This is a genomic window from Streptomyces sp. NPDC034084, assembly GCF_055575535.1.
Map to the genome: position 1 here is coordinate 568,143 of NZ_JBVISK010000004.1, position 112,274 is coordinate 680,416.

Here is a 112,274-nt window from a genome sequence, read left to right on the forward strand (position 1 = left end):
TGCGGGGCCTTCTGCCGTGCGACCGTCGGGACTTACCGCAGGCGGGCCATGAGCGCGTGCTCGACGAGCGTGATGAGGGCGCTCTTGGCGTCGGCGCGGTGACGGGCGTCGGTGGTGATGATGGGGGTGTCCGGGCCGATCTGGAGGGCCTCGCGGACCTCCTCCGGCTGGTAGGGCTGGTTGCCGTCGAAGCCGTTGAGGGCGATGACGAACGGCAGGCCGCTGTTCTCGAAGTAGTCGACGGCGGGGAAGCAGTCGGCGAGGCGGCGGGTGTCGACGAGGACGACGGCGCCGATGGCGCCGCGGACCAGGTCGTCCCACATGAACCAGAAGCGGTCCTGACCGGGGGTGCCGAAGAGGTACAGGATCAGGTCCTGGTCGAGCGTGATGCGGCCGAAGTCCATGGCGACGGTCGTCGTCGTCTTGTCGCCGGTGTGGGTGAGGTCGTCGATGCCCGCGGAGGCGGAGGTCATGACGGCTTCGGTACGCAGCGGGTTGATCTCCGAGACGGCGCCGACGAACGTGGTCTTGCCCACGCCGAAGCCACCCGCCACCACGATCTTCGCGCTGGTGGTTGAACGGGCCGCGCCGCCGCTAGAGCTTGCGAAGTCCACTGAGCACCCTTTCGAGCAGTGTCACGTCTGGCTGACCGCCGGCGGCCTCGTCGCCGCCGGGCTGGTGGATGGCGACGAGTCCGGCCTCGGCCAGGTCGGCGACGAGGATTCGGGCGACGCCGAGGGGGATGGAGAGAAGAGCCGAGATCTCCGCGACCGACTTGATCTCGAAGCAGAGCCGGCAGATCCGCTGGTGCTCGGGCAACTGCCCCTGCAGCCGGGCCGGATCGGCCGTCGTACTGACCAGCGCCTCGATGGCGAGCTGGTAGCGCGGCCGGGTCCGGCCGCCGGTCATCGCGTACGGACGCACCAGCGGGTTGTGGTTGCCGGACCCGCGCGAGGCGGACGGCGAACCCGCGGCCGCCGACGGGACCTGAGGCTGCGCGTAGGGCTGCGACACGCCCTGTCTGCTCGGGGCGGAGGGAAAGTTGAACCGGTTCTGCGCGGTGTCGCCCAGCGGTGCCTGATGCGCGTCATAACCGTTGTAGGGGCTCGCGCCCGGGGGTGTACCCACGTCTCCTCCTCCGACTGCCTCGCGGTCCATGTCCCTTGGACCGCGCCACCGCACCCTACGGGGCGGTGGCGCCAAACGCACTGTCTGTCTGTTAGTTGAGAAGACTTCCCTGAAGCTCCGCCCGGAGGTCAGGAGTCAGGACCGTGCCCGCGCGATCCACGAGCAGAGCCATCTCGTAACCCACGAGGCCGATGTCGGCCTCCGGGTGGGCGAGCACGGCCAGCGAGGAGCCGTCCGAGATCGACATGATGAAGAGGAAGCCGCGCTCCATCTCCACCACGGTCTGGTTGACCGCACCACCCTCGAAGATCCGGGACGCGCCCGCGGTCAGCGAGGTCAGTCCGGAGGCGACGGCCGCCAGCTGGTCGGCGCGGTCCCGGGGGAAGCCCTCGGACATCGCCAGCAGGAGTCCGTCGGCGGAGACCACCACGGTGTGGGACACCCCGGGGGTGTTGTCCACGAAGTTGGTGATCAACCAGTTCAGATTCTGCGCCGCCTGGCTCATGCTCACACTAACGCTCCTGGTTGTAGGTACTGCCCGGGCCGAGGCCCGATCCGTTCGTGTCCGTTCCCGCGGTGCGTCCCTGCTGGACGCCCCGGCGCAGGTTGCTCAACCTGCCCCGTACGTCCTCGGGTGCGCGGGAGACCTGCGGGCCGCCCTGCGGGGTCTGCTCAGCCGTGCCCTCGACCAGGTTGGCCTTCGGGACCCGCCGGGGAAGACCGGACGAGGTGACCCCGCCCGCCTTGGGGTCCTTGAGCTTCCCGGCCCGCTGCCAGCGCTCGTCGTTGGTCGAGCGCCAGTCGTCGGAGCCGCCGGCTTCGTCCTGCTGCTGCACCGGCTGTGCCGGCTTCGGCGCCTGCTGCGGCACCTGCTGCGTCTGCGGGGCGACGCTGCCGCGGCGCGGCAGACCGGAGTCGGTCAGCGCGTGTCCGGCGTCCGGGGCGGGATTCGCGGTCGGACCCGGACGGTCGAAGCCTACGCGGTCGGGGGCCTGTTCGGGAGCGCTCGGAGCAGATTCCGGTTCGGCTCCGTAATCCTGTCCGTAGCCGCCCTGGTAAGCGTTCTGATCCGGCCACTCCGCCTGGTGGGACTGGGGATCGAACGCATTCCCGTACTGCTGGTGTTCGGTTCCCGGAGTCTCGTACGAGGCTTCCGCATAGCCCTGCTGCGGGTACGCCTCATAACCCTGCTGCGGGTAGGAGTAACCGTCCTGCTGGGCGTAGCCCTCCTGCGGGGCGTAGCCGTCCTGCTGCGGGTAGCCGGCCGCGTACTCCTGGCCGTACTCCTGCGCCGGGTACTGCTCCGCCGGGTACTCCTGGGCCTGCTGCTGCCCGTACTCCTCGCCCTGGCCGTACTGCTCCGCCGGCTCCTCCTCCTCGCGGAAGAGGGGACGGTCGCCGCCCTGTGCCTGGGCCTCCAGGGCGGCACGCCGCCCCTCGCGCCGCAGCGAGCGCTTGACCGGGTCGAGCTGGGGCTCCTCCTCGGCGGGCTGCTCGTAGCGGGAGTCGTCGAAGCCGAGGTCGGCCGCCGTGAGCATCTGCTGCGGGGCGCCGGCCTCGAAGGCGTTCTGCTGCTGCTGCGGGATGATCTGCGAGACGGTGAAGTCGTCCTGGAGCGGCTGCTCGCCGCCACCGCCGTGCGTGATCGCGTCCGGCAGCATGACCAGCGAGGTCGTTCCGGCCTGCTCGCCCGAGGGGCGGAGCTGGACCCGGATGCCGTGCCGGTCGGCGAGCCGGCCGACCACGAAGAGGCCCATGCGCTGCGAGACGGCGGCGTCCACGGTCGGCGGGTTGGCCAGCTTGTGGTTGATGTCCGCGAAGTCCTCGGCGGTGAGGCCGATGCCCTTGTCGTGGATCTCGACCATCACGCGGCCGTCGGGGAGACGGGTCGCGGTGACGCGCACCTTGGTCTGCGGGGAGGAGAACGTGGTGGCGTTCTCCAGGAGCTCGGCGAGCAGGTGCACGAGGTCGGTCACGGCCTGGCCGTGGATCTCGGCCTCGGGCACGCCGGCCAGCTCGATGCGCTCGTACTGCTCCACCTCGGAGGAGGCGGCGCGCATGACGTCGACCAGCGGGACCGGCTGGTCCCAGCGGCGGCCCGGCTCCTCGCCGGCGAGGACCAGGAGGTTCTCGCCGTTGCGGCGCATACGGGTCGCCAGGTGGTCCAGGCGGAAGAGGTTCTCCAGCTGGTCCGGGTCGGCCTCGTTGTTCTCCAGGTCGGTGATGAGGGTCAGCTGGCCCTCGATCAGCGACTGGTTGCGGCGCGACAGGTTGGTGAAGATCGCGTTGACGTTGCCGCGGAGCATGGCCTGCTCGGCGGCGAGCCGGACGGCCTCGCGGTGGACCTGGTCGAAGGCGCGGGCGACCTCGCCGATCTCGTCCTGGGAGTCGATCGGGATGGGCTGGACGCGGGTGTCGACCCGGCCCGGCTCCGTACGCGAGAGCTGGTCGACCAGCATCGGCAGGCGCTGCTCGGCGATGCCGAAGGCGGCGGTCCGCAGCTGGCGCATCGCGCGGCTCATCTGGCGGGCCATCATCCCGGCAAGGATGAAGGCGGCGAGCAGGGCGACGACGACGATGCCGCCGATGACCCAGGCGTCCGTCTTGGCCTCGTCGGAGATGGCGGCGGCCTCGGTCACGGCCTTGTCGACGAGGGTCTTCTCGACCTCGCTGTAGCCGTCGAACTTGGCGGTGGCGACGGCCATCCAGGTCTCGGCCGTGATGCCCTTGCTCTTCAGGGCCTTGATGCCCTCGGGGCCCTTGGCGGTGCCGATCTGGGAGGCGACGCCGGAGTAGACGGAGCCGTCCTTGCCCTTGGGGAGGTCGAGGCCGGCCGCGGACATCCGCTTCTCGCCGTCGGCGGCCTTGCCGGCCATGACCTTCTTGAGGAGGTCGACGTCCTGGGGCAGGCCGCCGGAGTTGAACTCGCCGAGGGCGATCTGCTCCAGGTAGTTGTACGAGTTGAAGGCCACGGACTGCTGGGCGTAGACGGCCTCGTCGTGGCTGGGCCGGATCAGGAGCTGCGTGCCGATGGAGCGCTGGAGGGACTCCGCGCCCTTCGAGAGCTGGATGGCGTAGACGGTCCGGCCGTAACTGGTGATGTTGCCGGTGCCCAGGCCGAGCTCGTTCGAGAACTCCATCAGGTAGTGCTGCACGCCCGTGTACCCGAGCTGGGTGTTCACGGGGTCCAGGGACGCCGTGTACGCCGCCTTGCGCAGCGTCTCCAGCTTGGGCTCCTCGTCCTGGAAGAGCCGCAGACGGCGCTCCAGGCCCTGGCCCGAGGGCATGTTCTTGACGGCCTCGTCGAACTTGGCCTTGGCGGCGTCGGTCGCGGCGTACGCGCGCTGGACGTCGTCGGCCTTGCGGTCCTCGGGGGTCTTCGCGGCCAGCAGGGGACCGGCGGTGAGGTCGCGCTCGTTCAGGAGGGCGGTGCCGTACTCCGAGGCGGCGCGCACGATGAGCGCCGTCTTCTCGGCGTCCTGAGCCTCCTGCCAGGTGTCGATCGCCGCCTTGACCTGGAAGCTGCCCATGACCAGGCCGACGAGCACGGGTATGCAGAGGATCGCGTTCAGCCGGGTGGGTACCCGCCAGTTCCGGGGCGACAGCTTGCTGGTGCTCCCCTTGGCGGTCTCGGTGGGGGGCGTCACGGGCACGTCCGCGGGCGACATCGCCGCCCGCGACGGCGGCGTGAAGTTGCCCCGCGTCTCCTGCTCCGCGGAGCCTTCCTTGCTTCGCCTCACTCGACCAACAACCTCTCGGCGTCGGCACCTACGTTGTGCCGGTGTTTCGTTCAGGGCCGTACTACTCGGGAGTTCATGAATTGCAGCACGTGAAGGGGGTCCGTTCCAAACAGTGGGACGCGGCCGGTTTCAGTGGTCCAGGCCTCGTATAAAACGGGCATAAAGAGCGAGCCCCGCCAAATGGCGGGGCTCATGTGAGCGCAGTGACACCGATCGGATGCGTCGGGTGTCCGAGGCGCCCCAATTCTCTGTCGAAATGTTATGAACGCCGTGGCGGCCGTGTCGAAGGACACAGGCCGCCCCTGGCGGTGGCATATGACAAGTGCCCTCAGTCGTCCTTCTACTTGAGCCGGGCCATGAGGGCGTGCTCGACGAGCGTGATGAGGGCGCTCTTGGCGTCGGCGCGGTGACGGGCGTCGGTGGTGATGATCGGGGTGCCGGGGCCGATCTGGAGGGCCTCGCGGACCTCCTCCGGCTGGTAGGGCTGGTCGCCGTCGAAGCCGTTGAGGGCGATGACGAACGGCAGGCCGCTGTTCTCGAAGTAGTCGACCGCCGGGAAGCAGTCGGCGAGGCGGCGGGTGTCGACGAGGACGACGGCGCCGATGGCACCGCGGACCAGGTCGTCCCACATGAACCAGAAGCGGTCCTGCCCCGGCGTGCCGAAGAGGTACAGGATCAGGTCCTGGTCGAGCGTGATGCGGCCGAAGTCCATGGCGACGGTCGTCGTCGTCTTGCCACCGGTGTGCGTCAGATCGTCGATGCCGGCCGACGCGGAGGTCATGACGGCTTCGGTACGCAGCGGGTCGATCTCCGAGACGGCGCCGACGAACGTGGTCTTGCCCACGCCGAAGCCACCCGCCACCACGATCTTCGCGCTGGTGGTCGATCTGGCCGCGCCGCCGCTAGAGCTTGCGAAGTCCACTGAGCACCCTTTCGAGCAGTGTCACGTCCGGCGTTCCGCCGGTCTCTCCGTTGCCCGGCTGGTGGATCGCCACCATGCCGGCCTCCGCCAGGTCGGCCACGAGGATCCGGGCGACACCGAGCGGCATCGACAGGAGGGCCGAAACCTCGGCCACCGACTTGACCTCGCGGCAGAGGTGGCAGATCCGCTGGTGTTCCGGCAGCAGTGTGGCCAGGTGCGCCGGGTCGGCCGTGGTGCTGACCAGAGCCTCTATGGCGAGCTGGTAGCGCGGCCGGGTCCGGCCGCCGGTCATCGCGTACGGACGCACCAGCGGCTGGTCGCCCTCGTATCCGTACTCGTCGACTGAGGCGCCGTACGGATCGTGAGAGGCGGGGGGCGGGGTCATGAATCCTCCGGGCGTGACAGCAAGACTTCTGCCGTCTGATGGGGCCGGTGGGGGGCCGGGTGGGGCGGCCGGACGGTGAACGGTGGCAGGGCGGTACGGAGGGGCGTACCGCCCTGTCGGTCGGTCTGTGCGGACGGATGTCCGGTGTACGGGAACCGGCTAGTGCAGGAGGCTGCCCTGGAGCTCCGCGCGGAGATCCGGGGTGAGCACGCTGCCGGCCCGGTCGACCAGCAGCGCCATCTCGTAGCCCACGAGGCCGATGTCGCACTCGGGGTGGGCGAGCACGGCCAGCGAGGAACCGTCGGAGACCTGCATGAGGAAGAGGAAGCCGCGCTCCATCTCCACCACGGTCTGGGCCACGGGTCCGCCCTCGAAGATCCGGGACGCCCCCGCGGTCAGCGAGGTCAGTCCGGATGCGACCGCCGCCAGCTGGTCGGCGCGGTCGCGGGGGAACCCTTCGGACATGGCAAGCAGGAGTCCGTCGGCGGAGACCACCACCGTGTGGGACACCCCTGGGGTGTTGTCCACGAAGTTGGTGATCAACCAGTTCAGATTCTGCGCCGCCTGGCTCATCGCGTTCAACTAACGCTCCTGCTGATGGTTCGGACCGAGGTGATGGCTACCCGTGGTCGAGTTGCCGGCCTGGCGGCCCTGCTGGATGCCGCGGCGCAGATTGGTGAGCCGGCCGCGGACGTCGTCGGGTGCACGCGAGACCTGGGGGCCGGCCGTGTGGGCCTGCTCCTGTGCGGTCCCGGGTACGAGGTTGGCCTTCGGCACACGGCGCGGAAGACCGGAGGTGGTGACGCCGCCGGCCGCGGGCTTGCGCACCCGCTCCGCCTGGCGCACCAGCTCGTCGTTGGGCGAGGTCCGCCAGGCGGCCCCGCCGTTCTGGCGGCCGCCGTCGGCGGGCGCCGGGGCGGACGGCTGCGACACGACCGGGGTCTGCGTCGTCTGCGTCAGGTCCGCCGGGGCCTGCTGCTGGGCCTGCTCCTGGTGGAACCAGTTGGTCTCCAGGTTGTCGTACAGCGGGGTACGACCGTCACCCGCACCGGCCGGCGGCAGGGCCTCCGGACGGCGCGGCTGCTGCGGCGGCTGCTGCCGGCGGGCCGGCTCGGCCGCGCGCGGGGCACCGAGGTCGTCGCCGCCGGCCCGCTGACGCGGAGCCGGGGGCTGGGCCTGCGGGGCCTGCTGCTGCGCCTGCGGTACGAAGGGCTGCCGGCCGAACTGCTGCTGCTGGCCGCCCTGGTACGCCTGCGGGGCCTGCTGCTGCGGGGCACCGAAGTCCGGGCGCGGGAACTGCGCCGTCGACGCCGGGTCCTGCGCACCCCCCTGGTACCCCTGCGGGGCCTGGGGCTGCTGGGGCAGCTCCTGCTGCGGGGCACCGAAGTCCGGACGCGGGAACTGGCCCGTGGAACCGGGGCCCTGCGGAGCGGCCGGTCCACCGAAGCGGCCCGCCGCGTCCGGCTCCTCGTGACCGCGCGGGGCGTCCAGGGGGGACATCTCCTGCTGCGGGCGCCGGACCGGCTGCTGCTGGGGGTCGTTGCCCCAGCTCGCGGCCTGCGGGCGCTGTGCCTGGGGGTTGCCACCGGGCAGCTCGGCACGGGGGAACTCGTACCCGCCCTGCTGGTTGCCCTGCTGCGGCGCGCCCGGACCGGCCTGCGGGCCGGGCCGACTGCCGCCCCACACGTCCGTACGGGACGGGATGGCGCTCGCGGCGCCGCCGATGAGCCCGCCCGCGGCGGGACCCGGACGCGGCGCGTCGGGCGACTGGGGAGCCTGCGGGCCCTGCGGCGCCGACGGGATCTGCGGCAGCCGGCCGGTCTGGTCCAGCTGCGCGTTCTGCGGCTGCGGGGTGCGGGACTGCGGCGCGCCCTGCGGGCCGCCGGCGAGCGGGGCACCGTCACGGGCGGGCAGCGCGGCCCGGGGACCGCTCGTACCGACCTGACCGCGCGCTCCGCCGGCACCGGTGGCCAGGCGTCCGGCCGCCCCGGAGGGGGCACCGCCCTGGCCCGGACGTCCACCGCCGGGGCCACCGGCCGCGCCGGGGCCGCCGGGGAGACGGCCGCCGGGGGCGGAGGCGCCCTGCGGCATCGCGCCCTGGCCGCCCGCGCCCTGCTTGGGCATCGGCTTCTTGCCGCCCTGGGCGACGTCGACGGGGAGCATGACGAGCGCGGTGGTGCCGCCCGAGTCGGAGGGGCGCAGCTGGATCCGGATGCCGTGTCGCAGGGACAGGCGGCCGACCACGAACAGACCCATGCGGCGGGAGACCGAGACGTCCACGGTGGGCGGCGAGGCGAGCCGCTCGTTGATCGCGGCGAGGTCCTCGGGGGAGAGGCCGATACCGGTGTCGTGGATCTCGACGAGCACACGGCCGTCGGGCAGCGCGTGACCGGTGACCCGGACCTTGGTCTGCGGGGAGGAGAACGAGGTGGCGTTCTCGAGCAGCTCGGCGAGGAGGTGCACGAGGTCGTTGACGACCCGGCCGGCGACCTCGGTCGCCGGGACCGCGGCCAGCTCGATGCGCTCGTACTGCTCCACCTCGGAGGCGGCGGCACGGAGGACGTCGACCAGCGGGACCGGGCGGGTCCAGCGGCGGCCCGGCTCCTCACCGGCGAGGACGAGGAGGTTCTCGCCGTTCCGGCGCATACGGGTCGCGAGGTGGTCGAGCTTGAACAGCGAGGAGAGCTGGTCCGGGTCGGCCTCGCGGGACTCCAGCTCGGAGATGAGCGAGAGCTGACGCTGGATGAGGCCCTGGGAACGGCGCGAGAGGTTGGTGAACATCGCGTTGACGTTGCCCCGGAGGAGGGCCTGCTCGGCGGCGAGGCGGACCGCCTCGCGGTGCACGTCGTCGAAGGCCGCGGCCACCTTGCCGATCTCGTCCCGGGAGTGCACACCGACGGACTCGACGGAGGTGTCGACGTCCTGCGGGTCGGACTCGGAGAGCTGCTTGACGAGCTCGGGCAGCCGGTCCTGGGCGACCTTGGTCGCGGTGTCCTGGAGCCTGCGCAGCGAGCGGATCATGGACCGGGCCACGACGAAGGCGCCGATGAGCGAGACACCGAGGACGAGGAGGATCAGCGCACCGTTGATGATGGCGTCGCGCTGCGACTCCTGCTTCAGCTCACGGGCCATCGTCTCCATGTCGCCGAGCAGACCTCGCTCGATGCGGTTCATGGCGGCGATCTTGGTGCTGTACTCGTCGGTGAAGTTCAGGTGGCCGCGGGGATCGCCCCTCTCCATCGCGTCGTCCGAGTTGAGGACGCGCTCCGCGTACTTGTTGGCCGCGTTGATCGAGGGGTCGCCGCTGTTCAGCGACTCGGTCTTCTCGGTGGCGTCACCACCGGTCGACTCGTAGATCGCCTGGAAGGACTTGAGCTCGACGCCCTCACTGTTGAGGGCGGCCTCGCCGTAGAGACGGTCACCCTGCTGGAGCTTGCCGCGGGTCCGGTCGCTCGGGGGGAGCGCGGCCGCGATGATCGCCTGCTGGATGGAGGCGTACTCCTTGGCGGACGAGAACGCGGCGAGCGCGCGGGTCCGCTTGATCATCTCGGGGTTGCTGGTCGCCTGCGCCATGTCCTGGGACAGGCTGAGGAGCGAGCGGATGAGGCGGCTGTACGCCTCGACCGTCACCGAGTGGGACACGTCCTTCTCGTAGGCACTGCCCCGGATCGAGTGGAGCTCGGTGACCTGCGAGGCGATCTGGCTGACGTTCTGGCGGATGCTGCGCAGCGCCTCGTCGCCCTCGGCCGCCGGGATGTCCTCGGTGGCGTCGAGGAAGGCCTTGTACTCGCGGTCCGTCTTCCGGCGCGGGTTGGCGACCTGGTAGTCGCTGACCGGGCGGCCGTTGGCCAGCGGGCCGGCGGACAGGTCGCGCTCGGCCTGCAGGGCCTGGGCGAGGTTGGTCGCCTGCCGGGTCAGCTTGGTGAGCAGCTGCATGTGGTCGAGCTGCTCCATGTCCTGGAGCGAGTCGCTGATGCGGATGCCGCCCAGGGTGGTCGCCGCGACCACGGGGAGGGTGAGGAGCGCGACCAGGCGCGTGGAGATGCGCCAGTTGCGCAGGGCTATTCGCGGGCCCACCTCGTTCTCGGCCCGGGCCTTGGGGGGCGCGGCGGCGGGCTCGCCGGACTTGGCCGCGGCGCTCGCGCGCCTGCCGCCCTCGCCGGCGTCGCCGGATGGTCCCTGACCCTGGTTCGGGGTGTGCGGGGCCGAGGGACCGCGGTCGGTCCCGGCACGCGGTTCCTGCTCCGCCGGAGCATCCGCTCGGCCCTGGCGGGCCTGGGGAGACCCCGAGCCATCCCTCTTGAAACGTCCCTGCACTAGCGTCGCAACCTCTGGACCAGGCGTCCTTCCGGATGAACGGAGAGGACGGTGTCGGCGTCGATCAGGGCGCGTGGAGCGCCCCAGGTGGTGGTCGGTGACCGGCGCAGTTCCCCCTTCCCCGCCACTCGGCCGGCGCTGCGTTGCGCCTCTGCGCGCCGGTTTGAAACCCGCGGCGGTGCGTGGAATTCCAGCACAGTGCCGGATCTCCAACAAGAGCCGCGTGTCGCGGCGGGAGGGGCATGACAACGTGTGCCCGGAGTGTCACCCCACGTAGAAGATGATCACGGAGGAAACGGACCAATGCGTATCAATGATCCGGCATCCCCGTGTGTCCCAGTCGCCATGATCAGGAGCGGAATAGCTGGTTCAGTGGCGGAATGTCCCTTTCCGTGGTGACCGGCGACGGTCCGTAATGCCCGGAATGTATCCCGATTGGTGAGCAAACTCACACCTGAATCGATGTCTTAGCCATGCATTCGAAGGGAATCGCATGTTTAGCCTGACGCTTTACACGCCCTCGCGCCCGCACGGGTGCCCGCTCCGGAACAAGGTCTGATCACCGCGATGAAGACGACGACGCTCCGCACCACGGCCAACCCCCGCCGTTCCACCCTCGTCCACCTCACGGACGCCGCAGAGCTCGGCCGGGGCGCCCAGCCGGAGTACGCGGTCGAGCTGCCCGGCAACACGGCCAACCCGCGCCGCACCGTCCTGATGCAGGCCCCCGCCCCGTACCAGCCCCAGCCGTACGCCACCGCGACGCGCTAGCCCCGGCCCCTTCGCCCCGGTGACATCGCCGGTCGGCCGCCCCTCGCCGCGTTAGCCTGGAGCGTCAGACTCCAGCCAGTACCAAGTGAGGGGCGACAGCACTCGTGCGCATCGCCAGATTCTCCATCGACGGCAATGTGGCCTTCGGCGCCGTCGAGGGCGAGGGAACCGTCGAGTCCGGCGGCCTCGTCCTCGACATCATCAAGGGCATCCCGTACACCGACTTCGAACTCAGCGGCACCAAGGTCCCGCTGAGCAAGGTACGGCTCCTGCCGCCCGTGCTCCCCAACAAGGTCGTGGCCATCGGCCGCAACTACGCCGAGCACGCCGCCGAACTCGGCAACGAGGTCCCCGACGTCCCCGTCGCCTTCTTCAAGCCCACCACCTCGGTGATCGGCCCCGGCGACGCCATCGAGTACCCCTCCTTCTCCAACGAGCTGCACCACGAGGCCGAACTGGCCGTGGTCATCGGCCGCATGTGCCGCGAGGTGCCCCGCGAGCGCGTGAAGGACGTCATCTTCGGCTACACCTGCGCCAATGACGTCACCGCCCGCGACGCCCAGCAGCGCGAGAAGCAGTGGGCCCGCGCCAAGGGCTTCGACACCTCCTGCCCCCTGGGCCCCTGGGTGGAGACCGGCCTGAGCATCGCCGCCGCGAGCGACCTGACCGTCCAGGCCACGGTCAACGGCGAACAGCGCCAGCTGGGTCGCACGAGCGACATGATCCGCTCCATCGAGGACCTGGTCGTCCACATCACCGAGGCCATGACGCTGCTCCCCGGCGACGTCATCCTCACCGGCACCCCCGCCGGGGTCGGCCCCCTCAACGTCGGCGACGAGGTCGCCGTCACCATCGAAGGCATCGGCACTCTCACCAATAAGGTGATCAAGCGTGGCTAACGCGAACATCCGCGTCCGTTTCTGTCCCTCGCCGACCGGCAACCCCCACGTGGGCCTGGTCCGCACCGCCCTCTTCAACTGGGCCTTCGCCCGGCACAACCAGGGCACCATGGTCTTCCGCATCGAGGACACCGACGCGGCGCGCGACTCCGAGGAGTCGTACAACCAGCTGCTCGACTCGCTGCGCTGGCTCGGCCTCGACTGGGACGAGGGCCCCGAGACCGGCGGCCCGCACGCGCCGTACCGCCAGTCGCAGCGGATGGACATCTACAAGGACGTCGCCGACAAGCTGCTCGCCGGCGGTTACGCGTACCACTGCTTCTGCACCGCCGTGGAGCTGGAGGCCCGTCGTGACGCCGCCCGTCTGGCCGGCAAGCCGTCGGGCTACGACGGCACCTGCCGCAACCTGAGCGCCGAGCGCATCGAGCGATACCGCGCCGAGGGCCGTGACTCCATCGTCCGCTTCCGGATGCCCGACGAGCCGATCACCTTCACCGACCTGGTCCGCGGCGAGCTCACCTTCACCCCGGACAACGTCCCGGACTACGGCATCCTCCGCGCCAACGGCGCCCCGCTGTACACCCTGGTCAACCCGGTCGACGACGCCCTGATGGAGATCACCCACGTCCTGCGCGGCGAGGACCTGCTCTCCTCCACCCCGCGCCAGATCGCGCTGTACAAGGCACTGATCGAGCTGGGCGTCGCCAAGGAGATCCCCGCCTTCGGCCACCTGCCGTACGTGATGGGCGAGGGCAACAAGAAGCTCTCCAAGCGCGACCCGCAGGCCTCCCTCAACCTCTACCGGGAGCGCGGCTTCCTCCCCGAGGGCCTGCTGAACTACCTGTCGCTCCTCGGCTGGTCCTTCTCGGCGGACCAGGACATCTTCACCATCGAGCAGATGGTCGAGAAGTTCGACATCGCCGACGTCAACGCCAACCCGGCGCGCTTCGACCTCAAGAAGGCCGAGTCGATCAACGCCGACCACATCCGCATGCTGGACGTGAAGGCCTTCGCCGCGGCCTGCGAGCCCTGGCTCCGCGCCCCGCACGCCCCCTGGGCGCCGGAGGACTTCGACCAGGCTGCCTGGGAGGCCATCGCGCCGCACGCCCAGACCCGCCTGACCGTCCTCTCGGACATCACGGCCAACGTCGACTTCCTCTTCCTGCCCGAGCCGGTCTTCGACCAGCCCTCGTGGGACAAGGCGATGAAGGGCGAGCCCGCGGCCCTGCTCACCACGGCCCGCGAGAAGCTCGACGCGGCCGACTGGAGCGACCCCGAGTCCCTGAAGAACGCCGTCCTGGCCGCCGGCGAGGCCCACGGCCTCAAGCTCGGCAAGGCGCAGGCCCCGGTCCGCGTCGCCGTCACCGGCCGCACGGTCGGCCTGCCGCTCTTCGAGTCCCTGGAGATCCTGGGCAAGGAGAAGACCCTGGCCCGCGTCGACGCGGCCCTGGCGAAGCTCGCCTCCTAGGCGACATCCGTACAAAGAGGAGGGCGGCGGCCGCGGGACGGCCGCCGCCCTCCGGCGTACCCGGAAAACCCCGGCCCGCGTCCGCGCCCGGCGAGTACCGTGGCCCCATGGTCATCCGGGCCGTCCTCTGGGACGTCGACGACACCCTCTTCGACTACACCGCGGCCGACACGGCCGGCATGCGCGGCCACCTCGCGGCCGAGGGGCTGCTCGACGGATTCGGCTCGGTGGAGGCGGCCCTCGACCGGTGGCGGGAGCTCACCACGCTCCACTGGCGCCGCTTCGAGGCCGGCGGGGTCGACTTCCGGGAGCAGCGCAGGGAGCGGGTCCGGGACTTCCTGGGCGCGCCCGGCCTGACCGGCGCCGAGGCCGACGCCTGGTTCGAGCGGTACGTCACGCACTACGAGGCGGCCTGGGAGCTCTTCCCCGACGCCCTGCCGGTCCTCGACCTGCTGGCCCGTGACTACCGTCACGGGATCCTGTCGAACTCCTCCCTCCACAACCAGGAGCGCAAGCTCCGGCTCCTGGGGGTACGGGATCGGTTCGAGGCCGTCCTGTGCGCCGCCGAGCTCGGCGTGGCCAAGCCGGCCCCGGAGGCCTTCCACGCGGCCTGCACCGCCCTTGACCTGCCCCCGTCCGAGGTGGCGTACGTGGGGGACCAGCCGGACATCGACGCCCGGGGCGCCCTGGAGGCGGGGCTGCGGGGGATCTGGCTGGACCGCGCCGGCAGCGGCGGCCGGCCCGAGCTGAAGCGGATCACCGACCTCCACCAGCTCCCCGCGCTGCTCGGCGGGCATACCCGTTTTGGAGCGCAGTCCACCTTCGGGTAATGTTCTTTCTGCGCCGAGGGGAGCAAGCCGAAAGGCAAGAACCCGGAAAGCGCAAGCCGAGCAGGATCCCCCTGGTGGGGGAGGTTGTTCCGGTGGCCTATGGTGTAATTGGCAGCACGACTGATTCTGGTTCAGTTAGTCTTGGTTCGAGTCCAGGTAGGCCAGCTCGCAGAGCTCATCTGCAAACCGTGGATGGCATCCACAAAGCCCCCGTTGTGTAGCGGCCTAGCACGCCGCCCTCTCAAGGCGGTAGCGCCGGTTCGAATCCGGTCGGGGGTACAGATCCTTCCCGCGGGAACACTTGGGTAGCTCCCAGTGATCTCGATGCAGGATCGCTAGGGCCCCCGTTGTGTAGCGGCCTAGCACGCCGCCCTCTCAAGGCGGTAGCGCCGGTTCGAATCCGGTCGGGGGTACCAACTGGTTCATACCACCAGTGGCCTATGGTGTAATTGGCAGCACGACTGATTCTGGTTCAGTTAGTCTTGGTTCGAGTCCAGGTAGGCCAGCGCAGTGAATCCAGGCGATCCGTCGCATGGACGCAAGATCTTGCCCCCGTTGTGTAGCGGCCTAGCACGCCGCCCTCTCAAGGCGGTAGCGCCGGTTCGAATCCGGTCGGGGGTACAAGACGAAGAAGCCCTTCCCTTCGGGGGAGGGCTTCTTCGCTGTTCCCGTCACCCGGCACAAGTCCGGCCCACCGCTGCGGCGTTGGAGCGGTGGGCCGGGAACGTACAGGTGAAGAGAGAAGATCAGCCGTTGCGGCGGAGCGCCTCGGAGAGGCGGGCGGCGGCGTCGATGACGGCCTGGGCGTGCATACGGCCCGGGTGGCGCGTCAGGCGCTCGATGGGACCCGAGACCGAGACGGCCGCCACCACGCGGTTCGAGGGGCCGCGTACGGGCGCGGAGACGGACGCGACGCCCGGCTCCCGCTCACCGATCGACTGGGCCCAGCCGCGGCGCCGCACGCCCGACAGGGCCGTCGCCGTGAAGCGGGCGCCCTGGAGGCCGCGGTGCAGCCGCTCGGGCTCCTCCCAGGCCATCAGGATCTGCGCGGACGAGCCGGCCTTCATGGTCAGCGTCGAGCCGACCGGGACCGTGTCCCGCAGGCCCGAGAGCCGCTCGGCAGCCGCCACGCAGATGCGCATGTCGCCCTGGCGCCGGTAGAGCTGCGCGCTCTCCCCGGTGACATCGCGCAGATGCGTCAGCACCGGGCCCGCGGTCGCGAGCAGGCGGTCCTCGCCGGCCGCGGCGGCGAGCTCCGCCAGGCGCGGTCCGAGGATGAACCGGCCCTGCATGTCACGCGCCACCATCCGGTGGTGTTCCAGTGCCACGGCGAGTCGGTGTGCCGTGGGTCGTGCGAGTCCCGTCGCCGCGACCAGTCCTGCGAGGGTGGCCGGACCGGACTCCAGGGCGCTCAGGACAAGGGCTGCCTTGTCGAGAACGCCTACGCCGCTAGAGTTGTCCATGCAACGATACTCGCGTCTCACTCTGTGAAACGCAAGTTCAATTTTCCGAGGAACCCGTCACTCTGGTGAGGCGGCCGCACAACGGCCCGCGAAACGGGTCTCTAGTTGTGCCGGCGTAGACGTCGGCCGGAGGGAAAGCGATGGGTAGGACACTCGCGGAGAAGGTCTGGGACGACCATGTCGTCCGGCGCGCCGAGGGCGAGCCCGACCTCCTCTTCATCGATCTGCACCTGCTGCACGAGGTGACCAGCCCCCAGGCCTTCGACGGCCTGCGCCAGAACGGCCGGCCGGTGCGGCGCCTCGACCTCACCATCGCCACCGAGGACCACAACACCCCGACCCTCGACATCGACAAGCCGATCGCCGACCCGGTCTCCCGCGCACAGCTGGAGACCCTCCGCAAGAACTGCGCCGATTTCGGCGTCCGGCTGCACCCGCTGGGCGACGTCGAGCAGGGCGTCGTCCACGTCGTGGGACCGCAGCTGGGCCTGACCCAGCCCGGCACCACCGTGGTCTGCGGCGACTCGCACACCTCCACGCACGGCGCCTTCGGCGCGCTGGCGTTCGGCATCGGCACCAGCCAGGTCGAGCACGTGCTCGCCACCCAGACGCTGCCGCTGGCCCGCCCCAAGACCATGGCCATCACGGTCGACGGCGAGCTGCCCGAGGACGTCACCGCCAAGGACCTGATCCTGGCGATCATCGCGAAGATCGGCACCGGCGGCGGCCAGGGCTACATCCTGGAGTACCGCGGCTCCGCCATCGAGAAGCTCTCGATGGAGGCCCGGATGACCATCTGCAACATGTCGATCGAGGCCGGCGCCCGCGCGGGCATGATCGCCCCCGACGAGACCACCTTCGCCTACCTCAAGGGCCGTGCCCACGCGCCCGAGGGCGAGGACTGGGACGCCGCCGTCGCGTACTGGAAGACCCTGAAGTCCGACGAGGACGCGGTCTTCGACGCCGAGGTCGTCATCGACGCGGCCTCGCTGGCGCCGTTCGTGACCTGGGGCACCAACCCCGGCCAGGGTGCGCCGCTTTCGGCGAACGTCCCCGACCCGGCTTCGTACGAAGACGCTTCGGAGCGCCTGGCCGCCGAAAAGGCCCTGGAGTACATGGGGTTGACCGCCGGGCAGCCGCTGCGCGACATCCGGGTCGACACCGTCTTCGTAGGCTCCTGCACCAACGGCCGCATCGAGGACCTGCGCAACGCGGCCTCGCTCCTGGAGGGCCGCAAGGTCGCCGACGGCGTCCGCATGCTGGTCGTCCCCGGCTCGGTCCGGGTCGCCCTGCAGGCCGTCGAGGAGGGCCTGGACAAGGTCTTCAAGGAGGCCGGCGCCGAATGGCGGCACGCGGGCTGCTCGATGTGCCTGGGCATGAACCCCGACCAACTGGCGCCCGGTGAGCGCTCCGCGTCCACCTCCAACCGCAACTTCGAGGGCCGGCAGGGCAAGGGGGGCCGCACGCACCTGGTCTCCCCCCAGGTCGCCGCCGCCACCGCCGTCCTGGGCCATCTGGCCTCCCCGGCCGATCTGTCCGACGTCGCCACCACCGCGGGGGTCTGAGGAACCATGGAAGCTTTCACCACGCACACCGGCCGGGCCGTCCCGCTGCGCCGCAGCAACGTCGACACCGACCAGATCATCCCGGCGCACTGGCTGAAGAAGGTCACCCGCGACGGCTTCGAGGACGGTCTCTTCGAGGCCTGGCGCAAGGACTCCGGGTTCGTCCTCAACCGCCCCGAGCGGCAGGGCGCCACGGTCCTGGTCGCCGGCCCCGACTTCGGCACCGGCTCCTCCCGTGAGCACGCCGTCTGGGCGCTCCAGAACTACGGCTTCCAGGCGGTCATCTCGTCCCGCTTCGCCGACATCTTCCGCGGCAACTCGCTGAAGAACGGGCTGCTGACCGTCGTCCTCCCGCAGGAGACGGTGGACGCCCTCTGGGAGCTGACCGAGGCCGACCCGACCGCCGAGGTCACGGTCGACCTGGTAGCCCGCAAGGTCCTGGCCGCCGGGATCGACGCCGACTTCGAGCTCGACGAGAACGCCCGCTGGCGGCTCCTGAACGGTCTGGACGACATCAGCCTCACCCTTCAGAACGAAGCCGACATCGCGGCGTACGAGGCGGCTCGACCGGCCTTCAAGCCCCGTACAATTACGGCCTGAGCAGCGCTTTTCCAAGACTGCGCCCCCCACCGACCGGTGGGGGGCGCAGTCGCTTGTTGAGACCCTGTCGGGCGACAACTCGCCCTAGATGGCACAATCGGTGCATGGAACGCGACAGCCAACTCGAGCTCTACGAGGCAGTCGCCGCCCGATTGAAGGAAGCGCACACAAGAGTGCGTTCACTGCAAGTCCCGGAGGGCGTAAGGATGGCGCTGTCCCGGAAGCTGCTGGTCGTCACGGCCGCGGCGAAGCACGATCTCAAGGACGCGGCAACGCGTCTCGACCGGTTGATGAAGGACCTCGACGAGGGCCGATTCCCAGAGGACGACTGACACCAGGAACTCCGCAACGGGACTTCCGCGTTGCGGCACTAGGGTGATTAGACCGTTTCGTGTTTGATTTGCGGTATATACATGCCTAACGTGCGAAAAAGCTTGAACACTTTCGTTCTGGCAATGTCTCCGAAGGGGAAGACGTGAACAAGGCGCAGCTCGTAGAAGCGATTGCCGACAAGATGGGCGGTCGTCAGCAGGCCGCCGAAGCCGTCGACCACGTGCTCGACGCCATCGTGCGTGCCGTGGTGGGCGGTGACCGGGTCTCCGTCACGGGTTTCGGCTCGTTCGAGAAGGTCGACCGCCCGGCCCGCTACGCCCGCAACCCGCAGACGGGTGAGCGCGTCCGGGTCAAGAAGACCTCCGTCCCGCGCTTCCGTGCTGGTCAGGGCTTCAAGGACCTGGTCAGCGGCTCCAAGAAGCTCCCCAAGGGTGGCGAGGTCTCCGTCAAGAAGGCCCCCAAGGGCAGCCTCACCGGTGGCGCCTCCGCGACCGTGAAGAAGGCCGCCGCGAAGAAGGCGACCACCGCCAAGAAGGCCGCCGCGAAGAAGGCGACTCCGGCGAAGAAGACCACGACGGCGGCCGCGAAGAAGGCGACCCCGGCGAAGAAGACCGCGACGGGCGCCGCCAAGAAGGCGACCCCGGCGAAGAAGGCGACCACGACCGCGGCGAAGAAGACCGCGAACGGCGCCGCCAAGAAGACCACCACGGCCGCCGCGAAGAAGGCGACCAAGGCCACCGCCAAGAAGACCGCGCCGGCCGCGAAGAAGGCCACGGCGACGAAGGCGCCCGCCAAGAAGACGACGGCGCGCAAGACCACCGCCAAGAAGACCGCCGCCAAGTAGCAGGACGCGCGGTACCGATCCGCCGGGCCGGGCTCCCCTCGGGGAGCCCGGCCCGCGGCGCGTTCACCCGCCGCGAGCGGGCGTCTCAGAAGGTCTGCAGCGTCACCAGGGTGATCCGCAGCCCCGCGCCCGCGGTGCCCGGCTCGGCCTCGATCCGCACCCGCTGCCCCGGCCGCAGCAGCCGCAGCCCGCCCGCCTCGAAGGCCTCCGCCCCGAACTCCACGGGGGTGCCGTCGTCGAGCAGCACACTGCCGCTGCGGGTCTCGGGGTCGTACGTGAACGCGGTCGCCTGCATGGACCGCAGCCTATCCGGCCGCCGTCAGCCACCGGGCGGCCGTCCGCGGACCGAGCCCGAGGGCCTGGGCGGCCGCCAGATCCTCCCCGGTGTCGACGTCCCGGCGTACGGAATCCACCCCGGCGAGCCGGATTTCCACCGCCCCCGAAGACAAATGCCGCAGCCTCGACGCACCCCCGAATGCCGGTTCCAATTCCACCCCCGGAGCCGCCGAGAGGAATGTCGTACCGATTTCGGCGGCGTCCGCGAGAAATGCCCTCGGAGAATTGGCGGCCGCGTCGAGGACCCGGGACAGCTCCGCCGGCCGCAGCGCCGGAAGGTCCGCGTTGAGTGCCGCCACGCGCGCGTGCGGCCGCCCGGCCCGCACGGCCCGCACCCCGTGCGCGAGCGCCGCGTTGAGCCCCGCCGCCGGGGAGTCCGGCACGATCCGCGCACCCAGCGCCGCGAGAGCCGCGCCGGCCGCGGGATCGTCCGTGACGACCGCCACGTCCCGCACGCGCGCGCAGTCCAGGACGGCACCCACGGTGTCCTCGGCGAAGGCCAGCGCGAGCCGCGGGCGCAGCCACGCTCCCGCCGCCGCGGCGAGTCTGCTCTTCGCCAGGGCAAGGGGCTTCAGGGGTACGACCAGGGACCAGCCGTCGTCGGCGTGGGTGTGCGTCGGGGGCAGCGGCGTCATCGGGGCCCATTCTGTCCCGCCCACGCGGTCCACCGGAGGGGCCGGGGCGTACGGTGTCCTCGACAGACCAGGAGCACGGGGCGACACTTGACCCCCTGCCAGCCAGTCCCGGAGAAAGGTGTCCGAGTGCCCCGCCGCAGAATCGGCTTCTGGTACCGCCTCGCGGCGGTCATCGCCAAACCCCCCCTGGTGGTTCTGTTCAAGCGGGACTGGCGCGGTATGGAGCACATTCCGGCCGGCGGCGGTTTCATCACCGCGGTCAACCACAACTCCTACCTGGACCCGCTGTCCTACGCGCACTACCAGTACAACACCGGTCGCGTCCCGCGCTTCCTCGCCAAGGCCGGCCTCTTCAAGGGCGGCTTCGTCGCCACCATGCTCCGCAACACCGGGCAGATCCCCGTCTACCGCGAGACGACCAACGCCCTCGACGCCTTCCGCGCCGCCGTCGCCGCCATCGAGCGCGGCGAGTGCGTCGCCTTCTACCCGGAGGGCACCCTCACCCGCGACCCCGCGATGTGGCCCATGGCCGGGAAGACCGGCGCCGCCCGCGTCGCGCTGCTCACCCGGGCCCCCGTCATCCCGGTGGCCCAGTGGGGCGCGAACCTCGCGATGCCGCCGTACGCCAAGGAGAACAAGCTCCGCCTGTTCCCCCGCAAGACGCTGACCGTGCAGGCGGGCCCGCCCGTCGACCTCTCCCGCTTCTACGGCCTGGAGCCGACGCCCGAGGTGCTCCGCGAGGCCACCGAGGTCATCATGGCCGCCATCACCGCCCTCCTGGAGGAGATCCGCGGCGAGAAGGCGCCCGCCGAACCCTACGACCACCGCAGGGCCCGCCTGGAGCAGCGGCGCAAGGCGGCCGGGGAGGGCGCGAAGTGAAGAGGGCAGCCGTCTTCGGAAACGGATCCTGGGGCACCGCCTTCGCCATGGTGCTCGCCGACGCGGGCTGCGAGGTGAGCCTCTGGGGCCGCCGCGCCGAACTCGCCAAGGAGATCAACACCAGCCGGGTCAACCCCGACTACCTGCCGGGCGTCGAACTCCCGGACGGGATCACGGCCACCGCGGACCCCGCCGAGGCCGCCGCGGACGCCGACTTCACCGTCCTCGTCGTCCCCTCCCAGACCCTGCGCGGCAACCTCGCCGCCTGGAAGCCGCTGCTCGCCCCCGGCACCGTCCTCGTCTCCCTGATGAAGGGCGTCGAGCTCGGCACCGCCAAGCGGATGAGCGAGGTCATCACCGAGGTCGCCGACGTGCCCGCCGACCGCGTGGCCGTCCTCACCGGCCCCAACCTCGCCAAGGAGATCGCCGCACGGCAGCCCGCCGCCGCCGTCGTCGCCTGCTCCGACGAGACGGTCGCCCAGCGGCTCCAGACCGCCTGCATGACCCCGTACTTCCGCCCGTACACCAACACCGACGTGGTGGGCTGCGAGCTCGGCGGCGCCGTGAAGAACGTCATCGGCCTCGCCGTCGGCATCGCCAACGGCATGGGCCTCGGCGACAACTCCAAGGCCACGCTCATCACCCGCGGCCTCGCCGAGACCACCCGCCTCGGCCTCGCCATGGGCGCCGACCCGCTCACCTTCTCCGGCCTCGCGGGCCTCGGCGACCTCGTCGCGACCTGCTCCTCGCCGCTCTCCCGGAACAACACCTTCGGCACCAACCTCGGCCGCGGGATGACCCTTCAGGAGACCATCGCGGCCACCAAGCAGACCGCCGAGGGCGTCAAGTCCTGCGAGTCCGTGCTCGATCTGGGCCGCCGCCACGGCGTCGACATGCCCATCACCGAGACCGTCGTCTCCATCGTCCACGACGGCAAGCCGCCGATCGTCGCGCTCAAGGAGCTGATGTCGCGCTCGGCCAAGCCCGAGCGCCGCTGAGCGGGGCCTTTTGACCCGTACGCGCGCGGCGGCAGCGGGGCGCTCAGGAGTTCGGGAGCCGCAAGGTACGCTCATCGCGATATGAGCGAGAACACCCAGAGCCCCCGCAAGCCGCGCGTGGCCGTCGTCTTCGGCGGACGCAGCTCCGAGCACGCCATCTCCGTCGTCACGGCGGGCGCCGTCCTGAGCGCCATCGACCGGGACAAGTACGACGTGCTGCCCATCGGCATCACGACGGACGGGCGCTGGGCGCTCACCGCCGACGCCCCCGAGCGCATGGCCATCGCCGACCGCGCCCTGCCGAACGTCGCCGACCTGGCCGAGTCCGAGGAGGGCGGCGTCGTCCTCTCCGTCGACCCGGCCAACCGCGAGGTCGTCCTCACCGAGCCCGGTGCCGTGCCCCGGGCCCTCGGCGAGGTGGACGTCGTCTTCCCGATGCTCCACGGCCCGTACGGCGAGGACGGCACCCTCCAGGGCCTCCTGGAGCTCTCCGGCGTCCCCTACGTCGGCGCGGGCGTCCTCGCCTCCGCCGTCGGCCAGGACAAGGAGTACATGAAGCGGGTCTTCGTCTCCTTCGGCCTCCCGGTCGGCCCCTACGAGGTCATCCGGCCGCGCGAGTGGGAGCAGAACCCCGCCGCCGCCCGCAAGAAGATCGTCGAGTTCGCCGCCGACCACGGCTGGCCGCTCTTCGTGAAGCCGGCCCGCGGCGGCTCCTCCATGGGCATCACCAAGGTCGACGACCTCTCCGGCCTGGACGAGGCCATCGAGGAGGCCCGCCGCCACGACCCCAAGATCCTCGTCGAGTCGCTGCTGCGCGGCCGTGAGATCGAGTGCGGCGTCCTGGAGTTCGAGGACGGCCCGCGCGCCAGCGTCCCGGCCGAGATCCCGCCGGTCACCGACCACGACTTCTACGACTTCGAGGCCAAGTACATCGACTCGGCCTCCGGCATCGTGCCCGCCCCCATCGGGGACGAGGCCACCGCCGAGGTCCAGCGCCTCGCCGTCGCCGCGTACGAGGCGGTGTCCTGCGAGGGCCTGGTCCGCGCCGACTTCTTCCTCACCGAGGACGGCGACTTCGTCATCAACGAGGTCAACACCATGCCCGGCTTCACACCCATCTCCATGTACCCGCGCATGTGGCAGGAGAGCGGCGTGAGCTACCCCGAGCTCGTCGACCGGCTCATCCAGGCCGCGCTGACCCGCTCCACGGGCCTGCGCTAGCCGAGCCGAGACCGGGGGCGCCGGGGTGCGGTCACTCGCACTCCGGCTCCAGGGCGCACGGAACGGCCCGCTCCACGGGGCTCGCGAGATCCGCGAGCGGGCCGGCGTCGTGCGCGAACCGCGCGTCCAGCGTCACCTCGACGTACGTCTTCCGGTACACCGAGGTGAAACGGGGCCCGTCGCCCTCGCGCTGCTCCAGCATCCAGCGGACGCCGTTCGCGGAGATGCCCTGCGCCTGGGGATCGCTCATCTTTTCGGGCCGGGGGACTCCGCAGCGCAGTACGATCGCACCGTCACCCCACCCGGCGGTCAACTCGGAGCCGGGCTCCGGGTCACTCCGCGCGAGCCCCGCCACGGTGCCGGGAAGCTCCTTCGCCAGGGCCTGGCAGAGGGCGGCTTCCTCGGCCGGCGGACTCGGGACCACGACGGACGCCGCGGCGCCCGGCGAGGAACAGCCGGCGGCGGCCGACAGCAGGACGGCGGCCGCGACGGCGGCGGGCAGGCCGAAGGGCCGGTGGGAAGACGTCACCGGCCAAGCGTAGACGGGGGCTACAGATGAACGACCGGGCAGGTGAGGGTGCGCGTGATGCCGTCCACTTGCTGGACCTTGGCGACCACCATGCGGCCCAGCTCGTCGACGGTGTCCGCCTGCGCGCGCACGATCACGTCGTACGGACCGGTCACGTCTTCGGCCTGGATGACCCCCGGGATCTTGGAGATGGTGTCGGCGACGGTCGACGCCTTGCCCACCTCGGTCTGGATGAGGATGTACGCCTGAACCACGGAACCTCCAGGGCGACCACGAGGATCTTGTGGGAGAAAGGGACGCCACGGTACCGCGTCGCCGCGGGCCACGGGGAGACCCCCGCGTCCGGAGGCGCTCGGGTTGTGGCGTACGCAGGACAGAAGTCGACGGTCAACTTGACGGTACCCAGCACGGTGACGGCCCGCGACCCGCGGCGCGCACAGGCGCGCCCCCGCCCGCCGGCCGGCACGAAGACACGAGGTGAGACGCGGTGAAGGGCACAGTCGGAGAGCTGGGCGAGTTCGGGCTCATCAGAGAGCTCACGTCCCGGCTCACCTCCACCCCGGCGGTACGGATCGGGCCCGGCGACGACGCCGCGGTCGTCTCCGCCCCCGACCGGCGCGTGGTGGCCAGCACGGACATCCTCCTCGAAGGACGTCACTTCCGCCGCGACTGGTCGACGGCGTACGACGTCGGCCGCAAGGCCGCCGCGCAGAACCTCGCCGACATCGCCGCCATGGGCGCGGTCCCCACGGCGCTCCTCCTCGGCCTCGTCGTCCCCGCCGAACTCCCCGTCACCTGGCCCACGGAACTCATGGACGGCCTGCGCGACGAATGTCAGGTCGCGGGCGCGGCCGTGGTCGGCGGCGACGTCGTCCGCGGCGACACGATCATGGTCTCCATCACCGCCCTCGGCGACCTCCGCAACCACGACCCGGTCACCCGGGGCGGCGCCCAGCCCGGCGACGTCGTCGCCTACACCGGCTGGCTCGGCTGGTCCGCCGCCGGATACGCGGTCCTGTCCCGCGGCTTCCGCTCCCCGCGCGCCTTCGTCGAGGCCCACCGCAGGCCCGAGCCGCCGTACCACGCGGGCCCGGCAGCCGCCGGTCTCGGCGCCACCGCCATGTGCGACGTCAGCGACGGCCTCATCGCCGACCTCGGGCACATCGCGGAGGCCAGCAAGGTCCGCATCGACCTGCGCTCGGGCCTCATCGACATCCCGACCCAGATGCACGACATCGGCCAGGCCGTCGGCGTCGACCCCATGCAGTGGGTGCTCACCGGGGGAGAGGACCACGCCATCGTGGCCACCTTCCCGCCGGACGTGAAGCTCCCCGCCCGCTGGAAGGTCATCGGCGAGGTCCTCCACCCCTCGGCGCTGCCGCAGGTCACGGTGGACGGCGCGCCCTGGCACAGCGTGGGCGGCTGGGACCACTTCGGAGAGACCGAGTGAATCCGCCTCTCGTCCTCGCCGTCGCCGGATCGGACTCCGGCGGCGGCGCCGGCATCCAGGCCGACCTGAAGACGATGCTCGCGCTCGGCGTCCACGGCATGAGCGTGCTCACCGCCGTCACCGCCCAGAACTCGCGGGGCGTCCAGGGCGTCTGGGAGCTCCCCACGGAGGCCGTGCGCGCCCAGTACCGGGCCGTCGTCGACGACATCGGCGTCCAGGCCGTGAAGACCGGCATGCTCGCCTCCGCCGCGCTCGTGGAGACCGTCGCCGAACTCCTCGCGGACACCGGCGCCCCCGTCGTCGTCGACCCGGTCGGCGTCTCCAAGCACGGCGATCCCCTGCTCGCGGAGACGGCGCTCGACTCCGTACGCCGACGGCTGCTGCCCCGGGCGACCGTCGCCACCCCGAACCTGGACGAGGTGACACAGCTCACGGGCGTGCACGTCGTCCACGAGAGCGACATGCGGGTCGCGGCCGAGGCGGTCCTGTCGTACGGGCCGCGCTGGGTCCTGATCAAGGGCGGGCACCTGTCCACCGGCCGGGAGGCCGTGGACCTGCTCACGGACGGCGCCGAGGAGCACTGGCTGCGCGCCCCGCGCCACGACAACCGGCACACCCACGGCACGGGCTGCACGCTCGCCTCGGCGATCGCGTCCGGGCTCGCCAAGGGCCTGGCGGTACCGGAGGCGGTACGGCAGGCGAAGGAGTACGTGACGGGGGCCATCGCCGCCGGATTCGCCCTGGGCTCGGGCATCGGCCCGGTCGACCACGGCTGGCGGACGCGCTGAGCGCCCGTCGTCGGTTCAACCGTTTCCGGGCATGGCAAAAGGCCGGTTCACCGAGGTGAACCGGCCTCTCAAGGCAACCGCAGGGGCTGCGCTACGACAGAACGTCGCAATTAGCGCGAGACCTTGCCGGCCTTGATGCACGAGGTGCAGACGTTGAGCCGCTTCGGCGTCCGACCGACCACGGCACGCACGCGCTGGATGTTCGGGTTCCAGCGACGGGACGTACGGCGGTGCGAGTGCGAAATGTTGTTGCCGAAGCCCGGCCCCTTGCCGCAGACGTCGCAGTTGGCAGCCACGGGTCACTCCAAAAGCTTCAGGATTTACAGTGAATTCCGGCGCACCGGAATCAGGAGTCTGAAGTGGCTTGCCGGGGGACGGCCCGGTGTGAACCGGGCAACCGAAGCAGCATACAACGCCTGCATCGGTGGAACGAAACTACCACGATCCGCTCGGACCCCGTCCCGGCCCCTGGTCACGGGCGGGACACGCCGGGTCTACCCTGCGGTGAGCTCACCGCCCAAGGAGGACCCCCGTTGTCGCGAGCCCTTCAGCCTGACGAGGAGCTCGTCGAGCTCGACGCCGAAGCGGTCCGGACCTGGTGCGCACGGGCCCTCGACGCCCTCGGACGGGAGCGCGAGGAGATCGACGCGATCAACGTCTACCCCGTCGCGGACGGGGACACCGGCACCAACCTGTACCTGACGGCCGAGGCCGCCCACCAGGCCGTCGAAGCCGTCTTCGCCTCCTCCGCGCCCGACACCGCCGAGACCGTACGGGCCATGGCCCACGGGGCCCTGCTCGGCGCCCGGGGCAACTCCGGCACCATCCTCGCCCAGCTCCTGCGCGGCATGGCCGGCGTCCTCGCCGAAGGACGTGACGGTGCTCACCTCGCCCGCGCCCTCGTCGAGGCCGCCGCCGCCGCACGGCAGGCCGTCGCCCGCCCCGTGGAGGGCACCGTCCTCACCGTGGCCTCGGCGGCCGCCGAGGCCTGCGCGGGCGGCGGGGCGCTCCTGGAGGTGGCCGCACGGGCCCACGAAGGCGCCAGGACGGCCTTGGCGGCGACCCCCGGCCAACTGGACGTGCTCGGCAGGGCCGGGGTCGTGGACGCCGGCGGACGGGGCCTCGTCGCCGTCCTCGGGGCGCTCGTGGAGACCGTGAGCGGCCGGGCGCCCGACGCCCCGGAGACCACGGCGAGGGCGGCACGCGTCCTCGGGGACGTCCGGACCGTACCGGCCGACGGCGACCGGTCCTGCGAGGGCGAGGCCGGACCCGCCTACGAGGTGATCTACCTCCTGGAGGCCGACGACGCCGCCGTAGGCCTGCTGAAGGCACGGCTCGACGCCCTCGGCGACTCGCTCGTCGTAGTCGGCGGCGACGGGCTGTGGAACGTACACGTCCACGTCGACGACGCGGGCGCCGCCGTCGAGGCCGGTGTCGAGGCCGGCCGCCCCCACCGCATCCGCATCACCCACTTCGCGGCCGAGGCCCCGGCCGCCACCGGCCGCGGGGAACTCACCCAGCGCGCGGTCGTCGCCGTCGTCCCCGGCGAGGGACTCGCCGGACTCTGCGCCGAGGCCGGCGCGACCACCGTCCGCAGCAGGCCCGGCGAACCGCCCGCCGGGGACAAACTCGTCGAGGCGATCCGGCGGGCGCACGCGCGCGAGGTCGTCCTCCTGCCCAACGACACCGACCTGCGCCAGACCGCGGCCGCCGCCGCCGAACGCGCCAGGGCCGAGGGCATCCGCGTCGCCCTCATCCCGACCCGGGCCGCCGTCCAGGGCATCGCCGCCCTCGCCGTCCACGAACCCGGCCGGCGCTTCGACGAGGACGTCGTCGCCATGACGGCCGCCGCCGGCGCCACCCGCTACGCCGAACTCGCCGTCGCCGAGCACAGGTCCTTCACCTCCGCCGGCGTCTGCCAGGCCGGCGACATCCTCGGCCTCATCGAGGGCGACGTCGCCGTCATCGGCAAGGACCTCACCGAGACCGCCCGCACCGTCCTCGACCGCATGCTCTCGGCGGGCGGCGAACTCGTCACCCTCGTCGTCGCCGACGACACCCCGCCCGGACTCGCCCCCGACCTCGAACAGCACGTCCGGCGCGGCTACCTGGCCGTCGACACCACCACGTACCACGCGGGCGCGGGGGCCCCGCCGCTGCTCATCGGGGTGGAATAGGCCCCGCGCCCGGCCGTTGTCCACAGCCCTCGGCGCGTCTGTCGGTCCCGTGGTCTTCAATGGAGAGCGTGCCCGCGCTCGACGAACCACTCAAGAAGTCCCTCGGCCCCGCCACCGCCAAGGTCATGGCCGAGGCACTCGACCTGCACACGGTCGGGGACCTGCTCCACCACTACCCCCGCCGGTACGCCGAGCGGGGCGAGCTGACCACCCTCTCCGACCTGCCGCTCGACGAGCACGTCACGGTGGTCGCGCAGGTCGCCGACGCCCGTGTGCTGACCTTCAACGGCTCCAAGGGACGCGGCCGGCGCCTCGAAGTGACCATCACCGACGGCAGCGGCCGGGTGCAGCTGGTCTTCTTCGGCAAGGGCGTGCACAAACCGCACCAGGAGCTGCTGCCCGGCACCCGCGCGATGTTCGCCGGCAAGGCCTCGCTCTTCAACCGGCGCCTCCAGCTCGCCCACCCCGCGTACGAACTCCTCCGCGGCGACGGCGACGAGTCCGCCGACAGCGTGGTCGGCTGGGCCGGCGCCCTCATCCCGATCTACCCGGCCACCGCCAAGCTGGAGTCCTGGAAGATCGCCAAGGCCGTCGACGCCGTCCTGCCCAGCGCCGGTGACGCCGTCGACCCGCTGCCGCCCGCGCTGCGCGAGGGCCGCGGCCTCACCGAACTGCCCGAGGCCCTGCGGATGATCCACCGCCCCCGCACCAAGGCGGACATCGCCCACGCGCGCGAACGGCTCAAGTGGGACGAGGCCTTCGTCCTCCAGGTCGCCCTCGCCCGCCGCCGGCACGCCGACACCCAACTGCCCGCCGTCGCCCGGCGACCGGCCCCCGGCGGCATCCTCGACGCCTTCGACGCCAAGCTGCCCTTCACCCTCACCGACGGCCAGCAGAAGGTCTCGGAGGAGATCTTCGACGACCTGGCCACCGAGCACCCGATGCACCGTCTCCTCCAGGGCGAGGTCGGCAGCGGAAAGACCATGGTCGCCCTGCGCGCCATGCTCGCCGTCGTCGACTCCGGCGGACAGGCCGCGATGCTCGCCCCCACCGAGGTCCTCGCCCAGCAGCACCACCGTTCCGTCACCGAGATGATGGGCGAGCTCGCCGAAGGAGGCATGCTCGGCGGCGCCGAACGCGCCACCAAGGTCGTCCTGCTCACCGGCTCCATGGGCGCCGCCGCCCGCCGCCAGGCCCTGCTCGACCTGGTCACCGGCGAGGCGGGCATCGTCATCGGCACGCACGCGCTGATCGAGGACAAGGTCCAGTTCCACGACCTCGGCCTGGTCGTCGTCGACGAGCAGCACCGCTTCGGCGTCGAGCAGCGCGACGCCCTGCGCGGCAAGGGGAAGCAGCCCCCGCACCTCCTCGTCATGACCGCCACCCCCATCCCGCGCACGGTCGCCATGACCGTCTTCGGCGACCTGGAGACCTCCGTCCTCGACCAGCTGCCCGCCGGCCGCTCTCCGATCGCCAGCCATGTCGTCCCCGCAGCCGACAAACCGCACTTCCTCGCGCGCACCTGGGAGCGGGTCCGCGAGGAGGTCGGGAAGGGGCACCAGGCGTACGTGGTCTGCCCGCGCATCGGCGACGAGGAGGACCAGAAGAAGAAGGCCAGGGCGTCCGCCGAGGACGAGGCCGAGAAGCGCCCGCCGCTCGCCGTCCTCGACGTCGCCGAGAAGCTGCGCACCGGCCCCCTCGCGGGCCTGCGGATCGCCGTCCTGCACGGCCGCATGCACCCGGACGACAAGGACGACGTCATGCGCCGCTTCGCCGCCGGAGAGCTCGACGTCCTCGTCGCCACCACCGTCATCGAGGTCGGCGTCAACGTGCCCAACGCCACCGCCATGGTGATCATGGACGCCGACCGCTTCGGCGTCTCCCAGCTCCACCAGCTCCGCGGCCGCGTCGGCCGCGGCTCCGCGCCCGGCCTGTGTCTCCTCGTCAGCGAGATGCCCGAGGCGAGCCCCGCCCGGCAGCGGCTGAACGCCGTCGCCGCCACCCTCGACGGCTTCGAGCTCTCCCGTATCGACCTCGAGCAGCGACGCGAGGGCGACGTCCTCGGCCAGGCCCAGTCCGGCGTCCGCTCCTCCCTGCGCGTGCTCACCGTCATCGAGGACGAGGAGGTCATCGCCGCCGCGCGCGAGGAGGCCACCGCCCTCGTCCTCGCCGACCCCGACCTCACCGCCCACCCGGGCCTGCGCACCGCGCTCGACGCCCTCCTCAGCGAGGAGCGGGAGGAGTACCTGGAGAAGGGCTGAGTGCCCGTCCGCGGCCATATCCTGGGACCTACGCATTCGACGACGCAGGACGAGGACACCGATGACCCGCGTGATCGCCGGTACCGCCGGCGGACGGCGCCTGGCCGTGCCCCCCGGCAACGGCACCCGCCCCACCTCCGACCGGGCACGGGAAGGCCTCTTCTCCACCTGGGAGGCGTTCCACGGCCTGGCCGGGTCCCGCGTCGCCGACCTGTACGCGGGCTCCGGCGCCGTCGGCCTGGAGGCGCTCTCCCGGGGCGCCGACCACGCCCTCCTCGTCGAGGCCGACCCCCGCGCCGCGAAGACGATCCGGGACAACGTCCGGTCGATCGGCCTGCCCGGCGCCGAACTCCGCACCGGCAAGGCCGAGCAGATCGTGACGGGACCGGCCCCTGCCGACCCGTACGACCTGGTCTTCCTCGACCCGCCCTACGCCGTCGGGGACGACGAGCTCCGCGAGATTCTCCTCACACTGCGCTCCGGGGGCTGGCTGAGCGAGGATGCCCTCGTCACGGTGGAGCGCAGCACCCGAGGCGGGGAGTTCGGCTGGCCGGCCGGATTCGAGGCCCTGCGGTCCCGTCGCTACGGCGAGGGAACGTTTTGGTACGGTCGCGCCGCCTCTACGTGCGAAGACGCACGATGACCCGACCGGAGAGCGAGGGACCCAAGTTGCGCCGCGCCGTCTGCCCGGGGTCATTCGACCCCATCACCAACGGACACCTCGACATCATCGCCCGCGCCTCCAAGCTGTACGACGTCGTGCACGTCGCGGTGATGATCAACCAGTCGAAGAAGGGCCTGTTCACGGTCGACGAGCGGATCGAGCTGATCCGCGAGGTCACCGCCGACTTCGGCAACGTCGAGGTGGAGTCCTTCCACGGACTGCTCGTCGACTTCTGCAAGCAGCGCGACATCCCCGCGATCGTCAAGGGCCTGCGCGCCGTCAGCGACTTCGACTACGAGCTGCAGATGGCCCAGATGAACAACGGGCTCACGGGCGTGGAGACGCTGTTCGTCCCCACCAACCCGACGTACAGCTTCCTCTCCTCCTCGCTCGTCAAGGAGGTCGCCGCCTGGGGCGGCGACGTCTCCCACCTCGTCCCGCCGACGGTGCTTCCCCGGCTCACCGAGCGGCTCGCGCGGAAGTGACGCGCGGCCACCGCCCCTGACGCTCCGTCACCTGGTGTCGGACGGGCGCCGACTGCCCTTACAGTCGTCCCGTCCGTCTCCATCCAGCTGTAGAGAGTGGCGAGCACCAGGTGGACGTGCAGAAGAAGCTCGACGAGATCGTCGCGACCGTGCAGGGCGCCCGCTCCATGCCCATGTCGGCATCGTGCGTGGTCAACCGCGCCGAGCTGCTCGCCCTGCTCGAAGAGGTACGGGAGGCCCTGCCCGGCTCCCTCGCCCAGGCCCAGGAGCTGATCGGCGGCCGCGAGCAATTGGTCGAGCAGGCCCGCCAGGAGGCCGAGCGGATCATCGAGGCCGCCCACGCCGAGCGGGGCTCGATCGTCTCCGACACCCAGGTCGCCCGCCAGTCGCAGGAGGAGGCCGACCGGATCCTCGCCGAGGCCCGCCGTGAGGCCGAGGAGGTACGGGCCGAGGCCGACGACTACGTCGACTCCAAGCTCGCCAACTTCGAGGTCGTCCTCAACAAGACCATCGGCTCCGTCGACCGAGGGCGCGAGAAGCTCCTCGGCCGCGGCCCGGGCCTCGACCAGGACGGCTACGCCGACGCGGACGCCCCCGAGTACAGCGCCGACCCGCAGACCCTGATCCGGCGGGCCGACGAGTACGTGGACGCCAAGCTGGGCGCCTTCGAGGCCGTCCTCAGCAAGACCCTGGAGGCCGTCGGGCGCGGTCGGCAGAAGCTCCACGGCCGGATCGCCACGGACGCCCTCGGCGAGCACATGGCGGCGCAGGACGGCCTCGGCGGCGCGGTCCACACCAGCGACGCGGACTACCTGGCCGGGCTCGCGGAGATCGCCGAACCCGAACCCGTACCCGCGCAGATGCAGGCGCAGCAGCAGCCAGACCCGTACGGGTACCCGCAGCAGGACCCCGCCTACGGGTACCAGCAGCAGGACGCCTACGGTTACCAGCAGCAGGACCCCTACGCGTACCAGGGGCAGTACGGCTACGAACAGCAGCAGTACGACCCCCAGGGGCAGGGCCAGGGCCAGGTACACCCACAGCCCCACCAGCCGCAGCAGGCCGCCGCGCTCGACGAGACCAGCTTCTTCGACACGAGCATGATCGACCTGGAGCAGTTGCGCCGGTACGAACAGGGACAGTAAGGGGCAGGGGGCCCGGATTGGGCCCTGAGCGAAGCGTCCAGTATCCTGGCCCTTCGGTCGCGCTATGTCCGCGATCCTTGCTGCCCACGTCTGGCAGCCTCCTCTACGCCGCAGAACGATCCGAAAGCAGGAAGACCCCTGAGCACGCGCCTCGACCACCGCAACCCCCTCGTGTTCGACACGCACGAGCTGGGGCGGCGTCCTGGTGCCCTCCAGCGGATCTCGCGTTCGGTCGAGGCCCCCAGGGACCTCGGCGTCGAAGGAGTCATCGGAGTGCCCGAGGGCGCTCCGGTCGAAATCGATCTCCGTCTTGAGTCGGTCATGGAAGGGGTGCTTGTCACAGGCACCGCCCGTGCATCGGCCGAGGGGGAGTGCGTAAGGTGTCTGGAGCCCGTCGAGCTGGAGCTCGACGTGGACTTCCAGGAGATGTTCTCGTACCCCGACTCCGACGACCGGGGCCGCTCCAAGGCGGCCGCGGACGACGAAGCCGAGAACGACGAGGACATGATCCCCCTCGAGGACGGCATGTTCGACCTCGAGCCCGTGCTGCGTGATGCGGTGGTGCTCGCACTGCCGATGCAGCCGGTGTGCCGGGAGGACTGTGCGGGTCTGTGTTCCGAGTGTGGAACCAACCTGAACGAGAACCCGGACCACCACCATGACGCCGTCGACATCCGTTGGGCGGCACTGCAGGGACTCGCCGGTTCGCTGGGAACCGATGAGAAGGACAACATGAGCGGCAAAGCCTCTGACGGGGACGTCCGAAGCGCCGCCGAGAAGCAGGAGAAGTAGCCGTGGCTGTTCCGAAGCGGAAGATGTCGCGCAGCAACACGCGCCACCGCCGGTCGCAGTGGAAGGCTGCGGTCCCCACCCTGGTTTCGTGTGAGCGTTGCCAGGAGCCGAAGCTGCAGCACATCGCGTGCCCGAGCTGCGGCACCTACAACAAGCGCCAGGTCCTCTCGGTCTGAGTGGCTGGTGAGAGGCACGATGTCTGAGAGCATCAGCGCAGCCTCGTCCCACACGCTTCTGGAAGGGCGGCTCGGGTATCAGCTCGAGTCCGCCCTTCTGGTGCGTGCGCTGACCCACCGCTCGTACGCGTACGAGAACGGCGGTCTGCCCACCAACGAGCGTCTCGAGTTCCTCGGGGACTCCGTGCTCGGCCTGGTGGTCACGGACACGCTGTACCGCACCCACCCGGACCTGCCGGAAGGCCAGCTGGCCAAACTGCGGGCCGCGGTGGTCAACTCGCGTGCGCTGGCGGAGGTCGGGCGCGGCCTCGAACTCGGCTCCTTCATCCGGCTCGGCCGGGGCGAAGAGGGCACGGGCGGCCGGGACAAGGCGTCCATCCTCGCCGACACCCTTGAAGCGGTGATCGGCGCGGTCTATCTCGACCAGGGCCTCGACGCGGCGTCCGAGCTGGTGCACCGGCTCTTCGACCCGCTGATCGAGAAGTCCTCGAACCTCGGTGCCGGCCTGGACTGGAAGACCAGCCTCCAGGAGCTCACCGCGGCCGAGGGGCTGGGTGTCCCGGAGTACCTCGTCTCCGAAGAGGGTCCGGACCACGAGAAGACCTTTACTGCTGCCGCCCGCGTCGGTGGTGTCTCGTACGGCACCGGCACCGGCCGCAGCAAGAAGGAAGCGGAACAGCAGGCGGCGGAGTCCGCCTGGCGCGCGATCCGCGCGGCCGCGGACGAGCGTGCGGCGGCGGCGAAGACCGCGGCCGAAGCCGCTCCGGCCGACGAGCAGGACCGGACGGAAGGGGCCACCCCGGCCACCGCCTGACCGAGAGCCCGCACGGCCCCGCGTTCCTTCAGCGGAGTCTTCCCGCCCGCCCCCGCCAGGGGCGGGCGGAGCCGTTTCCGGAGGCAGGAGGCGGGCGCTTCCCGGGCGGTAGGCTGGCTGACCACCATCCCGTAGCCCTTTCGGAGGAGTCCCGTGCCCGAGCTGCCCGAGGTCGAGGTCGTACGGCGCGGTCTGGAGCGCTGGGTCGCCGGACGGACCGTGGCCGAGGTCGAGGTGCTGCACCCGAGGGCGGTACGCCGCCACCTGGCCGGGGGCGAGGACTTCGCGGCCCGGCTGAAGGGGCAGCGCTTCGAGGGGGCGCGGCGGCGCGGAAAGTACCTCTGGCTGCCGCTGGCGGAGACCGGCACCTCCGTCCTGGGACACCTCGGCATGAGCGGCCAGCTGCTCGTCCAGCCGGAGGGCGCCCCGGACGAGAAGCACCTGCGCATCCGGATCCGCTTCGACGACTCCGCCGGCACGGAGCTGCGCTTCGTCGACCAGCGCACCTTCGGCGGGCTCTCGCTCCACGACCAGACTCCCGACGGGCTCCCGGACGTCATCGCGCACATCGCCCGCGATCCGCTGGACCCCGCGTTCGACGACGCCGTCTTCCAGAGCGCGCTGCGGCTGCGCCGTACCACCGTCAAGCGGGCGCTGCTCGACCAGTCGCTGATCAGCGGCGTCGGCAACATCTACGCGGACGAGGCGCTCTGGCGGTCGAGGCTGCACTACGACCGGCCGACCGCCACCCTCACCCGCCCGCGCTCGGCCGAGCTCCTCGGGCACGTCAGGGACGTGATGAACGCGGCGCTCGCCGCCGGCGGCACGAGCTTCGACAGCCTGTACGTGAACGTCAACGGCGAGTCCGGCTACTTCGACCGCTCGCTCGACGCCTACGGGCGCGAGGGCCGGCCCTGCCGCCGCTGCGGTACGCCGATGCGGCGACGGGCCTGGATGAACCGGTCCAGCTACTTCTGCCCGCGCTGCCAGCGTCCGCCGCGCACGATCGCCTGACGGTCAGGCGGTGACCGGCGCGGCGCGCTCCGCGTCGTACCTCTCGCGCGCCGCCTCGACCTGGGGCATCCGCCCCTCCACCAGCTCGATCAGGCCGATCAGCCGGTCCGCGACCTCGCGGCCGAGCGGGGTGAGCCGGTAGTCGACCCGCGGCGGGTTCGTGGGCTGGGCCTCGCGGTGGACGAGGCCGTCGCGCTCCAGGGCGTGCAGCGTCTGCGACAGCATCTTCTCGCTCACGCCGTCGACCCGGCGCCGCAGCTCGTTGAAGCGGAACGTCCCTTCGTGCAGGGCGCCGAGCGTCAGGCTGCCCCAGCGGCCCGTCACATGCTCCAGCGTGCCGCGCGAGGGGCAGGCGCGCGCGAACACGTCGTAGGGGAGGTCGTCAGTCATACCCTCACGGTACTCCGACACAGCGCTGACTTCTAGGCGTGCGCTATCCACTTGCTTGCGCTTTCAAAAAGTTAGTGCTCTACTTCTGGTCATCACTCCGCACACCCCTCCGAGGAGCCCCTGTGACCACCCCCGTCGTCTCCATCGCCTACCACTCCGGCTACGGCCACACGGCGGTCCTGGCCGAGGCCGTCCGCTCCGGCGCCGCTGACGCGGGCGCCACCGTCCACCTGGTGAAGGTCGACGAGATCACCGACGCCGAGTGGGAGCTGCTCGACGCCTCCGACGCGATCGTCTTCGGCTCCCCGACCTACATGGGCACGGCCTCCGGCGCCTTCCACCAGTTCGCCGAGGCCACCTCCCAGCGCTGGTTCACCGACGCCTGGCTGGACAAGCTCGCCGCCGGCTTCACCAACTCCGGCTCCAAGAGCGGCGACAAGCTGCACACCCTGCAGTTCTTCCAGACCCTCGCCGGCCAGCACGGCATGACCTGGGTCAACCTCGGCCTGAAGCCCGGCTGGAACAGCAGCGAGGCCTCCGAGAACGACCTCAACCGCCTCGGCTTCTTCTCCGGCGCCGGCGCCCAGACCCACACCGACCTGGGCCCCGAAGGCGTCCACAAGGCCGACGTCGCCACCGCCGAACACCTCGGCCGCCGCGTCGCCCTCACGGCCCGCACCTTCGCGGCGGGCAAGGCCGCCGCCTGACACCCCCGCGGCCGGGGCGGTACGCGAAAGGGCCCCGTCACCTCAAGGTGACGGGGCCCTTTCGCTGTCGCGTGCGGTGCTCGGCTCAGTAGCCGAAGTCCTGGGTCCACCAGGGGCCGCCGTCGCCGAAGACGACGCCGACGCCCAGGGTCGTGAAGTCACAGTTCAGGATGTTGGCCCGGTGGCCGTCGCTGTTCATCCAGGACGCCATCACGGCCGCCGCGTCCACCTGGCCGCGGGCGATGTTCTCGCCGCCCATCCCCGTGATGCCCGCCTGCTCCGCCCGGACCCACGGCGTGTCGCCGTCCGGGTCCGTGTGGTCGAAGAAGCCGCGGGTGGCCATGTCCGCGCTGAAGGCGCCGGCAAGCGCCGCGAGCCGCGCGTCCGGGCGGACCGGGGTGCAGCCCACCTTGGCGCGCTCGGTGTTGACCAGGCGCAGGACCTCGGCCTCGGCGGCCTCGCTCCGGTCGGCGGTGGAGGTGACCGGGGCCTTCTGGGTCGGGGCCGCCGTGGTCGGCGCGGGCGCCTTCGTCGTGGGCGCGATCGTGACCCTGGTGGGCGCAGGCTTCGGCGGGGTCGTCCTCGTCTTCGCCGGAGCCGGAGCCGGCTTCGGCTTCGGCTTCGCCTTCGTCGGAGTCGGCTTCGGGGTGGCCTTCGGCTTCGGGGTGGCCTTCGGGCTCGGCTTCGTGGACGGGGTCGTCGTCGGGGAGACGGACGCGCCGCTCTTCCCGGCGCCCGCGCGCGTGCCCGTGTCCGTCGCCGTACCGCCCGACTCGGCGGCCGGAGTCCGGGTCGTTCCGCCCTGCGTCGTCAGCTCGGGGGTCTGCCGGGACTGAACCTGGCGCTGGCTCGTGCCGGCGCTGCCGACGGTGAACGTGTCTCCGCCGGGGAGCAGACCCGAGGCGACGGCGACCGCGCCGACCGCGACCGCCGCGGAGGCGCCGAGCAGGCCGTTGCGCACGGGCCGCCGACGGCGGGCACCCCGGTTCGGGCGGCCCGAACCGGCCGCGTAGTCTTCTGCGGCGGGTGCGGCGCCGGAGCGACGGTGGCGTCCCATCTGCTCTGCCTTCCTCTGCTGGACCTCGCTGGTCTGGTTCTTCGCCGGGCTTTGCTGATCTTTGCTGTCGGTACCGTTCCGGATCGACAGTCGAACGGCGCGCGCCCGAACGGGTGAGGCGTGTTCGGTCGGGACTGTACGCCATGAGAAGCAGGGGCGATGTGCTCATCCGGCAATCCGCCCGTTAGCGTGCAGCCATGAGTGACGACGTACGGATGACCGCTTGGGTGCGCGGCCGGGTACAGGGAGTGGGCTTCCGCTGGTTCACCAGGGCAAACGCCTTGGAGATCGGCGGCCTGGTGGGCTTCGCCCTGAACCTCGACGACGGCCGGGTGCAGGTGGTGGCCGAGGGGCCGCGTGAGAATTGCCACCGTCTGCTCGACTGGCTCCGCTCCGACGACACACCCGGACGTGTGGACGGTGTCACTGAGATCTGGGACACGCCGCGGGGCGGCTACGAGAGCTTCGCCATCCGCTGACGATCACGCTCCGACACCCCGCCCGGTGACCGACAGCGGCATCGGGCGGACGCCCGGTAACAGGCGTGTGACCAGCGAGACGCCTGATGGTTGCCAACGGAGGCCGGCCGTGCGAGGCTGCCCCGTAAGGATGATCGCGACGCCCCCGAGGCGCCGAGTTCGAAGGCCCAGCCGCCCGCTGAGCGGCCGTGGACTCCTCGGCAGCCCTTCAAACGGGGCGTGATCGTGTTGACCGTCAAACTTTTTGGTGAGACTCTGGAAGCCCCGCGCACCTTAGCTGTTTGGCAGTGGAACCGGCACGACAAGCAGTACTGCCGAGCACCGCGGGTGCGAATCCCTCACGACCCATACCGCATCGGTCGGTCACTCATTGTGGAGGACCATCCATCATGGCAAAGGCGCTTCTCGGTTACGTCGGCGGCTCCGACCCGCGACTCCTCGCCGAGATGCGACGGCTACAGCAGCGCGTCCAGGACCTCGAATCCGAGCTGGTACGGATCCAGTCCGAGAACGACACGCTCGCCGCTGCCGCCGCTCAGCACCAGGGAGAGTCACTGCTGAACAGCATCGACCTCGACGTACCCCAGGCAGAGCCCGCGCTCACCTGACAACCCAGCCCCGCAGGGGCCGGGTGGACAGCATTCTCGTCGGCGCAGCCGGACACCCACAGCTGATCGTGCGGATCGACACACGCGCACGGCGGCTGGACCTGCAAGGGACGCTTCGGCGTCCCTTCCTTCTTTCACAGGGCCAACTTTCACCGGCTGTTTCCCCGGCGTCCCACCCCTCCTCACCCGAGGATCTGCCCCACGTCATCACGGGCGAAACGCGCGACCCCCGGTAGAGTCCCCGGAGTGCACCTCAAGGCCCTGACCCTCCGCGGATTCAAGTCGTTCGCCTCGGCCACCACGCTGCGGTTCGAGCCGGGAATCACCTGTGTCGTGGGCCCCAACGGATCGGGCAAGTCCAACGTCGTGGACGCCCTCTCCTGGGTCATGGGCGAACAGGGCGCCAAGTCGCTGCGCGGCGGCAAGATGGAGGACGTCATCTTCGCCGGCACGACCGGGCGCCCTCCGCTCGGCCGCGCCGAGGTCTCGCTGACCATCGACAACTCCGACGGCGCCCTGCCCATCGACTACGCCGAGGTCACCCTCACCCGGATCATGTTCCGCGGCGGCAGCAGCGAGTACCAGATCAACGGCGACACTTGCCGGCTGCTCGACTTCCAGGACCTGCTCTCCGACTCCGGCATCGGACGCGAGATGCACGTCATCGTCGGACAGGGCCAGCTCGACTCCGTCCTGCACGCCGACCCCATGGGCCGCCGCGCCTTCATCGAGGAGGCCGCCGGCGTCCTCAAGCACCGCAAGCGGAAAGAGAAGGCGCTGCGGAAGCTGGACGCGATGCAGGCCAACCTCGCGCGCGTGCAGGACCTCACCGACGAACTCCGCCGCCAGCTCAAGCCCCTGGGCCGGCAGGCCGCCGTCGCCCGCCGCGCCGCCGTCATCCAGTCCGACCTGCGCGACGCCCGGCTCCGGCTCCTCGCCGACGACCTCGTACGGCTCCGGGAGGCGCTGACGGCCGAGGTCGCCGACGAGGCGGCCCTGCTCGCCCGCAAGGAGGCCACCGAGACCGAGCTGCGCGCCGCCCTCGCCCGGGAGGCCGAGCTCGAGGCGGAGGCCCGCACCCTCGTCCCCCGCCTGGAACGCGCCCAGCAGAACTGGTACGACCTCTCCCAGCTCGCCGAGCGCGTGCGTGGCACCGTCTCCCTGGCCGACGCGCGCGTGAAGAGCGCCACCACCGCACCCGCCGAGGAGCGGCGCGGCCGCGACCCCGAGGACCTGGAGCGGGAGGCCGCCCGCGTCCGCGAGCAGGAGGCCGAGCTCGAAGCCGCCCTGGAGGCCGCCGAACGCGCCCTGGAGGACACCGTCGCCCACCGCGCTGACCTCGAGCGGACGCTCGCGGCCGAGGAGCGCCGCCTCAGGGACCTGGCCCGTGCCATCGCCGACCGGCGCGAGGGCCTCGCCCGCCTCCACGGCCAGGTCAACGCGGCCCGCTCGCGCGCCGCCTCCGCACAGGCCGAGATCGGCCGGCTCGCCGCCGCCCGCGACGAGGCCGCGGAGCGCGCGACCGCCGCCCAGGAGGAGTACCAGCAGCTCAAGGCCGAGGTCGACGGACTCGACGCGGAGGACACCGAGCACAGCGAGCGGTACGAGGCCGCCCGCCGCGAACTCGCCGACGCGGAGGCCGCGCTGAGCACCGCCCGCGAGACCGCCGCCACCGCCGAACGCCGCCGCGCCGCGACCCGGGCCCGGCACGACACCCTCGCCCTCGGGCTGCGCCGCAAGGACGGCACGGGCGCGCTGCTCTCCGCCGGGCTCGCCGGACTCCTCGGCCCGGCCGCCGAACTCCTCACCGTCACCCCCGGGTACGAGATCCCCGTCGCCGCCGCCCTCGGCGCGGCCGCCGACGCGCTCGCCGCCGACGGCCCCTCCGCCGCCGCCGAAGCCCTGCGCCTGCTGCGCAAGCAGGACGCGGGCCGGGCCACCCTCATCCTGGCCGGAGCCCCGGAGCCGCAGCCCACTCCCGCGCCCGAGGGCCGTCCGTACGCCGCCGACCTGGTCCGCGGCCCTGCCGAACTCCAGGGCGCCGTCCGCCGGTTGCTCGCCGGGATCGTGGTCGTCGGGGACCTCGACGAGGCCGTCGAACTGGTCAGGTCCCGGCCCGCGCTGACCGCCGTCACCGCCGAAGGGGACCTGCTCGGGGCGCATGTCGCGCAGGGCGGATCCGCTGGCGCGCCCAGCCTCCTCGAAGTCCAGGCCTCGGTCGCCGAGGCCGCCGCGGAGCTCGAGGAACTGGGCCGGCGGTGCGAGGAGTTGGCGGTCGCCGAGCATGAGGCCGGCGAGCGGCGCCGTACCGCCGCGGCCCTCGTCGAGGAACTCGACACCCGCCGTCGCGCCGGCGAGCGCGAGCGCTCCGCCGTCGCCCAGCGGCTCGGCCGGCTCGCCGGGCAGGCCAGGGGAGCCGCGGGGGAGGCCGAGCGGACCGCGGCGGCCGCCGCCCGCGCCGAGGAAGCCCTGGAGAAGGCCACCGCCGAGGCCGAGGAGCTGGCCGAACGGCTCCTCGTGGCCGAGGAGACACCCGCCGACGACGAGCCCGACACCTCCGGGCGTGACCGGCTCGCGGCCGACGCCTCCCAGGCGCGCCAGAGCGAGATGGAGGCGCGGCTCCAGGTCCGTACCCACGAGGAGCGGGTCAAGTCGCTCGCCGGACGGGCCGACTCCCTCGACCGGGCCGCCCGCGCCGAACGGGAGGCACGCGCGCGTGCCGAGCAGCGCCGGGCCCGGCTGCGCCACGAGGAGCGGGTCGCGGGGGCGGTCGCCGCCGGTGCCCGTGCCCTCCTGGCCCATGTCGAGGTCTCGCTGGTCCGCGCCGAGCGGGAGCGGGTGGCGGCCGAGGCGGCGAGGGCCGACCGGGAGCAGGGCCTCACGGCCGCCCGCGCCCGGGGCCGTGACCTCAAGGCCGAGCTCGACAAGCTGACCGACTCGGTGCACCGGGGCGAGGTGCTCGGCGCCGAGAAGCGACTGCGGATCGAGCAGCTGGAGACGAAGGCGCTCGAGGAGTTCGGCGTGGAGGCGACCGCCCTGGTCGCCGAGTACGGCCCGGACCAGCCCGTGCCCCCCTCTCCGGCCCCCGAGGGGGAGGCGGCGGGGGACACGGAACCCGGTGAGCCGCGGCCGTTCGTCCGTTCGGAGCAGGAGAAGCGGCTGAAGGCGGCCGAACGGGCGTACCACCAGCTCGGAAAGGTCAATCCGCTGGCCCTGGAGGAGTTCGCGGCCCTGGAGGAGCGGCACCGGTTCCTCTCGGAGCAGCTGGAGGACCTGCGGAAGACCCGTACCGACCTGCTTCAGGTCGTGAAGGAGGTCGACCTGCGCGTCGAGCAGGTCTTCACCGAGGCATACCGGGACACCGCCCGCGAGTTCGAGGGCGTCTTCTCGCGGCTCTTCCCGGGCGGAGAGGGCCGGCTCGTCCTCACCGACCCGGACAACATGCTCACCACCGGCGTGGAGGTGGAGGCCCGTCCGCCGGGCAAGAAGGTGAAGCGCCTCTCGCTGCTCTCCGGCGGCGAGCGCTCGCTCACCGCCGTGGCGCTGCTCGTCTCGATCTTCAAAGCCAGGCCCAGCCCGTTCTACGTGATGGACGAGGTCGAGGCGGCCCTCGACGACACCAACCTCCAGCGGCTGATCGGGATCATGCGGGAGCTCCAGGAGTCCTCGCAGCTGATCGTGATCACGCACCAGAAGCGGACGATGGAGGTCGCGGACGCGCTGTACGGCGTTTCCATGCAGGGCGACGGGGTATCGAAGGTCATCAGCCAACGGCTCCGCTAGAGAGTTCCCGTAAGGGTTCTCCTTGATCACGTTCAATACTTGAACTCACTTGGGGCCGTGGGTCGTGTTAATTCACAGGAGGCCCCCTCTTGACTTCGAAACTTGAAGGCATAGTCTCTGCAACGTTGCTTTTACCTTCACGTGGTGGGCGGCGTGAAGTTGTGCGCCACTGGAAGGGCTCGCCCCCCACCGAGGAGTCCATGTGACCAGCACCGCGCAGGCGCCCACGCCGCCGCCTTCCGAAGGCCGAGCCGCCCACCCGGACCACCTCGGCCATGTCATCTTCATCACGGCCTCCGCCGCGATGGGCGGTTTCCTCTTCGGCTACGACAGCTCCGTCATCAACGGCGCCGTCGAGGCCATCCGCGACCGCTACGACATCGGCTCCGGCACCCTCGCGCAGGTCATCGCCGTCGCCCTGATCGGCTGCGCCATCGGCGCCGCCACCGCCGGCCGGATCGCCGACCGCATCGGCCGCATCCGCTGCATGCAGATCTCCGCGGTGCTCTTCGCCGTCAGCGCCGTCGGCTCCGCCCTGCCGTTCGCCCTCTGGGACCTCGCCCTCTGGCGGATCATCGGCGGCTTCGCCATCGGCATGGCCTCCGTCATCGGCCCCGCGTACATCGCCGAGGTCGCTCCCGCCGCCTACCGCGGCCGCCTCGGCTCCTTCCAGCAGGCCGCGATCGTCATCGGCATCGCCATCTCCCAGCTCGTCAACTACGGGATCCTCCAGCTCGCCGACGGCGACCAGCGCGGCGAGATCGGCGGCCTGGAGGCCTGGCAGTGGATGCTCGGCGTGATGGTCGTCCCCGCGCTCCTCTACGGCATGCTGTCCTTCGCGATCCCCGAGTCCCCGCGCTTCCTCATCTCCGTCGGGAAGACCGAGCGGGCCAAGGAGGTCCTCGCCGAGGTCGAGGGCAAGGGCGTGAACCTCGACCACCGCGTCGCCGAGATCGACCAGGCCATGCGCCGGGAGCACAAGTCCACGATCAAGGACCTGTTCGTGGCCGGCAGCCGGTTCAAGCTGCTCCCCATCGTCTGGGTCGGCATCGGACTCTCGGTCTTCCAGCAGCTCGTCGGCATCAACGTCGCCTTCTACTACTCCGCGACCCTCTGGCAGTCCGTCGGCATCGACCCGTCCAGCTCGTTCCTCTACTCCTTCACCACGTCGATCATCAACATCATCGGCACCGTGATCGCGATGGTCCTGGTCGACCGGGTCGGCCGCAAGCCGCTCGCCCTCGTGGGCTCCGTCGGCATGGCGATCGCCCTCGCCTTCGAGGCCTGGGCCTTCTCCGCCGACCTCGTCGACGGCAAGCTGCCGGAGACCCAGGGCATCGTGGCCCTCGTCGCCGCCCATGTCTTCGTGCTCTTCTTCGCCCTCTCGTGGGGCGTGGTGGTCTGGGTCTTCCTCGGCGAGATGTTCCCCAACCGGATCCGCGCCGCGGCCCTCGGCGTCGCCGCCTCCGCCCAGTGGATCGCCAACTGGGCCATCACCGCCAGCTTCCCGTCCCTCGCGGACTGGAACCTCTCCGGCACCTACGTCATCTACACGGTCTTCGCCGTGCTCTCTGTCCCCTTCGTGCTGCGGTACGTCAAGGAGACGAAGGGCAAGGCGTTGGAGGAGATGGGCTAATCCCCGCTGCCCCTCTCCTCACCCACGGAAACTGCCCCGGCCCGAGGCACCCGCCTCGGGCCGGGGCAGTACGCCGTCTCGTGCCGTGGAGGCGATCGCGCCGTCTCACGCCCCGAGCCGGGGCAGTACGTCCCCGCAGAACAGCCGCAGGCTCCGCCACCCCTCCTCGACCGGCATCCCGCCGCACAGCGGATGCAGTACGAGGCTCTCCAGGCCGAGCGCCAGGCACTCCTCCGGCGTGACGACCCGGTAGACCCCCTCCGCCCGCAGCTCCGCCACCGTCGTCGCCGACGACCGCACCGCCGAGCGGATGTCCTTCGACTGCCAGGAGGCGTACGTCCGCGCCTCGTGCAGGAAGTGCTCGCCGTACGCTGCCCAGGTCCGGTCCGGGTCCTCCGCCAGGTGCAGCAGCGGGGTCTCCTCCGCCGGCATCATCGTCCAGCCCTCCGTGCCGTACTCCGCGCACCGCTCCCGGTAGTACGCGTCGAGCTCCGGCAGGTGCGCGCTCGGGAAGAACGGCAGTCCGAGCCGGGCCGCCCGCCGCGCCGCCGCCCGCGACGAACCCCCGACCAGGAGCAGCGGATGCGGCCGGGTGAACGGCCGCGGGGTGACCCGTACCGTACGGCCCCGATGGGTGAACGGCTCCCCGGTCCACGCCGTGAGCAGGGTCTCGAGCAGCAGGTCCTGGAGCCTGCCCCGCCGCCCCCAGTCGACCCCGCGCTCCTCGTACTCCTTCGGCCGGTAGCCGATCCCCGCCACCGTCACGAGCCGGCCCCCGCTCAGCAGGTCCAGGACCGCGATGTCCTCGGCCAGGCGCAGCGGATCGTGCAACGGGCCGATGATCGCCGAGACCGTGACGGCGATCCTGCGCGTCGCGCCGAAGACCGCACCCGCGAAGACGAAGGGGGAGGGCAGCCAGTTGTTCGCGACCCCGTGGTGCTCCTCGGTCTGCACGGTGTCGACGCCGTGCTCGTCGGCGTACGCGGCCATGGCGAGCGCGGCCCGGTAGCGCTCCGAGAGGGAGTCGGGGGTCGCGCGGGGATCGACGAGGTTGAACCGTACGACGCTGAACGGCATGGGAAGTCCCCCTTCGCGGGTGCGCGGAAGGGGGACAGTAGCTGACGGAGAGTCAGATGGAAACGGTCTCGCCGACCTCGGCGCGGGACTCGGCCGGAGCCTTCGCGGGAGTGCGCGGCAACACCGCGTACAGCACGCCGGCGACCACGATCGTCGCCGCCCAGCCCAGACCGTTCTCACCGATCCACGACGGGGCGAGCGGACCGGAGAACCAGTCGACCTTCGTGAACAGCAGCCCCACGAGCAGCGCCACGGCCCACGCCGTCATCGCCTGCCAGGCGAAACCGCCCCGGTACCAGTAGGCACTGGTCCTCGTCGTGTCCATGAGCGCCGCCGCGTCGTAAGACCTCCGGCGCAACATGTCGACGCCGAAGACGCCGATCCACGCCGAGAACGCCACCGCGAGCAGGGTCAGGAAGGAGATGAACGAACCGATGAAGCTGGTCGCCACGACCATCAGGAGGAAACCGAAGACCAGGCTGATCAGCGCGTTCACACTCACCGCCGCCGCACGCGACACCTTGATGCCCAGGGTCTGCGCCGTGAACCCGGCCGAGTACATCGACATCGAGTTGATCAGCAGCATCCCGATCAGGGCGATCACCAGATACGGCACCGAGATCCACATCGGCAGCAGCTCACCGATGAAGGAGACCGGGTCCTGCGCCGAGGCCAGGTCCGGCGTGGACACCGCCATCACCGCGCCCATCAGCACCATCGGGAGCACCACGATCCCGGCGCCGCCGATCGTCGAGCCGACCATCGCCCGCGAGGAGGCCGTGCGGGGCAGGTAGCGCGTGAAGTCGGGACCCGAGGGGACCCAGCTGATGCCGCCGGCCGCGATCGTGCCGATGCCCGCGACCATCATCGCCGTCGAACCGGCCGGCTTGTCGAAGACCGCCGACCAGTCGGTGTTCGCCACCAGATAGACCAGGACGAGCACCGAGAAGGCGCCGAAGAGGTACGTCGACCACTTGCTGCACACCCGCAGCGCGTTGATCCCGAGGCCCGAGACCAGGAACGTGCAGGTCACGAAGAGCAGCAGCGTCACCACGATGAGGAGCGTGTTGGACTTCACGCCGAAGAGCAGGTCGAGGACGGTCAGCACCGCGTACGCGCCGGTGACCGCGTTGATCGTCTCCCAGCCCCAGCGGGCCACCCAGATCAGCGCACCGGGAAAAAGGTTTCCGCGCTGACCGAACACGGCCCGTGACAGCGCCATGCCGGGCGCACCGCCGCGCTTCCCCGCGATCGAGATCAGGCCGACGATCCCGTACGAGAGGACCGGCGCGGCGATCGCCACCGTCAGGACCTGCCAGATGTTCAGGCCGTTGAAGACGATCAGACCGGCGCCCATCGTGAGCAGCAGCACACTGATGTTGGCCGCGACCCAGGTCGGGAAGAGCTCGCGGACCCGACCGGTCCGCTCGGCGTCGGGGACGGGTTCGAGACCGCGGGTCTCCATGGCGCCGTCGGGGGTCGCGCCTGCGGCTTCGGAGGCGTCGTGGGGCATGGGGGTACTCCGTACAGATGTGGGGGGACCCACCCAGGTTACGTGCTCCGCCAACGGTCCCCTCGTGGCCGATACTGGACGGGTTATGGAACTCATCCTTGCTGTAGTCATCGCTCTGGTCGTCGCGGTCGCCGTGACGAGCGGGCTCGTGATCAGCGGCCGCAAGAAGAAGCAGCTGCCGCCGGCCGAGCCGCCGTCCACCACGCCGACCATCACCGCTCCGCCCGCCGAGCCGCACGTCGGCGAGGAGGCGGAGACGCCGCGGGAGGAACCACGCCGCACGGTCGAGGAGGTCGAACTCCCCGCCGATGAGGCCGTCGAGACTCCGGCCGCCGTCGAGGACCCCGTCGTCGCCGCGCCCCCCGCGCCCGAGATCGAGGTCCCGGAGCCGACCGCGGGCCGTCTCGTACGGCTCCGGGCCCGGCTCGCCCGCTCCCAGAACTCGCTCGGCAAGGGGCTGCTCACGCTCCTGTCGCGCGAGCACCTCGACGAGGACACCTGGGAGGAGATCGAGGAGACCCTCCTCACGGCCGACGTCGGCGTCGCCCCCACCCAGGAGCTCGTCGACCGGCTGCGCGAGCGGGTCAGGGTGCTCGGCACCCGCACCCCCGAGGAGCTGCGCGCCCTGCTCCGTGAGGAGCTCGTCGCGCTCCTCGGCGACTTCGACCGCACGGTGAAGACCGAGAGCCCCGAGGACACCCCGGGCGTGGTCATGGTCGTCGGCGTCAACGGCACCGGCAAGACCACCACCACCGGCAAGCTGGCCCGCGTCCTCGTCGCCGACGGCAAGTCCGTCGTCCTCGGCGCCGCCGACACCTTCCGCGCCGCCGCCGCCGACCAGCTCCAGACCTGGGGCGAGCGCGTCGGCGCCCGGACGGTGCGCGGACCCGAGGGCGGCGACCCGGCGTCGATCGCCTTCGACGCGGTCAAGGAGGGCATCGCCGAGAAGGCCGACGTCGTCCTCATCGACACCGCCGGCCGGCTCCACACCAAGACCGGCCTCATGGACGAGCTCGGCAAGGTCAAGCGCGTCGTCGAGAAGCACGGCCCGCTCGACGAGATCCTCCTCGTCCTCGACGCCACCACCGGCCAGAACGGCCTGATCCAGGCCCGTGTCTTCGCCGAGGTCGTCGACATCACCGGCATCGTGCTCACCAAGCTCGACGGCACCGCCAAGGGCGGCATCGTCGTCGCCGTCCAGCGCGAGCTGGGCGTCCCGGTCAAGCTGGTCGGCCTGGGCGAGGGCCCGGACGACCTGGCGCCCTTCGAGCCGGGCGCCTTCGTCGACGCCCTGATCGGCGACTGACGCCTCGTACGGCACACGGAAGGGCCCCCGCCCTCTGGCGGGGGCCCTTCCGTGTGCTCAGAGGTGCGTCCGGTGGCAGATGTACGCCAGGGTGCCGAGCAGCAGCCGGGCCTGCGGCGGCGCGCCCGCCGTGTCCAGCGTCGGTGGCCGCAGCCAGCGCACCGGCCCGAGGCCGCCCAGGTCCGACGGGGGAGCGGTCACATAGGAGCCGGGCCCCAGACCGTGCAGGTCCAGATCGGCGTCGTCCCAGCCCATCCGGTACAGCAGCTGCGGCAGCTCGGCCGCCGCGCCCGGGGCCACGAAGAACCGCGCCCGGCCGGTCGGGGTCGCGCACACCGGGCCCAGCGGCAGCCCCATGCGCTCCAGGCGCACCAGCGCCCGCCGGCCCGCCGCCTCGGCCACCTCGATCACGTCGAAGGCGCGGCCGACCGGGAGGAGCAGCGCCGCGCCCGGGTACTCGGACCAGGCCTTCGTGGCGTCGTCCAGGCCCGCGCCCGCCGGGACCGGTTCCGCGAAGGAGAGCGGGTGCGCGCCGGGGGCCGTGCACGCCCGGTCGCCACAGGAGCACTGGCCGGAGACGGCTCGTGCGCCGGGGACGACGTCCCAGCCCCACAGTCCGGTGTACTCCGCCACCGCAGTGCACTCCGTGGTGCGTACGCGGCGGCGTGCGCCGGACCGCATCTCACGAATGCCGCCGATCGTGAAACCCATGCCCCCTCCAACGGGTCGAGCGCGCCGGTGGTTACGACCCGGAGCGCACTCGTCACCTTTCGTCACGGTCCGTCGCCCGGGTTTGGCGCGCGGTCGTGCGCGGGGTGGTGCGGACCTGGGCGCGCGCCTCTCCGCGCTTCCGGCCGCCGACTCCGGTTCGTCGCATGTCAAGTGAAGCGCGTTCCACCGGGGGCGAGTTCATTCGAAGGGGTGGCGAATGGTGGCGTTTCTTGAATCTCCCTCGTGGAGGCGTGATCGTAGGATTACTTTCGGTACTCGAAACCAGGGGCCGCTTGCGCGTGTGGGTATGCCGGAGGCAAGCCGGTTTCCAGTTCGAAGGAGTGCGAACGTCGGACGGGTGCCGCAACAGGCGGCATTCTGATAGGGGTTCGGACGACAGGTCATCAGGTGGATGGGGGCGTTCCAGTGAGCGGCAACGGCGCAGACGGTACGACTGCCGGCAAGCGCCCGAACGAGCAGCTGGGCTCGTGGTTCGTGCGCAGCGGCTGGTCGAAGGGCGAGCTGGCACGCCAGGTGAACCGCAGGGCGCGCCAGATGGGCGCGCACCACATCTCGACCGACACCTCGCGGGTGCGCCGCTGGCTCGACGGCGAGCAGCCCCGCGAGCCCATCCCGCGGATCCTCTCCGAGCTGTTCTCCGAACGCTTCGGCTCCGTCGTCGCCATCGAGGACCTCGGACTGCGCACCGCCCACCAGTCACCCTCGGTCTCCGGCGTCGACCTGCCCTGGGCCGGACCGCAGACCGTCGCCCTGCTCAGCGAGTTCTCCCGCAGCGACCTCATGCTCGCCCGCCGGGGCTTCCTCGGCTCCTCCCTCCAGCTCGCCGCCGGGCCCGCCCTCATCGAGCCGATGCAGCGGTGGCTGGTCCCCACCCCCGTCGGCGACACCGAGCGCCCCGAGCCCCTCGTCGACGCCCGCCGCCCCAACCGGCTCTCCGAGGTCGAGCTCGACCTCCTGGAGTCCACCACCGCCATGTTCCGCAAGTGGGACGCCCAGTGCGGCGGGGGACTGCGCCGCAAGGCCGTCGTCGGCCAGCTCCACGAGGTCACCGACCTCCTCCAGGAGTCCCAGCCCGCCGCCACCGCCAAGCGCCTCTTCACCTGCGCCGCCGAACTGGCCGAACTCGCCGGCTGGATGAGCTACGACGTGGGCCTCCAGCCCACCGCCCAGAAGTACTTCGTGCTGGCCCTGCACGCCGCCAAGGAAGCCGGCGACAAGCCCCTCGGCTCGTACATCCTCTCGTCCATGAGCCGCCAGATGATCCACCTCGGCCGGCCCGACGACGCCCTCGAACTCATCCACCTCGCCCAGTACGGCAGTCGGGACTGCGCCACCGCCCGCACCCAGGCCATGCTGTATGCGATGGAGGCCCGCGCCTACGCCAACATGGGGCAGCCCTCCAAGTGCAAGCGGGCCGTCCGGATGGCCGAGGACACCTTCGCCGACGTCGGCCTCGACGGCGAGCCCGAGCCCGACTGGATCGGCTTCTTCTCCGAGGCCGAGCTCAACGGCGAGAACTCCCACTCCTACCGCGACCTCGCCTATGTCGCCGGCCGCTCCCCGACCTACGCCTCGCTCGCCGAGCCCGTCATGGAGCGGGCCGTCGAGCTCTTCGAGAAGGACCCCGACCACCAGCGGTCGTATGCGCTCAACCTGATCGGCATGGCCACCGTCCACCTCCTCAAGCGCGAGCCCGAGCAGTCCGTGGTCCTCGCCGAGAAGGCCCTCGGGGTCGCCCGCAGCATCCGCTCCGAGCGGGTCAACACCCGGCTCCGCAAGACCGTCGACCACGCCGCCCGCACCTACAGCGACGTCGCCGAGGTCGTCCAGCTCACCGACCGGCTCACCCAGCTCCTGCCCGAGGCCGCCGAAGCGGTCTGACCCCGGCCACCGGCGAGCCCCCGCACCCCGGCCGCGCCGACCGTCCCGTAATGCCCGACTCGGCTCCCCCGCCGCAAGGTCACACGGACGGCGGCGCGGCCGGTCTTTTCCACCGGGCGGAGGGTACGCCCGTTACCTGGCTGTGACCGGGGCGTTCACCGTCACGTAACACGCCCCACTCCTTCGTCACTGCGCCGAAACATCGAGCGGCATCGGCGGAAACCGCGCTGCGCGAATCTCTGGCCCATAACCGGCCATCCCACGGCCGGACGCTCCCCGGCCCCCGCCCCGCACGGCCGCATTCGACGACGAGGAGACGCCGATGGCACCAGCCATCACGACCCTGGCAGCAGACGCCCCCGAGCTGTCCGCCGCCAACACCGGGTTCATGCTCATCTGCTCCGCCCTGGTCATGCTGATGACCCCGGCACTCGCCTTCTTCTACGGAGGCATGGTCCGCGTCAAGTCCACCCTCAACATGCTGATGATGAGCTTCATCAGCCTCGGGATCGTCACGATCCTCTGGGTGATCTTCGGCTTCAGCCTCGCCTTCGGCGCCGACTCGGGCTCGCTCATCGGCTGGTCCTCCGAGTACGTCGGCCTCAGCGGCATCGGCATCACCGAACTCTGGGACGGCTACACCATCCCGGTGTACGTCTTCGCCGTCTTCCAGCTGATGTTCGCGATCATCACGCCCGCCCTCATCAGCGGCGCCCTCGCCGACCGCGTCAAGTTCACCGCCTGGACCCTCTTCATCACCCTCTGGGTGACGATCGTCTACTTCCCCGTCGCCCACTGGGTCTGGGGCGCGGGCGGCTGGCTCTTCGAGATGGGCGTCATCGACTTCGCCGGCGGCACGGCCGTCCACATCAACGCCGGCGCGGCCGCCCTCGGCGTGATCCTCGTCATCGGCAAGCGGGTCGGCTTCAAGAAGGACCCGATGCGCCCGCACAGCCTCCCGCTGGTCATGCTCGGCGCCGGTCTCCTCTGGTTCGGCTGGTTCGGCTTCAACGCGGGCTCCTGGCTCGGCAACGACGACGGCGTCGGCGCCGTCATGTTCGTCAACACCCAGGTCGCCACCGCCGCCGCCATGCTCGCCTGGCTCGCGTACGAAAAGATCCGCCACGGCTCCTTCACCACCCTCGGCGCCGCCTCCGGCGCGGTCGCCGGCCTCGTCGCCATCACCCCGTCCGGCGGCGCCGTGAGCCCGCTCGGCGCGATCGCCGTCGGTGCCATCGCCGGTCTGCTCTGCGCCATGGCCGTCGGCCTGAAGTACAGGTTCGGCTACGACGACTCCCTCGACGTCGTCGGAGTCCACCTCGTCGGCGGCGTCGCCGGCTCCCTCCTCGTCGGCCTCTTCGCCACCGGCGGCGTCCAGTCCGACGCCAAGGGCCTCTTCTACGGCGGCGGCCTGGAGCAGCTCGGCAAGCAGGCCATCGGCGTCTTCTCGGTCCTCGCCTACTCTCTGATCGCCTCCGCGATCCTCGCCCTGATCATCGACAAGACGATGGGGATGCGGGTCAGCGAGGACGTCGAGGTCTCCGGCATCGACCAGGTCGAGCACGCCGAGACCGCGTACGACTTCAGCGGAGCCGGCGGCGGCATCACCGGACGCAGCACCGCCGCGGCGACGCCCGTCCTGAGCGAGAACAAGAAGGTGGACGCATGAAGCTCATCACCGCGGTCGTGAAGCCGCACCGGCTCGACGAGATCAAGGAGGCCCTCCAGGCCTTCGGGGTCCACGGCCTCACCGTCACCGAGGCCAGCGGTTACGGACGCCAGCGCGGCCACACCGAGGTCTACCGGGGCGCCGAGTACACCGTCGACCTGGTCCCCAAGATCCGCATCGAGGTCCTCGTCGAGGACGAGGACGCCGAACAGCTCATCGACGTCGTCGTGAAGGCCGCCCGCACCGGCAAGATCGGAGACGGCAAGGTGTGGAGCGTGCCGGTCGAGACCGCCGTACGGGTCCGCACCGGCGAGCGCGGTCCGGACGCACTGTAAGCACACGAAGGAGCCGCCGGGTGACGAGCCTCGAAGTCAGCGAAGAGACCGAAGATTCGGGACCCGGCGATTACGCGGCGGCCCGGCTGCTCCTCCTCCAGGAGAAGGAGCGGCCCGGGCCGTCGCGCCGTGCCGCCCTCGCCCGGCTCACCGACGACTGGCTGGCCGGCCTCTTCGCCGCCGCCGCACCGCCCCGAGGGACCGCCCTCGTCGCCGTCGGCGGCTACGGACGCGCCGAACTCTCCCCGCGCAGCGACCTCGACCTCCTCCTGCTCCACGACGGCACCGCCGACAGGGCAGCCGTCGCCGCCCTCGCCGACCGGATCTGGTATCCCGTCTGGGACCTCGGCCTCGCCCTCGACCACTCCGTCCGCACCCCCGCCGAAGCCCGCGCCACCGCGGGCGAGGACCTCAAGGTCCAGCTCGGCCTCCTGGACGCCCGGACCGTCGCGGGCGACGCCGGACTCGTCTCCTCCCTCCGCACCGCCGTCCTCGCCGACTGGCGCAACCAGGCCCCCAGGCGCCTCCCCGAACTCGACGCGCTCTGCCGGGAGCGCGCCGAACGCATGGGGGAGCTGCAGTACCTCCTCGAACCCGACCTCAAGGAGGCCAGGGGCGGACTCCGCGACGCCCAGGTCCTCCGTGCCGTCGCCGCGTCCTGGCTCGCCGACGCCCCCCGCGAAGGCCTCGACGCCGCCCGCCGCCGCCTCCTCGACGCCCGCGACGCCCTCCACCTCGCCACCGGCCGCGCCACCGACCGGCTCGCCCTCCAGGAACAGGACGCCGTAGCCGCCGGACTCGGCCTCCTCGACGCCGACACCCTGCTCCGCGAGGTGTACGAGGCCGCCCGGACCATCTCGTACGCCACCGACGTCACCTGGCGCGAGGTCAACCGCGTCCTCAAGGCCCGCTCCAGCCGCCCCCGGCTCCGCGCCCTCCTGAGCCGCGGCGGCGGCGCGAAACCCCCCGTCGAACGCACCCCGCTCGCCGAGGGCGTCGTCGAGATGGACGGCGAGGCCGTCCTCGCCCGCGGCGCCCGCCCCGAACGCGACCCCGTCCTGCCCCTGCGGGCCGCCGCCGCGGCCGCCCAGTCCGCCCTGCCGATCTCCCCGCACGCCGTACGCCGCCTCGCGGCCGCCGCCACATCCCTGCCGGTGCCCTGGCCCGCCGAGGCCCGCGAGGAACTCGTCACCCTCCTCGGGGCGGGCGAGGCCACCGTCCCCGTCTGGGAGGCCCTGGAGGCCGAAGGGCTCATCTCCCACCTCCTCCCCGACTGGGAGCGCGTCCGCTGCCGTCCCCAGCGCAACCCCGTCCACACCTGGACCGTCGACCGGCACCTCGTGGAGACCGCCGTACGGGCCTCCTCGCTCACCCGCCGCGTCGGCCGCCCCGACCTCCTCCTCGTCGCCGCCCTCCTCCACGACATCGGCAAGGGCTGGCCCGGGGACCACTCCGTCGCCGGCGAGACCATCGCCCGCGACCTCGCCGCCCGCATCGGCTTCGACCGCACCGACACCGCCGTCATCGCCACCGTCGTCCGCCACCACCTGCTCCTCGTCGAGACCGCCACCCGGCGCGACCTCGACGACCCCGCCACCGTCCAGACCGTCGCCTCCGCCGTCGGCACCCTCGGCACCCTGGAACTCCTGCACGCCCTCACCGAGGCCGACGCCCTCGCCACCGGCCCCGCCGCCTGGTCCTCCTGGCGCGCCTCACTCGTCGCCGACCTGGTCAAACGGGTCGCCGGCGTCCTCGCGGGCGAAGCCCCGCCCGAACCCGAGGCCGCCGCGCCCAGCGCCGAACAGGAACGCCTCGCGATCGAGGCCCTGCGCACCGGCGAACCCGTCGTCACCCTCCGCACCCGGACCGAGACGGTCGTCGCCGAGCCGACGGAACCCGAGGGACCCGAACCGGTCGGCGTCGAACTCCTCATCGCCCTGCCCGACCAGCCCGGCGTCCTCCCCGCCGTCGCCGGCGTCCTCGCCCTCCACCGGCTCACCGTCCGCGCCGCCGACCTCCGCGCCGTCGACCTCCCCAGCGGCGTCGGCTCCGGCGCCGTCCTCGTACTGGACTGGCGGGTCGCCGCCGAGTACGGCTCCCTGCCCGAGGCCGCCCGGCTCCGCGCCGACCTCGTCCGCGCCCTCGACGGCTCCCTCGACATCCCCGCCCGCCTCGCCGAGCGCGAGGCCGCCTACCCCCGCCGCCGCGGCCTCTCCGCCCCGCCGCCCCGCGTGACCGTCGCCGCAGCCGACTCCCGCCTCGCCACCGTGATCGAGGTCCGCGCCCAGGACGCCCCCGGCCTGCTCCACCGCATCGGCCGCGCCCTGGAGGGGGCGACGGTACGGGTCAGGAGCGCCCACGTCTCCACCCTGGGCGCCAACGCCGTCGACACCCTGTACGTGACCCGCCCGGACGGCTCCCTGCTGCCGGACGAGGAAGCGGTCGACCTGGCCCGGACACTGGAGTCGGCGCTGCGATGAGGGCCTGAACCCGACCGCCCCAGCGCGCCGGATCCGGCGGGCGGGGGCACACACTTCGAGCGGCCCGATACCCTGGAGGGCAGTCCGACCGCCCCCGACACCGAGGATCCGCGACCGCCGTGTTCGATACCCTCTCCGACCGCCTTGCAGCGACCTTCAAGAACCTCCGCGGCAAGGGCCGTCTGTCCGAGGCGGACATCGACGCCACCGCGCGCGAGATCCGTATCGCGCTGCTCGAGGCGGACGTCGCCCTGCCGGTCGTCCGCGCCTTCATCAAGCAGGTCAAGGAGCGCTCGCTGGGCGCGGAGGTCTCCCAGGCCCTCAACCCCGCCCAGCAGGTCATCAAGATCGTCAACGACGAGCTGATCGCCATCCTGGGCGGTGAGACCCGCCGTCTGCGCTTCGCCAAGACCGCGCCGACCGTGATCATGCTCGCCGGCCTCCAGGGTGCCGGTAAGACCACCCTCGCCGGAAAGCTCGGTCTCTGGCTGAAGAGCCAGGGCCACTCCCCGCTGCTCGTCGCCTGCGACCTCCAGCGCCCCAACGCCGTCACGCAGCTCTCCGTCGTCGCCGACCGCGCGGGCGTGGCCTTCTACGGCCCGCAGCCGGGCAACGGCGTCGGTGACCCGGTCCAGGTCGCCAAGGACTCGATCGAGTACGCGCGCACCAAGCTCTACGACGTCGTGATCGTCGACACCGCCGGCCGCCTCGGCATCGACCAGGAGCTGATGCAGCAGGCCGCGGACATCCGCGACGCCGTCAGCCCCGACGAGGTCCTCTTCGTCGTCGACGCCATGATCGGCCAGGACGCGGTCAACACCGCCGAGGCCTTCCGCGACGGCGTCGGCTTCGACGGCGTCGTGCTCTCCAAGCTCGACGGCGACGCCCGCGGTGGTGCCGCGCTCTCCATCGCGCACGTCACCGGCAAGCAGATCATGTTCGCCTCCAACGGCGAGAAGCTGGACGACTTCGACGCGTTCCACCCGGACCGCATGGCGTCCCGCATCCTCGGCATGGGCGACATGCTCTCCCTCATCGAGAAGGCGCAGCAGACCTTCGACGAGGACGAGGCAGCCAAGATGGCCTCGAAGCTCGCCTCGAAGAAGGGCGAGGCCTTCACGCTCGACGACTTCCTGGCGCAGATGGAGCAGGTCCGCAAGATGGGCTCCATCTCGAAGCTGCTCGGGATGCTGCCCGGCATGGGCCAGATGAAGGAGCAGATCGCCAACATCGACGAGCGGGACGTCGACCGTACGGCCGCCATCATCAAGTCGATGACTCCGGCCGAGCGCCAGGACCCGACCATCATCAACGGCTCCCGGCGGGCCCGTATCGCCAAGGGCTCCGGCGTCGAGGTCAGCGCGGTCAAGGGCCTGGTCGAGAGGTTCTTCGAGGCCCGCAAGATGATGTCGCGCATGGCGCAGGGCGGCGGCATGCCGGGGATGCCGGGCATCCCGGGCATGGGCGGCGGCCCCGGCCGGCAGAAGAAGCAGGTCAAGCAGGCCAAGGGCAAGCGCAAGAGCGGCAACCCGATGAAGCGGAAGGCCGAGGAGCAGGCCGCGGCCGAGCGTCGTGAGCAGGCGCAGGCGGGCGGCGCCTTCGGTCTCCCGGCGGCGGGGCAGATCCCGAAGGACTTCGAGCTCCCGGACGAGTTCAAGAAGTTCATGGGCTGACCGAGCGCGTGTGAGGGGCCCGGGGCGGTGCGAAACCGCCCCGGGCCCCTCTGTGCCCCGAGCGGTCCGAGACCGCCCCGCCGTCACCCCGCGGGCAGGGCGAAACCGCTCTCCGCCCCTTTCCACCCCCGTTCTCACCCTGCCGGGCCGCCCGCGATGCCCGGTTCCTCCCGCTCTTCGATACTGGGGCCACTGCCGCCCCGAGGAGAGCCACGTGGCCAACCCCGTACCCCCGCGCGACCGGACCGACCAGCCCTGGCGCTCGGAAGGGGCCCCGCCGCCCCCGCCGCCGCGGAAGAGGATGCCGGGGGGCTGGGGCGGGCTGATCCTCACCGCGCTCGTCGTCTACCTGCTGGCCAACATCGTGCTGTCGGTCTTCGACGAGGGCGACGGGCCGACGATCTCGTACACCGAGTTCGACAAGCAGGTCGCCGCCGGGAACGTCAGCAAGATCTACTCCAAGGGCGACGCGATCCAGGGGCAGCTGAAGAACAAGCAGCCCGTCCCCGACGGCGAGGGCGACTACACCAAGTTCCAGACCCAGCGGCCGGCCTTCGCCGACGACGACCTGTGGGCGCAGCTCACCAAGCAGCACGTCACCGTCACCGCCCAGCCCGTCGTCCAGGAGCGGAGCTTCCTCTCCAACCTGCTCATCTCGCTGGCGCCGATGCTGCTGCTCGTCGTGCTCTGGGTGTTCATCGCCCGCCGGATGAGCTCGGGCATGGGCGGCGCGGGCGGCATGCTCGGCCGCAAGCAGCCGCCGAAACCGGTCGAGCTGGAGGGCGGCAGGCGCACCACCTTCGAGGACGTCGCCGGCATCGACGAGGTCGAGGGCGAGCTCAACGACGTGGTGGACTTCCTGAAGAACCCGCAGGCCTACCGCGAGATGGGCGCCAGGATGCCCCGCGGTGTGCTCCTCGCGGGCCCTCCCGGCACCGGGAAGACCCTGCTGGCACGGGCCGTCGCGGGCGAGGCGGGGGTGCCGTTCTTCTCGGCCTCCGCCTCCGAGTTCATCGAGATGATCGTCGGCGTCGGCGCCTCCCGCGTCCGCGAGCTGTTCGCCGAGGCCCGCAAGGTCGCCCCCGCGATCATCTTCATCGACGAGATCGACACCATCGGCCGGGCCCGGGGCGGCGGCTCCGGGATGGGCGGGCACGACGAACGCGAGCAGACCCTCAACCAGATCCTCACCGAGATGGACGGCTTCACCGGCTCCGAGGGGGTCATCGTCCTCGCCGCCACCAACCGCGCCGACGTGCTGGACCCGGCCCTCACCCGGCCGGGCCGCTTCGACCGGATCGTCCACGTCAACCCGCCCGACCGGGGCGGCCGCGAGGCCATCCTCAAGATCCACACGCGGGGGATCCCGCTCGCCCAGGACGTCGACCTGGAGCACGTGGCCCGCACGACGCCGGGCATGACCGGCGCCGAGCTCGCCAACCTCGCCAACGAGGCCGCCCTCCTCGCGGTCAAGCGCGACCAGAAGGCCGTCACCCGCTCCGACCTGTCCGACGCCCTGGAGAAGGTCCAGCTCGGCGCCGAACGGCCGCTCGTGATGCCCGCGGAGGAGCGGCGCCGCACCGCGTACCACGAGAGCGGACACGCCCTGCTCGGCATGCTCCAGCCCGGCGCCGACCCGGTCCGCAAGATCACCATCGTGCCCCGCGGCCGGGCCCTCGGCGTCACCCTGTCGACCCCCGACGCCGACAGGTACGCCTACACCGAGGAGTACCTCCGGGGCCGGATCATCGGGGCCCTCGGCGGGATGGCGGCCGAGCAGGTCGTCTTCGGCGTCATCACCACCGGCGCCGAGAGCGACCTGGAGCAGGTCACCAACATCGCCCGGGGCATGGCGGGCCGCTGGGGCATGAGCGAACGCGTCGGCCGCCTCACCGCCATCCCGAGCGACGCCCAGCAGGCGTACGGGCTCTCGGCCGCCCCCGCGACCCTCGACGCCGTCGACGACGAGATGCGCCGCATCGTCGACGAGTGCTACGAGAGCGCCCTGCGGCAACTCCGCGAGCACCGCGACAAGCTGGACGCCCTGGCCGCGGCCCTCCTGGCCAACGAGACGCTGGAGGAGGACGCGGCCTACCGCGCGGCGGGCGTCCCGCGCCTCGAGAAGGAGCCGGAGGGGCTCTGAGGGCGGCCGGAGGAGGGGTCACGCCACCCTGGCGACGACGTACCGGAAGACGTTCGGCATCCACACCGTCCCGTCCGCCCTGACGTACGGCGCGAGCGCCTCCTCGATCTCCTTCTCCACCTGCGAGAGGTCAGTCGCCAGGACCGCCTCGTCGAAGAGGCCCGTCGACAGCAGCCCGCGCACCGCGCTGCCCTCGTCCGCGTAGCCGAAGGGGCAGGCCACCCGGCCCCCGCCGACGGGCCGCAGCCCCGCCCCGGCCACCAGCGCGTCCAGGTCGGGCCCCTGAGCGGGCCCGCGGTCCGCGAGCCGGGCCGCGACCCGCAGCACCGGTTCCGTGGCACACCGCTCCGGCGGCCCCCACCCGGCGAGGACGACAGCCGCGCCCGATGGGGCCGTCCGGGTGAGAGTCCGGAGTTCGGGGAGGATCGCGTCCGTCGCGTGGAAGGCCGTGACCACGTCGTACGGGAGTGCCTCCGGAGGCTCCTCCGTCACCGTCACGCCCTCCGGCAGGCGCTCCCTGGCCAGCTCCACGCGCGCGTGGTCCCGGTCCGCGCCGGCCACCCGCGCGCCCCGGGCCGCGGCCATCAGGAGCGCCAGGCCCGAGCCGCAGCCCAGGCCGAGCAGCCGGGAACCCGCGCCCACGCCCAGGCGGTCGTACACCGCCTCGTAGAGCGGGACCAGCATCCGTTCCTGGATCTCGGCCCAGTCGCGCGCGGGGTGGTGCGGGACGAGCGTAGGTGTCATGGAAAAGCGCCCCAATCCGTGCTCGGACGACAGCCCCCCGTAGCCAGGGAACTGCGCATCCCCGGCCGCGTCCAGTGCTCGTACCGGACCGATTCACCCGGGGGAGGGGCGGTGCGCCGCCTTGCGCACGGACCCGGTAGGGTCTCCGCGAAGGTTCCGGCGATCCTGGGGGCGCGTACACCGTGCCCGTGCGCCGGGGCGTATGCGCCGGTACACGCCGGCTTGAGGGTCCCTGCGTGACTTCCTCCGCAGATCGGGGCACTGGCCCCGCGACGGGACACATCAACGGCAACTGACGGGTACGTGCAAAATATTTGGGTTGCCCCGGAATGGAACCCAGGGGCACTTCGGCTCGTTGTACGCGACGTGAGCACGACACCCCCTGTTCTCGCCGCAGAGCTGGCACAGGCGTGGGCCGACATTCAGCGGCACCACCCCGAGCTGCCCGATCTTGCCGCGCCCGAGTCCCTGATCGGAGAGTCCTCGTCCGCCTGCGGCGCCGAACTCTCCTTCGAGCGACTGCTCCATGAGGCAGTCCACGGCATCGCCGCCGCCCGAGGTGTCCGCGACACCTCCCGCGCCGGCCGCTACCACAACCGGAGATTCCTCGCGATCGCCGAGGAGATGGGCCTCGACCATCCCGAGGAGCCGCACGCCAGCAGCGGCTTCTCCCTGGTCACGCTCAACCCCGAGGCCAGGCGCCGCTACCGGCCCACGATCGAGCGGCTCCAGCGCGCCCTGAAGGCGCACACGGTCGCCACGGCCGCCGACACCAAGCGCTCCTTCCGCGGACCTGCCGCCCGGCACGGCTCCTCGGGCGGCGGCGTGCGCGTCAAGGCCGTCTGCGACTGCGGGCGGAACGTGCGCGTGGTGCCCTCCGTGCTGGCCCAGGCCCCGATCGTCTGCGGCGGCTGCGGCAAGCCCTTCCGCATCCCCGAGACAGTGGGCGCCGCCAACTGAGTCGGCGGCGTGTGGCACAATGGCTAGCTGTACTCGACAGTCGCACAGGACCCCTCTCTCCTCCGGCTGACGCGTCCATCGGGCATCCGAGTACCGCAACCCCACGTGGCATCTCAAGTGCCCAACCACGTCAAGACCAGGAGACACCACTCCAGTGGCAGTCAAGATCAAGCTCAAGCGCCTCGGCAAGATCCGCCAGCCGCACTACCGCATCGTCGTCGCCGACTCGCGCACCCGTCGTGACGGTCGCGCGATCGAGGAGATCGGCCTCTACCACCCGACGTACAACCCGTCGCGTATCGAGGTCGACTCCGAGCGTGCGCAGTACTGGCTGTCCGTCGGCGCCCAGCCGACCGAGCCGGTTCTCGCCATCCTGAAGCTCACGGGCGACTGGCAGAAGCACAAGGGCCTCCCGGCCCCCGAGAAGGCTCTGCTCGTCCCGGCCACCAAGGAGGCGAAGCGCGCCTCGTTCGACGAGTTCGCGAAGACCCTCGAGGCCGGCGACGACAAGGGTGAGGCCATCACCCCGAAGGCCAAGAAGGCCGACAAGAAGGCAGACGAGGCCGAGGCCGCGTCCACCGAGTCGACCGAGGCCTGATCATGCTCGAGGAGGCTCTCGAGCACCTCGTGAAGGGCATCGTCGACAACCCCGACGAGGTGCAGGTGGCCTCGCGCAACCTGCGCCGGGGCCGCGTGCTGGAGGTCCGGGTCCACCCCGACGACCTCGGCAAGGTGATCGGCCGCAACGGCCGCACCGCGCGCGCGCTGCGCACCGTCGTGGGCGCCATCGGCGGCCGTGGGATCCGGGTCGACCTCGTCGACGTGGACCAGGTCCGCTGAGCAGGCCGGCAGCATCACCTTAGTTGTGCCGGCACGGGCCGGGGAGGGCTGAAGAGCCCGCCCCGGCCCGTTGTCGTACGTACGAGCTGTGTGACAGGAGGAGTGTGGAGCAGTGCAGTTGGTAGTCGCGCGGATCGGCCGCGCCCACGGCATCAAGGGCGAGGTCACCGTCGAGGTGCGGACGGACGAGCCCGAGCTCAGGCTCGGCCCCGGTGCCGTACTGCTCACCGACCCGGCCTCCGCCGGGCCGCTGACCATCGAGACGGGCCGCGTCCACAGCGGCCGGCTGTTGCTTCGCTTCGAGGGCGTCCACGACCGGAACGCCGCCGAGGCCCTGCGCAACATCCTCCTCATCGCCGAGGTCGACCCCACGGAGATGCCCGAGGAGGAGGACGAGTACTACGACCACCAGCTGATCGACCTCGACGTCGTCCTCGCCGACGGCACCGAGATCGGCCGGATCACCGAGATCTCCCACCTGCCGTCCCAGGACCTCTTCATCGTCGAGCGGCCCGACGGCACCGAGCTGATGATCCCGTTCGTCGAGTCGATCGTCACCGAGATCGACCTGGAGGAGCAGCGGGCCGTCATCGATCCGCCGCCCGGCCTGATCGACGACCGCGCCGAGATCGTCTCCTCCCGGGACGACGGCGAGGAATCCCCCGACGGCTCCGGCGAGTCCTCGGGCGAGAAGTCCCGCGAGCCCTCCGGCGAGGAGACGGCATGAGGCTCGACGTCGTCACGATCTTCCCCGAGTACCTCGAACCGCTGAACGTCTCCCTCGTCGGCAAGGCACGCGCGCGCGGGCAGCTCGACGTCCACGTCCACCACCTGCGCGACTGGACCTACGACCGGCACAACACGGTCGACGACACCCCCTACGGCGGCGGCCCCGGCATGGTCATGAAGACCGAGCCCTGGGGCGACGCGCTCGACCAGACGCTCGCCGACGGCTACGAGGCCGGTGCGCACGGCCCGGTCCTCGTCGTCCCGACCCCCAGCGGCCGCCCCTTCACCCAGGAGCTGGCCGTCGAGCTCTCCGAGCGCCCCTGGCTGATCTTCACCCCCGCCCGCTACGAGGGCATCGACCGCCGCGTCATGGACGAGTACGCGACCCGCATGCCGGTCTACGAGGTCTCCATCGGCGACTACGTCCTCGCCGGCGGGGAGGCGGCCGTCCTCGTCGTCACCGAGGCCGTCGCCCGCCTGCTGCCCGGCGTCCTCGGCAACGCCGAGTCCCACCGGGACGACTCCTTCGCCCCCGGCGCCATGGCGAACCTCCTGGAGGGCCCCGTCTACACCAAGCCCCCCGAGTGGCGCGGCCGGGGCATCCCCGACGTCCTCCTCAGCGGGCACCACGGCAAGATCGCCCGCTGGCGGCGCGACGAGGCCTTCCGCCGTACCGTCGCCAACCGGCCCGACCTCATCGAGCGCTGCGACCCGGCCGCCTTCGACAAGAAGGACCGCGAGATCCTCTCCATGATGGGGTGGGCGCCCGAGCCCGGCGGCCGATTTTGGCGCAGGGCCGAGGGCGTGGAAGAATAGGCCGCTGTCGTCCGTCCGGCGCGCGCCCCTGCCACAGGGGGAAGACGCCGCCAGAAGCGGACGACGCTCCCAGTCATTCGAACGTACCGCTGATGACCTGTGGCATCAGCGAGGAAAGAGACCTCCATGGCCTCCCTGCTCGACCAGGTCAACGCGGGTTCGCTCCGCTCCGACCTCCCCGCCTTCCGTCCCGGCGACACCGTGAACGTCCACGTGCGCGTCATCGAGGGCAACCGCTCCCGTATCCAGCAGTTCAAGGGCGTCGTCATCCGCCGCCAGGGTTCGGGCGTCAGCGAGACCTTCACGGTCCGCAAGGTCTCGTTCTCCGTCGGCGTCGAGCGCACCTTCCCGGTGAACAGCCCGATCTTCGAGAAGATCGAGCTCGTGACCCGCGGTGACGTCCGTCGCGCCAAGCTCTACTACCTGCGTGAGCTGCGCGGCAAGGCCGCCAAGATCAAGGAGAAGCGCGACCGCTGAGCCCCGGCTCCCGGCACGCCCCACGCTTCCGACTCCCCGCACAGACAGGCCGGATAGGCTCTGCCAGCGATGGACACCGAAGCACAGCACACGGAGCGCGACCCCTCGTCCGACACGGATTCCGGCAAGGATTCCGGCACGGAGGAAGGGTCGCGCTCCGCGCGCGTTCCCGGGGGCTCACGGTGCGCCCCCTCCTGGCGGCGCACCGCCCTCGTGGGCGGCGCCTGCGTGGTCTTCCTGCTGCTCCTGAGCCACTTCGTCATCCAGCCGTTCCTGATCCCCAGCGGCTCCATGGAACCGACGCTCCAGGTCGGCGACCGGATTCTCGTGAACAAGCTGGCGTACCGTTTCGGCAGCGAGCCGGCCCGGGGTGACGTCGTCGTCTTCGACGGCACCGGTTCCTTCGTACGGGAAGTGCCCCGGGACGATCCGGTCACCGGGCTCCTGCACGACGGGGCGGCCGCCCTCGGTCTCGCCGAGCCCGACGAGACCGACTTCGTGAAGCGGGTCGTCGGAACCGGCGGCGACCGGGTCGTCTGCTGCGACAAGGACGGCCGGCTCACCGTCAACGGCGTTCCCGTCCAGGAGCGGTACGTGATGCTCGGCGACCGTCCCTCCAGCGTCCCCTTCGACATCGTCGTCCCGCCGGGCAGGCTCTGGGTCATGGGCGACCACCGGAGCCAGTCCAGCGACTCCCGCGACCACCTGGGCAGCCCCGGCGGCGGCATGGTCCCCGTCGACCGGGTGATCGGCCGTGCCGACTGGATCGCCTGGCCCTTCGGCCGCTGGTCCACCGTGCCCGGCACGGACGCCTTCGGCGCCGTACCCGGGCCTTCGGCCGGCGGACACGGAGGGGCGGGCCATGGGTAGCCGTGGCCGGCCGCGCGGGGGGCCCGCCCACGGCCCCGCCGCCGGACAGGGCGCGCCGCTGCCCGGACGGGCCGAGCGCCGCAGGCTCGCCCGCAGGGTCAGGCGGCGCAGGCAGCGCTCCGCGATCCGGGAGATCCCCGTCCTGATCACGGTGGCCGTGCTCATCGCGCTGGTCCTCAAGACCTTCCTGGTCCAGGCGTTCGTCATCCCCTCCGGCTCCATGGAGCAGACGATCCGCGTCGACGACCGGGTCCTCGTCGACAAGCTCACGCCCTGGTTCGGCTCCCGCCCGCAGCGCGGGGACGTCGTCGTCTTCAAGGACCCCGGCAACTGGCTCCAGCAGGAGGCCGCTCCGCCGGCCGACGACCCGGTCGGCGTCAAGCAGGCGAAGCAGGCCCTGACCTTCATCGGCCTGCTGCCCTCGGCCGACGACCGGGACCTCATCAAGCGGGTCGTCGCCGTCGGCGGCGACACCGTCCGCTGCTGCGGCGAGGACGGGCGGATCAGCGTCAACGGCGTGCCGCTGGACGAGCCGTACCTGCATCCCGGGAACCCGCCGTCGAAGATCCCCTTCGAGGTGAAGGTCCCCCAGGGCCGCATCTTCGTCATGGGCGACCACCGCTCGGACTCGGCCGACTCCCGTTTCCACCTCGACGAGAAGGGCCACGGCACCGTCTCCGAGGAGCAGGTCGTCGGACGTGCCGTGGTGATCGCCTGGCCCTTCGGGCACTGGCGCGGCCTGGAGGAGCGGGACACCTTCTCCGCCGTGCCGGACGCCCGTACCGGGTCCGCGACCGCGTCCGGTCCGTCGCATAGTGTGTCCCAGCGGAATCTGAACGGATTGCCCGGGCTCCCGACCCCTGCGGAACTTCTGCTCGTTATGGGAGTGGTGGGCCTGTCCCTGACCCGGGGCGGGCGTTCGCACGGACTGAGGAGTGGATGTGGGGGATTTGGCCGTCGGCGCACGATCCGGACACGATGAGCCCGACAGGAGGGCCGGCGGGGCCCTCGACGACGACACGACGGGTGACGACGTGACGGGTGACGGGCAGGCGCAGCCGCCGGGCGGCGGTACGCCGGGCGAGGACGGCGACGAAGCGGCGCGCGGCCCCGGCCGGGGCCAGAAGAAGCAGCGCTCCTTCTGGAAGGAACTGCCCCTCCTCGTCGGCATCGCCCTGGTGCTCGCCCTGCTGATCAAGACCTTCCTGGTGCAGGCGTTCTCGATCCCCTCGGAATCGATGATGAACACCCTCCAGAAGGGCGACCGCGTCCTCGTCGACAAGCTGACCCCCTGGTTCGGCTCCGAGCCCGAGCGCGGCGAGGTCGTCGTCTTCCACGACCCGGGCGGCTGGCTCGAGGGCCAGGAGACGCCCACGCCGAACGTCGTGCAGAAGTTCCTCAGCTTCATCGGCCTCATGCCGTCCGCCGAGGAGAAGGACCTCATCAAGCGCGTCATCGCCATCGGCGGCGACACCGTCTCCTGCAAGGAGGGCGGCAAGGTCGTCGTCAACGGCGTGGCGCTGGACGAGAGCGCGTACCTGGCGCCCGGCGCCGTGCCCTGCCAGGACTCCTTCGGCCCGATCAAGGTCCCCGAGGACCGGATCTGGGTCATGGGCGACAACCGCCAGAACTCCCTGGACTCCCGCTTCCACCAGCAGCTCCCCGGCGGCGGCACCGTCTCCGACGACGAGGTCGTGGGCCGCGCCGTCGTGGTCGCCTGGCCGGTCACCCGCTGGGCCACGCTCCCCGTGCCCGACATCTTCGACCAGCCCGCGCTCAACAAGGCCCTGGGCGCCGCCCCCCTCGGAGCGGCCGGGCTCGCGGGGGCGCTCCCGCTCGTGCTGTGGCGCCGGAAGAAGCAGGCCGCAGGGCATACCGCCGAGTAGCGAGCCGCGGGTAGGGTGCCGTCCCGGACCGTCGAACGACCTACGGTCCGCCGACAGACCTACGGGGTGCGCACATGAGCGGAACCATACGGACCAAGGACGGCCGCGGCCGCCTCGGCAGCGTGCTGTCGGGGCTGGCCGTGGCCGTCGGCTGTGTGCTCTTCCTCGGCGGATTCGTCTGGGGAGCCGTGCTCTACCAGCCGTACACCGTCCCCACCGACTCCATGACCCCCACCCTCGACGTCGGGTCCAAGATCCTCGCCCAGCGGATCGACGGCGAGGAGGTGCGGCGCGGTGACGTCGTCGTCTTCACCGATCCCCTCTGGGGCTCCTCGCCCATGGTCAAGCGCGTCGCCGCCGTCGGCGGCGACACCGTCGCCTGCTGCGACCGGGACGGGCGGCTCACCGTCGACGGCAAGCCCGTCGACGAGCCGTACCTGCGGCCCGGACCCGGCGGCAGGACGGTCGCCTCCGGCCAGGAGTTCTCCGTGACCGTCCCCCCGGGCAACCTCTTCCTGCTCGGCGACGACCGGCACACCTCGCTCGACTCCCGTACGCACATGGAGGAGGCGGGACAGGGCTCCGTGCCCCGCTCCGCGGTCGTCGGCAGGGTCGACGCCGTCGTCTGGCCCGCCAAGGGCCTCCTGGAGCCTCCCAAGGGCTTCGCCGGCCTCCCCGGCGGCATCTCGCGCCCGGGACCGTTCACCACGCTCCTCACGGCGGTCGCGGCCGGCACCGCGCTGATCCTCCTGGGATCCGCGTACGGGCCGGTGGCGGGCCGCCTGGGCCGCCACCGTTCCGACGGGCCGCGGCCGGGCGCGCGGGAGAAGGTGGGGGCATGACGGATACGGGGAGCTTGGGGGCCGCCCCGGGAACCGGGTCCGTGACACGGCGGGTCGCGCGGGTCGTCCTGTTGGACCCCGACGACCGCATCCTCCTCCTGCACGGCCACGAGCCCGACGACCCCGAGGACACCTGGTGGTTCACGCCGGGCGGCGGCGTGGAGGGCGACGAGACCCGCGAGGAGGCGGCGCTGCGCGAACTCGCGGAGGAGACCGGCATCACCGACGTCGACCTCGGTCCCGTGCTCTGGAAGCGGTACTGCTCCTTCCCCTTCGACGGGCGCCGCTGGGACCAGGACGAGTGGTACTACCTCGCCCGCACCCGCGGGACCGGGGCCGCGTCCCGGCCGCAGGCGCTCACGGACCTGGAGACCCGCAGCCTCGCGGGCCTGAGATGGTGGACCTCCGCCGAACTGTCGGCGGCCCGTGAGACGGTGTACCCGACCAGACTCGCCGAGCTGCTGCGCACGCTGCTCGACGAGGGACCTCCGCGTGCACCGGTGGTTCTCGCCCCGGAAATCGTTTAGGGGCGCGCACGACTGGCGCACAATGGGGGGACGCACGGCTGAAGGGGAACATGCCATGAGCGCCGAGGACCTCGAGAAGTACGAGACCGAGATGGAGCTGAAGCTCTACCGGGAGTACCGCGACGTCGTCGGGCTGTTCAAATACGTGATCGAGACCGAGCGGCGCTTCTACCTCACCAACGACTACGAGATGCAGGTGCACTCGGTGCAGGGCGAGGTCTTCTTCGAGGTCAGCATGGCCGATGCCTGGGTCTGGGACATGTACAGGCCTGCGAGGTTCGTGAAGCAGGTCCGCGTTCTGACCTTCAAGGACGTGAACATCGAGGAGCTCAACAAGAGCGACCTCGAACTCCCCGGCAGCTGAGGCCCTGCCCTCGCGCCGCACACGCCGAAACCACCCTCACGGGTGACCGGGTTGTCCACAGCCCCCTGGGCGTCCACAGCGCCCCACGCGGTCCGCCGCACTCCGTCACAGTCGGTGACGGAGGTGGTACCGCATGAACAGGACCCAAGCCCTCGGACGGTACGGGGAGGAGCTGGCGACCCGCCGGCTCACCGCGACCGGCATGCTCATCCTCGCCCGCAACTGGCGCTGCGGCCGGACCGGCGAGATCGACATCGTCGCCCGCGACGGCGACACCCTCGTCATCTGCGAGGTCAAGACCCGCCGCGACGGCGCCTACGAACACCCGATGGCCGCCGTCACACCCCGCAAGGCCGAGCGGCTCCGGCGCCTCGCCGCCTGCTGGCTCGACCGCAACGCCACCGACGCCCCCGCCGGGGGCGTCCGCATCGACCTCGTCGGCATCGTCCTCCCGCGCAAGGGCGCCCCCGTCCTCACCCACGCCCAGGGGGTGGCCTGAGATGGGATTCGCCCGCACCTGCTCCGTCGCCCTCGTCGGCGTCGAAGGCGTCGTCGTCGAGGTCCAGGCCGACCTCGAACAGGGCGTCGCCGCCTTCACCCTCGTCGGCCTCCCCGACAAGAGCCTCAGCGAGAGCCGCGACCGGGTCCGCGCCGCCGTCGTCAACTCCGGCGCCGAATGGCCCCAGAAGAAACTCACCGTCGGCCTCAGCCCGGCCTCCGTCCCGAAGGGCGGCAGCGGATTCGACCTCGCCGTAGCCGCGGCGGTACTCGGCGCGGCCGAGCGGATCGACCCGCGAGCCATCGCCGACCTCGTCCTCATCGGCGAACTCGGCCTCGACGGGCGCGTCCGGCCCGTCCGCGGCGTCCTGCCCGCCGTCCTCGCCGCCGCGGACGCCGGATACCGCCAGGTCGTCGTCCCCGAACAGACCGCGGGCGAGGCCTCGCTCGTTCCCGGCGTCTCCGTCCTCGGCGTCCGCACCCTCCGGCAGCTCATCGCCGTCCTCACCGACGAACCCGTCCCCGACGAGGAAGCCACCGAGGACGGCCGGCCCGACGCCATGCTCGCCGGACTCCTCGTCCCCGGCGCCGGCATCGGCAGCGGACTCACCGCCGACCCCGCCGAAGGTCCCGACCTCGCCGACGTCGCCGGGCAGCACCGAGCCCGCCTCGCCCTGGAGATCGCCGCCGCCGGCGGCCACCACGTGCTGCTCTCCGGCCCGCCCGGCGCGGGAAAGACCATGCTGGCCGAGCGACTCCCCGGCATCCTCCCGCCCCTCACCCGGCAGGAATCCCTGGAGGTCACCGCCGTCCACTCCGTCGCGGGAATCCTCCCGCCCGGCGAACCCCTCGTCCGCCGCGCCCCCTACTGCGCACCCCACCACTCCGCGACCATGCAGTCCCTCGTCGGCGGCGGAAACGGCCTCCCCAGGCCCGGCGCCGTCTCCCTGGCCCACCGGGGCGTCCTCTTCCTCGACGAAGCCCCCGAGTTCTCCGGCAAGGCACTCGACGCGCTCCGCCAGCCCCTCGAATCCGGACACGTCGTCATCGCCCGCGCCGCAGGCGTCGTCCGCCTCCCCGCCCGCTTCCTCCTCGCCCTCGCCGCCAACCCCTGCCCCTGCGGCCGGCACACCCTCTACGGCGCCGGCTGCGAATGCCCCGCCTCCGTCGTCCGCCGCTACCAGGCACGACTCTCCGGACCCCTGCTCGACCGCGTCGACCTCCGGGTGGAAGCCGAACCCGTCACCCGCGCCGACCTCCTCGGACAGGGCGGCCGCGGCGAGAGCACCGCCACCGTCGCCGCCCGCGTCCACGAAGCCCGCGCCCGGGCGGCCGCGCGCCTCGCCGACACGCCCTGGAGGGTGAACAGCGAGATCCCCGGACACGAGCTCCGCACCCGCTACCTCGCCGAACCCGGGGCCCTCGCCACCGCCGAACGCGACATGGAACGCGGACTGCTCACCGCCCGCGGCCTCGACCGCGTCCTCCGCGTCGCCTGGACCGTCGCCGACCTGACCGGACACGACCGGCCCGACAGCCAGGACATCGCCCTCGCCCTCGAACTGCGCACCGGCGTCGCCCGCGGCGTGCCCGTCGGAGCGGGGGAGTTCGCATGACCACCCCACCCCAGCCCCCTGCCCCCACCGAGGAGCACCTGGCCCGCGCGACCCTCAGCCGGGCCGTCGAGCCCGGCGACGAGCACGCCGGCCGATGGCTCCGCCGGTACGGCGCCACCGGCTTCGTCGACCGCCTCCTCCACACCGGGGACGACTCCCCCTTCCCCGGCACCGGAGCCAAACGCCTCGCCTCCTGGCGGCGACGCGCCACCGCCGCCCGCCCCGCGCACGACCTCGACACCGTCCACGGCCTCGGCGGCCGCTTCCTCGTCCCCGGCGACACCGAGTGGCCCCGTCAACTCGACGACCTCGGCGACGCCCGCCCCCTCGGCCTCTGGGTCCGCGGGCCGGCCGACCTGCGCACCTGGGCGCTGCGCTCCGTCGCCCTCGTCGGCGCCCGCGCCTGCACCCCGTACGGTGCCCACACCGCCGCCGACCTCGCCGCCGGCCTCAGCCGGCAGGGCTGGGTCGTCGTCTCCGGAGCCGCCTACGGCATCGACGGCGCCGCCCATCGGGGCGCCCTCGCCGCCGGAGGCGCCACCGTCGCCGTCCTCGCCTGCGGCGTCGACACCCCCTACCCCCGCGGCCACGACCGGCTCATCCGGCGCATCGCCGAACAGGGCCTCGTCGTCGGCGAGTTGCCCCCCGACAGTCACCCCACCCCCAGCCGCTTCATCCAGCGCAACCGCGTCATCGCCGCCCTCACCCGGGGGACGGTCGTCATCGAGGCCCAGCACCGCAGCGGTTCCCTCGTCACCGCCCGCGCCGCCGGGCGCCTCGGCCGCCACACCATGGGCGTCCCCGGCCCCGTCACCAGCGCACTCTCCGCCGGCGTCCATGAACTCCTGCGCGGTGACGCCACCCTCGTCACCGACGCCGACGAGATCGTCGAACTCGTCGGGGAGATCGGGCAGCTCGCCCCCGCGCGCCGAGGCCCCGTCCTGCCACGCGACCTCCTCGCCCACGCCACCGCGCACGTCCTCGAAGCCGTCCCCGCCCGCGGCCCCACACCCACCACCGTCATCGCCCGCCGCGCCGGAGCCACCCCCGACGACACCCTCGCCAAGCTGTACGAACTCCACTCGCTCGGCTTCGTCGAACGGCACGGGGAGGGCTGGCAGTTGACGAACACCGCGACAGAAGCGTCGAACGCGCGGCGAGGCGGTACTTGACCTGGGGCATTCGGGTGAAAAGGTGAACGCGATGACCAATCGAGTTCTCTCGGCCGCACCCGAGGGGCCGACACGCGCCACGGCCCGGGTTCGAAGATGTGGCCGAGGGCGTCCACCCGGAGCGGCGCGATCCGCCGATGTTCGCGCACCGCGACAGCGCACTCACGCTACGCTCACCAGAATTCCCACCGGGACACCCACACCGACGCACCCGACAGCAGAACGGCTCAAGGCAACGCATGCCCCAGCACACCTCCGGGTCTGACCGCGCTGCGGTGCCCCCAGCAGCCCGGGGCACCGTGCGACCGCCCGCACCGACCTCACTCGACGAGCTGTGGCGCTCGTACAAGGACACCGGCGACGAGCGGCTGCGGGAACAGCTGATCCTGCACTACTCGCCGCTCGTCAAGTACGTCGCCGGACGGGTCAGCGTGGGGCTGCCGTCCAACGTGGAACAGGCCGACTTCGTCTCCTCCGGGGTCTTCGGCCTCATCGACGCCATCGAGAAGTTCGACGTCGAGCGCGCGATCAAGTTCGAGACCTACGCCATCACCCGCATCCGCGGCGCCATGATCGACGAACTCCGCGCCCTGGACTGGATCCCGCGCTCCGTCCGCCAGAAGGCCCGCAACGTCGAGCGCGCCTACGCCACCCTCGAAGCCCAGCTCCGCCGGACCCCGTCCGAGAGCGAGGTCGCCGCCGAGATGGACATCACGCTGGAGGAACTGCACGCGGTCTTCAGCCAGTTGTCCCTGGCGAACGTGGTCGCCCTGGAGGAACTGCTGCACGTCGGCGGCGAGGGCGGCGACCGGCTCTCCCTCATGGACACCCTCGAGGACACCGCCGCCGACAACCCCGTCGAGGTCGCCGAGGACCGCGAACTGCGCCGGCTCCTCGCCCGCGCCATCAACACCCTCCCCGAGCGGGAGAAGACCGTCGTCACGCTCTACTACTACGAGGGCCTGACCCTCGCCGAGATCGGCCACGTCCTCGGCGTCACCGAGAGCCGCGTCAGCCAGATCCACACCAAGTCCGTCCTCCAGCTCCGCGCCAAGCTGGCCGACGTAGGACGCTGACCGCGCGCGGGCCGGTCGTACAGTGGAGCCGTGCCCAGGATTCGAGCGGCCTCGGTGGCCGAGCACCGGACGATGCAGCGCGGCGCCCTCCTGGACGCCGCGCGTTCCCTGCTGTCCGAGGGGGGTACGGAGGCGCTGACCTTCCCCGCCCTCGCCGAGCGCACGGGCCTGGCCCGCTCGTCGGTCTACGAGTACTTCCGGTCGCGCGCCGCCGTCGTCGAAGAGCTGTGCGCCGTCGACTTCCCCCTCTGGGCCGCCGAGGTCGAGGCCGCCATGGGCGCCGCCGGGACCCCGCGCGGCAAGGTCGAGGCCTATGTCCGCACGCAGCTGGACCTCGTCGGGGACCGGCGGCACCGGGCGGTCGTCGCCATCTCCGCGAGCGAACTGGACGACGGCGCCCGCGAGAAGATCCGCGCCGCCCACGGCGGTCTCGTCGCCATGATCGTCGAAGCCCTCGCCGCCCTGGGCCAGCCCCAGCCCCGCCTGGGCGCCATGCTCCTCCAGGGCGTCGTCGACGCCGCCGTCCGCCGCATCGAACTCGGCGCGGCGGAGGACCCCGCGGACATCGCCGAAGCGGCGGTCACCATGGCCCTCCACGGCGTCGCCGGCCCCCCGGCCTAGGGCCCCACGAGCGGGAGGAGCCGGGACGGGGACCGTCTCGTCAGGGCGAGGGGGTTCAGGTACTCGTCGCCCCGGAGCAGGCCCCAGTGCAGGCAGGACTCCGGGCAGTGAGCGCTGTCGGTGACCCGGGCGATCGGGGTGCCCGCCGCGACCCGGGTGCCGGCGGGCACCAGGGGAGTCACCGGGGTGAAGGTCGTGCGGAGCGGGGGAGCGCCCGTGTCCGGCAGGGTGAGGGTGACGGACCCGCGGCCGCCCACCGGGCCCGCGAAGGTGACCGTGCCTCCGGCCGGGGCCCCGACCGGGGTGCCCGGGGGCGCGGCGAGGTCGACACCGCGGTGACCGGCGGCGTACGGGCCGGGCGGGGGCTGCCAGCCGCGGAGGATCTCGGGTGGCGGCGGTCCCACGGGCCACAGCAGGCCGGGCGGCGGCCCCGCAGGCCACGACAGTCCGGGCCTCGGGACCGCGGGCAGCACCCTGTGCGGCGGCTCCGCGGGCAGCAGCCCGTGCGGCGGGCTCGCGGGCCACAGGAGGCCGATCATCAGGATCAAGGTCGTCAGGCGCATGGGGAGAGGCTCCCCGGGGCGCCCGCTTCCCAGTGCTCCCGGACGGCGACTGTGGACCACTCGCCGGTTGTGGACAGCTCCGTCACCCAGCGCTCCCGGGGTCCCGTACACTTCCTATGGCGACTCGGGTCACCGGGTCGACTTCGCACGCCCCGCCACCTGCTCTCCCAGGCGGGTGGCAGCGCCTTTCGGTCCCTCGTGGCACGGCGCGCCGGGGCGTCAGGAACATAACCGAGAAACTCAAGGAGATACGGCCATGGCCGTCGTCACGATGCGGGAGCTGCTGGAGAGCGGCGTCCACTTCGGTCACCAGACCCGTCGCTGGAACCCGAAGATGAAGCGCTTCATCTTCACCGAGCGCAACGGCATCTACATCATCGACCTGCTCCAGTCGCTGTCGTACATCGACCGCGCCTACGAGTTCGTCAAGGAGACCGTCGCGCACGGCGGCTCCATCATGTTCGTCGGTACGAAGAAGCAGGCCCAGGAGGCCATCGCCGAGCAGGCGACGCGTGTCGGCATGCCGTACGTCAACCAGCGTTGGCTCGGTGGCATGCTCACCAACTTCTCCACCGTCTACAAGCGTCTGCAGCGCCTCAAGGAGCTCGAGCAGATCGACTTCGAGGACGTCGCCGCCTCGGGTCTCACCAAGAAGGAGCTCCTGGTCCTCTCCCGCGAGAAGGCCAAGCTGGAGAAGACCCTCGGTGGTATCCGCGAGATGTCCAAGGTGCCCAGCGCCGTCTGGATCGTGGACACCAAGAAGGAGCACATCGCCGTCGGTGAGGCGCGCAAGCTCCACATCCCGGTCGTCGCGATCCTCGACACCAACTGCGACCCCGACGAGGTCGACTACAAGATCCCGGGCAACGACGACGCGATCCGCTCCGTCACCCTGCTCACCCGCGTGATCGCCGACGCCGTCGCCGAGGGCCTCATCGCCCGCTCCGGCGCCGCGACCGGCGACTCGAAGCCGGGCGAGAAGGCCGCCGGCGAGCCGCTCGCCGAGTGGGAGCGCGACCTGCTCGAGGGCGAGAAGAAGGCCGACGAGGCTGTCGAGGCCGAGACCTCCGCGGAGACCGAGAAGGTCGCCGACGCCGAGGCCACCGAGGCCACCGAGGTCGTCGCCGAGGCTCCGGCCGCGGACGCCGAGCAGGCCTGACCCTCCAGGACCTTCGGGTGACGACGGCGGGGGCCCACGAAGCCCCCGCCGTCCACCCGTGGACCCGCCCGATCTTTCAGACTTCGAGAGAGAAACAGACTCATGGCGAACTACACCGCCGCTGACGTCAAGAAGCTCCGCGAGCTCACCGGCGCCGGCATGATGGACTGCAAGAAGGCCCTGGACGAGGCCGACGGCAACGTCGACAAGGCCGTCGAGGCGCTCCGTATCAAGGGCCAGAAGGGTGTCGCCAAGCGCGAGGGCCGCTCTGCCGAGAACGGCGCCGTGGTCTCCCTCATCGCCGACGACAACACCTCCGGCGTCCTCGTCGAGCTGAAGTGCGAGACGGACTTCGTCGCCAAGGGTGACAAGTTCCAGGCCGTCGCCAACGAGCTGGCCAAGCACGTCGCCGCCACCGCCCCGGCCGACCTGGAGGCGCTGCTCGCCTCCGAGATCGAGGCCGGCAAGACCGTGCAGGCGTACGTCGACGAGGCCAACGCCAACCTCGGCGAGAAGATCGTCCTGGACCGCTTCGCGCAGTACGCCGACGGCTTCGTCTACGCGTACATGCACCGCACGATGCCGGACCTCCCGCCGCAGATCGGTGTCCTCGTCGAGTTCGACAAGGCCGACGCCGACGTCGCCAAGGGTGTCGCCCAGCACATCGCCGCCTTCGCGCCGAAGTACCTCACCAAGGAGGACGTCCCGGCCGAGGTCGTCGAGACCGAGCGCCGCGTCGCCGAGGAGACCACCCGCGCCGAGGGCAAGCCCGAGGCCGCGCTCCCGAAGATCGTCGAGGGCCGCGTCAACGGCTTCTTCAAGGACGCGACGCTGCTCGGCCAGCCGTACGCCCTTGACAACAAGAAGTCCGTCAAGCAGATCCTGGACGAGGCCGGTGTCACCCTGAAGCGCTTCACGCGCATCAAGGTCGGCATCTGAGTCCGTACGCGAACGCGACGGGCACCGGACCCCGGTAGGGTCTGAGGCAGTCGTCCGCGCACGCGCAGGACGACCGCAGATCTGACGAGGAGGCCATTGCCGTACGGGATACCGCGAGGACCCAGGGCAATGGCCTCCTTCGTATGTGCACGAGGAGATCTCCATGAACCAGGACGCCGTACAGGGCGACGACAACCACGGCAAAATCGCCGGACGCTACATGCTGAAGCTGTCCGGAGAAGCCTTCTCCGGCGGCACCGGCCTGGGCGTCGACCCCAACGTCGTGCACGCCATCGCGCGTGAGATCGCGGCCGTCGTCCGCGACGGCGCGGAGATCGCGGTGGTGATCGGCGGCGGCAACTTCTTCCGCGGCGCCGAACTCCAGCAGCGCGGCATGGACCGGGCCCGCTCCGACTACATGGGCATGCTCGGCACCGTGATGAACTGCCTCGCCCTCCAGGACTTCCTGGAGAAGGAGGGCATCGACTCCCGCGTCCAGACCGCCATCACCATGGGTCAGGTCGCCGAGCCGTACATCCCGCTGCGCGCCGTGCGTCACCTGGAGAAGGGCCGCGTGGTCATCTTCGGTGCGGGCATGGGCATGCCGTACTTCTCCACGGACACCACCGCCGCCCAGCGCGCCCTGGAGATCGACGCCCAGGCCCTGCTCATGGGCAAGAACGGTGTGGACGGCGTCTACGACTCCGACCCGAAGGCCAACCCCGACGCGGTCAAGTTCGACGCCCTCGAGTACGGCGAGGTGCTCTCCCGCGACCTCAAGGTCGCCGACGCCACCGCCATCACCCTGTGCCGGGACAACAACCTCCCGATCCTCGTCTTCGAACTGCTCACCGAGGGCAATATCGCTCGCGCGGTGAAGGGTGAGAAGATCGGCACGCTCGTGAGCGACCAGGGCACCCGGGCCTGACCCGAACCGGGGAACCGCCCCGCAAGGGGATGGACAGAGCCCTGCCGGTCGTACACCGTGCAGGACACAACGCGACGACACGCAGGAGCATGTGGTGATCGAAGAGACCCTCCTCGAGGCCGAGGAGAAGATGGAGAAGGCCGTCGTGGTCGCCAAGGAGGACTTCGCCGCGATCCGCACCGGCCGTGCGCACCCGGCGATGTTCAACAAGATCGTGGCCGACTACTACGGTGCCATCACCCCCATCAACCAGCTGGCCTCCTTCTCCGTCCCGGAGCCGCGCATGGCCGTGGTGACGCCGTTCGACAAGAGCGCCCTGCGCAACATCGAGCAGGCGATCCGGGACTCGGACCTCGGCGTCAACCCGAGCAACGACGGCAACATCATCCGGGTGGTGTTCCCCGAACTGACCGAGGAGCGCCGCCGGGAGTACATCAAGGTCGCCAAGGGCAAGGCCGAGGACTCGAAGATCTCGATCCGCTCGGTGCGCCGCAAGGCCAAGGAGACCATCGACAAGTTCGTCAAGGACGGCGAGGTCGGCGAGGACGAGGGCCGCCGCGCCGAGAAGGAGCTCGACGACACCACCGCGAAGTACGTCACGCAGGTGGACGAGCTGCTCAAGCACAAGGAAGCCGAGCTGCTCGAGGTCTGATGAACGACTCTTCCTGGGGGGCCCCGGCCGGTTCCGGCCGTGGGGGACCCGACCAGGGGCCTGCCCCGGCGGGTCCCGCATACGATCGGCAGCAGGCGGCGCAGACTCGCCCCATGCCCATCGTGCCCGACGTTCCCGCCGGCGGATTCCAGGACGGTCACGACCGGGGGGCCGCTCAGCCGAGCGGTCCCCTGTTCCGTGACGAGACGCCGCACGAGCACCCGCAGGAGCCCATGCCCAGCCACACCCCGCCTCCGCCGCCCGCGCCGTCGGCGCCACGGCAGAAGAAGAGCGCGGGGCGTGACCTGGGCGCGGCCATAGGGGTCGGGGTCGGACTCGGCGCCGTCATCTTCGCGTCGCTGTTCATCTGGAAGCCGGCGTTCGTCGGAGTGATCGCGGTCGCCGTGGTCGTCGGCCTCTGGGAGCTCACCTCCCGCCTCCAGGAGCGCAAGGCGATCAAGGCTCCGCTGGTGCCGCTCGCGGTCGGCGGCGCGGCGATGGTCGTCGCCGGCTACGTCCGGGGCCCCGAGGGCGCCTGGGTGGCGATGGCCCTGACGGCGCTCGCGGTGCTCGTCTGGCGCATGACGGAACCTCCCGAGGGCTATCTCAAGGACGTCACGGCGGGGGTCTTCGCCGCGTTCTACGTGCCGTTCCTGGCGACCTTCGTGGCGCTCCTGCTCACCGCGGACGACGGACCGCGGCGGGTGCTGACCTTCCTGATCCTGACCGTGGTCAGCGACACCGGGGCGTACGCGGTCGGCTGGCGCTTCGGCAAGCACAAGCTGGCCCCGCGGATCAGCCCCGGCAAGACCCGGGAGGGTCTGGTCGGCGCGGTGACGTTCGCGATGGCGGCGGGCGCGCTGTGCATGCAGTTCATGATCGACGACGGGATCTGGTGGCAGGGCCTGATCCTCGGCTTCGCGGTGGCGGTGAGCGCGACGCTCGGCGACCTCGGCGAGTCCATGATCAAGCGTGACCTGGGCATCAAGGACATGGGCACGCTGCTCCCGGGCCACGGCGGCATCATGGACCGCCTGGACTCCCTCCTGCCGACGGCGCCCGTGGTGTGGCTGCTGCTGGCACTGTTCGTGGGCAGCGGTTGAGCGGAGCCTCCGGTTCGCGAAAGGGCCCCTGGCCGACACCTCGAATGTCGGCCAGGGGCCCTTTCGCGCGGCGTCCGGCGGGTCAGCGGTCCGGGTTGATCCCGTTCGAGACCGACTTCACGCGGGCGACCTGGACCTTCGCCGCATGCTCCACGTCGCCGAGTTCGGCGTCGCTCGCGCTGAGATGCGCCACGACGGTGCCGATGCGCATGACGACGTCGAAGCTGTCGCCGTCCTGCGTCGCCTCGGTCTCGTCGGCGCCGGCGTCCACCGTCACCGGCTTCGCCGGGGCGCCGTACTCCGCGCTTCGCTCGCGCTCGCGCCCCGCCAGGTCCTTCGTCATCGTGGCCGCCTCCTCCGCCGTGCCGAAGGTGAAGAGGGTGAACTCCACCCGCGACCCGTCCGCGGAGCCCCGGGCCTCCATGTCCCTGTTCCCGACCGCCTGGACCCCGGCGCACGGCGTCTTCGTCATCTCCGGGCAGCCCTTGGCCGCATCGCCGCCCTGGACCACGACGAGTTCTCCGCCGACCATGACGTCGCCGATGCTGCCGTCGGACGGGAGCGCGCTGTAGAGGCCCGTGGCGTCCACCGAGGCGGGCGGGAAGTTCGGCTTCACGCCCTGGTCGTCGGCGGGCGCCGACGATCCACCGCCCTCCCCGGCAGACGACTCCGCCGCCGCGCCTCCCGTGGTCGGGCTGCTCTTCGACGCGCCTTTCGCCGGGACGCTCCCGTCCTTGCACCCGGTCAGTGCGAACGCCATCACCGCCGCGACGGCGGCCCCCCGTACCACAGCCTTCACTTCGGACTCCTCCGACGACCTGATCATGACCGGAAGCGGCCGGAGCATGATCGAATGCATTGACATGCACACCCAACCCCATGGGTCGTGGATCGGCCAATTCGGCGGGCGCGCCCTTCCCGGAATCCGTCTGCGACACTGGTAGCACCATGCCCAAGCCCGGAGAACTCACTTTCGTCGCCCCCCGCGGAGCCAAGAAGCCGCCGCGGCACCTCGCCGACCTCTCGCCCGCCGAGCGGAAGGAGGCCGTCGCCGCGATCGGCGAGAAGCCGTTCCGCGCCAAGCAGCTGTCCACGCACTACTTCGCGCGGTACGCGCACGACCCCGCCGAGTGGACCGACATCCCGGCCGGCTCGCGGGAGAAGCTGGCGGGGGAGCTGCTGCCCGACCTGATGTCGGTGGTGCGGCACATCTCGTGCGACGACGACACCACCCGTAAGACCCTGTGGCGGCTGCACGACGGCACGCTCGTGGAGTCGGTGCTCATGCGCTACCCGGACCGGGTGACCATGTGCATCTCCTCGCAGGCCGGCTGCGGGATGAACTGCCCGTTCTGCGCGACCGGGCAGGCGGGGCTCGACCGGAACCTGTCGACCGCCGAGATCGTCCACCAGATCGTGGACGGCATGCGGGCCCTGCGCGACGGCGAGGTCCCGGGCGGACCGGCCCGGCTGTCCAACATCGTGTTCATGGGCATGGGCGAGCCGCTCGCCAACTACAAGCGCGTGGTCGGCGCGATCCGCAGGCTGACCGACCCCGAGCCGGACGGCCTCGGCCTCTCGCAGCGCGGAATCACCGTCTCCACCGTCGGTCTCGTGCCGGCGATGCTGCGCTTCGCCGACGAGGGCTTCAAGTGCCGTCTCGCGGTCTCGCTGCACGCCCCGGACGACGAGCTGCGCGACACCCTGGTGCCGGTCAACACGCGCTGGAAGGTGCGGGAGGTCCTCGACGCCGCCTGGGAGTACGCGGAGAAGTCCGGGCGCCGGATCTCCATCGAGTACGCCCTCATCCGGGACATCAACGACCAGGCCTGGCGCGGTGACCTGCTCGGCCGGCTGCTCAAGGGCAAGCGGGTGCACGTCAACCTGATCCCGCTGAACCCGACGCCCGGTTCGAAGTGGACGGCGTCGCGCCCGGAGGACGAGAAGGCCTTCGTCGAAGCGATCGCCCGCCATGGTGTGCCGGTGACCGTGCGGGACACCCGTGGCCAGGAGATCGACGGTGCCTGTGGACAGCTCGCGGCCACCGAGCGCTGACCTTGTAGTCTGAGCTCGAACACATCTCCATATTCCGACAGGGGAGCGCCACAGCGCTGAGAGTGCGGTAACCGTAGACCGCAGACCCTCTGAACCTCGCCCAGGTCATTCTGGGTAGGAAGTTCGGTCGCAACTCAAGCTGTTGCGCCCTGCCCACCTCCGGTGGGCGGGGCCGCGTCTCTTCCTGGTCATACCCAGGAGGAAAACCAGTGAGCATCAAGAAGGCCGCCGCCGCCGCGCTCGTCGCGGCGCTCGGCGTCACCAGCCTCGCCGCCTGCGGCACCGACGACGTCCGGGGCGCGGCCGGCAAGACCGGCGGCCCCGCGCCGAAGACGGTGACGCTGGTGAGCCACGACTCGTTCAACGCCTCCAAGGAGGTGCTGGCGGCGTTCACCAAGGAGACCGGCTTCACGGTCAAGGTGCTGAAGAGCGGCGACGCCGGCGAGGCCGTCAACAAGGAGATCCTCACCAAGGGCTCCCCGCAGGGTGACGTCTTCTTCGGCGTCGACAACACCCTGCTCTCCCGCGCCCTCGACAACGGGATCTTCGTCCCGTACGAGGCGAAGGGTCTGGGCCGGGTCCCGGCCGCGTACCAGCTGGACGCCACGGAGCACCGGGTCACGCCCATCGACTCCGGCGACATCTGCGTCAACTACGACAAGAAGTACTTCGCCGACAAGAAGCTGGCGCCGCCGGTGACCTTCGACGACCTCGCGAAGCCCGCGTACAAGGACCTGCTCGTCGTCGAGAACCCCGAGCGCTCCTCCCCGGGCCTCGGATTCCTCCTCGGCACGGCCGCGCGGTACGGCGACGACGGCTGGCAGGACTACTGGAAGAAGCTCAGGGCCAACGGCGTGAAGACCGTCGACAGCTGGGAGCTCGCCTACAACCAGGAGTTCTCGGGCTCGGCCGGCGGCAAGCAGGCCAAGGGCGACCGGCCGCTGGTCGTGTCGTACGCCTCCAGCCCGCCCGTCGAGGTGCTGTACGCCGAGCCGCAGCCGAAGGTGGCGCCCACCGGAGTCTCCACCGGCACCTGCTTCCGGCAGACCGAGTTCGCGGGCCTGCTGAACGGCGCGAAGAACCCCGAGGGCGGCAAGGCGCTGATCGACTTCCTGATCTCCCGGCAGTTCCAGGAGGACATGCCGCTCCAGATGTTCGTCAACCCGGTGGCGAAGGACGCGGCCCTCCCGGAGCTGTTCACGAAGCACGGCGTGGTGATCGAGAAGCCGGAGACCATGGCGCCCCAGAAGATCGCCGAGAAGCGTGACCCGTGGATCCAGCAGTGGTCGTCGCTCGTCCTGAAGTAGGGCGGGACGTCCGGAGGAGCGCGACGCGGCTGGGGCTGATGGCCCTGCCCGTCGCGTTCTTCGGGGTCTTCTTCGCCTGGCCCGTCGTGTCCATCGTGGACCGGGGGCTCCGCCCCGACGGCGCCTGGCGGTTCGGCCGGATCGGCGAGACGCTGAGCCGGCCGGACATCCTCGACGTCCTCGGCTTCACGGGGTGGCAGGCGCTCGCCTCCACCGGGCTCACGCTGCTCCTCGCGCTGCCCGGCGCGTACGTCTTCGCCCGCTTCGACTTCCCCGGCAAGAGCGTGCTGCGGGCCGTCGTCACGGTGCCGTTCGTCCTGCCGACCGTCCTCGTCGGCACCGCCTTCCTGGCGCTCGTCGGCAGGGGCGGGCTCACCGACGAACTGTGGGGGCTGCGGCTCGACACCAGCGTGTGGGCGATCCTCCTCGCGCACGTCTTCTTCAACTACGCCGTGGTCGTGCGGACCGTCGGCGGCCTCTGGTCGCAGCTCGACCCGCGCCAGGAGGAGGCCGCCCGGGTCCTCGGCGCCTCCCGCTGGACCGCCTGGCGGACGGTGACCCTGCCCGCGCTCGTGCCGGCGGTGGCGGCGGCCGCCCTGATGGTCTTCCTCTTCACCTTCACCTCCTTCGGCGTCGTGCAGATCCTCGGCGGGGACGCGTACTCCACGCTGGAGGCCGAGATCTACCGGCAGACCGCCCGGCTGCTCGACCTGCCGACGGCGGCGGTCCTGACCCTCGTCCAGTTCGCGGCCGTCGGCGCGATCCTGGGCGTCCACGCCTGGACGGTACGGAGACGGGAGACGGCCCTGCGGCTCGTACCGCCGGAGTCGACCGCCCGCCGGCCGCGCGGCGCCGGACAGTGGGCGCTGCTCGCGGGCGTCCTCCTGTCCGTGGCGCTGCTCGTCCTGCTGCCGCTCGGTGTGCTCGTGGAACGTTCCTTCGCCGGACCGCACGGGTACGGGCTGGGCTACTACCGGGCGCTCGGCTCGCTCGACGAGTCCGGGACCTTCCTCGTCCCGCCGCTGGAGGCGATCGGGAACTCGCTGCGGTACGGGGTGGCCGCCACCGCCATCGCGGTGCTGGTCGGAGGACTCGCGGCGGCGGCGCTGACGAGGCGGGCCGGGCGTCTCGTGCGGGGCTTCGACGCGCTGCTCATGCTGCCGCTCGGGGTCTCCGCCGTCACCGTCGGCTTCGGCTTCCTCATCACCCTCGACGAGCCGCCGCTCGACCTGCGGGCCAGCTGGATCCTCGTACCGCTCGCGCAGGCCCTGGTCGGCGTCCCCTTCGTCGTACGGACGATGCTGCCGGTCCTCCGCGCGGTGGACGAGCGGCTGCGGGAGGCGGCGGCGGTGCTCGGCGCCTCGCCGTGGCGGGCCTGGCGGGAGGTGGACCTGCCGCTGGTGCGGCGCGCGCTGCTCATCGCCGCCGGGTTCGCCTTCGCGGTGTCCCTCGGCGAGTTCGGGGCGACCGTGTTCATCGCCCGGCCCGACAGTCCGACGCTCCCGGTGGCCGTGGCCCGGCTGCTCGGCCGGCCCGGCGAGCTCAACTACGGCCAGGCGATGGCCCTCTCGACGATTCTGATGGTGGTGTGCGCGGTGTCCCTGCTGCTGCTCGAACGGCTCCGCACCGACCGGACCTCCGGGGAGTTCTGATGCTGTCGATCGAGGACGCGACCGTACGGTTCGGGGCACGGGCCGTGCTCGACGCCGTAGGTATGGACGTCGCCGAGCACGAGATCGTGTGCGTGCTCGGCCCGAGCGGCAGCGGCAAGTCCACGCTGCTGCGGGCCGTCGCCGGGCTCCAGTCGCTCGACGGGGGCCGGGTCCTGCTCGGCGGCGCCGACCAGGCCGGAGTGCCGGTGCACCGGAGGGGCGTCGGCCTGATGTTCCAGGACCACCAGCTCTTCCCGCAGCGGGACGTCGGCGGCAACGTCGCGTTCGGCCTTCGCATGCGGGGCGCCGGAAAGGCCGAACAGGCGGAGCGGGTACGGGAGCTGCTCGACCTCGTCGGCCTCCCGGGAGCCGAGCGGCGGTCCGTCGGCGCGCTCTCCGGCGGCGAGCAGCAGCGGGTCGCGCTCGCCCGCGCCCTCGCGCCCCGGCCCCGGCTCCTGATGCTCGACGAGCCGCTCGGCCAGCTCGACCGTGGACTGCGGGAGCGGCTCGTCGTGGAGCTGCGGCAGCTCTTCGGGCGGCTGGGGACGACGGTCCTCGCCGTCACCCACGACCAGGGGGAGGCCTTCGCGCTCGCCGACCGGCTCGTGGTCATGCGGGACGGGCGGATCGCCCAGTCGGGGACGCCGGCCGAGGTGTGGCGGCGGCCCGCGTCGGAGTTCGTGGCGCGGTTCCTGGGCTTCGACAACGTGGTGGCGGCCCGGGTGACCGGCGGGGTGGCACAGACCGTGTGGGGGAGGATCCCGGTCCCTGACGGCTCCCCGGAGGGGGAGCGGCGGCTCCTCGTCCGGCCGGGCGGGGTGCGGCTCGTGGCGGACGGTCCGTTCTGGACGGTGGAGTCCCGGACCTTCCGGGGCAGCCATGTCGTCGTACGGCTCCGCCCAACCGAGGGGCCCTCCCTGGAGGCCGAGCTTCCGCTCCGGGAGGCGCCGGAGGAGGGCGCCGGGGTGGGCGTGGGGTTCCGCACGGAGGACGTGGTGGTCCTCGGGGACGACGCGCCGTAACGGATGCGATGAGTTTTCCCCGCCGGGGGAGTCTCCTGGTTGTTCGCCGTCTTCTTCGTCGACCACGCGGGAGGAACCGCCATGCCTCAGTTGCTCAGAGTCCAGAACTTCATGGTCTCGTCCGACGGATTCGGTACCGGTGAGGGCCAGAGCCTGGAGCGGCCGTTCGGGCACGCGGATCCCGGGGAGTTGTTCGCGTGGGCGGGGGCCACGGCGAGCTGGCCGGGGCGCACCGAACCAGGGGGCAGCCGGGGTCTGGACGACTACTTCACGCGGGACTTCGCGCGGAACATCGGGGCCGAGATCATGGGCCGCAACAAGTTCGGGCCGCAGCGCGGGCCCTGGCGGGACGAGGAGTGGCGCGGCTGGTGGGGGGACGAGCCGCCGTTCCACACGCCGGTGTTCGTCCTGACCCACCACCCGCGCCCCTCGTTCACCCTCTCCGACACCACGTTCCACTTCGTCGACGCCGATCCGGTCACGGCGCTCGGGATGGCGCGGGAGGCGGCGCGCGGGAAGGACGTCCGGCTCGGCGGCGGGGCGACGACCGTCCGGGAGTTCCTCGACGCCGACCTCGTCGACACCCTGCACGTCGCGGTGTCGCCGGTGAAGCTCGGCGCGGGGGTACGGCTCTGGGACTCGCCCGACGAGCTCCTCGACCGCTTCCACCGGGACGTCGTGCCGAGCCCGAGCGGCAAGGTCACGCACCATCTGTACTGGCGGAAGTGAGCGGCCGCCCGCGCGGGCGACGGACCCCGGTCACGAGCCCAGTCGCTCCAGCGCCTCCGGGGCCTCCTCGATCGAGTCCACCAGGGCTATGCGGGACGCCATCGGGCGGTCGGCCGCGAGGGTGCGCAGAAGGGGCCAGACCGGGAGGCGGTTGGTCCAGTGGTCGCGGTTCACCAGGACCATCGGGGTCGGGTCGCCCCGGGACCCGTAGTAGTTCGGGGTCGCGTTGTCGAAGATCTCCTGGACCGTGCCCGCCGCCCCGGGGAGGAAGACGACGCCCGCCGTCGAGCGGGCGAGGAGACCGTCCTCCCGGGTGGCGTTGGCGAAGTACTTGGCGATGTGACCGGCGAAGGCGTTCGGCGGCTCGTGGCCGTAGAACCAGGTCGGGATGCCGACCGAGTCCCCGCCGTCCGGCCACAGGGCCCGTACGGCGAAGGCGGCGCGCGCCCAGTCCGTCACCGACGGGGCGAAGGACGGGGCCTTCGCGAGGAGGGCGAGGGACTCGGGGAGGGCCTCGTCGGGGAGCGGCGCCAGGTACGCCCCGAGGTTCGCGGCCTCCATCGCGCCCGGCCCGCCGCCAGTGGCGACCGTCAGCCCGGCGCGGGCCAGGGTCCTGCCGAGCCGGGCCGCGCCCGCGTACGCCTCGGTGCCCCGGCCCGTCGCGTGCCCGCCCATGACGCCGACGACCCGGGCGCCGTCGAGGAGTTCGTCGAGGGCGTCGGAGACGGCGTCGTCGTGGAGGGAGCGGAGTACCGAGGAGAAGATGTCGCCGTCGGCCCTGGTCCGCCCGAACCACGCGTACGCGCGCGCGTCCGGCGTCTTCTCGTACCCGGCGTCGGCGAGCCCCTCGAAGAGCTCCCCGGGCGTGTAGAGCCGCGCCCGGTACGGGTCGAAGGGCAGTTCGGGGACGGTCGGGAAGACGAGCGCCCCGTCGGCGCGGACCTTGGCGGCGGCCTCCGGCTCCATGGGGCAGCCGAGGAAGACGGCCTCGGCGGTGACCGCGGTGAGCAGGGCGAGGGTCCGGTCGGTGAGGTCGACCGACTGGATCCGGTGTCCGGCGAGCGAGCCGGGACGCGCGAGCGCCGCGTCGAACTCGGCGAGGGTGTGGATCTCGCGCGCGTGCCCACGCGGTCCGGGCGGGCGGTGGGCCGGGGGAAGCGTCGACATGGGCCCACGATAGGGGCCGCCGGGTGGGGCGGCCCCTCGCGGGGGCGGCTCAGCCGGTCAGCGGCGCCGCGGCCAGTTCCGCGATCGCCCAGGTCAGCGGGGCGAAGAGGGCCAGCAGCGCGCCCGCGCGCAGCAGGGCCGCCGTGCGCAGGACGGTGGGCGGGGCGCCGATGCGCAGGAGGGCCTCGGTGGTGTGGGCGCGGCCCTGCCTGGACTCCAGCGCGGCCGTGAGGAGCGTGGCCGTGGTGCAGGTCAGGACGAGGGCCGCGCCGAGGCCGGTGAGCGGCCCGAAGGCGTCGGAGCCGGCGTCCGCGTCGTACAGGGAGGCCGCCGCGAGGGTGCCGGACATCACGGCGCAGACCACGCCGAGCGGGCGGCCGATCCGGCGGGACTCGTCCATCAGGACGCGGCCCGCGAGCAGCCGGGTGGCGCCCGGCCGGATCGCCTGGAGGAGGCGGCCGCAGCCGTGGGTGAGGCCCGGGCCGGCGATGGCGAGGCCCACGGCGGTGACGACCCAGCCGGCGAGGACGCCGGCCGGGCTGCCGTCGAAGCGGCCCGGCAGCGGGAGGCCGCCCCCGTCGGCCCCGAAGCCGCCGCGGCCCGCGTACGTCTCGATCGCGAGGCCGACCGCGACGAGGGCGACGCCCCAGGGCAGCCCGGACGGCAGCGTCCTCTCCGCCCCCTCCGGTGCGGCGGGCGTGCTGCGGGGGCGCAGCGCCAGGCCGGCCGCCGTGGCGGCGGTGACCGGCAGGACGGCGAGCAGGGTGAGGGCGGCGGCGACCGGGATCGGCTGGTCGGCGGCGAGGAGCCCGGCGGCCGCCCCGTCGAAGGGCAGGCCCGTGATGTCGCCGCGCAGGTGCAGGTAGACCAGGAGCGCGACGACGGAGCCGAGCGTGCAGGCGACGGCCGTCGAGGCGGCGGCGATCGCGGTGAGCCGGGCGGGGCCGAGGCCGATGGCGGAGAGCCCGGGGCGCGGCCGGGTGCTGGGGTCGGTGCGGGCCACGGCGACGGCGAACTGGACGGTGGCGGCGAGCGGCAGGACGCACCAGAGCAGCCGCAGCGCCGAGGCCGAGGAGCGCTCGGGGTGCCCCACGGCGTATCCGAGGGTGCAGAGCAGGAGGAAGCCCACCCCCGCGGCCGCGGCGGCGACGAGGAGCCGGCGCGTGAGGACGAGGGGGTGGGTCCCGCGGGCTAGACGGAGAGCGAGCACGCGGCGACGCCCTCCGCCCCTGACGCCGGGGGTACGGTGCCGGACCGGCGTCCGTCGAGGAGGGCGACGGCGCGGTCGGCGAGCGCCGCGACCTCGCCGTCGTGGGTGGCGAGGAGCACGGTGATGCCGTGCGAGCGGGCCGCCGCCGTCAGGGTGCGCAGGACCTGCGCGCCGTCGGCCCGGTGCAGGGTGGCGGTGGGTTCGTCGGCGAAGAGGACCGTCGGGGTGGTGATCAGGGCGCGGGCGATCGCGATGCGCTGGCGCTGGGAGGGGGTGAGGGCGTGCGGCCGCTTGCGGGCGCAGCCGCCGATGTCGAGCCGCTCCAGCCACTCCGCGGCGGCGGTCTTCGCGGCGCGGTGGGAGGCCCCGCGGAGCAGCAGCGGCAGGGCGGTGTTCTCCCAGCCGGTGAGCTCGGGGACGAGGCCGGGCTCGGGGTCGATCCAGCCGAAGCGGTCGCGCCGGAGCCGCTCGCGCTGGGCGGCGCTCAGGGTGTGCACGGGGGAGCTGTTGAACCAGACCTCGCCCTGCTGGGCGACGAGCTGGCCGGAGAGGCAGCGCAGGAGGGTGGTCTTGCCGCTGCCGCGCGGGCCGACGACGGCGAGGATCTCGCCGTCGCGGACGCCGAGGGAGACGCCGCTGAGCGCGTCCGAACCGCCCAGGGCGCAGTGCAGGGAACGCGCCCAGAGCACGTCGTTGTCCGGTGGGGCCATCGCGTACACCTCGATGTCGGATCCGATCTGTGTTCCCCCGTCCGGGGGAACGAAGGACGGGCCTGTCGGTCACTGGGCACCGTAAGGATTCGGATCCGTGTCTCCGGACAGCACGCGGCCCGGGCAGCCGCCATCCACTCGGATGGCGGCATACCCGGGCCGGGGGTCACGCCGTGAGGGCGGCGTGATGCCTGGGGACCTTAGAGCTTGGTCCAGGCCTCGGTGAGCACCGAGCGCAGGATTCCCTCGATCTCGTCGAAGGTGCCCTGGTCGGCGATCAGCGGCGGGGCCAGCTGGATGACCGGGTCGCCACGGTCGTCGGCACGGCAGTAGAGGCCGTTGTCGAAGAGCGCCTTGGAGAGGAAGCCGTACAGGACGCGCTCGGTCTCCTCGTCCGTGAAGGACTCCTTGGTGACCTTGTCCTTGACGAGCTCGATGCCGTAGAAGAAGCCGTTGCCGCGGACGTCGCCGACGATCGGGAGGTCGTGCAGCTTCTTCAGGGTGTTGAAGAAGTTGCCCTCCTGGTCGAGGACGTGCTGGTTCAGGCCTTCCTTGTCGAAGATGTCGAGGTTGGCGATCGCGACCGCCGAGGACACCGGGTGGCCACCGAAGGTGTAGCCGTGCAGGAAGGTGTTGTCGCCCTTGTAGAACGGCTCCGCGATGCGGTCCGAGACGATGCAGGCGCCGATCGGGGAGTAGCCCGAGGTCATGCCCTTGGCGCAGGTGATCATGTCCGGCACGTAGCCGAACTTGTCACAGGCGAACATCGTGCCGAGGCGGCCGAAGGCGCAGATCGTCTCGTCGGAGACGAGGAGCACGTCGTACTGGTCGCAGATCTCGCGGACGCGCTGGAAGTATCCGGGCGGCGGCGGGAAGCAGCCACCGGCGTTCTGCACGGGCTCCAGGAAGACGGCCGCGACGGTGTCGGCGCCCTCGAAGAGGATCTGCTGCTCGATCTGGTCGGCGGCCCAGCGGCCGAAGGCCTCGGGGTCGTCGCCGTGGATCGGGGCACGGTAGATGTTGGTGTTCGGCACCTTGTGCGCGCCGGGGACCAGCGGCTCGAAGGGGGCCTTCAGGGCCGGCAGGCCGGTGATGGACAGGGCGCCCTGCGGGGTGCCGTGGTAGGCGACCGCACGCGAGATGACCTTGTACTTGGTGTGCTTGCCCTGCAGCTTGAAGTACTGCTTGGCGAGCTTCCAGGCGGTCTCGACGGCCTCGCCGCCACCGGTGGTGAAGAACACCTTGTTGAGGTCACCCGGGGCGTAGTCCGCGAGACGCTCGGCGAGCTCGACGGCCTTGGGGTGCGCGTACGACCACACGGGGAAGAACGCGAGCTCCTTGGCCTGGTTGTACGCGACCTCGGCCAGCTCCTGGCGGCCGTGTCCGGCGTTGACCACGAAGAGACCCGCGAGACCGTCGAGGTAGCGCTTGCCCTTGTCGTCGAAGATGTAGGTGCCCTCACCACGCACGATGGTGGGAACGGGCGAGTTCTCGTACGACGACATGCGGGTGAAGTGCATCCACAGGTGGTCGTACGCGGTCTTGGAGAGGTCCTGGGTCACGATTATCGAGTTCCCCACATATAGGTCTGCTTCTTGAGCTTGAGGTAGACGAAGCTCTCGGTGGAGCGCACGCCGGGGAGGGTGCGGATGCGCTTGTTGATCACATCCAGCAGGTGGTCGTCGTCCTCGCAGACGACCTCCACCATGAGGTCGAAGGAGCCCGCGGTCATCACCACGTACTCGCACTCGGCCATGGCCGTCAGTGCCTCCGCGACCGGATCAAGGTCACCCTCGACGTTGATGCCGACCATCGCCTGGCGTCGGAAACCCACGGTGAGGGGGTCGGTGACGGCGACGATCTGCATGACGCCCTGGTCGAGCAGCTTCTGGACGCGCTGTCGTACGGCCGCCTCGGAGAGGCCCACGGCCTTGCCGATGGAGGCGTACGGACGGCGACCGTCCTGCTGGAGCTGCTCGATGATCGCCAGGGAGACGGCATCGATCGTCGGGGACGAACCGGTTCCGGTTCTGGAGTCTGTGCTTCGACTGGCCACGAGTTCACTGTGCACCGAGATTCTCCGTCGTGCAAGCCCAGAGTGATGAAATCCGTTGTGAGCTGCTCTTGATCTCACGGAATCCGAAGTTGAGGGGGGTCGGGGCTGTTGAAAGCGTCAGTGGAGCGACTACCCTGAGGTGTCTCGCCCATCGGGACCCCGCACAAGGACGTGCGAAGACAGAACGTGACAGGAGGGGTGGCAAGTGACCACCGAGCTGCGCCGGCTGCGTAACTACATCAACGGGGAGTTCCGCGACGCGGCCGACGGCCGCACCATCGACGTGGTCAATCCGGCCACCGGCGAGGTGTACGCGACCTCCCCGCTCTCCGGGCAGGCCGACGTCGACGCCGCCATGGAGGCCGCCGCGACGGCTTTCCCCGCCTGGCGTGACAGCACGCCTGCCGAGCGCCAGAAGGTGCTCCTCAAGATCGCGGACGCGTTCGAGGAGCGCGCCGAGGAGCTGATCGCGGCCGAGGTCGAGAACACCGGCAAGCCGGTCGCCCTCACCGCCAGCGAAGAGATCCCGCCGATGGTGGACCAGATCCGCTTCTTCGCCGGCGCCGCCCGGATGCTCGAAGGCCGCTCGGCCGGCGAGTACATGGAGGGCATGACCTCCATCGTCCGCCGCGAGCCCGTCGGCGTCTGCGCCCAGGTCGCGCCGTGGAACTACCCGATGATGATGGCCGTGTGGAAGTTCGCCCCGGCCCTCGCCGCGGGCAACACCGTCGTCCTCAAGCCCTCGGACACGACCCCCGCGTCGACCGTCCTGATGGCCGAGATCATCGGGCAGATCGTCCCCAAGGGCGTCTTCAACGTCGTCTGCGGAGACCGCGAGACCGGCAAGGCGATGGTCGAGCACCCGACCCCGGCGATGGCCTCCATCACCGGCTCGGTCCGCGCCGGCATGCAGGTCGCCGAGTCGGCGGCCAAGGACGTCAAGCGCGTCCACCTGGAGCTGGGCGGCAAGGCCCCGGTCGTCGTCTTCGAGGACACCGACATCGACAGGGCCGTCGAGGACATCTCCGTCGCCGGCTTCTTCAACGCCGGCCAGGACTGTACGGCCGCGACCCGGGTCCTCGTGCACGAGTCGATCCACGACGAGTTCGTCGCCGCCCTCGCCAAGGCCGCCGCCGAGACGAAGACGGGTCAGCCGGACGACGAGGACGTGCTGTACGGCCCGCTCAACAACGCCAACCAGCTGAAGCAGGTCACCGGCTTCATCGAGCGCCTCCCGGCCCACGCCAAGGTCGAGGCCGGCGGTCACCGCGTCGGAGACAAGGGCTACTTCTACGCCCCCACCGTCGTCTCGGGCCTCAACCAGGACGACGAGATCGTCCAGAACGAGGTCTTCGGCCCGGTCATCACCGTCCAGTCCTTCACGGACGAGGCCCAGGCCCTTGAGTTCGCGAACGGCGTCGAGTACGCCCTCGCCTCCTCCGTCTGGACCAAGGACCACGCGCGCGCGATGCGCATGTCCAAGGCCCTCGACTTCGGCTGCGTGTGGATCAACACCCACATCCCGCTCGTCGCCGAGATGCCGCACGGCGGTTACAAGAAGTCCGGCTACGGCAAGGACCTCTCCGCCTACGGCTTCGAGGACTACACGCGCATCAAGCACGTGATGACCTCCCTGGGCTGATCCCCGCCCCGGAACCACCGCGCGGCCCCGACACCTTGATCGACAGGGTGTCGGGGCCGCGCGCCGTCGCTCGACGGACCGTCCATTGCCGCAGGTCGCGGCCGGCCGGGATGCTGCCCATGTGAGAGCGACAGCCAGGAAACACATGTCCCGCCGGTCCCTGATCCGCGGCATCGGCGGTGCGGGGGCCGCGAGCCTGCTCGCCGGGTGCGGGGTCCCCGCCGCGTACGTGGAGGAGGGCGACCGGGCCGGCCGGGACCTCTCGGCGCGCGACCGTACGCTCGACTTCGCCAACTGGCCGCTGTACATCGACACCGACGACGCCGACGCGTCCCGGCGGCCGACCCTGGACGCCTTCCGGAAGCGGACCGGGATCTCCGTCCGCTACACCGAGGAGATCAACGACAACGACGAGTTCTTCGGCAAGATCAGCCCGTCCCTGATGAACCACCAGGAGACCGGACGCGATCTGATCGTCGTCAGCGACTGGATGGCCGCCCGCTTCGTCCGCCTCGGCTGGGTCCAGGAGATGGACCGCGCCGCCCAGCCGAACGTCGCGAAGCACCTCGACCCCCAGCTCTCCGGGCCCGCCTTCGACCCCGGCCGGCTCCACAGCGTGCCCTGGCAGTCCGGCATCACCGGCATCGCGTACAACCGGAGGAAGCTCGGCCGCGAACTGCGCTCCACCCAGGAGCTGTGGTCCGACGACCTGCGCGGCAAGGTCACCCTGCTCTCCGGGCTCGACGAGGCCTTCGCCCTGCTCATGCTGGGCGAAGGCGTCGACGTGACCCGGTGGACCGGCGACGACTTCCACGCCCTGTGCGAGCGGATCGAGGGACTCGTCCGGGCCAGGCACATCCGGCGCTTCACCGGGAACGACTACATCAAGGACCTGTCCACCGGCGACGTCCTCGCCTGCCAGGCGTACTCCGGCGACGTCATCCAGCTCCAGGCCGACAACCCGGACATCGAGTTCGTCGTCCCCGAGGAGGGCGCCGAACTGTGGGCGGAGTCCCTGATGGTCCCCAACCTCGCCCAGCACAGGTCCAACGCCGAGAAGCTCGTCGACTACTACTACGAGCCCGAGGTCGCCGCCGAACTCGCCGCCTGGGTCAACTACGTCTGCCCCGTCCCGGCCGCGCGGGACGTCCTCGCGGACTCCGGCGACGAGGAGCTCGTGGCGCTCGCCGAGGACCCGCTGATCTTCCCGGACGCCGACATGCGTGGCCGGCTCGCCATCGCCCGGGACATCACCACCGGGGAACGCCAGGAGTTCGCGAAGCGGTGGAACGCGATGGTCGGACTGTGAGCCCCCTCTTGAACGCGCTCAAAAACCCTCCCCCCTGGTTTCTGAACGCGTTCAAGAGGGGCGTACGCTGTCCCCATGAGCGACACGAACGGGCCGAGAGCCCTTCTCACGCGCATCCGCGTCTGGCTGATCGTCTTCGTCGTCTGTCTGGTCCTGAGCGGGGCCACCGCCTTCCCGCTCGTCACCGAACTCCGGCTCCTCGACACCTCGTTGGCCGGCTGGGCCTCACCCGTCGCCGACCTCTTCCCCGGCCTCGCCGAGTGGATCCACCGGGTACGGGAGGGCGTCGCCGCCGCCGACGAGCAGGCCCCGTACCTGCTCTACGGCACCGACTGGCTCGCCTTCGCCCACCTCGTCATCGCGGTCGCCTTCCACGGCGCGTACCGCGACCCCGTCCGCAACATTTGGGTCGTCGAATTCGGCATGATCGCCTGCGTCGGCATCCTCCCCCTCGCCCTGATCTGCGGGCCGATCCGGGGCATCCCCTTCTGGTGGTCGGTCATCGACATGTCGTTCGGCGTCATCGGCATCCTGCCGCTCCTCCACGTGCGCCGGATGATCAAGCGCCTGGAGGCGCTCACTCCGACGGCGTCCCGTACGTCGCCAGCATGATCCCGAGAGCGGTGCGGTTCATGTCCTGGCCCTTGGCGTCGGTCGAGTTGACGCTGTAGACGAGGGTCCGCTCCCCGTGGCGGGTCGACGCGATGGCCGCGTTGTAGCCCCAGCGGCCTCCGGTCTTCCCCCACACCTCCCGGCCGCCGAGCCGCTTCATCGACAGACCGGCGGAGTACGCCGCCGGGTCGCCGGACGTGAGGTCGGGGACCTTCGGAAGCGTGAACATCTCCTCCAGGAGCGGACCGCGCACCACACCGCCCGCGAACAGGACCCGGGTGAAGCGCTCCAGGTCCGCGGTGGCCGAGACGAGGTCCCCGGCCGCCCAGGCGTCCGTCGTCCCCCACACCGAGACGTCCCGCAGCCCCGTCGTGCCGTCGTCGAGCCGCATCGTCTGGTAGCCGTGGTTGTACGGGCCGGTGATCTCGGCCGCCCCGCGCGGGAAGTACGTGTCCCGCAGCCCCAGCGGCCGCAGGATCCGCCGCTCCACCTGGTGCTCGTAGGAGTCGCCCGTGACCCGCTCCACGATCAGGCCCGCGATCGTGTACCCGATGTTCAGGTAGTGCTGCTTCGTGCCCGGCCGGAACTCGCGCGGCTTCGCCGTCGCCGAACGGACCAGCTCCTCCGGCGTGTGCACGACGAAGCGGTTCTCGTACCACTCCTCGACCGTCTCGCCGGGGAGGTCGGCGGCCGGGATGCCGTGGGTGTGGTTCAGGAGCTGACGCACGGTCACCCGGGCGTAGCGGCCGGGGATGAGGTCCGGGAGGTACGCGCGGGCCGGCCGGTCCAGATCGATCCGGCCCTCGGCGGCGAGCTGGAGGACGGTCGCCGCCGTGAACACCTTCGTCACCGAACCGGCGCGGAAACGGGCGGCGGGGTCCGCCGGGGCGTGCGTCTCCAGGTCGTGCACGCCCGCACTGCCCTGCCAGGAACCCTCGCTGCCGCCGACCCTGACGAGCGCCGCCGTCGCGTCGGCGCGGGGGAGACCGGCGATCACCGCGCTCAGGTCCGGGCTCGACGTCACCGTCCGGGCCACCGCCCCGGGCGTGGCGGCGAAGGCGGGCGTGAGCGCGGGGCCGGCCGCGACGCCCAGGACCAGGGCGGCGGCGAGCAGGGTGCGGGAGGGCTTCCTCATGGTCAACTCCGGTGGTGTGAGCCGTTGTTCTCGATGGCTCCATCCTGCTGACCAGCGGCGACCGGCGGATCGCCCGCACCGGCGGTCTTCGGCGGGTCAGTTTCTCCCCGGCGCGGGGGAGAGGCCGGGCCCCGCGCCTCCCCCGGGCGGGGGAGAGCCCGCCGTGACCAGGCCCGTCTCGTACGCGCAGATCACCGCCTGGATGCGGTCCCGCAGCCCCAGCTTGGCCAGCACGTTCCCCACGTGCGTCTTCACCGTGTGGTCGCTGACCACGAGCTCCGCCGCGATCTCCGCGTTCGACAGGCCACGGGCGAGCAGCAGCAGGGTCTCGCGCTCCCGGCCGGTGAGGACGTCGAGCCGGGGGCCGGTCCTGCGCGGGCCGCCCGCCGTGTACTGCTCCACGAGCCGCCGCGCCACGGACGGCGCGAGCAGCGAGTCGCCCGCCGCCACCACCCGTACCGCGTGCACCAGGTCGTCCCGGCGCACGTCTTTGAGGAGGAAACCGCTCGCGCCCGCGTGCAGCGCCTCGTACACGTACGCGTCGGTGTCGAAGGTCGTCAGCATCACCGTCCGGCAGCCGGACTCCGCGCTGATCGCCCGGCAGGCCTCGATGCCGTCCGTCCGGGGCATCCGGATGTCGAGCAGCGCGACGTCCGGCGCGAGCCGGCGCACCGCCTCCACGGCCTCCGCCCCGTCCCCCGCCTCCGCCACCACCTCGATGTCCGGCTGCGCGTCCAGGATCATCGCGAAACCGCTGCGGACCAGCTCCTGGTCGTCCGCGACCACCACCCGGATCGTCATCTCGTCCCCTCCGTCACGGGCATCAGGACCCGCACCTCGAACCCCCGGCCGCCCGGGCCCGGGCCCGTCTCCGCCGTCCCGCCGTGCGCGGCGGCCCGCTCCCCGATGCCCACCAGACCGTGCCCGCCCGGACCGCCCTGCGGGCCGCGCCCGTCGTCGGTCACCGTGACCCGCAGGACGCCGTCCGCGTGGGCGAGCCGGACGTCGACCGTACGGGCCCGCGCGTGCTTCACCACGTTCGTCAGCGCCTCCTGCACGATCCGGTAGACGCTCGCGCCGGTCGCCGCGGGCAGCGCCCGCACCCCGCCCTCCGTCGCGTACCCGACGGCCAGACCGCCGGCCCGCACCCGCTCCAGGAGCAGCGGGAGGTCCGCGAGGCCTGGCTGCGGCTCCCGCGGGGCAGCCGTCTCACCGCCCTCGCGCAGCAGCCCCAGCATCCGCCGCAGCTGGACCATCGCCTCCCGGCCCGTCTCCGAGATCGCCTCGAAAGCCGCCTCCGCGCGCTCCGGCGCCGCCCGCACCGCGACCGGGCCCGCCTCCGCCTGCACGACCATCAGGCTCACCGCGTGCGACAGGATGTCGTGCATCTCCCGGGCGATCCGGGCCCGTTCCCGCGCGGCCGCCCGCTCCGCCTCCACCCGCTGGGCCCGCTGCCGGGCGTCCGTGAGCCGCCCGAAGACATAGGCGGCGCCGAACACGAAGAGGGAGAAAGTGAGTTCACGCGCCGACCGGGTGTTGAGCCACACCGAGGCCGGCACCGCCACCACCAGGAGCCCCGCCGTCGCGAACCGCTTCCACGCCGGCGAGAGCGCCGCGATCGTGTAGACGCTGACCAGCCCGGTGTACGGCAGCGGCTGCCCCGGCCCGTCCACGGCCAGCTCGTACAGCGTGCTCGCGGCCAGGATCGCGAGCAGCACGGCGAGCGGCGCGCGCCGTCGCCAGACCAGCGGCACCACGGTCAGCGTCGTCAGCCCGTACGCGGGCCAGGTCGCCGGTTCGAGTTCGGGCCCGCGCGGCACCACGAACGGCATCGTCATCGCCGCCTGCACGAGCAGCGCGATCCCGATGTCCACGGCCCACGGGTTCGCCGCACCCCAGGTCCGCGCCCGCTCCCAGCCGTTCCGTACGTCCCCCCGTATGCCCATTACGGCTTGCGGCCCACCGCGCCGAACTGCGCCACCACCTCGCCCTCCTCCGAGCGCCAGCGCGCGCAGGAGACGATGCCCGGCTCCAGGAGGTCGAGGCCGTCCAGGAAGGAGGCGAACTCCTCCCGGCTGCGAGCGGTGATCGGCGGGGTCGCGTTCTCGTTCCAGAAGGCCATCGCGGCCTCGTTGCCCTCGCCGCCGAGCTCCGGATCCAGGGTCGGATGGGTCAGCACCAGGTGGCTGCCGGAGGGCATGGCGGCCATCAGGGTCCGTACGACCGACCGGGCCTTTCCGGTGTCCAGGACGAAGTTGAGGATGCCGAGCATCATCACCGCGACCGGGCGGGAGAGGTCGAGGGTGCCTGCGGCCGCCGCGAGGATCCGCTCCGGGTCGTGGGCGTCGGCGTCGACGTACTCGGTGACGCCCTCCGGCGAGCTCGTCAGGAGCGCGCGGGCGTGCGTGAGGACGATCGGGTCGTTGTCGACGTAGACGATCCGGGCGTCGGGCGCGACCCGCTGCGCCACCTCGTGGGTGTTGTCGGCGGTCGGCAGGCCCGTCCCGATGTCCAGGAACTGGCGGATGCCCGCCTCGGCGGCCAGATGGGTCACCGCCCGCCCGAGGAACGCCCGGTCCGCGCGGGCCACCTCGCCGATGCTCGGGTAGAAGCCGGTGACCTGGTCGCCGACCGCCCGGTCCACCGGATAGTTGTCCTTGCCGCCCAGCCAGTAGTTCCACACGCGCGCGTTGTGGGCGATGTCGGTCCGGATCCGGTCGTTCATGCGCGAGCCTTTCGCAGGACGGCGGCGAGTGCGTCGACACGGTTGGTGGTGATCGCGTCGACGCCGTTCAAGATCAGCTTACGCATGGTGCGGGTGGTGTCCGCCGTCCAGGCCGAGACGAGCAGCCCGTCCCGGTGGACCCGCTCGGACAGCGCCCGACTGACCAGGCCGAAGCGGTAGTTAAGCCACCGCGGCCGTACGGCGTCGAGCAGCACCGGCCGGACCGGGGCGAGCGAGGTCCAGGTCAGGGCGATCTCGGCGGCCGGGTCGGCGGCCCGGACCTGGAGCATGGCGACGGCGCCCGCGCAGTAGTAGACGCGCTCCCCGGCCCCGCACTCGCGGACCGTGCCGACGATCCGGCGGACCGAGTCCTCGTTCCCGCCCGGCAGGTCCAGCATCAGCCGGTGGTCCCCGGCGGTGAGCAGCGCCTCGCGGAGCGTCGGCACCCCGCCCCGGGTGAGCTCGCGCAGCTGCTCGTACGAGAGCTCCGCGAGGGGCCGGTCGTGGCCCCACAGCCGCTTCAGGGTGTCGTCGTGGAGGAGGACCGGCACGTCGTCCTTCGTCACGCGGACGTCGATCTCGACCGCGTCCGCCCCCCGCTCGATCGCCGAGGCGATCGAGCGGAGCGTGTTCTCACGGACGCGGTACGGGTCGCCGCGATGGCCTACGACAGTGACGGAGCGCATGGCCCCATTCTCGTCGTGGTCAGCGCGCCAGCCACTCGTTCGTGTAAGTGTCGATCTCGGTGGCGATCCTGGCCTTGCCGGCGGCGTCCAGGAACGAGGCCTCCACCGCGTTCTTGGCGAGAGCGGCGAGACCGCGCTCGTCGAGGCCGAGAAGACGGGCGGCGACGGCGTACTCGTTGTTGAGGTCCGTGCCGAACATCGGCGGGTCGTCGCTGTTGATCGTGACCAGGACACCCGCGTCGACCATCTGCCCGATCGGGTGCTCGTCGAGGGTCGCCACGGCCCGGGTCGCGATGTTCGAGGTGGGGCAGACCTCCAGGGCGATGCGGTGCTCGGCCAGGTACGCCAGGAGCTGGGGGTCCTGGACGGAGCTGGTGCCGTGGCCGACGCGCTCGGCGCCCAGCTCGCGGATCGCGTCCCAGACGGTCTCCGGGCCGGTCGTCTCGCCCGCGTGCGGGACGGAGTGCAGACCGGCCGCGCGGGCCAGGTCGAAGTACGGCTTGAACTGCGGGCGCGGCACACCGATCTCCGGGCCGCCGAGACCGAAGGAGACCAGGCCCTCCGGGCGCAGCCCGTCGGTGGTGGCGAGCCGCGCGGTCTCCTCGGCGGAGACGAGGCCGGCCTCGCCGGGGATGTCGAAGCACCAGCGCAGGATCGTGCCGAACTCGGCCTCGGCGGCCTTGCGGGCGTCCTCGATCGCCGCCATGAAGGCGCGCTCGTCGATGCCGCGGCGGGTGGAGGAGTACGGGGTGATGGTGAGTTCGGCGTAGCGGATGTTCTGCCGGGCCATGTCCCGGGCGATCTCGAAGGTCAGCAGCCGGACGTCCTCGGGGGTGCGGACGAGATCGACGACCGACAGGTAGACGTCGATGAAGTGCGCGAAGTCCGTGAACGTGAAGTAGTCGGCGAGTGCCTCCGGGTCCGTGGGGACCTTGGAGTCGGGGTGCCGGGCCGCGAGCTCGGCGACGATCCGGGGCGAGGCCGAGCCGACGTGGTGGACGTGCAGCTCGGCTTTGGGGAGGCCCGCGATGAAGGGGTGGAGATCGGTCATCGGATCATCGTAGGCCGGGCGGTTCCCCCGCAGGGGTGAGGTCGTAACATGGCGTGACCACGATGGGGGAGGCTCATGTCCGACAATCGAGACCAGGCGCGGGGCGGGTACGACCCGACGGACCCGTGGGCTCCGCCGAACCGCGACGGGGTGGAACTGAGCAAGCCGGCGACGCCGTCGCCCTCGCCGGTGCACGACCAGCCGACCATGACGTCCTTCCCGGCGGCGCCGGGAGCCCCGGCCGGGGACGTCCCGCCGCCTCCGGTCGCGCCCGGCGGCCCGGCGGCCACGCCCGGATACGGCTACCCGGCGGCCGGCTCCGGCGGCTACGGCTACCCGGCGGCCACGACCCCGCCGGCGTCCCCGGCCGCACCGGGGTACGGCTACCCCGGCGGGTACGGATCGGGGTACGGCCAGCCGGGCTGGCAGCAGGCCCCGTCCAACGGCATGGGCACGACGGCGATGGTGCTCGGCATCATCGCGGTCGCGGGTTTCTGCATGTACGGCCTGGGCGTGATCCTCGGCATCCTGGCCCTGATCTTCGGCATCATCGGCCTGAAGAAGGTCGGCCGGGGCGAGGCGACGAACCGGGGCATGGCGATCGCGGGCATCGTCCTCGGCTCGATCGGCACGCTGGTGAGCGCGGTCTTCCTGGGGTTCATCATCTGGGCGATCTCGCAGGAATCCTCGTCCTTCGAGGACTCCTCCGACGACCCGTTCGGCTCGGTCCTGCAGATCGAGCGGGACGGCCGCTGACCTTCGCCGGGGCCCCGCACCGACCGGTGCGGGGCCCTCGGCATGTCAGGCGGCGCGCAGCCGCTCCCGCGCCTCCATCAGGGCGAAGCCCAGCAGGTTGAGCCCGCGCCAGCGGGCCGGGTCGTGGGCGGCGGGGTCGTCCGCGGCGAGCCCGATGCCCCAGACGCGGTCCAGCGGGCTGGCCTCCACCAGTACGCGCTCGCCCGTGCCCAGGAGGTAGGCGCGCAGGGCCTCGTCCGAGGAGAACTTGTGGACGCTGCCCTCCACGACGATCCCGAAGCGCTCCCGCTCCCAGACCGCGTCGTCGAAGCCCCGCACCAGCCGGCCCGCCTTCTTGGCCTCCGCAGGCGTACGGGCGGTCAGCGCGGCCCGCTCGGCGTCCGCGTCCCGGAAGAGGCGGGCCTTGGCCGCCATCATCCAGTGCTCGGCGGTCGCGTAGAGCACGCCGTCGACCGTGAACGGCGCCGGCCACCACTGGCTGAGACAGCTCGCCGACAGGCGCCCGTCGGGGTGCGGGCGGTGCCCCCAGAAGTGCAGCCACTTCACCCGGTCACCCCTGGTGACCTGCTGCGTCAGCTCTTCGATCTTGGTCATGCATGCGAGTCTGGCATCCGCCACGGACACTCCGTACGGAGATATTCCGGGCGCCTCGACACATGGTCGACCGATTCCGTCGCGTAACCAAAAGGCAACAACGGAATCACTTGTTGGACCGGTGTCCCCATGTCAGGATCGGCACTCAATTCGAGCTGGAACAACGGAGAGCGTCATGAGCAACCGCTTCCAGGTGACGGACCGCTTCGCGGACGGCGCGCAGTACATCGGCGGAAGGCTCCGCGCCGGAACCTCGGGACAGGAACACAGCGTGATCGACCCGGCGACGGGCGAGAGCGTGCTCACCTACGCGCTCGCCTCCACCGCCGACGTCGACGAGGCCGTCGCCGCCGCCAAGGCCGCCTTCCCCGGCTGGGCGGGGGCCACCCCGGGCGAGCGCTCCGACGCCCTGCACCGCCTCGCGGGCGTCCTCGCCGACCGGGCCGAGGACATCGCCCGGGTGGAGTCGCTCCAGTGCGGCAAGCCGCTCAAGCTCACCACCGAGTTCGACGTGCCGGGCACCATCGACAACGCCGCGTTCTTCGCGGGGGCTGCCCGCCACCTCCAGGGCCAGTCGGCCGCCGAGTACAGCGGCGACCACACCTCGTACATCCGGCGCGAGCCGATCGGCGTCGTCGGCTCCATCGCGCCCTGGAACTACCCCCTCCAGATGGCCGCCTGGAAGATCCTCCCGGCGATCGCCGCCGGCAACACGATCGTCCTCAAGCCGGCCGAGCTGACCCCCCTGACCTCGCTGATGTTCGCGCAGGCGGCGAAGGAGGCCGGCATCCCCGACGGGGTGATCAACATCGTCAGCGGCTCCGGGCGGGTCGTCGGCGAGCACCTCGTCGGCCACCCCGACGTCGTCATGACCTCCTTCACCGGCTCCACCCCGGTCGGCAAGCGGGTCGCCGAGGTCGCCACCGCCACCGTGAAGCGGCTCCACCTCGAACTCGGCGGCAAGGCGCCCTTCCTCGTCTTCGACGACGCGGACCTGGAGGCCGCCGCCCACGGCGCCGTCGCCGCCTCCCTCATCAACAGCGGCCAGGACTGCACCGCCGCCACGCGCGCGCACGTCCAGCGCCCGCTCTTCGACGCCTTCACCGCCCGGGTCGCCGAGCTCATGGAGACCGTCCGCGTCGGCGACCCCTTCGCGCCGGACACCGACCTCGGGCCGCTCGTCAGCCACCGCCACCGCGACAGCGTCGCCGGCTTCGTCGAGCGCGCCCGCGGCTACGCCACCGTCGTCACCGGCGGCGAAGCCCCTGGTGGCGAGCTCGCGAAGGGCGCATACTACCGACCCACCCTGATCACCGGCGCCGCGCAGGACAGCGAGGTCGTGCAGTCGGAGATCTTCGGTCCGGTCCTGGTGGCCCTGCCCTTCGACAGTGACGACGAGGGCATCCGGCTCGCCAACGACACGCCCTACGGCCTCGCCGCCTCCGCGTGGAGCCGAGACGTCTACCGGGCCAACCGTGCCACGCGGGAGATCAAGGCGGGATGCGTGTGGGTCAACGACCACATCCCGATCATCAGCGAGATGCCCCACGGCGGCACCAAGGCCTCCGGTTACGGAAAGGACATGTCGGCGTACTCCTTCGAGGAGTACACGCAGGTCAAGCACGTGATGTTCGACAACACCGCGGTGGCGGCCAAGGACTGGCACCGCACGATCTTCGGGGACCGATAGCAACCCGCCGCCCGACCAGCGGCCCACCCCTCCCGAAAGGGCACAGCGCATGGAGCAGTACGAGCCCGACAGCCTGTCCGCCGCGCAGCTGGCGGCGATACGGCGCAGCATGACGAGCGGCCGGGGCGCCCTCAGCCGCCGTTCGATGCTGCGCGCGGGCGGCGTCGGCGCGCTCACGGTCGGCGGTCTCGCCGGCCTGAGCGCCTGTGGCATCCCGCCGGCCAAGCGGGAGGGCCAGGGCCCCGCGTCCACCGACGTCTCGGCCAAGGAGAAGACCCTCGCCTTCTCCAACTGGACCGAGTACATGGACGTCAGCGAGGACGAGAAGTCCCGCCCGACCCTGGAGGCGTTCACCGAACGCACCGGGATCAAGGTCAAGTACACCGAGGACATCAACGACAACGTCGAGTTCTTCGGCAAGATCAAGCCGCAGCTCGCGGCCGGCCAGGACACCGGCCGCGACCTGATCTGCGTCACCGACTGGCTCGCCTCCCGCATCATCCGGCTCGGCTGGGCGCAGAAGCTCGACCCGGCCAACCTCCCCCACGCGTACGCGAACCTGTCCGCCCAGTTCCGCAGCCCCGACTGGGACCCGGGCCGGTCCTACTCGTACCCGTGGACGGGCATCTCCACCGTCATCGCGTACAACGCCAAGGCGACCGGCGGCAAGAAGGTCGACTCGGTCACCCAGCTCCTCGACGACCCCTCGCTCAAGGGCCGCGTCGGCTTCCTCACCGAGATGCGCGACTCCGTCGGCATGACCCTCCTCGACATGGGCAAGGACCCGGGGAACTTCACCGACGCCGACTACGACGCGGCGATCGGGCGCCTCCAGAAGGGCGTCGACAAGAAGCAGATCCGCCGTTTCACCGGCAACGACTACACCTCCGACCTGGACAAGGGCGACATCGCGGCCTGCCTCGCCTGGGCCGGTGACATCATCCAGCTCCAGGCGGACAACCCGGACATCAAGTACTCCATCCCGTCCGCCGGTTACATCACCTCCAGCGACAACCTGCTCGTCCCCGCGCAGGCCCGGCACAAGACGAACGCCGAGAAGCTCATCGACTACTACTACGAGCTTCCCGTCGCCGCCCAGCTCGCCGCGTACATCAACTACGTCTGCCCCGTCGACGGGGTGAAGGACGAACTCGCCAAGATCGACCCCGAGCTCGCGAACAACACGCTGATCCTCCCGGACAAGGCCATGGCCCGGAAGTCCCACGCCTTCCGCTCGCTCAGCAGCGCCGAGGAGACGGCGTACGAGGAGAAGTTCGCCAAGCTCATCGGCGCCTGAGTCCGGCCTCGTCCACCACTCTCACTCCCTGGGACAGCAACCCATGACTGACAAGACTGCTCACACTGGAAAGAACACGGGCGGCGGCGACGTCCGTCTCACCGGGATCAGCAAGACGTACGGCTCGTTCACCGCCGTCCACCCGCTCGACCTCACCGTCCCGCAGGGCTCCTTCTTCGCCCTGCTCGGCGCCTCCGGCTGCGGCAAGACCACCACGCTGCGGATGATCGCCGGCCTGGAGGACCCGAGCACGGGCAGCGTCTTCCTCGGCGACAAGGACGTCACCGACCTCCCGCCGTACAAGCGGCCGGTCAACACCGTCTTCCAGTCCTACGCGCTCTTCCCGCACATGGACATCTCCGAGAACATCGCCTTCGGCCTGCGCCGCCGCGGCATCAAGTCGGTGAAGAAGCAGGTCGACGACATGCTGGAGCTCGTCCAGCTCGGCGACAAGGCCCGGCACAAGCCGCACCAGCTCTCCGGTGGCCAGCAGCAGCGCGTCGCCGTGGCCCGCGCGCTCATCAACCACCCGCAGGTGCTGCTCCTCGACGAGCCGCTCGGCGCCCTCGACCTCAAGCTGCGCCGCCAGATGCAGCTGGAGCTCAAGCGGATCCAGACCGAGGTCGGCATCACCTTCGTGCACGTCACCCACGACCAGGAGGAGGCCATGACGATGGCCGACCAGGTCGCGGTGATGAACGCCGGCCGGGTCGAGCAGCTCGGCGACCCCGCCGACCTCTACGAGAACCCGCAGACCACCTTCGTCGCCAACTTCCTCGGCACCTCGAACCTGATCGAGGCCGAGGTCCTGGAGACCGGCTCCGAGGTGCTCGTCACGGCCGGCGGCGGCAGGCTCCGCGTCCCGGGCGACCGCTGTACCCCCGCCGTCCGCCAGGGCGGCAAGGTGCTCGTGGGCGTCCGCCCCGAGAAGATCTCGCTCGCGCACGCCGACGACGCGGGTTCGATCGCCGACGGCCGCAACCGGGTGACCGGCCGGATCGTCGACTCCTCGTTCATAGGCGTCTCCACCCAGTACGTGGTGAACTCGCCGGCGGGCGCGGAGCTCCAGGTGTACGAGCAGAACGTCGACAGGCGTGCGGGACTCCTCCCGGGGGCGGAGGTCGTCCTGCACTGGAACCCGGCCCACACCTTCGGCCTCGACGCGACGCAGGACATCGACGCGGGTGTCGAGACGGTGGAGGACTCCCTGTGAGCGACGCACGCGAGGCCACCGGCCCGCAGCCGACGACGATGTCCGCACCTCCGCGCCTCGCGGGCGGAGAAGCGAACGAAAAAGGTGCAGCATGACCGCGACCCTGGCCAAAGAGGCGACTCCGACAGAGGAACCGGTTCCGCGCAAGCCCTCCGCCCGTAAGCGGCTCGTCCCGTACTGGCTGCTGCTGCCCGGCATCATCTGGCTGGTCGTCTTCTTCGCGCTGCCGATGGTCTACCAGGCCTCGACCTCGGTGCAGACCGGCTCCCTGGAGCAGGGCTTCCAGGTCACCTGGCACTTCCGGACCTACTGGGACGCCTTCCAGGAGTACGTGCCGCAGTTCGTCCGCTCCCTGCTGTACGCCGGGACCGCGACCCTGCTCTGCCTGCTGCTCGGCTACCCGCTGGCATATCTGATCGCCTTCAAGGCCGGCCGCTGGCGGAACCTGCTCCTCGTCCTCGTCATCGCGCCGTTCTTCACCAGCTTCCTCATCCGCACGCTGGCGTGGAAGACGATCCTGGCGGACGACAGCGTGGTGGTCGAGGCGCTCAACGCCCTTCACTTCCTGGACGTCACGAGCTGGCTCGGCTGGACCGAGGGCGACCGCGTCCTCGCCACCCCGATGGCGGTCGTCTGCGGTCTCACGTACAACTTCCTGCCCTTCATGATCCTGCCCCTCTACACCTCCCTGGAGCGGATCGACGGCCGGCTGCACGAGGCCGCGCAGGACCTGTACGCCTCCCCGGCGACCACCTTCCGCAAGGTGACCTTCCCGCTGTCGATGCCCGGCGTCGTCTCCGGCACCCTGCTCACCTTCATCCCGGCGAGCGGTGACTACGTCAACGCCGAACTGCTCGGCTCGACCGACACCAAGATGGTCGGCAACGTCATCCAGTCGCAGTTCCTCCGGGTCCTCGACTACCCGACGGCGGCCGCGCTCTCCTTCATCCTCATGGCGATCGTGCTGGGCATGGTCACCGTCTACATCCGCCGTGCCGGAACGGAGGACCTGGTCTGATGCGCTGGATACGACGCAACCTCGTCGTCATCGCGGGCCTGCTGACGCTCGCGTACATGATCGTGCCGAACCTCGTGGTGATGGCGTTCTCCTTCAACAGGCCGAAGGGACGCTTCAACTACTCCTGGCAGGAGTTCTCGCTCGACGCCTGGAAGGACCCCTGCGGCGTCGCCGACATGTGCCAGTCGCTGTCGCTGTCGCTCCAGATCGCCGCCTGGGCCACGCTCGGCGCGGTCCTGCTCGGCACGATGATCGCCTTCGCCCTCGTCCGCTACCGCTTCCGGGCGCGCGGCGCGATCAACTCGCTGATCTTCCTGCCGATGGCGATGCCCGAGGTGGTCATGGCCGCCTCGCTCCTCACGCTCTTCCTCAACATGGGGATCGAGCTGGGCTTCTGGACGGTCCTGATCGCCCACATCATGTTCTGCCTGTCGTTCGTCGTGACGGCGGTCAAGGCCCGGGTCATGTCCATGGACCCGCGCCTGGAGGAAGCCGCGCGCGACCTCTACGCGGGACCCACGCAGACCTTCCTGCGGGTGACCCTGCCGATCGCCGCGCCCGGCATCGCCGCCGGCGCGCTGCTCGCCTTCGCGCTCTCGTTCGACGACTTCATCATCACCAACTTCAACGCGGGCTCCACCGTCACCTTCCCCATGTTCGTCTGGGGCTCGGCGCAGCGCGGAACCCCCGTTCAGATCAACGTCATCGGCACCGCGATGTTCGTGCTCGCGGTACTGATGGTCGCGGCCGGGCAGATCATCTCGAACCGGCGCAAGAAGACAGCAACGGCCTGAGCGGACACCCCTCAGGCACCGAAGGAGTTGGAAACCATGGCCCCAGTCGCCATGCGTCTCGCTGCACAATCTCTCTCCGACGCCCAGCCCGTCCCCTTCTGGCTGGAAGACCCCGGCAAGCCCGGAGCCCTGCCCGCCCTCACCGGCACCGAGACCTGCGATCTCCTCGTGGTCGGCGGCGGCTACAGCGGACTGTGGACCGCGCTCCTCGCCAAGGAGCGCGACCCCTCCCGGGATGTCGTACTGATCGAAGGCCGCGAGGTGGGCTGGGCCGCCTCGGGCCGCAACGGAGGCTTCTGCGCCGCCTCCCTCACCCACGGCTTCGGCAACGGGCTCGCCCGCTGGCCGGACGAGCTGCCGCGGCTGGAGCGGCTCGGCGAGCGCAACCTCGACGCCATCGAGGAGACCGTCGCCCGCTACGCGATCGACTGCGACTTCGAGCGCACCGGCGAGATCGACGTCGCCACCGAGCCGTACCAGGTCGAGGAACTGACCGAGGTGTACGGGGAGCTCGACCGGCTCGGACTCGCCGGCGGCGTCGAACTGCTCGACCGGGACGCCGTACGGGCCGAGGTCGACTCGCCGACCTTCCTCGGCGGCATGTGGGACAAGCGCGGGGTCGCCATGCTCCACCCCGCCAAGCTGGCCTGGGGCCTGAAGCGGGCCTGCCTCGACCTGGGCGTACGGATCTTCGAGAACACCCCCGGGCTGCGGCTGGTCCCGGTGGGTGCCGGGATGGGCGTGCGCACCCCGTACGGCAAGGTCGTCGCCCGCCGGGTCGCGCTCGGCACCAACGTCTTCCCGTCGCTGGTCAAGCGCGTCCGGCCGTACACGGTCCCGGTCTACGACTACGCCCTGATGACCGAGCCGCTCAGCCCGGAGCAGCTCGCCTCGATCGGCTGGAAGAACCGGCAGGGGCTCGGCGACTCCGCGAACCAGTTCCACTACTTCCGGATCACCGCCGACCACCGCATCCTGTGGGGCGGCTACGACGCCGTCTACCCGTACGGCGGCAAGGTCACCGCCGAGATGGACCACCGCCCGGAGACGTACCTCAAGCTCGCCGAGCACTTCTTCCGCTGCTTCCCGCAGCTGGAGGGGCTCCGCTTCAGCCACGCCTGGGGCGGCGCGATCGACACCTGCTCGCGCTTCTCGGCCTTCTTCGGCACGGCCCACCAGGGGAAGGTGGCGTACGCGGCCGGGTTCACCGGTCTCGGCGTCGGCGCCACCCGCTTCGGCGGGGACGTGATGCTCGACCTGCTCGCGGGGGAGCGCACCGAGCGCACCGAACTGGAGATGGTCCGCTCCAAGCCGCTGCCGTTCCCGCCCGAGCCGGTCGCCTGGGCCGGCATCGGCATCACCAAGTGGTCCCTGGCCCGCGCCGACGAGAACGGCGGGCGGCGCAACCTGTGGCTGAAGGCCATGGACCGGCTCGGCCTGGGCTTCGACAGCTGAGACGTTCGTGTGACACAGGTCACAGCGGGCGAATACGGGAACCCGCGTAAGAGAAGCCCCCGTACCCGCTCTCTCCGTGTGGACAGCGTGTCCACACGGAGAGGAGATCGTCGCGATGACTGGTACGGGGGCCTCGGGCGTCAAGGCCGCGGTGGAGTGGCTGGTCTCGGTCGCACCGGATCCCGAGGCCTGCCGGTGGGAGTGGGAGCGCAACCCCCACGGGGTCGCGCTGCTCCCAGCCGGCAGGCGCTGGGACGTGCTGATCCTGCCGGGAGAGCTCGGCCACCCCACGCTCGACGTCCTGACCCGGCTCGTGGACCGGCCGGGACCGGTCCTGGCCGACTTCGGCGACGCGCGGATGGGCTTCTTCGTCCCGCCGGGAACCGTCGCCCGCTGGCTCGGCACCGGAGTGCGCGGCGCGGGCTCGGGCACCTGGATCGTCGTCCCGTACCCGGGGCGGGTGACCGGCGCGGCGCACTGGCTGGTGGCGCCGGACGGCCTGGGCACCCTCACCGACGCCTCGCTCCTGGAGCTGGCGATGCACGAGGCGGCGGCTCAACTGGCCCGGGAGCAACGGGGGGAGGGCGCGGTCTGACCGGACCCCCGGCGGGCGGGAGAATCACGACCGCTCGACGCCCGAAGACGTACAGAGGTCTTGACCACTCGATTGGTCTGGACCATGCTGTGGCGCGCTCCACCTCGATTCCCCCACCCCCGGAGGCAGTTGTGGACCGCACCAGACCCCTCACCCTGCTGTTGGCGGGCTCCCTCGCAGCCGGCGGCCTCCTCGCGCTCACCCCCGCCGCCCAGGCCGCCGACACCGAACTCGCCCGCAACGGCGGCTTCGAAGCCGGCCTCGACGGCTGGAGCTGCACGGCGGGCAGCGGCGCCGCCGTCCCCTCACCCGTGCACGGCGGGACGAAGGCGCTCCAGGCCACCCCGGCCGGCAGCGACAACGCCAAGTGCTCCCAGACCGTGACGGTGAAGCCCAACTCCACCTACACGCTCAGCGGCTGGGTGCGCGGCAGCTACGTCTACCTCGGCGCCTCCGGCACCGGCACCACCGACGTCTCCACCTGGACGGGCTCCGCCCCCGACTGGCAGAAGCTCACGACCTCCTTCACCACGGGCGCCTCGACCACCTCGGTCACGATCTACACCCACGGCTGGTACGGCACCCCCGCCTACCAGGCCGACGACCTCTCCCTCTACGGCCCCGGCGGCGACCCGGTCCAGCTCCCCGCCGCCCCCACCGGCCTCACGGCCGGCTCGCCGACCGCCACCTCCGTGCCGCTCAGCTGGACCCCGGTCTCCGGCGCCACGTCCTACCACGTCTACCGGGGCGCGGCGAAGGTCCTCACGGTCACCGCCCCCTCGGCCACCGTCTCCGGTCTCACGGCCTCCACGTCGTACACCTTCCAGGTCACCGCCGTGAACAGCGCCGGCGAGTCCCCGAAGTCGGCCGCCGTGACCGCGACCACGGCCTCCGGCGGCGGAGGCGGGGGCGGCGGCCTGCCCGCACACGCCCTCGTCGGCTACCTCCACGCGAGCTTCGCCAACGGCTCCGGCTACACGCGCATGGCCGACGTCCCCGACTCCTGGGACGTCATCGACCCCGCCTTCGGCGAACCGACCTCGGTGACCTCGGGCGACATCCGCTTCAGGCTCTGCCCGGTCAGCGAGTGCCCCGACGTCGAGTCCGAGGCCGACTTCAAGGCCGCGATCAAGGCCAAGCAGGCCGCGGGCAAGAAGGTCCTCATCTCCATCGGCGGCCAGAACGGCCAGGTGCAGCTCGCCACCACCGCCGCCCGCGACACCTTCGTCTCCTCCGTCTCGAAGATCATCGACGAGTACGGACTCGACGGCCTCGACATCGACTTCGAGGGCCACTCGCTCTCGCTCCAGACCGGCGACACCGACTTCCGCAGCCCGACCAGCCCGGTCGTCGTCAACCTGATCCAGGCGGTCAGGACCCTCAAGGCCAAGTACGGCGCGAAGTTCGTCCTGACGATGGCCCCGGAGACCTTCTTCGTCCAGCTCGGCCACCAGTACTACGGCTCGGGCCCCTGGGGCGGCCAGGACCCGCGTGCGGGCGCCTACCTCCCGGTCATCCACGCCCTGCGCGACGACCTGACCCTGCTCCACGTCCAGGACTACAACTCGGGCTCCATCATGGGTCTCGACAACCAGTACCACTCGATGGGCGGCGCCGACTTCCACATCGCGATGACCGACATGCTCCTCACCGGCTTCCCGGTCGCCGGCAACACGGACCGCTTCTTCCCGGCCCTCCGCCCCGACCAGGTCGCCATCGGCCTCCCCGCCTCCACCCAGGCGGGCAACGGCCACACCGCCCCGGCCGAGGTGAACAGGGCCCTCGACTGCCTCACGAAGAAGACGAACTGCGGCACCTACCAGCCCCACGGCACCTGGCCGGCCCTGCGCGGCCTGATGACCTGGTCGATCAACTGGGACCGCTACAACCAGTGGGCGTTCTCGAAGAACTTCGACACGTACTTCGGGAACGCCGCCGGCTAGCCACCGCCTCGCGCGGCGAGCAGCGGCCAGCGCAGAAGCGGGAGGCACAGGGCGAGGGAGGCGAGGACGTCGAGGGGCCAGTGGAAGCCGCGCAGGATCAGGCCCGCTCCCGTCACCGCCGTCAGCAGGACGGCGACGGGGACGAGACGGCTCGACACCAGGTACGCCGCGCCGAAGTACGCGACCATCGCGGTGGCCGTGTGCCCCGAGGGGTAGTAGCCCTGGGCCCAGGGCTCCAGGGGGCCGGGGCGGGCCGTCCACTCCTTGAGGGGGACGACCAGGAGCGGTACGGCGGCCATGGCGAGTCCCGCGTACAGGGCGGGGAGCCGTCGGCCGCGCCACACCGCGTACGCCATCGCGCAGGCCAGGACCGGGAGGGCGACCGCCATGTCGCCGAGGTCGGAGGCGAGCTCGCTCAGCGAGCGGGGGACCGTGTCCACCAGGGAGCGGGACACCCGCTCGTCGAACCTGGCCAAGGGGCCGTGGACGAGCACCTGCCAGGTCACGACGGCGAGGGCGACGAGCGCCGAGAAGAGAGCCGGCCGCCCTGGAACAGGGGGGGTGGTTCCAGGGCGGCCGAGGGGATCGGGCTGCCGCGCGCCCCGGGGGGTGTGGGGCGGGCGGCCATCCGATCGGTGAGGAGTTCCGGAGCATGAAGCTCCAGGGGTGTGCGCGACGGCACGGTGTGGACGGGGCTGGGGAGGCTCCGCCCGGGGTGTTTCTCTCATCTGCGGAAACCGTACGTCACGCGGCGGGGGGCCGACAGCGGGAAACACGTCCCGCCATCGGCCCCCCACAGAGTCTTCACACCGTGTGCCGGATCGGTCCTCAGACGGTCGCGAGCGCGGCCTCGATGACGTCCAGGCCCTCGTTCAGCAGGTCCTCGCCGATCACCAGCGGCGGCAGGAAGCGCAGCACGTTGCCGTAGGTGCCGCAGGTGAGGACGAGCACGCCCTCGTTGTGGCAGTACTTGGCGAGCGCGGCGGCGGCCTCCGCGTGCGGCTCCTTGGTGACCGGGTCCTTCACCAGCTCGATGGCGATCATGGCGCCGCGGCCGCGGATGTCACCGATGACCGGGAACTTCTCCTGCATGGCGGTGAGGCGGCCCTTCATGACCTCCTCGATGCGCTTGGCCTTGCCGTTGAGGTCGAGCTCCTTCATCGTCTCGATGGCGCCGAGCGCACCGGCGCAGGCCACCGGGTTGCCGCCGTAGGTGCCGCCCAGACCGCCGCCGTGGACGGAGTCCATGATCTCGGCGCGGCCGGTGACGGCGGCGAGCGGCAGACCGCCCGCGATGCCCTTGGCGGTGGTGATGAGGTCCGGGACGATGCCCTCGTCCTCGCAGGCGAACCACTGGCCGGTACGGCAGAA

At 71.5% G+C, this 112,274-nt stretch carries 109 protein-coding genes and 5 tRNA genes (1 of these 114 only partly in view); 78 read left to right on the forward strand and 36 right to left on the reverse strand.

Translation table 11 applies throughout. From position 1 onward, the window contains the following. Window positions 1-32 precede the first annotated feature (32 nt). The 8 genes from ACZ51I_RS17680 to ACZ51I_RS17715 form a co-directional block, all read right to left on the reverse strand. Window positions 33-614: a GTP-binding protein gene (locus ACZ51I_RS17680; RefSeq protein ID WP_015036414.1), complete on the reverse strand. Its 582-nt coding sequence runs from the start codon at window positions 612-614 to the stop codon at window positions 33-35. After that, window positions 595-1,128: a DUF742 domain-containing protein gene (locus ACZ51I_RS17685; RefSeq protein ID WP_468876564.1), complete on the reverse strand. Its 534-nt coding sequence runs from the start codon at window positions 1,126-1,128 to the stop codon at window positions 595-597. Before ACZ51I_RS17685 ends, ACZ51I_RS17680 begins: the two co-directional genes overlap by 20 nt. 91 nt (window positions 1,129-1,219) lie before the next feature. Further along, window positions 1,220-1,633, reverse strand: coding sequence for a roadblock/LC7 domain-containing protein (locus tag ACZ51I_RS17690; RefSeq protein WP_026057603.1), 414 nt, complete (start codon window positions 1,631-1,633; stop codon window positions 1,220-1,222). Between the two features lie 7 nt (window positions 1,634-1,640). Then, a complete protein-coding gene (locus ACZ51I_RS17695; protein WP_468876566.1) occupies window positions 1,641-4,868 on the reverse strand; it encodes a sensor histidine kinase in 3,228 nt (1,075 codons plus the stop codon). Between the two features lie 340 nt (window positions 4,869-5,208). Further along, complete coding sequence (locus ACZ51I_RS17700; RefSeq protein WP_468876568.1) at window positions 5,209-5,790, reverse strand: GTP-binding protein; 582 nt, start codon at window positions 5,788-5,790, stop codon at window positions 5,209-5,211. After that, window positions 5,771-6,175: a DUF742 domain-containing protein gene (locus ACZ51I_RS17705; RefSeq protein WP_024756254.1), complete on the reverse strand. Its 405-nt coding sequence runs from the start codon at window positions 6,173-6,175 to the stop codon at window positions 5,771-5,773. Before ACZ51I_RS17705 ends, ACZ51I_RS17700 begins: the two co-directional genes overlap by 20 nt. A 159-nt stretch (window positions 6,176-6,334) precedes the next feature. Then, window positions 6,335-6,748, reverse strand: a complete 414-nt coding sequence (locus tag ACZ51I_RS17710) for a roadblock/LC7 domain-containing protein (RefSeq protein ID WP_015036421.1) — start codon at window positions 6,746-6,748, stop codon at window positions 6,335-6,337. A 9-nt stretch (window positions 6,749-6,757) separates the two neighbouring features. Then, on the reverse strand, window positions 6,758-10,492 hold the full coding sequence (locus tag ACZ51I_RS17715; protein ID WP_468876570.1) for a sensor histidine kinase: 3,735 nt from the start codon (window positions 10,490-10,492) through the stop codon (window positions 6,758-6,760). A gap of 567 nt (window positions 10,493-11,059) precedes the next feature. Between ACZ51I_RS17715 and ACZ51I_RS17720 the strand changes: the two genes are divergently transcribed. The 9 genes from ACZ51I_RS17720 (at window position 11,060) to ACZ51I_RS17760 (ending at window position 15,081) form a co-directional block, all read left to right on the forward strand. Next, window positions 11,060-11,263, forward strand: a complete 204-nt coding sequence (locus tag ACZ51I_RS17720) for a hypothetical protein (RefSeq protein ID WP_468876572.1) — start codon at window positions 11,060-11,062, stop codon at window positions 11,261-11,263. Window positions 11,264-11,367: 104 nt separating this feature from the next. Then, window positions 11,368-12,162, forward strand: coding sequence for a fumarylacetoacetate hydrolase family protein (locus tag ACZ51I_RS17725; RefSeq protein WP_468876573.1), 795 nt, complete (start codon window positions 11,368-11,370; stop codon window positions 12,160-12,162). Further along, complete coding sequence (gene gltX, locus ACZ51I_RS17730) at window positions 12,155-13,630, forward strand: glutamate--tRNA ligase (RefSeq protein ID WP_468876575.1); 1,476 nt, start codon at window positions 12,155-12,157, stop codon at window positions 13,628-13,630. The genes ACZ51I_RS17725 and gltX overlap by 8 nt, the downstream gene beginning before the upstream one ends. A 107-nt stretch (window positions 13,631-13,737) precedes the next feature. After that, window positions 13,738-14,460 (forward strand): HAD family hydrolase, encoded by a 723-nt coding sequence (locus tag ACZ51I_RS17735; protein WP_468876577.1) that lies wholly within the window; start codon window positions 13,738-13,740, stop codon window positions 14,458-14,460. 93 nt (window positions 14,461-14,553) lie between these two features. Beyond that, window positions 14,554-14,625 (forward strand) — tRNA-Gln (locus ACZ51I_RS17740). A 41-nt stretch (window positions 14,626-14,666) separates the two neighbouring features. Further along, window positions 14,667-14,739: transfer RNA gene (locus tag ACZ51I_RS17745), tRNA-Glu, on the forward strand. Between the two features lie 61 nt (window positions 14,740-14,800). Next, window positions 14,801-14,876: transfer RNA gene (locus ACZ51I_RS17750), tRNA-Glu, on the forward strand. Window positions 14,877-14,894: 18 nt separating this feature from the next. Further along, window positions 14,895-14,966: transfer RNA gene (locus tag ACZ51I_RS17755), tRNA-Gln, on the forward strand. A 42-nt stretch (window positions 14,967-15,008) separates the two neighbouring features. After that, a tRNA-Glu gene (locus tag ACZ51I_RS17760) sits at window positions 15,009-15,081 on the forward strand. A gap of 125 nt (window positions 15,082-15,206) precedes the next feature. Here the strand turns inward: ACZ51I_RS17760 and ndgR are convergent. Then, entirely contained in the window at window positions 15,207-15,923 is a 717-nt protein-coding gene (gene ndgR, locus ACZ51I_RS17765; protein WP_005311436.1) for an IclR family transcriptional regulator NdgR, read from the reverse strand. A 140-nt stretch (window positions 15,924-16,063) separates the two neighbouring features. Here ndgR and leuC point away from each other — a divergent pair, with 140 nt between their 5' ends. The 4 genes from leuC to ACZ51I_RS17785 all read left to right on the forward strand — a co-directional run bounded on the left by leuC (window position 16,064) and on the right by ACZ51I_RS17785 (window position 19,265). Then, entirely contained in the window at window positions 16,064-17,488 is a 1,425-nt protein-coding gene (gene leuC, locus ACZ51I_RS17770; RefSeq protein ID WP_468876579.1) for a 3-isopropylmalate dehydratase large subunit, read from the forward strand. Between the two features lie 6 nt (window positions 17,489-17,494). Continuing rightward, window positions 17,495-18,088 (forward strand): 3-isopropylmalate dehydratase small subunit, encoded by a 594-nt coding sequence (gene leuD, locus ACZ51I_RS17775; RefSeq protein WP_468876581.1) that lies wholly within the window; start codon window positions 17,495-17,497, stop codon window positions 18,086-18,088. Between the two features lie 104 nt (window positions 18,089-18,192). Continuing rightward, a complete protein-coding gene (locus tag ACZ51I_RS17780) occupies window positions 18,193-18,420 on the forward strand; it encodes an SCO5555 family protein (RefSeq protein ID WP_015036430.1) in 228 nt (75 codons plus the stop codon). A gap of 143 nt (window positions 18,421-18,563) precedes the next feature. After that, complete coding sequence (locus ACZ51I_RS17785; RefSeq protein WP_468876583.1) at window positions 18,564-19,265, forward strand: HU family DNA-binding protein; 702 nt, start codon at window positions 18,564-18,566, stop codon at window positions 19,263-19,265. Between the two features lie 85 nt (window positions 19,266-19,350). Here the strand turns inward: ACZ51I_RS17785 and ACZ51I_RS17790 are convergent, their stop codons facing one another. Next, window positions 19,351-19,560 (reverse strand): hypothetical protein, encoded by a 210-nt coding sequence (locus ACZ51I_RS17790; RefSeq protein ID WP_468876585.1) that lies wholly within the window; start codon window positions 19,558-19,560, stop codon window positions 19,351-19,353. A gap of 10 nt (window positions 19,561-19,570) precedes the next feature. Beyond that, window positions 19,571-20,236: a 2-phospho-L-lactate guanylyltransferase gene (gene cofC / locus ACZ51I_RS17795; protein WP_468876587.1), complete on the reverse strand. Its 666-nt coding sequence runs from the start codon at window positions 20,234-20,236 to the stop codon at window positions 19,571-19,573. A gap of 126 nt (window positions 20,237-20,362) precedes the next feature. Here cofC and ACZ51I_RS17800 point away from each other — a divergent pair, with 126 nt between their 5' ends. The 3 genes from ACZ51I_RS17800 (at window position 20,363) to ACZ51I_RS17810 (ending at window position 23,334) form a co-directional block, all read left to right on the forward strand. Then, on the forward strand, window positions 20,363-21,115 hold the full coding sequence (locus ACZ51I_RS17800) for a lysophospholipid acyltransferase family protein (RefSeq protein ID WP_468876589.1): 753 nt from the start codon (window positions 20,363-20,365) through the stop codon (window positions 21,113-21,115). Continuing rightward, complete coding sequence (locus ACZ51I_RS17805) at window positions 21,112-22,113, forward strand: NAD(P)H-dependent glycerol-3-phosphate dehydrogenase (protein ID WP_468876591.1); 1,002 nt, start codon at window positions 21,112-21,114, stop codon at window positions 22,111-22,113. The genes ACZ51I_RS17800 and ACZ51I_RS17805 overlap by 4 nt, the downstream gene beginning before the upstream one ends. Window positions 22,114-22,194: 81 nt before the next feature. Beyond that, a complete protein-coding gene (locus ACZ51I_RS17810; protein WP_468876593.1) occupies window positions 22,195-23,334 on the forward strand; it encodes a D-alanine--D-alanine ligase family protein in 1,140 nt (379 codons plus the stop codon). A gap of 31 nt (window positions 23,335-23,365) precedes the next feature. Here ACZ51I_RS17810 and ACZ51I_RS17815 read toward each other — a convergent pair whose 3' ends face one another. Beyond that, on the reverse strand, window positions 23,366-23,863 hold the full coding sequence (locus tag ACZ51I_RS17815; protein ID WP_468876594.1) for a DUF3515 domain-containing protein: 498 nt from the start codon (window positions 23,861-23,863) through the stop codon (window positions 23,366-23,368). A gap of 20 nt (window positions 23,864-23,883) precedes the next feature. Next, window positions 23,884-24,117, reverse strand: a complete 234-nt coding sequence (locus ACZ51I_RS17820) for an Lrp/AsnC family transcriptional regulator (protein ID WP_017947604.1) — start codon at window positions 24,115-24,117, stop codon at window positions 23,884-23,886. Between the two features lie 233 nt (window positions 24,118-24,350). Between ACZ51I_RS17820 and ACZ51I_RS17825 the strand changes: the two genes are divergently transcribed. Together ACZ51I_RS17825 and thiD are read left to right on the forward strand one after the other, a co-directional pair. Further along, window positions 24,351-25,313 carry a thiamine-phosphate kinase gene (locus ACZ51I_RS17825; RefSeq protein WP_468876595.1) on the forward strand — a complete coding sequence of 321 codons (963 nt, stop codon included), beginning with the start codon at window positions 24,351-24,353 and terminating at the stop codon, window positions 25,311-25,313. Further along, window positions 25,310-26,101, forward strand: a complete 792-nt coding sequence (gene thiD / locus ACZ51I_RS17830) for a bifunctional hydroxymethylpyrimidine kinase/phosphomethylpyrimidine kinase (RefSeq protein WP_468876597.1) — start codon at window positions 25,310-25,312, stop codon at window positions 26,099-26,101. Before ACZ51I_RS17825 ends, thiD begins: the two co-directional genes overlap by 4 nt. Window positions 26,102-26,211: 110 nt before the next feature. Here thiD and rpmB read toward each other — a convergent pair whose 3' ends face one another. Further along, window positions 26,212-26,397 (reverse strand): 50S ribosomal protein L28, encoded by a 186-nt coding sequence (gene rpmB / locus ACZ51I_RS17835; protein ID WP_003957616.1) that lies wholly within the window; start codon window positions 26,395-26,397, stop codon window positions 26,212-26,214. Between the two features lie 237 nt (window positions 26,398-26,634). On the opposite strand from rpmB, the gene ACZ51I_RS17840 reads away from it, so the two are divergent. The 9 genes from ACZ51I_RS17840 (at window position 26,635) to mutM (ending at window position 35,629) form a co-directional block, all read left to right on the forward strand. After that, window positions 26,635-28,278 (forward strand): DAK2 domain-containing protein, encoded by a 1,644-nt coding sequence (locus ACZ51I_RS17840; protein WP_468876599.1) that lies wholly within the window; start codon window positions 26,635-26,637, stop codon window positions 28,276-28,278. A 59-nt stretch (window positions 28,279-28,337) separates the two neighbouring features. Further along, window positions 28,338-30,539 carry an ATP-dependent DNA helicase RecG gene (recG, locus tag ACZ51I_RS17845; RefSeq protein ID WP_468876601.1) on the forward strand — a complete coding sequence of 734 codons (2,202 nt, stop codon included), beginning with the start codon at window positions 28,338-28,340 and terminating at the stop codon, window positions 30,537-30,539. Between the two features lie 61 nt (window positions 30,540-30,600). Further along, window positions 30,601-31,182 (forward strand): 16S rRNA (guanine(966)-N(2))-methyltransferase RsmD, encoded by a 582-nt coding sequence (gene rsmD, locus ACZ51I_RS17850; RefSeq protein WP_468876603.1) that lies wholly within the window; start codon window positions 30,601-30,603, stop codon window positions 31,180-31,182. Window positions 31,183-31,208: 26 nt separating this feature from the next. Then, complete coding sequence (gene coaD, locus ACZ51I_RS17855) at window positions 31,209-31,688, forward strand: pantetheine-phosphate adenylyltransferase (protein ID WP_181399519.1); 480 nt, start codon at window positions 31,209-31,211, stop codon at window positions 31,686-31,688. A 110-nt stretch (window positions 31,689-31,798) separates the two neighbouring features. Next, on the forward strand, window positions 31,799-32,833 hold the full coding sequence (locus ACZ51I_RS17860) for an ATP synthase F0 subunit B (RefSeq protein ID WP_468876605.1): 1,035 nt from the start codon (window positions 31,799-31,801) through the stop codon (window positions 32,831-32,833). 138 nt (window positions 32,834-32,971) lie between these two features. Further along, window positions 32,972-33,625, forward strand: a complete 654-nt coding sequence (locus ACZ51I_RS17865) for a YceD family protein (protein WP_468876863.1) — start codon at window positions 32,972-32,974, stop codon at window positions 33,623-33,625. 2 nt (window positions 33,626-33,627) lie between these two features. Further along, window positions 33,628-33,801, forward strand: coding sequence for a 50S ribosomal protein L32 (gene rpmF, locus ACZ51I_RS17870; RefSeq protein WP_015036448.1), 174 nt, complete (start codon window positions 33,628-33,630; stop codon window positions 33,799-33,801). Window positions 33,802-33,820: 19 nt separating this feature from the next. After that, window positions 33,821-34,615: a ribonuclease III gene (gene rnc, locus ACZ51I_RS17875; protein WP_468876607.1), complete on the forward strand. Its 795-nt coding sequence runs from the start codon at window positions 33,821-33,823 to the stop codon at window positions 34,613-34,615. Between the two features lie 153 nt (window positions 34,616-34,768). Continuing rightward, window positions 34,769-35,629: a bifunctional DNA-formamidopyrimidine glycosylase/DNA-(apurinic or apyrimidinic site) lyase gene (gene mutM / locus ACZ51I_RS17880; protein ID WP_468876609.1), complete on the forward strand. Its 861-nt coding sequence runs from the start codon at window positions 34,769-34,771 to the stop codon at window positions 35,627-35,629. 3 nt (window positions 35,630-35,632) lie between these two features. Here the strand turns inward: mutM and ACZ51I_RS17885 are convergent, their stop codons facing one another. Continuing rightward, the gene (locus tag ACZ51I_RS17885) at window positions 35,633-36,019 is read right to left on the reverse strand and encodes a winged helix-turn-helix transcriptional regulator (RefSeq protein WP_468876611.1); all 387 of its coding nucleotides are present in this window, start codon (window positions 36,017-36,019) and stop codon (window positions 35,633-35,635) included. Window positions 36,020-36,141: 122 nt separating this feature from the next. Here ACZ51I_RS17885 and ACZ51I_RS17890 point away from each other — a divergent pair, with 122 nt between their 5' ends. Then, entirely contained in the window at window positions 36,142-36,726 is a 585-nt protein-coding gene (locus tag ACZ51I_RS17890) for a flavodoxin family protein (RefSeq protein WP_468876613.1), read from the forward strand. A gap of 85 nt (window positions 36,727-36,811) precedes the next feature. Here the strand turns inward: ACZ51I_RS17890 and ACZ51I_RS17895 are convergent, their stop codons facing one another. Further along, entirely contained in the window at window positions 36,812-37,783 is a 972-nt protein-coding gene (locus ACZ51I_RS17895; RefSeq protein WP_468876615.1) for a CAP domain-containing protein, read from the reverse strand. A gap of 197 nt (window positions 37,784-37,980) precedes the next feature. Here ACZ51I_RS17895 and ACZ51I_RS17900 point away from each other — a divergent pair, with 197 nt between their 5' ends. The 4 genes from ACZ51I_RS17900 to ACZ51I_RS17915 all read left to right on the forward strand — a co-directional run bounded on the left by ACZ51I_RS17900 (window position 37,981) and on the right by ACZ51I_RS17915 (window position 44,289). Beyond that, window positions 37,981-38,262: an acylphosphatase gene (locus ACZ51I_RS17900; RefSeq protein WP_468876617.1), complete on the forward strand. Its 282-nt coding sequence runs from the start codon at window positions 37,981-37,983 to the stop codon at window positions 38,260-38,262. Window positions 38,263-38,651: 389 nt separating this feature from the next. Beyond that, window positions 38,652-38,870 (forward strand): hypothetical protein, encoded by a 219-nt coding sequence (locus tag ACZ51I_RS17905; protein ID WP_030690660.1) that lies wholly within the window; start codon window positions 38,652-38,654, stop codon window positions 38,868-38,870. Between the two features lie 246 nt (window positions 38,871-39,116). Further along, the gene (smc, locus tag ACZ51I_RS17910; RefSeq protein WP_468876619.1) at window positions 39,117-42,653 is read left to right on the forward strand and encodes a chromosome segregation protein SMC; all 3,537 of its coding nucleotides are present in this window, start codon (window positions 39,117-39,119) and stop codon (window positions 42,651-42,653) included. Between the two features lie 202 nt (window positions 42,654-42,855). After that, complete coding sequence (locus ACZ51I_RS17915) at window positions 42,856-44,289, forward strand: sugar porter family MFS transporter (RefSeq protein WP_468876621.1); 1,434 nt, start codon at window positions 42,856-42,858, stop codon at window positions 44,287-44,289. 105 nt (window positions 44,290-44,394) lie between these two features. On the opposite strand, the gene ACZ51I_RS17920 is transcribed toward ACZ51I_RS17915, so the two are convergent. Continuing rightward, entirely contained in the window at window positions 44,395-45,366 is a 972-nt protein-coding gene (locus tag ACZ51I_RS17920) for an LLM class flavin-dependent oxidoreductase (protein WP_468876623.1), read from the reverse strand. Window positions 45,367-45,418: 52 nt separating this feature from the next. After that, entirely contained in the window at window positions 45,419-46,879 is a 1,461-nt protein-coding gene (locus ACZ51I_RS17925) for a cytosine permease (protein WP_468876625.1), read from the reverse strand. Between the two features lie 85 nt (window positions 46,880-46,964). On the opposite strand from ACZ51I_RS17925, the gene ftsY reads away from it, so the two are divergent. Continuing rightward, entirely contained in the window at window positions 46,965-48,185 is a 1,221-nt protein-coding gene (gene ftsY, locus ACZ51I_RS17930; protein WP_468876627.1) for a signal recognition particle-docking protein FtsY, read from the forward strand. A gap of 57 nt (window positions 48,186-48,242) precedes the next feature. Here the strand turns inward: ftsY and ACZ51I_RS17935 are convergent, their stop codons facing one another. After that, window positions 48,243-48,896 (reverse strand): bifunctional DNA primase/polymerase, encoded by a 654-nt coding sequence (locus ACZ51I_RS17935; RefSeq protein WP_468876629.1) that lies wholly within the window; start codon window positions 48,894-48,896, stop codon window positions 48,243-48,245. Window positions 48,897-49,322: 426 nt separating this feature from the next. Here ACZ51I_RS17935 and nsdA point away from each other — a divergent pair, with 426 nt between their 5' ends. The 6 genes from nsdA (at window position 49,323) to ftsH (ending at window position 59,098) form a co-directional block, all read left to right on the forward strand. Beyond that, window positions 49,323-50,798 carry a transcriptional repressor NsdA gene (gene nsdA, locus ACZ51I_RS17940; RefSeq protein ID WP_468876631.1) on the forward strand — a complete coding sequence of 492 codons (1,476 nt, stop codon included), beginning with the start codon at window positions 49,323-49,325 and terminating at the stop codon, window positions 50,796-50,798. A gap of 322 nt (window positions 50,799-51,120) precedes the next feature. Then, window positions 51,121-52,467, forward strand: coding sequence for an ammonium transporter (locus ACZ51I_RS17945; RefSeq protein WP_468876633.1), 1,347 nt, complete (start codon window positions 51,121-51,123; stop codon window positions 52,465-52,467). Continuing rightward, window positions 52,464-52,802, forward strand: coding sequence for a P-II family nitrogen regulator (locus ACZ51I_RS17950; RefSeq protein WP_015036464.1), 339 nt, complete (start codon window positions 52,464-52,466; stop codon window positions 52,800-52,802). Before ACZ51I_RS17945 ends, ACZ51I_RS17950 begins: the two co-directional genes overlap by 4 nt. 20 nt (window positions 52,803-52,822) lie before the next feature. Next, a complete protein-coding gene (locus ACZ51I_RS17955; RefSeq protein WP_468876636.1) occupies window positions 52,823-55,282 on the forward strand; it encodes a [protein-PII] uridylyltransferase in 2,460 nt (819 codons plus the stop codon). A 119-nt stretch (window positions 55,283-55,401) separates the two neighbouring features. Continuing rightward, window positions 55,402-56,955 (forward strand): signal recognition particle protein, encoded by a 1,554-nt coding sequence (gene ffh / locus ACZ51I_RS17960; RefSeq protein ID WP_468876637.1) that lies wholly within the window; start codon window positions 55,402-55,404, stop codon window positions 56,953-56,955. Between the two features lie 214 nt (window positions 56,956-57,169). Next, window positions 57,170-59,098 (forward strand): ATP-dependent zinc metalloprotease FtsH, encoded by a 1,929-nt coding sequence (ftsH, locus tag ACZ51I_RS17965; protein WP_468876639.1) that lies wholly within the window; start codon window positions 57,170-57,172, stop codon window positions 59,096-59,098. An 18-nt stretch (window positions 59,099-59,116) separates the two neighbouring features. On the opposite strand, the gene ACZ51I_RS17970 is transcribed toward ftsH, so the two are convergent. Further along, window positions 59,117-59,842 (reverse strand): methyltransferase domain-containing protein, encoded by a 726-nt coding sequence (locus ACZ51I_RS17970; protein ID WP_468876641.1) that lies wholly within the window; start codon window positions 59,840-59,842, stop codon window positions 59,117-59,119. 366 nt (window positions 59,843-60,208) lie between these two features. On the opposite strand from ACZ51I_RS17970, the gene ACZ51I_RS17975 reads away from it, so the two are divergent. The 17 genes from ACZ51I_RS17975 to ACZ51I_RS18055 all read left to right on the forward strand — a co-directional run bounded on the left by ACZ51I_RS17975 (window position 60,209) and on the right by ACZ51I_RS18055 (window position 73,136). Next, window positions 60,209-60,802 (forward strand): hypothetical protein, encoded by a 594-nt coding sequence (locus tag ACZ51I_RS17975; RefSeq protein WP_030690647.1) that lies wholly within the window; start codon window positions 60,209-60,211, stop codon window positions 60,800-60,802. Window positions 60,803-60,956: 154 nt separating this feature from the next. Beyond that, on the forward strand, window positions 60,957-61,400 hold the full coding sequence (gene rpsP, locus ACZ51I_RS17980) for a 30S ribosomal protein S16 (protein ID WP_467385382.1): 444 nt from the start codon (window positions 60,957-60,959) through the stop codon (window positions 61,398-61,400). A 2-nt stretch (window positions 61,401-61,402) separates the two neighbouring features. Next, window positions 61,403-61,642 (forward strand): RNA-binding protein, encoded by a 240-nt coding sequence (locus tag ACZ51I_RS17985; RefSeq protein ID WP_020868149.1) that lies wholly within the window; start codon window positions 61,403-61,405, stop codon window positions 61,640-61,642. Between the two features lie 112 nt (window positions 61,643-61,754). After that, window positions 61,755-62,369: a ribosome maturation factor RimM gene (gene rimM, locus ACZ51I_RS17990; protein ID WP_468876643.1), complete on the forward strand. Its 615-nt coding sequence runs from the start codon at window positions 61,755-61,757 to the stop codon at window positions 62,367-62,369. Beyond that, entirely contained in the window at window positions 62,366-63,187 is an 822-nt protein-coding gene (trmD, locus tag ACZ51I_RS17995) for a tRNA (guanosine(37)-N1)-methyltransferase TrmD (protein ID WP_468876645.1), read from the forward strand. The genes rimM and trmD overlap by 4 nt, the downstream gene beginning before the upstream one ends. 126 nt (window positions 63,188-63,313) lie before the next feature. Continuing rightward, entirely contained in the window at window positions 63,314-63,664 is a 351-nt protein-coding gene (gene rplS, locus ACZ51I_RS18000; protein WP_015036473.1) for a 50S ribosomal protein L19, read from the forward strand. A 69-nt stretch (window positions 63,665-63,733) separates the two neighbouring features. Then, window positions 63,734-64,534: a signal peptidase I gene (gene lepB / locus ACZ51I_RS18005; protein ID WP_468876648.1), complete on the forward strand. Its 801-nt coding sequence runs from the start codon at window positions 63,734-63,736 to the stop codon at window positions 64,532-64,534. After that, complete coding sequence (gene lepB, locus ACZ51I_RS18010; RefSeq protein ID WP_468876649.1) at window positions 64,527-65,516, forward strand: signal peptidase I; 990 nt, start codon at window positions 64,527-64,529, stop codon at window positions 65,514-65,516. The genes lepB (ACZ51I_RS18005) and lepB (ACZ51I_RS18010) overlap by 8 nt, the downstream gene beginning before the upstream one ends. After that, on the forward strand, window positions 65,485-66,420 hold the full coding sequence (gene lepB, locus ACZ51I_RS18015; RefSeq protein WP_468876865.1) for a signal peptidase I: 936 nt from the start codon (window positions 65,485-65,487) through the stop codon (window positions 66,418-66,420). The genes lepB (ACZ51I_RS18010) and lepB (ACZ51I_RS18015) overlap by 32 nt, the downstream gene beginning before the upstream one ends. A gap of 74 nt (window positions 66,421-66,494) precedes the next feature. Then, window positions 66,495-67,262: a signal peptidase I gene (gene lepB, locus ACZ51I_RS18020; protein ID WP_468876651.1), complete on the forward strand. Its 768-nt coding sequence runs from the start codon at window positions 66,495-66,497 to the stop codon at window positions 67,260-67,262. Further along, on the forward strand, window positions 67,259-67,789 hold the full coding sequence (locus tag ACZ51I_RS18025) for an NUDIX hydrolase (RefSeq protein WP_468876653.1): 531 nt from the start codon (window positions 67,259-67,261) through the stop codon (window positions 67,787-67,789). Before lepB (ACZ51I_RS18020) ends, ACZ51I_RS18025 begins: the two co-directional genes overlap by 4 nt. A gap of 55 nt (window positions 67,790-67,844) precedes the next feature. Next, on the forward strand, window positions 67,845-68,153 hold the full coding sequence (locus ACZ51I_RS18030; RefSeq protein ID WP_005311352.1) for a DUF2469 domain-containing protein: 309 nt from the start codon (window positions 67,845-67,847) through the stop codon (window positions 68,151-68,153). 133 nt (window positions 68,154-68,286) lie between these two features. Continuing rightward, the gene (locus tag ACZ51I_RS18035) at window positions 68,287-68,652 is read left to right on the forward strand and encodes a YraN family protein (protein WP_468876655.1); all 366 of its coding nucleotides are present in this window, start codon (window positions 68,287-68,289) and stop codon (window positions 68,650-68,652) included. Between the two features lies 1 nt (window position 68,653). Further along, window positions 68,654-70,267, forward strand: coding sequence for a YifB family Mg chelatase-like AAA ATPase (locus tag ACZ51I_RS18040; RefSeq protein WP_468876657.1), 1,614 nt, complete (start codon window positions 68,654-68,656; stop codon window positions 70,265-70,267). Then, window positions 70,264-71,439, forward strand: a complete 1,176-nt coding sequence (gene dprA / locus ACZ51I_RS18045; protein ID WP_468876659.1) for a DNA-processing protein DprA — start codon at window positions 70,264-70,266, stop codon at window positions 71,437-71,439. The genes ACZ51I_RS18040 and dprA overlap by 4 nt, the downstream gene beginning before the upstream one ends. A gap of 239 nt (window positions 71,440-71,678) precedes the next feature. Beyond that, the gene (gene whiG, locus ACZ51I_RS18050; protein ID WP_030690634.1) at window positions 71,679-72,515 is read left to right on the forward strand and encodes an RNA polymerase sigma factor WhiG; all 837 of its coding nucleotides are present in this window, start codon (window positions 71,679-71,681) and stop codon (window positions 72,513-72,515) included. A gap of 54 nt (window positions 72,516-72,569) precedes the next feature. After that, complete coding sequence (locus ACZ51I_RS18055; protein ID WP_468876867.1) at window positions 72,570-73,136, forward strand: TetR/AcrR family transcriptional regulator; 567 nt, start codon at window positions 72,570-72,572, stop codon at window positions 73,134-73,136. Here the strand turns inward: ACZ51I_RS18055 and ACZ51I_RS18060 are convergent. Next, complete coding sequence (locus ACZ51I_RS18060; protein WP_468876661.1) at window positions 73,133-73,699, reverse strand: murein hydrolase activator EnvC family protein; 567 nt, start codon at window positions 73,697-73,699, stop codon at window positions 73,133-73,135. The genes ACZ51I_RS18055 and ACZ51I_RS18060 overlap by 4 nt on opposite strands. A gap of 256 nt (window positions 73,700-73,955) precedes the next feature. On the opposite strand from ACZ51I_RS18060, the gene rpsB reads away from it, so the two are divergent. The 5 genes from rpsB (at window position 73,956) to ACZ51I_RS18085 (ending at window position 78,480) form a co-directional block, all read left to right on the forward strand. Beyond that, window positions 73,956-74,858 carry a 30S ribosomal protein S2 gene (rpsB, locus tag ACZ51I_RS18065; RefSeq protein ID WP_468876663.1) on the forward strand — a complete coding sequence of 301 codons (903 nt, stop codon included), beginning with the start codon at window positions 73,956-73,958 and terminating at the stop codon, window positions 74,856-74,858. 102 nt (window positions 74,859-74,960) lie between these two features. Further along, on the forward strand, window positions 74,961-75,797 hold the full coding sequence (gene tsf / locus ACZ51I_RS18070; RefSeq protein ID WP_468876665.1) for a translation elongation factor Ts: 837 nt from the start codon (window positions 74,961-74,963) through the stop codon (window positions 75,795-75,797). Between the two features lie 163 nt (window positions 75,798-75,960). Continuing rightward, entirely contained in the window at window positions 75,961-76,725 is a 765-nt protein-coding gene (gene pyrH / locus ACZ51I_RS18075; RefSeq protein WP_468876667.1) for a UMP kinase, read from the forward strand. A gap of 94 nt (window positions 76,726-76,819) precedes the next feature. Further along, the gene (gene frr, locus ACZ51I_RS18080; RefSeq protein ID WP_367824263.1) at window positions 76,820-77,377 is read left to right on the forward strand and encodes a ribosome recycling factor; all 558 of its coding nucleotides are present in this window, start codon (window positions 76,820-76,822) and stop codon (window positions 77,375-77,377) included. Beyond that, window positions 77,377-78,480 (forward strand): phosphatidate cytidylyltransferase, encoded by a 1,104-nt coding sequence (locus ACZ51I_RS18085; RefSeq protein ID WP_468876669.1) that lies wholly within the window; start codon window positions 77,377-77,379, stop codon window positions 78,478-78,480. The genes frr and ACZ51I_RS18085 overlap by 1 nt, the downstream gene beginning before the upstream one ends. An 82-nt stretch (window positions 78,481-78,562) precedes the next feature. On the opposite strand, the gene ACZ51I_RS18090 is transcribed toward ACZ51I_RS18085, so the two are convergent. Further along, window positions 78,563-79,279, reverse strand: a complete 717-nt coding sequence (locus ACZ51I_RS18090; RefSeq protein WP_468876671.1) for a hypothetical protein — start codon at window positions 79,277-79,279, stop codon at window positions 78,563-78,565. A 149-nt stretch (window positions 79,280-79,428) separates the two neighbouring features. On the opposite strand from ACZ51I_RS18090, the gene rlmN reads away from it, so the two are divergent. The 5 genes from rlmN to ACZ51I_RS18115 all read left to right on the forward strand — a co-directional run bounded on the left by rlmN (window position 79,429) and on the right by ACZ51I_RS18115 (window position 85,245). Further along, on the forward strand, window positions 79,429-80,535 hold the full coding sequence (gene rlmN / locus ACZ51I_RS18095) for a dual-specificity RNA methyltransferase RlmN (RefSeq protein ID WP_468876673.1): 1,107 nt from the start codon (window positions 79,429-79,431) through the stop codon (window positions 80,533-80,535). 209 nt (window positions 80,536-80,744) lie between these two features. Beyond that, on the forward strand, window positions 80,745-81,842 hold the full coding sequence (locus ACZ51I_RS18100) for a thiamine ABC transporter substrate-binding protein (protein WP_468876675.1): 1,098 nt from the start codon (window positions 80,745-80,747) through the stop codon (window positions 81,840-81,842). Window positions 81,843-81,880: 38 nt separating this feature from the next. After that, entirely contained in the window at window positions 81,881-83,494 is a 1,614-nt protein-coding gene (locus ACZ51I_RS18105; RefSeq protein WP_468876676.1) for an ABC transporter permease, read from the forward strand. Further along, window positions 83,494-84,516, forward strand: a complete 1,023-nt coding sequence (locus ACZ51I_RS18110) for an ABC transporter ATP-binding protein (protein ID WP_468876678.1) — start codon at window positions 83,494-83,496, stop codon at window positions 84,514-84,516. Before ACZ51I_RS18105 ends, ACZ51I_RS18110 begins: the two co-directional genes overlap by 1 nt. An 81-nt stretch (window positions 84,517-84,597) precedes the next feature. Next, window positions 84,598-85,245, forward strand: a complete 648-nt coding sequence (locus tag ACZ51I_RS18115) for a dihydrofolate reductase family protein (RefSeq protein WP_468876680.1) — start codon at window positions 84,598-84,600, stop codon at window positions 85,243-85,245. A gap of 30 nt (window positions 85,246-85,275) precedes the next feature. On the opposite strand, the gene ACZ51I_RS18120 is transcribed toward ACZ51I_RS18115, so the two are convergent. The 5 genes from ACZ51I_RS18120 to ACZ51I_RS18140 all read right to left on the reverse strand — a co-directional run bounded on the left by ACZ51I_RS18120 (window position 85,276) and on the right by ACZ51I_RS18140 (window position 90,403). After that, on the reverse strand, window positions 85,276-86,412 hold the full coding sequence (locus tag ACZ51I_RS18120) for an LOG family protein (RefSeq protein WP_468876682.1): 1,137 nt from the start codon (window positions 86,410-86,412) through the stop codon (window positions 85,276-85,278). 49 nt (window positions 86,413-86,461) lie between these two features. After that, the gene (locus ACZ51I_RS18125; protein ID WP_468876684.1) at window positions 86,462-87,622 is read right to left on the reverse strand and encodes a hypothetical protein; all 1,161 of its coding nucleotides are present in this window, start codon (window positions 87,620-87,622) and stop codon (window positions 86,462-86,464) included. Further along, window positions 87,604-88,332: an ABC transporter ATP-binding protein gene (locus tag ACZ51I_RS18130; RefSeq protein WP_468876686.1), complete on the reverse strand. Its 729-nt coding sequence runs from the start codon at window positions 88,330-88,332 to the stop codon at window positions 87,604-87,606. Before ACZ51I_RS18130 ends, ACZ51I_RS18125 begins: the two co-directional genes overlap by 19 nt. Before the next feature lie 200 nt (window positions 88,333-88,532). Next, a complete protein-coding gene (locus tag ACZ51I_RS18135) occupies window positions 88,533-89,912 on the reverse strand; it encodes an aspartate aminotransferase family protein (RefSeq protein ID WP_366038705.1) in 1,380 nt (459 codons plus the stop codon). Beyond that, window positions 89,897-90,403: an Lrp/AsnC family transcriptional regulator gene (locus ACZ51I_RS18140; protein ID WP_468876688.1), complete on the reverse strand. Its 507-nt coding sequence runs from the start codon at window positions 90,401-90,403 to the stop codon at window positions 89,897-89,899. The genes ACZ51I_RS18135 and ACZ51I_RS18140 overlap by 16 nt, the downstream gene beginning before the upstream one ends. Window positions 90,404-90,593: 190 nt before the next feature. Here ACZ51I_RS18140 and ACZ51I_RS18145 point away from each other — a divergent pair, with 190 nt between their 5' ends. The 3 genes from ACZ51I_RS18145 to ACZ51I_RS18155 all read left to right on the forward strand — a co-directional run bounded on the left by ACZ51I_RS18145 (window position 90,594) and on the right by ACZ51I_RS18155 (window position 93,951). Next, window positions 90,594-92,030 (forward strand): gamma-aminobutyraldehyde dehydrogenase, encoded by a 1,437-nt coding sequence (locus tag ACZ51I_RS18145; protein WP_468876690.1) that lies wholly within the window; start codon window positions 90,594-90,596, stop codon window positions 92,028-92,030. A 145-nt stretch (window positions 92,031-92,175) separates the two neighbouring features. Next, window positions 92,176-93,339 carry an ABC transporter substrate-binding protein gene (locus ACZ51I_RS18150; protein ID WP_468876692.1) on the forward strand — a complete coding sequence of 388 codons (1,164 nt, stop codon included), beginning with the start codon at window positions 92,176-92,178 and terminating at the stop codon, window positions 93,337-93,339. 75 nt (window positions 93,340-93,414) lie between these two features. Further along, window positions 93,415-93,951 carry a hypothetical protein gene (locus ACZ51I_RS18155; RefSeq protein ID WP_468876694.1) on the forward strand — a complete coding sequence of 179 codons (537 nt, stop codon included), beginning with the start codon at window positions 93,415-93,417 and terminating at the stop codon, window positions 93,949-93,951. On the opposite strand, the gene ACZ51I_RS18160 is transcribed toward ACZ51I_RS18155, so the two are convergent. The 6 genes from ACZ51I_RS18160 to ACZ51I_RS18185 all read right to left on the reverse strand — a co-directional run bounded on the left by ACZ51I_RS18160 (window position 93,917) and on the right by ACZ51I_RS18185 (window position 99,548). After that, window positions 93,917-95,086, reverse strand: a complete 1,170-nt coding sequence (locus ACZ51I_RS18160; RefSeq protein ID WP_468876696.1) for a serine hydrolase domain-containing protein — start codon at window positions 95,084-95,086, stop codon at window positions 93,917-93,919. The two genes, ACZ51I_RS18155 and ACZ51I_RS18160, sit on opposite strands and share 35 nt — an antisense overlap. 96 nt (window positions 95,087-95,182) lie before the next feature. Continuing rightward, window positions 95,183-95,887 (reverse strand): response regulator, encoded by a 705-nt coding sequence (locus ACZ51I_RS18165; protein WP_468876698.1) that lies wholly within the window; start codon window positions 95,885-95,887, stop codon window positions 95,183-95,185. Beyond that, a complete protein-coding gene (locus tag ACZ51I_RS18170; RefSeq protein WP_468876700.1) occupies window positions 95,884-97,032 on the reverse strand; it encodes a sensor histidine kinase in 1,149 nt (382 codons plus the stop codon). Before ACZ51I_RS18170 ends, ACZ51I_RS18165 begins: the two co-directional genes overlap by 4 nt. Beyond that, the gene (locus tag ACZ51I_RS18175; protein WP_468876702.1) at window positions 97,032-97,811 is read right to left on the reverse strand and encodes an SAM-dependent methyltransferase; all 780 of its coding nucleotides are present in this window, start codon (window positions 97,809-97,811) and stop codon (window positions 97,032-97,034) included. Before ACZ51I_RS18175 ends, ACZ51I_RS18170 begins: the two co-directional genes overlap by 1 nt. Continuing rightward, window positions 97,808-98,497, reverse strand: a complete 690-nt coding sequence (locus ACZ51I_RS18180) for a glycerophosphodiester phosphodiesterase (RefSeq protein ID WP_468876704.1) — start codon at window positions 98,495-98,497, stop codon at window positions 97,808-97,810. Before ACZ51I_RS18180 ends, ACZ51I_RS18175 begins: the two co-directional genes overlap by 4 nt. A 19-nt stretch (window positions 98,498-98,516) precedes the next feature. Next, the gene (locus ACZ51I_RS18185; protein WP_468876705.1) at window positions 98,517-99,548 is read right to left on the reverse strand and encodes an adenosine deaminase; all 1,032 of its coding nucleotides are present in this window, start codon (window positions 99,546-99,548) and stop codon (window positions 98,517-98,519) included. 75 nt (window positions 99,549-99,623) lie between these two features. On the opposite strand from ACZ51I_RS18185, the gene ACZ51I_RS18190 reads away from it, so the two are divergent. Next, the gene (locus ACZ51I_RS18190) at window positions 99,624-100,304 is read left to right on the forward strand and encodes a DUF4190 domain-containing protein (RefSeq protein ID WP_468876707.1); all 681 of its coding nucleotides are present in this window, start codon (window positions 99,624-99,626) and stop codon (window positions 100,302-100,304) included. Window positions 100,305-100,349: 45 nt separating this feature from the next. Here ACZ51I_RS18190 and ACZ51I_RS18195 read toward each other — a convergent pair whose 3' ends face one another. Beyond that, on the reverse strand, window positions 100,350-100,898 hold the full coding sequence (locus ACZ51I_RS18195; RefSeq protein WP_468876709.1) for an NADAR family protein: 549 nt from the start codon (window positions 100,896-100,898) through the stop codon (window positions 100,350-100,352). 175 nt (window positions 100,899-101,073) lie between these two features. On the opposite strand from ACZ51I_RS18195, the gene ACZ51I_RS18200 reads away from it, so the two are divergent. The 8 genes from ACZ51I_RS18200 to ACZ51I_RS18235 all read left to right on the forward strand — a co-directional run bounded on the left by ACZ51I_RS18200 (window position 101,074) and on the right by ACZ51I_RS18235 (window position 110,903). Next, entirely contained in the window at window positions 101,074-102,588 is a 1,515-nt protein-coding gene (locus tag ACZ51I_RS18200) for a gamma-aminobutyraldehyde dehydrogenase (protein WP_468876711.1), read from the forward strand. 49 nt (window positions 102,589-102,637) lie between these two features. Continuing rightward, window positions 102,638-103,885 carry an ABC transporter substrate-binding protein gene (locus ACZ51I_RS18205; protein ID WP_468876713.1) on the forward strand — a complete coding sequence of 416 codons (1,248 nt, stop codon included), beginning with the start codon at window positions 102,638-102,640 and terminating at the stop codon, window positions 103,883-103,885. Between the two features lie 43 nt (window positions 103,886-103,928). Further along, window positions 103,929-105,098 carry an ABC transporter ATP-binding protein gene (locus ACZ51I_RS18210; RefSeq protein ID WP_468876715.1) on the forward strand — a complete coding sequence of 390 codons (1,170 nt, stop codon included), beginning with the start codon at window positions 103,929-103,931 and terminating at the stop codon, window positions 105,096-105,098. A gap of 91 nt (window positions 105,099-105,189) precedes the next feature. Continuing rightward, on the forward strand, window positions 105,190-106,116 hold the full coding sequence (locus tag ACZ51I_RS18215; protein WP_468876716.1) for an ABC transporter permease: 927 nt from the start codon (window positions 105,190-105,192) through the stop codon (window positions 106,114-106,116). Further along, a complete protein-coding gene (locus ACZ51I_RS18220) occupies window positions 106,116-106,910 on the forward strand; it encodes an ABC transporter permease (RefSeq protein WP_468876718.1) in 795 nt (264 codons plus the stop codon). The genes ACZ51I_RS18215 and ACZ51I_RS18220 overlap by 1 nt, the downstream gene beginning before the upstream one ends. 36 nt (window positions 106,911-106,946) lie before the next feature. Beyond that, window positions 106,947-108,365, forward strand: a complete 1,419-nt coding sequence (locus ACZ51I_RS18225) for an NAD(P)/FAD-dependent oxidoreductase (protein WP_468876720.1) — start codon at window positions 106,947-106,949, stop codon at window positions 108,363-108,365. Window positions 108,366-108,480: 115 nt separating this feature from the next. Beyond that, window positions 108,481-108,960, forward strand: a complete 480-nt coding sequence (locus ACZ51I_RS18230; RefSeq protein WP_468876722.1) for a bifunctional DNA primase/polymerase — start codon at window positions 108,481-108,483, stop codon at window positions 108,958-108,960. A gap of 131 nt (window positions 108,961-109,091) precedes the next feature. Continuing rightward, window positions 109,092-110,903, forward strand: coding sequence for a chitinase (locus ACZ51I_RS18235; protein WP_468876724.1), 1,812 nt, complete (start codon window positions 109,092-109,094; stop codon window positions 110,901-110,903). On the opposite strand, the gene ACZ51I_RS18240 is transcribed toward ACZ51I_RS18235, so the two are convergent. Both ACZ51I_RS18240 and gabT read right to left on the reverse strand, forming a co-directional pair. Beyond that, entirely contained in the window at window positions 110,900-111,409 is a 510-nt protein-coding gene (locus tag ACZ51I_RS18240; RefSeq protein ID WP_468876725.1) for a phosphatase PAP2 family protein, read from the reverse strand. The genes ACZ51I_RS18235 and ACZ51I_RS18240 overlap by 4 nt on opposite strands. Before the next feature lie 322 nt (window positions 111,410-111,731). Further along, on the reverse strand, window positions 111,732-112,274 hold the 3' portion of the coding sequence (gabT, locus tag ACZ51I_RS18245; RefSeq protein ID WP_468876726.1) for a 4-aminobutyrate--2-oxoglutarate transaminase. 792 nt of this gene lie beyond the right edge of the window; only the last 543 of its 1,335 coding nucleotides appear in the window; its start codon lies off the right edge, out of view — the gene reads right to left on this strand; it ends in the stop codon at window positions 111,732-111,734.

Excerpts from the sequence above, each read along its gene's own strand:
- ACZ51I_RS17690 (WP_026057603.1), bottom strand. The coding sequence starts at position 1,633 with ATGAGCCAGGCGGCGCAGAATCTGAACTGGTTGATCACCAACTTCGTG.
- ACZ51I_RS17705 (WP_024756254.1), bottom strand. The coding sequence starts at position 6,175 with ATGACCCCGCCCCCCGCCTCTCACGATCCGTACGGCGCCTCAGTCGAC.
- ACZ51I_RS17710 (WP_015036421.1), bottom strand. The coding sequence starts at position 6,748 with ATGAGCCAGGCGGCGCAGAATCTGAACTGGTTGATCACCAACTTCGTG.
- ACZ51I_RS17720 (WP_468876572.1), top strand. The coding sequence starts at position 11,060 with ATGAAGACGACGACGCTCCGCACCACGGCCAACCCCCGCCGTTCCACC.
- ACZ51I_RS17735 (WP_468876577.1), top strand. The coding sequence starts at position 13,738 with ATGGTCATCCGGGCCGTCCTCTGGGACGTCGACGACACCCTCTTCGAC.
- ndgR (WP_005311436.1), bottom strand. The coding sequence starts at position 15,923 with ATGGACAACTCTAGCGGCGTAGGCGTTCTCGACAAGGCAGCCCTTGTC.
- leuC (WP_468876579.1), top strand. The coding sequence starts at position 16,064 with ATGGGTAGGACACTCGCGGAGAAGGTCTGGGACGACCATGTCGTCCGG.
- leuD (WP_468876581.1), top strand. The coding sequence starts at position 17,495 with ATGGAAGCTTTCACCACGCACACCGGCCGGGCCGTCCCGCTGCGCCGC.
- ACZ51I_RS17780 (WP_015036430.1), top strand. The coding sequence starts at position 18,193 with ATGGAACGCGACAGCCAACTCGAGCTCTACGAGGCAGTCGCCGCCCGA.
- ACZ51I_RS17790 (WP_468876585.1), bottom strand. The coding sequence starts at position 19,560 with ATGCAGGCGACCGCGTTCACGTACGACCCCGAGACCCGCAGCGGCAGT.
- cofC (WP_468876587.1), bottom strand. The coding sequence starts at position 20,236 with ATGACGCCGCTGCCCCCGACGCACACCCACGCCGACGACGGCTGGTCC.
- ACZ51I_RS17810 (WP_468876593.1), top strand. The coding sequence starts at position 22,195 with ATGAGCGAGAACACCCAGAGCCCCCGCAAGCCGCGCGTGGCCGTCGTC.
- recG (WP_468876601.1), top strand. The coding sequence starts at position 28,338 with ATGGAGAGCGTGCCCGCGCTCGACGAACCACTCAAGAAGTCCCTCGGC.
- rsmD (WP_468876603.1), top strand. The coding sequence starts at position 30,601 with ATGACCCGCGTGATCGCCGGTACCGCCGGCGGACGGCGCCTGGCCGTG.
- rnc (WP_468876607.1), top strand. The coding sequence starts at position 33,821 with ATGTCTGAGAGCATCAGCGCAGCCTCGTCCCACACGCTTCTGGAAGGG.
- ACZ51I_RS17885 (WP_468876611.1), bottom strand. The coding sequence starts at position 36,019 with ATGACTGACGACCTCCCCTACGACGTGTTCGCGCGCGCCTGCCCCTCG.
- ACZ51I_RS17895 (WP_468876615.1), bottom strand. The coding sequence starts at position 37,783 with ATGGGACGCCACCGTCGCTCCGGCGCCGCACCCGCCGCAGAAGACTAC.
- ACZ51I_RS17900 (WP_468876617.1), top strand. The coding sequence starts at position 37,981 with ATGAGTGACGACGTACGGATGACCGCTTGGGTGCGCGGCCGGGTACAG.
- ACZ51I_RS17905 (WP_030690660.1), top strand. The coding sequence starts at position 38,652 with ATGGCAAAGGCGCTTCTCGGTTACGTCGGCGGCTCCGACCCGCGACTC.
- ACZ51I_RS17920 (WP_468876623.1), bottom strand. The coding sequence starts at position 45,366 with ATGCCGTTCAGCGTCGTACGGTTCAACCTCGTCGATCCCCGCGCGACC.
- ACZ51I_RS17925 (WP_468876625.1), bottom strand. The coding sequence starts at position 46,879 with ATGCCCCACGACGCCTCCGAAGCCGCAGGCGCGACCCCCGACGGCGCC.
- ftsY (WP_468876627.1), top strand. The coding sequence starts at position 46,965 with ATGGAACTCATCCTTGCTGTAGTCATCGCTCTGGTCGTCGCGGTCGCC.
- ACZ51I_RS17935 (WP_468876629.1), bottom strand. The coding sequence starts at position 48,896 with ATGGGTTTCACGATCGGCGGCATTCGTGAGATGCGGTCCGGCGCACGC.
- ACZ51I_RS17945 (WP_468876633.1), top strand. The coding sequence starts at position 51,121 with ATGGCACCAGCCATCACGACCCTGGCAGCAGACGCCCCCGAGCTGTCC.
- ACZ51I_RS17950 (WP_015036464.1), top strand. The coding sequence starts at position 52,464 with ATGAAGCTCATCACCGCGGTCGTGAAGCCGCACCGGCTCGACGAGATC.
- ACZ51I_RS17970 (WP_468876641.1), bottom strand. The coding sequence starts at position 59,842 with ATGACACCTACGCTCGTCCCGCACCACCCCGCGCGCGACTGGGCCGAG.
- ACZ51I_RS17985 (WP_020868149.1), top strand. The coding sequence starts at position 61,403 with ATGCTCGAGGAGGCTCTCGAGCACCTCGTGAAGGGCATCGTCGACAAC.
- trmD (WP_468876645.1), top strand. The coding sequence starts at position 62,366 with ATGAGGCTCGACGTCGTCACGATCTTCCCCGAGTACCTCGAACCGCTG.
- rplS (WP_015036473.1), top strand. The coding sequence starts at position 63,314 with ATGGCCTCCCTGCTCGACCAGGTCAACGCGGGTTCGCTCCGCTCCGAC.
- lepB (WP_468876648.1), top strand. The coding sequence starts at position 63,734 with ATGGACACCGAAGCACAGCACACGGAGCGCGACCCCTCGTCCGACACG.
- lepB (WP_468876649.1), top strand. The coding sequence starts at position 64,527 with ATGGGTAGCCGTGGCCGGCCGCGCGGGGGGCCCGCCCACGGCCCCGCC.
- lepB (WP_468876651.1), top strand. The coding sequence starts at position 66,495 with ATGAGCGGAACCATACGGACCAAGGACGGCCGCGGCCGCCTCGGCAGC.
- ACZ51I_RS18025 (WP_468876653.1), top strand. The coding sequence starts at position 67,259 with ATGACGGATACGGGGAGCTTGGGGGCCGCCCCGGGAACCGGGTCCGTG.
- ACZ51I_RS18030 (WP_005311352.1), top strand. The coding sequence starts at position 67,845 with ATGAGCGCCGAGGACCTCGAGAAGTACGAGACCGAGATGGAGCTGAAG.
- ACZ51I_RS18035 (WP_468876655.1), top strand. The coding sequence starts at position 68,287 with ATGAACAGGACCCAAGCCCTCGGACGGTACGGGGAGGAGCTGGCGACC.
- ACZ51I_RS18040 (WP_468876657.1), top strand. The coding sequence starts at position 68,654 with ATGGGATTCGCCCGCACCTGCTCCGTCGCCCTCGTCGGCGTCGAAGGC.
- dprA (WP_468876659.1), top strand. The coding sequence starts at position 70,264 with ATGACCACCCCACCCCAGCCCCCTGCCCCCACCGAGGAGCACCTGGCC.
- whiG (WP_030690634.1), top strand. The coding sequence starts at position 71,679 with ATGCCCCAGCACACCTCCGGGTCTGACCGCGCTGCGGTGCCCCCAGCA.
- ACZ51I_RS18060 (WP_468876661.1), bottom strand. The coding sequence starts at position 73,699 with ATGCGCCTGACGACCTTGATCCTGATGATCGGCCTCCTGTGGCCCGCG.
- rpsB (WP_468876663.1), top strand. The coding sequence starts at position 73,956 with ATGGCCGTCGTCACGATGCGGGAGCTGCTGGAGAGCGGCGTCCACTTC.
- tsf (WP_468876665.1), top strand. The coding sequence starts at position 74,961 with ATGGCGAACTACACCGCCGCTGACGTCAAGAAGCTCCGCGAGCTCACC.
- pyrH (WP_468876667.1), top strand. The coding sequence starts at position 75,961 with ATGAACCAGGACGCCGTACAGGGCGACGACAACCACGGCAAAATCGCC.
- ACZ51I_RS18085 (WP_468876669.1), top strand. The coding sequence starts at position 77,377 with ATGAACGACTCTTCCTGGGGGGCCCCGGCCGGTTCCGGCCGTGGGGGA.
- rlmN (WP_468876673.1), top strand. The coding sequence starts at position 79,429 with ATGCCCAAGCCCGGAGAACTCACTTTCGTCGCCCCCCGCGGAGCCAAG.
- ACZ51I_RS18105 (WP_468876676.1), top strand. The coding sequence starts at position 81,881 with ATGGCCCTGCCCGTCGCGTTCTTCGGGGTCTTCTTCGCCTGGCCCGTC.
- ACZ51I_RS18110 (WP_468876678.1), top strand. The coding sequence starts at position 83,494 with ATGCTGTCGATCGAGGACGCGACCGTACGGTTCGGGGCACGGGCCGTG.
- ACZ51I_RS18115 (WP_468876680.1), top strand. The coding sequence starts at position 84,598 with ATGCCTCAGTTGCTCAGAGTCCAGAACTTCATGGTCTCGTCCGACGGA.
- ACZ51I_RS18120 (WP_468876682.1), bottom strand. The coding sequence starts at position 86,412 with ATGTCGACGCTTCCCCCGGCCCACCGCCCGCCCGGACCGCGTGGGCAC.
- ACZ51I_RS18130 (WP_468876686.1), bottom strand. The coding sequence starts at position 88,332 with ATGGCCCCACCGGACAACGACGTGCTCTGGGCGCGTTCCCTGCACTGC.
- ACZ51I_RS18150 (WP_468876692.1), top strand. The coding sequence starts at position 92,176 with ATGTCCCGCCGGTCCCTGATCCGCGGCATCGGCGGTGCGGGGGCCGCG.
- ACZ51I_RS18155 (WP_468876694.1), top strand. The coding sequence starts at position 93,415 with ATGAGCGACACGAACGGGCCGAGAGCCCTTCTCACGCGCATCCGCGTC.
- ACZ51I_RS18160 (WP_468876696.1), bottom strand. The coding sequence starts at position 95,086 with ATGAGGAAGCCCTCCCGCACCCTGCTCGCCGCCGCCCTGGTCCTGGGC.
- ACZ51I_RS18165 (WP_468876698.1), bottom strand. The coding sequence starts at position 95,887 with ATGACGATCCGGGTGGTGGTCGCGGACGACCAGGAGCTGGTCCGCAGC.
- ACZ51I_RS18170 (WP_468876700.1), bottom strand. The coding sequence starts at position 97,032 with ATGGGCATACGGGGGGACGTACGGAACGGCTGGGAGCGGGCGCGGACC.
- ACZ51I_RS18175 (WP_468876702.1), bottom strand. The coding sequence starts at position 97,811 with ATGAACGACCGGATCCGGACCGACATCGCCCACAACGCGCGCGTGTGG.
- ACZ51I_RS18180 (WP_468876704.1), bottom strand. The coding sequence starts at position 98,497 with ATGCGCTCCGTCACTGTCGTAGGCCATCGCGGCGACCCGTACCGCGTC.
- ACZ51I_RS18185 (WP_468876705.1), bottom strand. The coding sequence starts at position 99,548 with ATGACCGATCTCCACCCCTTCATCGCGGGCCTCCCCAAAGCCGAGCTG.
- ACZ51I_RS18190 (WP_468876707.1), top strand. The coding sequence starts at position 99,624 with ATGTCCGACAATCGAGACCAGGCGCGGGGCGGGTACGACCCGACGGAC.
- ACZ51I_RS18195 (WP_468876709.1), bottom strand. The coding sequence starts at position 100,898 with ATGACCAAGATCGAAGAGCTGACGCAGCAGGTCACCAGGGGTGACCGG.
- ACZ51I_RS18200 (WP_468876711.1), top strand. The coding sequence starts at position 101,074 with ATGAGCAACCGCTTCCAGGTGACGGACCGCTTCGCGGACGGCGCGCAG.
- ACZ51I_RS18205 (WP_468876713.1), top strand. The coding sequence starts at position 102,638 with ATGGAGCAGTACGAGCCCGACAGCCTGTCCGCCGCGCAGCTGGCGGCG.
- ACZ51I_RS18210 (WP_468876715.1), top strand. The coding sequence starts at position 103,929 with ATGACTGACAAGACTGCTCACACTGGAAAGAACACGGGCGGCGGCGAC.
- ACZ51I_RS18215 (WP_468876716.1), top strand. The coding sequence starts at position 105,190 with ATGACCGCGACCCTGGCCAAAGAGGCGACTCCGACAGAGGAACCGGTT.
- ACZ51I_RS18220 (WP_468876718.1), top strand. The coding sequence starts at position 106,116 with ATGCGCTGGATACGACGCAACCTCGTCGTCATCGCGGGCCTGCTGACG.
- ACZ51I_RS18225 (WP_468876720.1), top strand. The coding sequence starts at position 106,947 with ATGGCCCCAGTCGCCATGCGTCTCGCTGCACAATCTCTCTCCGACGCC.
- ACZ51I_RS18230 (WP_468876722.1), top strand. The coding sequence starts at position 108,481 with ATGACTGGTACGGGGGCCTCGGGCGTCAAGGCCGCGGTGGAGTGGCTG.